General features: G+C 44.3%; 103 protein-coding genes and 1 tRNA gene (2 of these 104 only partly in view). 40 read left to right on the top strand and 64 right to left on the bottom strand.

Annotation, left to right across the window (positions count from 1 at the left end; genetic code table 11):
• Positions 1-47 carry the 3' portion of a porin family protein gene (locus tag FDP09_RS00315; RefSeq protein ID WP_137400764.1) on the top strand. 694 nt of this gene lie to the left of the window's left edge, so 47 of the gene's 741 nt are visible here — the last part of the coding sequence; the start codon falls outside the window, past its left edge; the stop codon is at positions 45-47.
• A gap of 50 nt (positions 48-97) precedes the next feature.
• On the opposite strand, the gene FDP09_RS00320 is transcribed toward FDP09_RS00315, so the two are convergent.
• From FDP09_RS00320 to rpoN, 3 genes are read right to left on the bottom strand one after another with little or no spacing between them, the layout of a single operon-like run.
• A complete protein-coding gene (locus FDP09_RS00320; protein ID WP_137400765.1) occupies positions 98-877 on the bottom strand; it encodes an enoyl-CoA hydratase/isomerase family protein in 780 nt (259 codons plus the stop codon).
• A gap of 6 nt (positions 878-883) precedes the next feature.
• Positions 884-1,471 (bottom strand): PA-phosphatase, encoded by a 588-nt coding sequence (locus FDP09_RS00325; protein WP_229683289.1) that lies wholly within the window; start codon positions 1,469-1,471, stop codon positions 884-886.
• A gap of 32 nt (positions 1,472-1,503) precedes the next feature.
• Positions 1,504-2,955, bottom strand: a complete 1,452-nt coding sequence (gene rpoN / locus FDP09_RS00330; protein WP_137400767.1) for an RNA polymerase factor sigma-54 — start codon at positions 2,953-2,955, stop codon at positions 1,504-1,506.
• Between the two features lie 209 nt (positions 2,956-3,164).
• On the opposite strand from rpoN, the gene asnS reads away from it, so the two are divergent.
• On the top strand, positions 3,165-4,616 hold the full coding sequence (gene asnS / locus FDP09_RS00335; RefSeq protein ID WP_137400768.1) for an asparagine--tRNA ligase: 1,452 nt from the start codon (positions 3,165-3,167) through the stop codon (positions 4,614-4,616).
• A 63-nt stretch (positions 4,617-4,679) separates the two neighbouring features.
• Here the strand turns inward: asnS and FDP09_RS00340 are convergent, their stop codons facing one another.
• From FDP09_RS00340 to FDP09_RS00405, 14 genes are all read right to left on the bottom strand, one after another.
• Positions 4,680-6,191, bottom strand: coding sequence for an NAD(P)H-hydrate dehydratase (locus FDP09_RS00340; RefSeq protein ID WP_137400769.1), 1,512 nt, complete (start codon positions 6,189-6,191; stop codon positions 4,680-4,682).
• Between the two features lie 10 nt (positions 6,192-6,201).
• Complete coding sequence (locus FDP09_RS00345; RefSeq protein WP_137400770.1) at positions 6,202-7,506, bottom strand: MFS transporter; 1,305 nt, start codon at positions 7,504-7,506, stop codon at positions 6,202-6,204.
• 75 nt (positions 7,507-7,581) lie between these two features.
• Positions 7,582-8,049, bottom strand: coding sequence for an ExbD/TolR family protein (locus FDP09_RS00350; RefSeq protein ID WP_137400771.1), 468 nt, complete (start codon positions 8,047-8,049; stop codon positions 7,582-7,584).
• A gap of 2 nt (positions 8,050-8,051) precedes the next feature.
• A complete protein-coding gene (locus FDP09_RS00355) occupies positions 8,052-8,684 on the bottom strand; it encodes an ExbD/TolR family protein (protein ID WP_137400772.1) in 633 nt (210 codons plus the stop codon).
• Positions 8,685-8,690: 6 nt separating this feature from the next.
• Positions 8,691-9,020 (bottom strand): hypothetical protein, encoded by a 330-nt coding sequence (locus tag FDP09_RS00360; RefSeq protein WP_137400773.1) that lies wholly within the window; start codon positions 9,018-9,020, stop codon positions 8,691-8,693.
• Between the two features lie 61 nt (positions 9,021-9,081).
• Complete coding sequence (locus FDP09_RS00365) at positions 9,082-9,900, bottom strand: MotA/TolQ/ExbB proton channel family protein (protein ID WP_137400774.1); 819 nt, start codon at positions 9,898-9,900, stop codon at positions 9,082-9,084.
• Between the two features lie 771 nt (positions 9,901-10,671).
• Positions 10,672-10,759, bottom strand: a tRNA-Ser gene (locus tag FDP09_RS00370).
• Positions 10,760-10,965: 206 nt separating this feature from the next.
• Positions 10,966-12,042, bottom strand: coding sequence for an asparaginase (locus FDP09_RS00375; RefSeq protein WP_137400775.1), 1,077 nt, complete (start codon positions 12,040-12,042; stop codon positions 10,966-10,968).
• Positions 12,032-12,814, bottom strand: a complete 783-nt coding sequence (locus FDP09_RS00380; RefSeq protein WP_137404903.1) for a TatD family hydrolase — start codon at positions 12,812-12,814, stop codon at positions 12,032-12,034. The genes FDP09_RS00375 and FDP09_RS00380 overlap by 11 nt, the downstream gene beginning before the upstream one ends.
• Entirely contained in the window at positions 12,814-13,917 is a 1,104-nt protein-coding gene (locus FDP09_RS00385; RefSeq protein WP_229683290.1) for a glycosyltransferase, read from the bottom strand. Before FDP09_RS00385 ends, FDP09_RS00380 begins: the two co-directional genes overlap by 1 nt.
• Positions 13,914-14,540: a polysaccharide deacetylase family protein gene (locus tag FDP09_RS00390; protein ID WP_137400776.1), complete on the bottom strand. Its 627-nt coding sequence runs from the start codon at positions 14,538-14,540 to the stop codon at positions 13,914-13,916. Before FDP09_RS00390 ends, FDP09_RS00385 begins: the two co-directional genes overlap by 4 nt.
• Positions 14,541-14,547: 7 nt before the next feature.
• Positions 14,548-15,759, bottom strand: coding sequence for a PP2C family protein-serine/threonine phosphatase (locus tag FDP09_RS00395; protein ID WP_137400777.1), 1,212 nt, complete (start codon positions 15,757-15,759; stop codon positions 14,548-14,550).
• Between the two features lie 11 nt (positions 15,760-15,770).
• The gene (locus FDP09_RS00400; protein WP_137400778.1) at positions 15,771-16,022 is read right to left on the bottom strand and encodes a hypothetical protein; all 252 of its coding nucleotides are present in this window, start codon (positions 16,020-16,022) and stop codon (positions 15,771-15,773) included.
• A gap of 34 nt (positions 16,023-16,056) precedes the next feature.
• The gene (locus tag FDP09_RS00405; protein WP_137400779.1) at positions 16,057-17,178 is read right to left on the bottom strand and encodes a glycosyltransferase; all 1,122 of its coding nucleotides are present in this window, start codon (positions 17,176-17,178) and stop codon (positions 16,057-16,059) included.
• Between the two features lie 32 nt (positions 17,179-17,210).
• Between FDP09_RS00405 and ruvC the strand changes: the two genes are divergently transcribed.
• Complete coding sequence (gene ruvC / locus FDP09_RS00410) at positions 17,211-17,780, top strand: crossover junction endodeoxyribonuclease RuvC (protein WP_137400780.1); 570 nt, start codon at positions 17,211-17,213, stop codon at positions 17,778-17,780.
• Positions 17,781-17,838: 58 nt separating this feature from the next.
• On the opposite strand, the gene thiL is transcribed toward ruvC, so the two are convergent.
• Both thiL and mce read right to left on the bottom strand, forming a co-directional pair.
• Complete coding sequence (gene thiL / locus FDP09_RS00415) at positions 17,839-18,882, bottom strand: thiamine-phosphate kinase (RefSeq protein WP_137400781.1); 1,044 nt, start codon at positions 18,880-18,882, stop codon at positions 17,839-17,841.
• Positions 18,883-19,197: 315 nt separating this feature from the next.
• Positions 19,198-19,602, bottom strand: a complete 405-nt coding sequence (mce, locus tag FDP09_RS00420; protein WP_137400782.1) for a methylmalonyl-CoA epimerase — start codon at positions 19,600-19,602, stop codon at positions 19,198-19,200.
• 189 nt (positions 19,603-19,791) lie between these two features.
• On the opposite strand from mce, the gene FDP09_RS00425 reads away from it, so the two are divergent.
• The 6 genes from FDP09_RS00425 (at position 19,792) to FDP09_RS00450 (ending at position 25,365) form a co-directional block, all read left to right on the top strand.
• A complete protein-coding gene (locus FDP09_RS00425; RefSeq protein WP_137400783.1) occupies positions 19,792-20,118 on the top strand; it encodes a HesB/IscA family protein in 327 nt (108 codons plus the stop codon).
• Between the two features lie 225 nt (positions 20,119-20,343).
• On the top strand, positions 20,344-21,438 hold the full coding sequence (gene gcvT, locus FDP09_RS00430; RefSeq protein WP_137400784.1) for a glycine cleavage system aminomethyltransferase GcvT: 1,095 nt from the start codon (positions 20,344-20,346) through the stop codon (positions 21,436-21,438).
• Between the two features lie 161 nt (positions 21,439-21,599).
• Complete coding sequence (locus FDP09_RS00435) at positions 21,600-22,313, top strand: 2-phosphosulfolactate phosphatase (protein ID WP_137400785.1); 714 nt, start codon at positions 21,600-21,602, stop codon at positions 22,311-22,313.
• A 180-nt stretch (positions 22,314-22,493) separates the two neighbouring features.
• Positions 22,494-23,615: an aminotransferase class I/II-fold pyridoxal phosphate-dependent enzyme gene (locus FDP09_RS00440; protein WP_137400786.1), complete on the top strand. Its 1,122-nt coding sequence runs from the start codon at positions 22,494-22,496 to the stop codon at positions 23,613-23,615.
• 1 nt (position 23,616) lies between these two features.
• A complete protein-coding gene (gene bioD / locus FDP09_RS00445) occupies positions 23,617-24,210 on the top strand; it encodes a dethiobiotin synthase (protein ID WP_229683291.1) in 594 nt (197 codons plus the stop codon).
• A gap of 21 nt (positions 24,211-24,231) precedes the next feature.
• Positions 24,232-25,365 (top strand): beta-ketoacyl synthase N-terminal-like domain-containing protein, encoded by a 1,134-nt coding sequence (locus tag FDP09_RS00450; protein ID WP_137400788.1) that lies wholly within the window; start codon positions 24,232-24,234, stop codon positions 25,363-25,365.
• Positions 25,366-25,530: 165 nt separating this feature from the next.
• Here the strand turns inward: FDP09_RS00450 and FDP09_RS00455 are convergent, their stop codons facing one another.
• The 3 genes from FDP09_RS00455 to dtd all read right to left on the bottom strand — a co-directional run bounded on the left by FDP09_RS00455 (position 25,531) and on the right by dtd (position 27,948).
• Entirely contained in the window at positions 25,531-25,860 is a 330-nt protein-coding gene (locus FDP09_RS00455; protein WP_137400789.1) for a nucleotide pyrophosphohydrolase, read from the bottom strand.
• Between the two features lie 83 nt (positions 25,861-25,943).
• Positions 25,944-27,452 carry an ATP-binding cassette domain-containing protein gene (locus FDP09_RS00460; RefSeq protein ID WP_137400790.1) on the bottom strand — a complete coding sequence of 503 codons (1,509 nt, stop codon included), beginning with the start codon at positions 27,450-27,452 and terminating at the stop codon, positions 25,944-25,946.
• A 43-nt stretch (positions 27,453-27,495) separates the two neighbouring features.
• Complete coding sequence (dtd, locus tag FDP09_RS00465; RefSeq protein ID WP_137400791.1) at positions 27,496-27,948, bottom strand: D-aminoacyl-tRNA deacylase; 453 nt, start codon at positions 27,946-27,948, stop codon at positions 27,496-27,498.
• A gap of 33 nt (positions 27,949-27,981) precedes the next feature.
• Between dtd and FDP09_RS00470 the strand changes: the two genes are divergently transcribed.
• A complete protein-coding gene (locus FDP09_RS00470; protein WP_137400792.1) occupies positions 27,982-29,181 on the top strand; it encodes a hypothetical protein in 1,200 nt (399 codons plus the stop codon).
• Between the two features lie 31 nt (positions 29,182-29,212).
• Here the strand turns inward: FDP09_RS00470 and FDP09_RS00475 are convergent, their stop codons facing one another.
• The 4 genes from FDP09_RS00475 to FDP09_RS00490 are packed head-to-tail and all read right to left on the bottom strand — an operon-like array spanning position 29,213 to position 31,541.
• On the bottom strand, positions 29,213-29,932 hold the full coding sequence (locus FDP09_RS00475) for an NAD-dependent epimerase/dehydratase family protein (RefSeq protein WP_137400793.1): 720 nt from the start codon (positions 29,930-29,932) through the stop codon (positions 29,213-29,215).
• A gap of 10 nt (positions 29,933-29,942) precedes the next feature.
• Positions 29,943-30,554, bottom strand: a complete 612-nt coding sequence (locus FDP09_RS00480) for a thioredoxin family protein (protein ID WP_137400794.1) — start codon at positions 30,552-30,554, stop codon at positions 29,943-29,945.
• Positions 30,555-30,590: 36 nt separating this feature from the next.
• Complete coding sequence (locus FDP09_RS00485; protein WP_137400795.1) at positions 30,591-31,007, bottom strand: YkvA family protein; 417 nt, start codon at positions 31,005-31,007, stop codon at positions 30,591-30,593.
• A 12-nt stretch (positions 31,008-31,019) separates the two neighbouring features.
• A complete protein-coding gene (locus tag FDP09_RS00490; protein ID WP_137400796.1) occupies positions 31,020-31,541 on the bottom strand; it encodes a DUF7935 family protein in 522 nt (173 codons plus the stop codon).
• A 104-nt stretch (positions 31,542-31,645) separates the two neighbouring features.
• Here FDP09_RS00490 and FDP09_RS00495 point away from each other — a divergent pair, with 104 nt between their 5' ends.
• On the top strand, positions 31,646-31,966 hold the full coding sequence (locus tag FDP09_RS00495; protein ID WP_137400797.1) for a HesB/IscA family protein: 321 nt from the start codon (positions 31,646-31,648) through the stop codon (positions 31,964-31,966).
• A gap of 17 nt (positions 31,967-31,983) precedes the next feature.
• Positions 31,984-32,484 (top strand): DUF6265 family protein, encoded by a 501-nt coding sequence (locus FDP09_RS00500; protein ID WP_137400798.1) that lies wholly within the window; start codon positions 31,984-31,986, stop codon positions 32,482-32,484.
• A gap of 60 nt (positions 32,485-32,544) precedes the next feature.
• On the opposite strand, the gene FDP09_RS00505 is transcribed toward FDP09_RS00500, so the two are convergent.
• The 4 genes from FDP09_RS00505 to FDP09_RS00520 are packed head-to-tail and all read right to left on the bottom strand — an operon-like array spanning position 32,545 to position 35,250.
• Positions 32,545-33,006 (bottom strand): DUF4268 domain-containing protein, encoded by a 462-nt coding sequence (locus FDP09_RS00505; protein WP_137400799.1) that lies wholly within the window; start codon positions 33,004-33,006, stop codon positions 32,545-32,547.
• Between the two features lie 8 nt (positions 33,007-33,014).
• Complete coding sequence (gene folB, locus FDP09_RS00510) at positions 33,015-33,380, bottom strand: dihydroneopterin aldolase (protein WP_137400800.1); 366 nt, start codon at positions 33,378-33,380, stop codon at positions 33,015-33,017.
• Between the two features lie 2 nt (positions 33,381-33,382).
• Positions 33,383-34,333, bottom strand: coding sequence for a DivIVA domain-containing protein (locus tag FDP09_RS00515; RefSeq protein ID WP_137400801.1), 951 nt, complete (start codon positions 34,331-34,333; stop codon positions 33,383-33,385).
• Positions 34,330-35,250 carry a WD40 repeat domain-containing protein gene (locus FDP09_RS00520; RefSeq protein ID WP_137400802.1) on the bottom strand — a complete coding sequence of 307 codons (921 nt, stop codon included), beginning with the start codon at positions 35,248-35,250 and terminating at the stop codon, positions 34,330-34,332. The genes FDP09_RS00515 and FDP09_RS00520 overlap by 4 nt, the downstream gene beginning before the upstream one ends.
• A 39-nt stretch (positions 35,251-35,289) precedes the next feature.
• Between FDP09_RS00520 and FDP09_RS00525 the strand changes: the two genes are divergently transcribed.
• Positions 35,290-35,919: a 4'-phosphopantetheinyl transferase family protein gene (locus tag FDP09_RS00525; protein WP_137400803.1), complete on the top strand. Its 630-nt coding sequence runs from the start codon at positions 35,290-35,292 to the stop codon at positions 35,917-35,919.
• A gap of 97 nt (positions 35,920-36,016) precedes the next feature.
• A complete protein-coding gene (locus tag FDP09_RS00530) occupies positions 36,017-36,565 on the top strand; it encodes a redoxin domain-containing protein (RefSeq protein ID WP_187328764.1) in 549 nt (182 codons plus the stop codon).
• Here FDP09_RS00530 and FDP09_RS00535 read toward each other — a convergent pair.
• From FDP09_RS00535 to FDP09_RS00545, 3 genes are all read right to left on the bottom strand, one after another.
• Positions 36,558-37,409 (bottom strand): transglutaminase-like domain-containing protein, encoded by an 852-nt coding sequence (locus FDP09_RS00535; RefSeq protein ID WP_137400805.1) that lies wholly within the window; start codon positions 37,407-37,409, stop codon positions 36,558-36,560. The genes FDP09_RS00530 and FDP09_RS00535 overlap by 8 nt on opposite strands.
• A 78-nt stretch (positions 37,410-37,487) precedes the next feature.
• On the bottom strand, positions 37,488-39,113 hold the full coding sequence (locus tag FDP09_RS00540) for an acyl-CoA carboxylase subunit beta (protein WP_137400806.1): 1,626 nt from the start codon (positions 39,111-39,113) through the stop codon (positions 37,488-37,490).
• Positions 39,114-39,261: 148 nt separating this feature from the next.
• Complete coding sequence (locus FDP09_RS00545; protein ID WP_137400807.1) at positions 39,262-40,062, bottom strand: N-acetylmuramoyl-L-alanine amidase family protein; 801 nt, start codon at positions 40,060-40,062, stop codon at positions 39,262-39,264.
• Positions 40,063-40,126: 64 nt separating this feature from the next.
• Between FDP09_RS00545 and FDP09_RS00550 the strand changes: the two genes are divergently transcribed.
• Positions 40,127-42,889, top strand: coding sequence for a putative LPS assembly protein LptD (locus FDP09_RS00550; protein WP_137400808.1), 2,763 nt, complete (start codon positions 40,127-40,129; stop codon positions 42,887-42,889).
• A gap of 94 nt (positions 42,890-42,983) precedes the next feature.
• Here FDP09_RS00550 and FDP09_RS00555 read toward each other — a convergent pair whose 3' ends face one another.
• From FDP09_RS00555 to FDP09_RS00570, 4 genes are all read right to left on the bottom strand, one after another.
• Positions 42,984-44,201, bottom strand: coding sequence for an arginine deiminase (locus FDP09_RS00555; protein ID WP_137400809.1), 1,218 nt, complete (start codon positions 44,199-44,201; stop codon positions 42,984-42,986).
• Positions 44,202-44,396: 195 nt separating this feature from the next.
• Complete coding sequence (locus FDP09_RS00560) at positions 44,397-46,457, bottom strand: M13 family metallopeptidase (RefSeq protein ID WP_137400810.1); 2,061 nt, start codon at positions 46,455-46,457, stop codon at positions 44,397-44,399.
• 98 nt (positions 46,458-46,555) lie between these two features.
• The gene (gene lysS, locus FDP09_RS00565) at positions 46,556-48,274 is read right to left on the bottom strand and encodes a lysine--tRNA ligase (protein WP_137400811.1); all 1,719 of its coding nucleotides are present in this window, start codon (positions 48,272-48,274) and stop codon (positions 46,556-46,558) included.
• A gap of 17 nt (positions 48,275-48,291) precedes the next feature.
• A complete protein-coding gene (locus tag FDP09_RS00570) occupies positions 48,292-49,488 on the bottom strand; it encodes a proline dehydrogenase family protein (protein ID WP_137400812.1) in 1,197 nt (398 codons plus the stop codon).
• A gap of 547 nt (positions 49,489-50,035) precedes the next feature.
• Here FDP09_RS00570 and FDP09_RS00575 point away from each other — a divergent pair.
• The 6 genes from FDP09_RS00575 (at position 50,036) to FDP09_RS00600 (ending at position 56,428) form a co-directional block, all read left to right on the top strand.
• A complete protein-coding gene (locus FDP09_RS00575; RefSeq protein WP_137400813.1) occupies positions 50,036-51,139 on the top strand; it encodes a chorismate mutase in 1,104 nt (367 codons plus the stop codon).
• A gap of 25 nt (positions 51,140-51,164) precedes the next feature.
• Positions 51,165-52,202: a 3-dehydroquinate synthase gene (aroB, locus tag FDP09_RS00580; RefSeq protein WP_137400814.1), complete on the top strand. Its 1,038-nt coding sequence runs from the start codon at positions 51,165-51,167 to the stop codon at positions 52,200-52,202.
• Positions 52,199-53,413 carry a 3-phosphoshikimate 1-carboxyvinyltransferase gene (locus FDP09_RS00585; protein WP_137400815.1) on the top strand — a complete coding sequence of 405 codons (1,215 nt, stop codon included), beginning with the start codon at positions 52,199-52,201 and terminating at the stop codon, positions 53,411-53,413. Before aroB ends, FDP09_RS00585 begins: the two co-directional genes overlap by 4 nt.
• A 139-nt stretch (positions 53,414-53,552) precedes the next feature.
• Positions 53,553-54,392, top strand: coding sequence for a prephenate dehydratase (locus FDP09_RS00590; RefSeq protein ID WP_137400816.1), 840 nt, complete (start codon positions 53,553-53,555; stop codon positions 54,390-54,392).
• A gap of 5 nt (positions 54,393-54,397) precedes the next feature.
• Positions 54,398-55,558, top strand: a complete 1,161-nt coding sequence (locus FDP09_RS00595) for a pyridoxal phosphate-dependent aminotransferase (protein WP_137400817.1) — start codon at positions 54,398-54,400, stop codon at positions 55,556-55,558.
• A gap of 21 nt (positions 55,559-55,579) precedes the next feature.
• Positions 55,580-56,428 (top strand): prephenate dehydrogenase, encoded by an 849-nt coding sequence (locus tag FDP09_RS00600; RefSeq protein ID WP_137400818.1) that lies wholly within the window; start codon positions 55,580-55,582, stop codon positions 56,426-56,428.
• 78 nt (positions 56,429-56,506) lie between these two features.
• Here FDP09_RS00600 and FDP09_RS00605 read toward each other — a convergent pair whose 3' ends face one another.
• Positions 56,507-57,274, bottom strand: coding sequence for an ABC transporter substrate-binding protein (locus FDP09_RS00605; protein WP_137400819.1), 768 nt, complete (start codon positions 57,272-57,274; stop codon positions 56,507-56,509).
• 533 nt (positions 57,275-57,807) lie between these two features.
• Positions 57,808-58,275, bottom strand: a complete 468-nt coding sequence (locus FDP09_RS00610) for a type I restriction enzyme HsdR N-terminal domain-containing protein (RefSeq protein WP_137400820.1) — start codon at positions 58,273-58,275, stop codon at positions 57,808-57,810.
• A 50-nt stretch (positions 58,276-58,325) separates the two neighbouring features.
• Between FDP09_RS00610 and FDP09_RS00615 the strand changes: the two genes are divergently transcribed.
• Complete coding sequence (locus tag FDP09_RS00615) at positions 58,326-59,957, top strand: amidohydrolase (protein WP_137400821.1); 1,632 nt, start codon at positions 58,326-58,328, stop codon at positions 59,955-59,957.
• Positions 59,958-60,039: 82 nt separating this feature from the next.
• On the opposite strand, the gene FDP09_RS00620 is transcribed toward FDP09_RS00615, so the two are convergent.
• Positions 60,040-60,738, bottom strand: coding sequence for a ComEA family DNA-binding protein (locus tag FDP09_RS00620; RefSeq protein WP_137400822.1), 699 nt, complete (start codon positions 60,736-60,738; stop codon positions 60,040-60,042).
• A gap of 462 nt (positions 60,739-61,200) precedes the next feature.
• On the opposite strand from FDP09_RS00620, the gene hemA reads away from it, so the two are divergent.
• Entirely contained in the window at positions 61,201-62,472 is a 1,272-nt protein-coding gene (hemA, locus tag FDP09_RS00625) for a glutamyl-tRNA reductase (RefSeq protein ID WP_137400823.1), read from the top strand.
• A gap of 153 nt (positions 62,473-62,625) precedes the next feature.
• Positions 62,626-64,194 carry a WG repeat-containing protein gene (locus FDP09_RS00630; protein ID WP_137400824.1) on the top strand — a complete coding sequence of 523 codons (1,569 nt, stop codon included), beginning with the start codon at positions 62,626-62,628 and terminating at the stop codon, positions 64,192-64,194.
• 328 nt (positions 64,195-64,522) lie between these two features.
• Here the strand turns inward: FDP09_RS00630 and floA are convergent, their stop codons facing one another.
• From floA to proS, 3 genes are all read right to left on the bottom strand, one after another.
• Positions 64,523-65,530 carry a flotillin-like protein FloA gene (gene floA / locus FDP09_RS00635; protein WP_137400825.1) on the bottom strand — a complete coding sequence of 336 codons (1,008 nt, stop codon included), beginning with the start codon at positions 65,528-65,530 and terminating at the stop codon, positions 64,523-64,525.
• A 6-nt stretch (positions 65,531-65,536) separates the two neighbouring features.
• Positions 65,537-65,995 carry an NfeD family protein gene (locus FDP09_RS00640; protein ID WP_137400826.1) on the bottom strand — a complete coding sequence of 153 codons (459 nt, stop codon included), beginning with the start codon at positions 65,993-65,995 and terminating at the stop codon, positions 65,537-65,539.
• A 197-nt stretch (positions 65,996-66,192) separates the two neighbouring features.
• The gene (gene proS, locus FDP09_RS00645) at positions 66,193-67,674 is read right to left on the bottom strand and encodes a proline--tRNA ligase (protein ID WP_137400827.1); all 1,482 of its coding nucleotides are present in this window, start codon (positions 67,672-67,674) and stop codon (positions 66,193-66,195) included.
• A 132-nt stretch (positions 67,675-67,806) separates the two neighbouring features.
• Here proS and FDP09_RS00650 point away from each other — a divergent pair, with 132 nt between their 5' ends.
• A complete protein-coding gene (locus FDP09_RS00650) occupies positions 67,807-69,123 on the top strand; it encodes a hypothetical protein (RefSeq protein ID WP_137400828.1) in 1,317 nt (438 codons plus the stop codon).
• A gap of 114 nt (positions 69,124-69,237) precedes the next feature.
• Positions 69,238-70,737: an OmpP1/FadL family transporter gene (locus tag FDP09_RS00655; protein ID WP_229683293.1), complete on the top strand. Its 1,500-nt coding sequence runs from the start codon at positions 69,238-69,240 to the stop codon at positions 70,735-70,737.
• On the opposite strand, the gene FDP09_RS00660 is transcribed toward FDP09_RS00655, so the two are convergent.
• The 3 genes from FDP09_RS00660 to FDP09_RS00670 are packed head-to-tail and all read right to left on the bottom strand — an operon-like array spanning position 70,727 to position 72,892.
• Positions 70,727-71,257, bottom strand: a complete 531-nt coding sequence (locus tag FDP09_RS00660) for a shikimate kinase (protein ID WP_137400829.1) — start codon at positions 71,255-71,257, stop codon at positions 70,727-70,729. The two genes, FDP09_RS00655 and FDP09_RS00660, sit on opposite strands and share 11 nt — an antisense overlap.
• Before the next feature lie 2 nt (positions 71,258-71,259).
• The gene (locus FDP09_RS00665; protein WP_137400830.1) at positions 71,260-72,348 is read right to left on the bottom strand and encodes a BT_3928 family protein; all 1,089 of its coding nucleotides are present in this window, start codon (positions 72,346-72,348) and stop codon (positions 71,260-71,262) included.
• Positions 72,341-72,892 carry a DUF1599 domain-containing protein gene (locus tag FDP09_RS00670; RefSeq protein WP_137400831.1) on the bottom strand — a complete coding sequence of 184 codons (552 nt, stop codon included), beginning with the start codon at positions 72,890-72,892 and terminating at the stop codon, positions 72,341-72,343. The genes FDP09_RS00665 and FDP09_RS00670 overlap by 8 nt, the downstream gene beginning before the upstream one ends.
• Before the next feature lie 17 nt (positions 72,893-72,909).
• Between FDP09_RS00670 and folP the strand changes: the two genes are divergently transcribed.
• Together folP and cdaA are read left to right on the top strand one after the other, a co-directional pair.
• Complete coding sequence (gene folP, locus FDP09_RS00675) at positions 72,910-73,794, top strand: dihydropteroate synthase (protein ID WP_137400832.1); 885 nt, start codon at positions 72,910-72,912, stop codon at positions 73,792-73,794.
• Entirely contained in the window at positions 73,791-74,657 is an 867-nt protein-coding gene (cdaA, locus tag FDP09_RS00680; RefSeq protein ID WP_137400833.1) for a diadenylate cyclase CdaA, read from the top strand. Before folP ends, cdaA begins: the two co-directional genes overlap by 4 nt.
• A 187-nt stretch (positions 74,658-74,844) precedes the next feature.
• Here cdaA and kbl read toward each other — a convergent pair whose 3' ends face one another.
• The gene (kbl, locus tag FDP09_RS00685; protein WP_137400834.1) at positions 74,845-76,038 is read right to left on the bottom strand and encodes a glycine C-acetyltransferase; all 1,194 of its coding nucleotides are present in this window, start codon (positions 76,036-76,038) and stop codon (positions 74,845-74,847) included.
• A 260-nt stretch (positions 76,039-76,298) separates the two neighbouring features.
• On the opposite strand from kbl, the gene FDP09_RS00690 reads away from it, so the two are divergent.
• Both FDP09_RS00690 and FDP09_RS00695 read left to right on the top strand, forming a co-directional pair.
• Positions 76,299-77,255 (top strand): NAD-dependent epimerase/dehydratase family protein, encoded by a 957-nt coding sequence (locus tag FDP09_RS00690; protein WP_137400835.1) that lies wholly within the window; start codon positions 76,299-76,301, stop codon positions 77,253-77,255.
• Positions 77,256-77,261: 6 nt separating this feature from the next.
• On the top strand, positions 77,262-77,747 hold the full coding sequence (locus tag FDP09_RS00695) for a copper resistance protein NlpE (RefSeq protein ID WP_137400836.1): 486 nt from the start codon (positions 77,262-77,264) through the stop codon (positions 77,745-77,747).
• Between the two features lie 96 nt (positions 77,748-77,843).
• On the opposite strand, the gene FDP09_RS00700 is transcribed toward FDP09_RS00695, so the two are convergent.
• Positions 77,844-78,200, bottom strand: a complete 357-nt coding sequence (locus FDP09_RS00700; protein WP_137400837.1) for a Spx/MgsR family RNA polymerase-binding regulatory protein — start codon at positions 78,198-78,200, stop codon at positions 77,844-77,846.
• Positions 78,201-78,339: 139 nt separating this feature from the next.
• Here FDP09_RS00700 and FDP09_RS00705 point away from each other — a divergent pair, with 139 nt between their 5' ends.
• Positions 78,340-79,377 carry a DUF3667 domain-containing protein gene (locus FDP09_RS00705; RefSeq protein WP_137400838.1) on the top strand — a complete coding sequence of 346 codons (1,038 nt, stop codon included), beginning with the start codon at positions 78,340-78,342 and terminating at the stop codon, positions 79,375-79,377.
• Between the two features lie 148 nt (positions 79,378-79,525).
• On the opposite strand, the gene hemL is transcribed toward FDP09_RS00705, so the two are convergent.
• The 11 genes from hemL to FDP09_RS00760 all read right to left on the bottom strand — a co-directional run bounded on the left by hemL (position 79,526) and on the right by FDP09_RS00760 (position 94,596).
• The gene (gene hemL, locus FDP09_RS00710) at positions 79,526-80,815 is read right to left on the bottom strand and encodes a glutamate-1-semialdehyde 2,1-aminomutase (RefSeq protein WP_137400839.1); all 1,290 of its coding nucleotides are present in this window, start codon (positions 80,813-80,815) and stop codon (positions 79,526-79,528) included.
• Positions 80,816-80,824: 9 nt separating this feature from the next.
• The gene (locus FDP09_RS00715) at positions 80,825-82,498 is read right to left on the bottom strand and encodes an ABC transporter substrate-binding protein (RefSeq protein ID WP_137400840.1); all 1,674 of its coding nucleotides are present in this window, start codon (positions 82,496-82,498) and stop codon (positions 80,825-80,827) included.
• Positions 82,499-82,718: 220 nt separating this feature from the next.
• On the bottom strand, positions 82,719-84,248 hold the full coding sequence (gene guaA, locus FDP09_RS00720; RefSeq protein WP_137400841.1) for a glutamine-hydrolyzing GMP synthase: 1,530 nt from the start codon (positions 84,246-84,248) through the stop codon (positions 82,719-82,721).
• A 156-nt stretch (positions 84,249-84,404) separates the two neighbouring features.
• Complete coding sequence (locus FDP09_RS00725; RefSeq protein ID WP_137400842.1) at positions 84,405-85,817, bottom strand: Gfo/Idh/MocA family protein; 1,413 nt, start codon at positions 85,815-85,817, stop codon at positions 84,405-84,407.
• 59 nt (positions 85,818-85,876) lie between these two features.
• Positions 85,877-86,860 carry an amidohydrolase family protein gene (locus FDP09_RS00730; RefSeq protein ID WP_137400843.1) on the bottom strand — a complete coding sequence of 328 codons (984 nt, stop codon included), beginning with the start codon at positions 86,858-86,860 and terminating at the stop codon, positions 85,877-85,879.
• On the bottom strand, positions 86,860-87,684 hold the full coding sequence (locus FDP09_RS00735; protein ID WP_137400844.1) for a class II fructose-bisphosphate aldolase: 825 nt from the start codon (positions 87,682-87,684) through the stop codon (positions 86,860-86,862). The genes FDP09_RS00730 and FDP09_RS00735 overlap by 1 nt, the downstream gene beginning before the upstream one ends.
• Before the next feature lie 8 nt (positions 87,685-87,692).
• Positions 87,693-88,637 (bottom strand): carbohydrate kinase family protein, encoded by a 945-nt coding sequence (locus FDP09_RS00740; RefSeq protein ID WP_137400845.1) that lies wholly within the window; start codon positions 88,635-88,637, stop codon positions 87,693-87,695.
• Positions 88,630-89,553 carry a 1-phosphofructokinase family hexose kinase gene (locus tag FDP09_RS00745; RefSeq protein WP_137400846.1) on the bottom strand — a complete coding sequence of 308 codons (924 nt, stop codon included), beginning with the start codon at positions 89,551-89,553 and terminating at the stop codon, positions 88,630-88,632. Before FDP09_RS00745 ends, FDP09_RS00740 begins: the two co-directional genes overlap by 8 nt.
• Positions 89,553-90,728 (bottom strand): SIS domain-containing protein, encoded by a 1,176-nt coding sequence (locus FDP09_RS00750; protein WP_137400847.1) that lies wholly within the window; start codon positions 90,726-90,728, stop codon positions 89,553-89,555. The genes FDP09_RS00745 and FDP09_RS00750 overlap by 1 nt, the downstream gene beginning before the upstream one ends.
• Positions 90,729-91,469: 741 nt before the next feature.
• The gene (locus FDP09_RS00755; protein WP_137400848.1) at positions 91,470-92,537 is read right to left on the bottom strand and encodes a zinc-binding metallopeptidase family protein; all 1,068 of its coding nucleotides are present in this window, start codon (positions 92,535-92,537) and stop codon (positions 91,470-91,472) included.
• Positions 92,538-93,012: 475 nt separating this feature from the next.
• Positions 93,013-94,596, bottom strand: coding sequence for an acyl-CoA carboxylase subunit beta (locus FDP09_RS00760; protein ID WP_137400849.1), 1,584 nt, complete (start codon positions 94,594-94,596; stop codon positions 93,013-93,015).
• Between the two features lie 197 nt (positions 94,597-94,793).
• Between FDP09_RS00760 and FDP09_RS00765 the strand changes: the two genes are divergently transcribed.
• From FDP09_RS00765 to FDP09_RS00775, 3 genes are all read left to right on the top strand, one after another.
• On the top strand, positions 94,794-95,759 hold the full coding sequence (locus tag FDP09_RS00765; RefSeq protein ID WP_137400850.1) for a Ppx/GppA phosphatase family protein: 966 nt from the start codon (positions 94,794-94,796) through the stop codon (positions 95,757-95,759).
• A 47-nt stretch (positions 95,760-95,806) separates the two neighbouring features.
• Positions 95,807-96,883 carry an Ldh family oxidoreductase gene (locus FDP09_RS00770; protein WP_137400851.1) on the top strand — a complete coding sequence of 359 codons (1,077 nt, stop codon included), beginning with the start codon at positions 95,807-95,809 and terminating at the stop codon, positions 96,881-96,883.
• Between the two features lie 119 nt (positions 96,884-97,002).
• A complete protein-coding gene (locus FDP09_RS00775) occupies positions 97,003-97,494 on the top strand; it encodes an OsmC family protein (RefSeq protein ID WP_137400852.1) in 492 nt (163 codons plus the stop codon).
• 85 nt (positions 97,495-97,579) lie between these two features.
• Here the strand turns inward: FDP09_RS00775 and FDP09_RS00780 are convergent, their stop codons facing one another.
• Together FDP09_RS00780 and FDP09_RS00785 are read right to left on the bottom strand one after the other, a co-directional pair.
• Positions 97,580-98,650, bottom strand: coding sequence for a mannose-1-phosphate guanylyltransferase (locus FDP09_RS00780; protein WP_137400853.1), 1,071 nt, complete (start codon positions 98,648-98,650; stop codon positions 97,580-97,582).
• An 8-nt stretch (positions 98,651-98,658) separates the two neighbouring features.
• Positions 98,659-99,627 (bottom strand): KpsF/GutQ family sugar-phosphate isomerase, encoded by a 969-nt coding sequence (locus FDP09_RS00785; protein WP_137400854.1) that lies wholly within the window; start codon positions 99,625-99,627, stop codon positions 98,659-98,661.
• Between the two features lie 100 nt (positions 99,628-99,727).
• On the opposite strand from FDP09_RS00785, the gene recQ reads away from it, so the two are divergent.
• From recQ to FDP09_RS00805, 4 genes are read left to right on the top strand one after another with little or no spacing between them, the layout of a single operon-like run.
• Entirely contained in the window at positions 99,728-101,905 is a 2,178-nt protein-coding gene (gene recQ, locus FDP09_RS00790) for a DNA helicase RecQ (protein WP_137400855.1), read from the top strand.
• Positions 101,906-101,922: 17 nt separating this feature from the next.
• Positions 101,923-103,215, top strand: coding sequence for a phosphoribosylamine--glycine ligase (gene purD / locus FDP09_RS00795; protein WP_137400856.1), 1,293 nt, complete (start codon positions 101,923-101,925; stop codon positions 103,213-103,215).
• A 60-nt stretch (positions 103,216-103,275) separates the two neighbouring features.
• The gene (locus FDP09_RS00800; protein ID WP_137400857.1) at positions 103,276-104,676 is read left to right on the top strand and encodes a PSP1 domain-containing protein; all 1,401 of its coding nucleotides are present in this window, start codon (positions 103,276-103,278) and stop codon (positions 104,674-104,676) included.
• Complete coding sequence (locus tag FDP09_RS00805) at positions 104,666-105,148, top strand: gliding motility lipoprotein GldH (protein WP_137400858.1); 483 nt, start codon at positions 104,666-104,668, stop codon at positions 105,146-105,148. The genes FDP09_RS00800 and FDP09_RS00805 overlap by 11 nt, the downstream gene beginning before the upstream one ends.
• A gap of 1 nt (position 105,149) precedes the next feature.
• On the opposite strand, the gene FDP09_RS00810 is transcribed toward FDP09_RS00805, so the two are convergent.
• Together FDP09_RS00810 and FDP09_RS00815 are read right to left on the bottom strand one after the other, a co-directional pair.
• Positions 105,150-109,142: an AAA domain-containing protein gene (locus FDP09_RS00810; RefSeq protein ID WP_137400859.1), complete on the bottom strand. Its 3,993-nt coding sequence runs from the start codon at positions 109,140-109,142 to the stop codon at positions 105,150-105,152.
• 6 nt (positions 109,143-109,148) lie between these two features.
• Positions 109,149-109,961 (bottom strand): SDR family oxidoreductase, encoded by an 813-nt coding sequence (locus FDP09_RS00815; RefSeq protein WP_137400860.1) that lies wholly within the window; start codon positions 109,959-109,961, stop codon positions 109,149-109,151.
• Between the two features lie 190 nt (positions 109,962-110,151).
• Between FDP09_RS00815 and rlmD the strand changes: the two genes are divergently transcribed.
• Together rlmD and FDP09_RS00825 are read left to right on the top strand one after the other, a co-directional pair.
• Positions 110,152-111,558: a 23S rRNA (uracil(1939)-C(5))-methyltransferase RlmD gene (gene rlmD, locus FDP09_RS00820; protein WP_137400861.1), complete on the top strand. Its 1,407-nt coding sequence runs from the start codon at positions 110,152-110,154 to the stop codon at positions 111,556-111,558.
• 135 nt (positions 111,559-111,693) lie between these two features.
• Positions 111,694-112,068 (top strand): hypothetical protein, encoded by a 375-nt coding sequence (locus FDP09_RS00825; RefSeq protein ID WP_187328765.1) that lies wholly within the window; start codon positions 111,694-111,696, stop codon positions 112,066-112,068.
• A gap of 104 nt (positions 112,069-112,172) precedes the next feature.
• Here the strand turns inward: FDP09_RS00825 and FDP09_RS00830 are convergent, their stop codons facing one another.
• Positions 112,173-115,343, bottom strand: the 3' portion of a protein-coding gene (locus FDP09_RS00830) for a hypothetical protein (RefSeq protein ID WP_137400863.1). 1,608 nt of this gene lie beyond the right edge of the window; the window shows 3,171 of its 4,779 coding nt (coding positions 1,609-4,779); its start codon lies off the right edge, out of view — the gene reads right to left on this strand; it ends in the stop codon at positions 112,173-112,175.

The raw sequence follows: 115,343 nt of genomic DNA on the forward strand, positions 1-115,343 counted from the left end.
CAGAAGCCAAACAATTCAATTTCGGAATGTCTGTAGCGCTGTTTTGAGGAAACACATAACTTTAAAAAAAGCCTTCAGTTAAAATTGAAGGCTTTTTTTATTCAAACTGTGGCCTTCTTTTTTCCAAAAAGGAAGTCACACCTTCCTTGAAATCCCTGTGATTCCCTGCTTTTTCCTGATATGTTGCTTCCATTTCCAAAACATCATCCAAGGACATCCCGTCTGCCTTATTGAGCATTTCCTTTATCATACCCAAGGCGTTTGCAGAAGAATGCACGTAAACTTCCACGTATTGTGCTACCACCTCATCCAAGTTACCGAGTTCCACCGCTTTATTGACCAATCCTAATTTCTCAGCCTCCTCGGCATACACTTTCCTACCGGTGGTCGCCAATTCAAATGCCATGGGGTATCCTACTCTTTTTGGTAAAAAGTAATTCGAACCTGCATCCATCACCAAGCCAATGTGTGCAAAAATCTCCGCCAAATAGGCATCTTTGGAAGCAATAATCACATCAGCAGCTAACGCCAATGAACAACCCGCTCCTGCCGCTACACCATTAAGTTTACATATGATGGGCTTTCCTATCCTTCGCATTAACAAAATCAGCGGATTGTAATAATCTCTTATAATTTCCTTAAATGGAATATTATCCAAACTTTCTCCAACAGCTTTCAAATCCTGCCCACTGCAAAACGCCTTACCTCCACCTGTAAAAACAATGCACTTAACCTTAGTATTTTCCTCTGCATGCCCAAAAGCAGCTTTGAGCTCCTTTAGGACGCCTTTGTTGAGTGCATTATACACTTCCGGTCGATTGATTGCTATCTCTACCCAATGAGTGTGCAGTTTATAAGTAACAAAGCGATAAGTCATGCTGGATCACAATAGAAAGTAGTAAAAAGAAACAAAACAAGTAATAAAACCAAGCCCAAATCCTACTGCCAACTCTGCGGGTTTATGGGCATCCAAGTACAACCTACATGACGCCACCACACCGCATAACAGCACGGTTCCAATTACAGGATACAACAATGTACCCCCTGGGAATTTCCAGCTCATGACCATCAAAATAGCCAAGAAACCTGACAACCCAGTCAAATGCGCACTGACTTTCCAAAAAAAGGTGACGACGGTCAGTAAGATAATAGTGCCAGTCATAGCAATCATACTAAACACAATCAGGTCATCATAGTTTAGCCTTGCATAGAAGAAATAGGTGACGACGATATAAAATATGCTCACCATTCCAAATGGAAGGAAACGCTCCTTTTTGTTTGCCATATGAATACTTGGAATAGTATCCATATATCTTAGTCCAAACACACTAAGCATGGGAATCAACAAAGTGGTCACGAGCACCATCAGCAACAATGAGCCCTTGATTTCCCCGGGAACTTGAGTGGCATTGGGAACCAAATAGAGAATCACGGCAAACACCATTGAGGGCACCACCAATGGTTGAAACATAATAGAAAGGATAAGTGCTAGTTTCCTGTACACTATAATTCTTTTCTTAGTCTAGCCACTGGGATCTGTAGCTGTTCTCTATATTTCGCTACAGTTCTTCTGGCAATATTATATCCCTTTTCGTTTAATAATTTGACAAGCTTATCATCGGAGAGCGGCTTGCGTTTGTCTTCATTATCAACCAGTTTATGGAGAACACTTTTCACCTCTCTGTTACTTACATCCTCTCCACCTTCTGTGGAAATTCCTTCGGAGAAAAAGTACTTAAGCGGATAGACACCAAACTCCGTTTGGATGGCCTTGCTATTGGCTACCCTAGAAACGGTAGAAATATCCATATCGATCCGCTCCGCAATGTCCTTCAAAATCATCGGCTTGAGTTTGGTTTCATCCCCTTCCTCAAAAAACTCTTCTTGGTAATCCAGAATCGCATGCATGGTCTTCAATAAGGTCTGTTGACGCTGCTTAATGGCATCAATAAACCATTTGGCAGCATCCAGCTTTTGCTTCACAAAGCTCACCGTATCCTTTAGCTTTTTATCTTTCTTGTCACTTTTTTCATATGCCTCAAACATCTCGGAATACGAACGGCTTACCCGAAGCTCTGGTGCATTCCTGCTATTCAGGGTGATTTCTGGCTTTCCATTGACCATATTCAGCAGAAAGTCCGGAATAATATACTGCGTCCTCATCAGTCCATCAGAACCTCCCCCTGGCTTAGGGTTTAGGCGGGTGATCATCTGAATCACCTCTTTGAGATCTTCTTCTGACAGGTTGCACTTTTTTAGGATTTTATCGTAGTGCTTCTTGGTAAACTCATCAAAACAATCATTGACCACCCGGATGGCTTTTTGGACAACCTCGTCCTCTTGGTGTTCCTTTCGCTCCAGCTGTATAATCAGGCATTCCTGTAAGCTTCTGGCAGCTATTCCTGCGGGATCGAAGTTCTGGATCTTTCTCAGCACCTCTTCCACCTCGTCCAGGTCCGTCTCCACATTCTGACTAAAGGCAAGGTCGTTTATAATGGCCTCCAGATCTCTTCGGATGTACCCATCACTCTCAATACTTCCAATCAATTGCTTCCCAATGAGCTTTTGGCGTTCATCCAACCTCAAAAAGCTAAGCTGGGACAGCAACTGTTCATGCAGGGAAGTACCACTGGACAGCGGCATCTCACGCTCTTCCTCATCGGGGGAATAATTTCCGTCTCCCTGCATTTTATATCCACCATAATCGTCTGATAGGTAATCATCCAGGTTGATATCCTTATCATCTTTATTACCTTCTTCATAATTATCCGCCAACACCTCCTCTTGCGTATTGTCGTTCTCTTCTTTTCCTTCCTCAAGGGCCGGATTGATCTCCAGCTCCTCTTCCACCCTCGCTTCAAGTTCGGCGGTAGGTACCTGCAATAATTTAATAAACTGAATCTGTTGCGGACTCAGCTTTTGGGAAAGTACCTGATTTAAATTTAGCTTTTGCATATATCGCTTACTACTATCATCTATTTTTTAAAAACATCCCTTGCTTAGCAATATACTAGCAGGTTCGCATTCGTGTATTCAAATTTAGGAAATTACAGCAAAATTTTGACAAAAAGGTGATTATATCGTTTTTTTGCATTCCATTTTAAAACATTGATTAGCTTTAAAACTTGAAAACAAAGTATTAAAGTTTCAAACCTTCAATTCCTATGGCATTCAACAAACGATCAAAGATAAAATTATTGCTCAAAAGCAGCAAAATAGGTGAAAAAACCACCATCATGGGTTGGGTACGTACCAAAAGAGGGAATAAAAACGTCTCTTTCATTGCGATCAATGACGGGTCTATTATTAACAACTATCAGGTCGTTGCCGATCCGAATGTCATTAGTGAGGACATCCTCAAGCGGATCACTACTGGTGCCTGTATCAAAGTGACCGGAAAAGTCGTTGCCTCCCAAGGAGCTGGACAGGATTCTGAACTCATCGCAGAGCAAATTGAGGTGTTGGGCGAAGCAGATACTGAAAAATACCCGCTTCAGCCAAAAAAGCACAGCATGGAATTTCTACGCGAAAACGCCCACCTCAGGATGCGCACCAATACATTTGGGGCAGTATTCCGAGTGCGTCATGCCCTGGCATTTGCGGTACACAAATATTTTAATGACAAAGGATTTTTCTACATCCACACTCCTATCATCACTGCCTCGGATGCAGAGGGAGCTGGGGAAACATTCAGGGTATCCACATTGGATATGAAAAACCCTCCGTTAACAGATGATGGAGCGATAGACTATTCGAAGGACTTCTTTGAAAGGGAAACCAATCTTACGGTATCCGGACAGCTTGAAGGAGAACTTGCTGCCATGGCATTGGCAGAAATCTACACTTTCGGCCCCACATTCAGGGCTGAAAATTCCAATACGACCCGCCACTTGGCCGAGTTTTGGATGATTGAACCGGAAATGGCCTTTTATGATGCCGAGGACAATCAAGATCTTGCAGAGGATTTCCTAAAGTCTATCATCTCCTATGCAATGGAGCACTGCAGTGCCGACTTGGAATTCCTCGATAAAAGGGCTGCGGATGAAAATGCCAAAAAACCTGCCAATGAAAGAACTGATCTGGGCTTGTTAGAGCGGCTTAGGTTTGTGGCAGAACATGATTTTGAGCGTATCACGTACACGGAAGCCATCAATATCCTCCAAAATTCCAAACCCAATAAAAAGAAAAAATTCAATTACTTAATAGAAGAATGGGGGGCGGACTTACAATCTGAACATGAACGCTTCTTAGTAGAAAAACATTTCAAAAAACCTGTCATCCTTACCGACTATCCAAAAGATATCAAGGCCTTCTATATGAAGCAAAATGAAGATGGAAAAACGGTGGCAGCGATGGATATTTTATTCCCTGGAATTGGTGAGATCGTTGGTGGCTCACAGCGTGAAGAAAACATGGAAAAACTCACTATCCGAATGGACGAAATGGGAATAAGTCAAGAAGAACTGTATTGGTACTTGGACACAAGAAGATTTGGGACCACCCCTCACTCAGGATTTGGGCTGGGTTTTGAGCGTATGGTACAATTCGTGACCGGAATGGGAAATATCCGGGATGTTATCGCCTTTCCAAGAACCCCGGGAAATGCAGAGTTTTAACTTAGCTGCTTCATTTCATAAAAAGACAACACAAGCCAAGGTATGTAAATGCCTTGGCTTGTTTCAGTCTACATCCAATGCCAAATAACTCTTTGGAATAGCTTTGATAATATCACTGGCTATGGTACCCCTTCTTTTATCTTCTGAAGCAATTTCACCAGCCAATCCGTGCTGATACACTCCACATAGAACCGCATTCTTCACCCCGTATCCTTGCCCCAAAAAGGAAGTGATCATCCCCGTCAAAACATCACCTGCTCCACCAGTGGCCATGTGTTTGTTTCCAGAAGAATTAAAATACTGGGTACCATCAGGAAAGGAAATACAAGTATGTGCCCCTTTCAACACCAACACACAACCATATTGCCGGGAATATTCCCGAGCCTTTGCCAAGCGCTGCTTATGATTTTGGCAGCCTCCTACTAGTCGCTCAAACTCCTTGACATGGGGAGTAAGTACATCCTCTTCACCAAGATATTCCTGCATTTCTTTATCTTGAGCAAGGATATTAATGGCATCTGCATCTAATACTTTTGGTCCTTTAAAGGTCTTGATAAAATCCAGCAAAAACTCCTTGGCATCCGCTGTAGTGCCCATTCCTGGACCTATCCCCGCTGCATCATATCGATCCAGCCCCTCTTTCGGATAAGCCAAGCTCAAGGACCTATCAGAATTGGAAGAAATGACCTGAACTTCCGGTAAACCAACTTGGAGCACTTGTACGCCACAAGTAGGCACCAAACAAGCGGCAAGCCCGGAGCCTGTCCGGAGAGATGCTTCTGCGCACATCCTAATGGCACCAATCGACCCATAACTACCACCCACCAACAACACCCTTCCAAAATCGCCTTTATGTGCAAACCTGCTAAAATTCAAATGCCTACTCACTACATCCTTTAGCTGTAAATAGAACTTGTTTTGGGAAAACTGACGCATAAATTTATTCCCAATCCCTATGCTGACCACATGGAGTATCCCTACGTAGCCAGCATGTTCAGGAAACATCAGGGAAAACTTAGGGTACTGAAAACTTACGGTAATATCTGCTTTAAACGCATCTCCTTCTAGGCATTCATCTGAAGGAACTCCTGTGGGGATATCCACCGCCACCCTGCTGACATGCGTAAGGGCATTGAGCTTGGTTATCATGCCCAAAAAATCCCCGCCTAAAGGCCTGTTAACACCTACCCCAAGTATAGCGTCTATAACCACATCCAAATCAAATTCCATGTGGGCAATATCATCGGCACTCATGGAAATGGCTGGTAATTTATCTGGTAATAATTCCCTGTTTAGCCTACAATCAGCCGAGACCTTTCCTTCCTCCCCTAATAAAAAGACGATCACATCGTATCCCTTTCTCCATAACAAACGGCCAATCGCCAAACCGTCCCCGCCATTGTTCCCGGGGCCACAAAATATCCCAACTTTATCATTTCGATGATAGTTACTTTCAAACCAATCACAGAAAGCCTGAGCGGCATTTTCCATTAATCGGTGGGAAGTAATGCCCTTTTCAGCAATAAAATCCGTATCAAGTTTTTTAACGGCAGTACCGGAGATTATTTCTAGCATCTTCGTTACATTAAGCTTTTACCAATTTATATCCCGGGAAAGTCACCCGTAGTAAGAACAACATACCAATAATAAAAAAAATACCAAGAACTAGCGAACTATCCCGCATGCTTCCAGTAAATTTTTCTATAAATCCATACGAAAACGTACCAAATACAATGGCCAGCTTCTCTGTAACGTCGTAAAAACTAAAATACGATGCATTATCATTTGTATCCCCAGGTATGAGCTTGGAGTACGATGAACGTGATATGGCCTGTATACCTCCCATGACCAAACCTACTACAAAAGCCAGACCATAAAATTCATATTCACTTGTCACAAAATATGCAGACATGCAGATACCCACCCAAATCAGCACCATACTCATCAGGGATATTTTATTTCCCCTGTTCTTTGCAACCCAGCCAAATAAAAAACTGCCTAAAACAGCTACAATCTGAATAATCAAGATGGTAAGGATCAATTTATCCCCCTCTAGTCCAAGCTCCTTATCTCCAAATGACGCAGCCATGTACATCACCGTCTGAACTCCCATACTATAAAATAAGAAAGCCAACAAAAACTTTTTGAGGTCTCCTCGATCAGTAAGTTCTCCATAAACTTTTTTGATTTCTCTATAACCGGACCAAAGCAAAGATCGCTTGCTCGCCATATGTGATCTCTGGGTGTTTTTGGGCAAATATCTAAAAGGAATTGCAGCAAAACTTAACCACCAAATACCAGTAATAAGAAAAGACCAACGAGCCGCAGCCCCACCATCACTCAATAGAAACCAAGATGGTTTTTGGATCATGACAAGGTTAAGGATAAGTAATATTACGCTTCCAATATAGCCCAAAGCAAAGCCTCTTGCACTAAGGATATCGTATTCTTTAAAAGTACTTATTTCTGGTAAAAAGGCATTATAAAACACAATGCTCCCTGCATAACCTATGCTGGCCAACACACTGAAGACAATGCCTAGCTCCAAATTACTTCCATCAAAAAAAAACAATCCCATACACGAGAGGGATCCAAGAGAAGCAAATATTTTCATAAACAACAGCTTCTTGCCTCCATAATCTGCCATACCGGACAGGAGAGGTGACAACACTGCAATGAACAAAAAAGAAAACGAAATGGACCAAGAATACAAAACCGTATTGACCACCTCAAACCCGAAAAATGTCACCACATCGCCTTTTTCTTGAGAAGAGGTGACGTTATTAAAATACACCGGAAATATAGTCGAAGTGATCACCAGGCTGTAAACAGAATTGGCCCAATCGTACATGGCCCAAGCAAACTGCACTTTCTTTTTCTGCGTTCCCATTTCGTAAAAACTACTATAACTAAAAAAAGCTATCCGCTTAAGCGGATAGCTTTTATATAGCTAATCGATATTCTATTAATCATCTTGGTTAACTTTCCCAACGGAAGCGTAAAGGATTTTCCTTGCATCGGCCTCCCTCAGCTCTAACTGAATATCAGCAACAGGTCCCATTTTTACGTCTCTGTCTGCTTTAAGGGAAATATAAATCTGTTCTCTCTCTGCTTCAGATAGTTTATCTTTCTCCTCGTTTACCCATTGAATGATATCACCAGTAGAAATCAGCCTATCATTTGCTTGTATTCTTGGTTCTGTACCATAAACACTTGGGTTTTTAGGTTTTCCAAGAAACAGGTAAGAAATCAATGACTTCTTTTCTAATTTTTGAAGCTGCGTTGCCTGTGGCAATTTTTGCTCCACCAATAACTCTTGCTCTCTCAAAACAGTGGTTACCATAAAGAAGAACAACAGCATAAAGATGATATCTGGCAATGCAGAAGTAGGAATATTCTCCTCGGTTTTGTTCTTTTTCTTAAACTTTGCCATAATTATTCTCCTCCTTTATCTGGTTCTGCAATTGAAATCGCCATAGGAAGATTTTCCTTGCCTCTGTCCATAAGCTCCTTCTCAGCAGCTGTTCTACTGGACAGTGCGCGGTATTCATCGGCTGTCAGGCCTACCCTTTCGGCATAGATTTCGTAATACGCTTTCTTCACTTTATCAAGCACCTCTAAGTAGAGATCGTAACTTGTACCTCGGTTTGTCTTGATAGAAACTACAGCCTCATTAGGGTGGTCGGAAGATTCAGGATCCCTGTTGGCTTGTGCTTTGAGCACAGGAGGCAAACTGTTGAACAAGTCGATATTCTCCTGATCAGGCTCACCGAAGTTCATTACAAATTCCTTTACTTCTTGGTCCAAACCATCCGTATTGTCCCTAAAATCATCCTCTACCAACAACTGGTCATTTGAGTTGATCAATATCTTAAAGATATTACGCTCATTTTTATCAATCTCAGGCGGTGGCTGATTTGGATCAATTTTAGGGGGCAGTACGTTGGTAATACCCTTGTCAGAAGCAATTGTCGTTGTCACAAGAAAGAAGATAAGTAGCAAGAAGGCGATATCCGCCATGGATCCTGCATTTACCTCCTGACTCATTCGGCTTTTCTTTCTTGGCATACTAAATTACTTTATAAGTTTATTAAGTTCAGTTGCTACAATCCCTACAATTGACAGTAGGAATAGCGCATAGGTGGTAAATAGAATACCCCCTACTGCCTTAGAGCTTGAAGCGGTGATGTTAAAAGGTGCCACAGCATATTTTGGCGCTACTTCGTCACTTGCAAGAGAGTAAGCGATGAAGAAAAGCACAGCAACACCGATCACACCAACACCTATCTTAAGCAAACTTTTAGGATTATCAATTGACTTTACTAAAGGCATAAGGATCGCTGCTACAGCGCCTAGGCCTATCAAAAGATATCCTACATATAACATTATATCGTAAGAATCCATATTGTTAAGTTCTTTGGTTGATTGTAATTATTTAATCAGTTTTAAAGCAACTGGCGACCTATTATTTGGTCAGCTTATGCTTCACAAGAATGTCAACCAAAGTAATGGAAGCATCCTCCATATCGTTTACCAAAGAATCGATCTTCGCTACACAATAGTTATAGAATAGCTGAAGGATAATCGCAACGATCAAACCTGCAACTGTAGTCAAAAGGGCGATTTTAATACCACCTGCCACAAGGGAAGGAGAAATATCACCGGCAGCCTCAATAGAGTCGAATGCACCGATCATACCAATTACCGTACCCATGAAACCAAGCATCGGAGCCAAGGAGATGAATAGGGAAATCCATACCAATCCTTTTTCCAAACGCCCCATTTCTACAGAACCGTAGGCAATGATTGATTTCTCTACCATTTCGATGCCTTCAGAGTATCTCATCAAGCCCTGGGTAAAGATAGAAGCTACTGGACCTTTGGTGCTCTTCGTCACGTCTTTGGCAGCTTCGATACCGCCTTGGTCTAGTGCATCCTCCACTTTAGCAAGAAGCTTTTTGGTGTTGGTAGTAGCAAGATTAAGTGTGATGATTCTTTCCAATGCTACAGCAAGACCCAAAATCAAACAGATCAATACAGGAGTCATGAAAGTAGGATCACCTTCAATAAACTTGTCTTTGATAATTTGGTGGAATGGTTGCTCTTCAACTACAACTTCATCATCCGTAACTACAGGTGCCGGAGCTGGATCCGGAGCTGCAGCTTCTTCCATCATTTCAGTAGTGTCCTCTGCAGAAGCTTCTTCTGAGGTGTCTTGTGCTTTTGTGATAACCGGAGAAATAAGCAGTCCGGTAAGCATGAACAAAGCGATTAACTTTTTCATAATTTAGTTTTTAATAGACTTTAAATAAAGGTTAAACGGTTTCTAACTTTAATATTGAGCTTTTAAAGATATAATTTTTTCAATTCAAATGACAAGGGATGATGTTATAATTTTTTTTTTCACCTCGCCTTTTTAATAAATGTTCTTACAATGTAACCATCTTTTTATGAACTAAAAAAGCTTTACTTAATAAGAATGATGAATGGTTTCGTAATTATGAAGTGAAGTAGCTGAATGAAAGAACTTTTGAGTTTGCCTATTTGGGTGAAGCAGAAAATCAACACTATTGCTTGTCAGGTAGTTTAAACTACACTTATGCCTTACGGCTAAATTTTAAAATCTCCCGTTGGTCGATTTCAAACCCGAGGGTTCTCACCCCTTCCATTTCAACGGAACTGGGCATCAAACCACTTTTGATTTCCAATCGTCATTGGCAGAATCATATTGCAGAGAGGAAGGGATTACTCGTACCCACTCGCATGCCGCACTGCCTCTCGTGAATCTCCCGTTGGTCGATTTCAAACCCGAGGGTTCTCACCCCTTCCATTTCAACGGAACTGGGCATCAAACCACTTTTGATTTCCAATCGTCATTGGCAGAATCATGTTGCAGAGAGGAAGGGATTACTCGTACCCACTCGCATGCCGCACTGCCTCTCGTGAATCTCCCGTTGGTCGATTTCAAACCCGAGGGTTCTCACCCCTTCCATTTCAACGGAACTGGGCATCAAACCACTTTTGATTTCCAATCGTCATTGGCAGAATCATATTGCAGAGAGGAAGGGATTCGAACCCTCGATACCCTTTAGGGGTATACACGCTTTCCAGGCGTGCTCCTTCGACCGCTCGGACACCTCTCTGTGTTTTTTTGGTCTCAATTGAGGCGACAAATAAATGGATAAAATTTAGTTCCTGCAAGGAAACCAAGGCTTTATTTGTCCAAAATTACTCAATTTAAATGGCAATTCTTTACATTTTAAGACTACACTACTGAAAATCAAAAGATTGCCCTTTTTAAATATTTTTTGGATTTTAAGAGCATTTCCCTAAAAATAAAACCAAAGCGTTATTTACTGGTAAGGGACATCTCTCCAGCCAGTGGAGTTATCAGCTTTCTTCTGATTTCATCTTCATCCGTTTCATTGGCCAGCAAAAACATCATCTTACAAATGGCTGCCTCTGAAGTGATGTCTCCTCCACTGAGCACACCAAGCCGTTTCAGCTCCTTGCTGGTTTCATACCTCCCCTGGATTACGCGCCCCCCATTGCACTGGGACACATTCAAAATGATGATACCTCTCTCCACGGCCTTGCGGACGGTCTCGATAAACCAAGGCTCCGTCGGGCTGTTTCCCGAACCGTAGGTCTCCAAGACCACTCCTCGCAATCCTTTAATGCTAAAACAGCTATCAATCACCTCAGCAGTAATCCCCGGAAATAGCTTAAGGATCATCACCCGCTTGTCCAGTTTATTGAGGTATTTGAGCTGTACACCTTCTTTATAGGGCTTTATCGCTGCATAATTATAATCAATCACAATTCCTGACTCGGCCAGCGGTGGATAATTTTCCGACTCGAAGGCGTCAAAGTGCACACTCTGCATTTTCTTCGCCCTGTTTCCCCGGAGCAGCATATGGTTAAAGAAAATACAAACTTCAGGAACAATCGGTTTACCATTGGCTTGGCTGATGGCTATCTCCAGCGAAGTCATCAGGTTTTCACGTGCATCTGACCGCATCGCACTTATAGGCAGCTGCGCTCCCGTAAAAATCACGGGTTTGCTTAGGCCTTTGAGCATAAAACTCAGCATCGATGCCGAATAAGCCATGGTATCGGTACCGTGCAGTACGACGAAACCATCATAAGTGTCGTAATTTTCATATATGATATAGGCCATGTCCACCCAATGCTGCATATTGACATTGGAACTGTCAATGGGTTCTGGAAAAGAAATCACCGTAATGGCTATATTTAAATTGCCAAGGTTGGGGATTTTCTCCATTATTTGACCAAAGTTAAAGGGAACCAAGGCTCCGGATTCGTCATAGGCCATACCCAAAGTACCCCCTGTGTAAATGATCAGGACCGATGACTTTATCTCACTTTTTGCCGCTGTATTTAATTTTACGATTTTATAGTTCATCCTTCCCCCAGTTAAAAACCTTGTTCGCGTTTGTAATCGTAATTTCGGACACTTTCTCCACCGTAGAAGCTGTCAGATCCCCCACTCGTTCCGCTATGGTCGGGATATATTCAGGGGAGTTTCTTTTTCCCCTGTGGGGAACAGGAGCCAAATAAGGACCGTCAGTCTCCAATACTAAATGGTCAAGGCCAATTTCAGGCAGTACCATGTCCAAGCCTCCGTTCTTGAAGGTAGAAACCCCTCCTATGCCCAGCATAAAGCCCATTTCAATGATCTCCCTTGCCTGTTCTACTGACCCAGTAAAACAATGGAAAATCCCTGTAAGGTGCTCATCATTCATTTCGCCGATAATTGCAATGGTCTCATCAATGGATTCACGGCAATGTAACACAATGGGCAATTGTTTTTGTTTTGCCCATTCCACTTGGATCTTAAGGGCTTCTCTTTGGATATCAAAACTTCCCTTATCCCAATACAAATCCGTACCGATCTCCCCGATAGCCACAAAAGGCCGCTTGGACAGCCAGTCCTCCATCACGTAGAGCTGCTTTTCGAAATCCTTATCCACATCACAGGGGTGAAGCCCCATCATTGGAATACACATTTCAGGATAGCGCTGCTCCGCTTCCAGCATCGCATCAATCGAGTCCACATCTACATTTGGCATGTAAATTCTCTCTATGCCATTGGCCTTGGACCGCTCGATCACTTCATCACGATCGCTGTCATACTTTTTGGAATATATATGGGCATGGGTATCAATAAACTGCATTAGTATTTCCTCTCTTTCCAATTGATTTTCGAAGGCCAAAAATAATACACTATTGTTGACCATGAAATTACTAGATAATAAACTTCAAAAATAAACAATTCCCATAAAGGAATATAAACACCTACTTTTTTTGCCATCCCCCTTACAAAAACCACCTGAAACACCAACTTACACACCCATAGCCCAGCCCCCAACAATGGTGCGAAAAATATTATATTTATCACTGCTGGAAAAAAAAGGACTTGCAATGTCAACAGCGCTTGCCAATACCATCGCAAATTCCGGGCACCTTTCATCCAGCGCTTTCGCTGCTTCAGTAAGCTTGTCAGCCCCTTTTCGGATTTGGTCAGCAAAAAGCTATCCGTGCTAAATTGAAAAACAGGAAAAAAACCGACCGATTTGATCGATTCGCCCATCATGAAATCTTCTGTTACTGAAAATGGCTGTCCTTCAAACCCTCCTACCCTTCTGTAGGCTTCATGGCTGATGAGCATATTATTTCCTACTGCCGTCAAAAGATTGCCCAAATCCGAAGTGACCTTTATCATGCCCAAGGTAAGCCACCAGTCTTGCCCTTGCAGTTTCCCAAACAGCCCCTTCCGACGTACGCTCGTGAGCCCGACTACCATTCCTCTCCGGGGGCTGTATGCCCTTACCATGGCCCGGACCCATTGCGGATTCACTTCACAATCCGCATCAGTAAATAGGAGCAATGTACCCGTAGCCTTATCAGCCATCTGCGCCAAAGCATTTGCTTTTCCGTTGAGGCAGGAATATTTACTAGTGACATTCACCTTTAAGCGATCTGGCGATTGCTTTACCCATTCATCCAAAATCCTCTTTGTCTGATCATCACTATGGTCATCGGCCACAATCACTTGTAATTTTCCCATTGGATAATCCAATCGGGAAAGCCCCTCTAGGCAGGTCGGTAAATCTTTCGCTTCATTCCTGGCCGGAACCAAAATGCTCACGGTCGGCCACTCTTCGGTAGGCAATGTAGCCTTATCGAAGTGCTTAAAACGCGTATAAAAAAAATACACCAGCAAAAAATCCTGTACCAACAATGCCGCTACGATCATCAATGCTCCCCAAAGTATCATAACAATTCAGCCTGATATCCCTTTTGCTGGACAAATTTTAAATACGTAGGAAGTACTTTCCGGATAATCCCTGCGGTCTTTTGCTGATCATGAAACAATATAATTGCGCCATTCTTGGTATGCTTTTTGGTCTTTCGAAGACAAGTTTCGGGCAGCTGTCTTTGGTCATAATCACCAGAAAGCACGTCCCACATCACCAACTCAAACTCCTTGCTTAATAGCCCCGCCTGCTTTGCATTTATCCTACCATAGGGAGGTCGAAATAACCTCGGGTGGGTTTTCGTTACTTCATAGATCATATCGCTACATTTAGCGACATTAGCAATGTATGCCCCATTTTCTGTCTTGGAGCCATTCAGATGGCTATAAGTATGGTTACCTATCTGGTGGCCTTCCTCGATGATTCGCTTGGCAAGGCCAGGGTGCTTCCGCACATTATCCCCCACACAAAAAAACGTTGCCTTCATATGGTGCTTTGCCAGCTCATCCAACACAAAATCTGTAACACCGGGCACAGGACCATCATCAAAGGTCAGGTAAATATTACTTTTTTGACGGTCTCTATTCCAGGTAAATTTCGGGAAAAGCCATTTTATGATTATGGGCACATGATGTACGATCATACCGCCTTTATTTAAACCGCATACTCAATAGCGTGATATCATCTCTTCGTGGCTCGCCACCTGCAAACTCACTCCACTCCTTAAAAAAATCTTCGTGGAATTGCTCTGGCTCCACACACATATTCCTATGGACAAATTCCAGAAATCGCTCATCGCCGTACTCTACATTTTGAGGATCAAAAACCTCTGTAAGCCCATCAGTAAACAAATGGACGGTGAAATTCTCCAGACCATAACGCTTTCCCACTTCCAGGAATGGTAATTCTGGAAATGCCCCCAAGATCGTAGTACCGGCATCCAGCAGTTCACTCTTCCCCTCATTTTCCCGGCATAGTATTGGAGGATTGTGTCCTGCATTGACATACTTGAGGGTTTGTGTCTTATAATTATAATGCCCCAGAAAGAAGGTTATGAACCGTTCTCCATTAGTGTTTTCAAAAATCGTAAAATTCAGCTGGTCTGTTATCATTCTTAGGTCAGAAGAACTTCTCAGCAATGTCCTCAAGGCTGCTTGGAAATTGGACATCAATAGTGCTGCGGGCATCCCCTTTCCAGAAACGTCCGCGATACAAAAAAACACCTCGTTCTCCGATTTTTTGATCAGATCATAATAATCCCCGCCCACTGTACTATGGGGAAAATAAGTCACTTTGGCCCTTAGACGGTCAGTTTCAGGAAGGGCCGCAGGGAACAGCATCCGCTGCACGTTACTCGCAATCTCCACTTCCTTTTTAAGCCGCTCTTGTTCCAGTTGCCTTCTGGCAAAACGCTTGTTTTCCAATGCCACCACCAGGATATTGGTCAAGGCCTGCGTAAAATCCAGGTCAAGGTCCTTGTCGCTATCTTTGGTCTTCAACAGCAATATGGCCAGCATTTTATCTTTATGATAGACCGGCACATAAATATCCAGTTCCGTAAAGGAGTACTCTGGCGGCATCACCAAATTAAGCTTACCAATTTCACGGTTATCATCGACATCCCCGAATGGTATCATTGGAGGCAAATTCTGCTTTACGCCATGTTTGACACGCGCTTCAAACCCCACCTGATTGGCCACATAAAGCACCAAGGCTTTGATATTCAAATGCACCAAACAGGTAAACTTAAATATATTAAGCAACACTGACTCGTCCCTATTCTCGTTGATCGCTTGTGTGATCTCGAGCAGTGCCTTTAGCTCTAGTTCTTTTCGTTGGTATTTGAGGGTTTCTGTAGTCAAGGCAATGTGATTTACAAGGTATTATGCTCCATCAGTCCTTTTTTGGTGGCCAAGTAGTAGTAGGACCTGCCATTTTTCAATATTTCAGCATCTTGGAAAATCTCTTCATCCGGCTCAGAAAGGCACTTGACCAAGCCCTTACGGTATAGCCCGTGCAAGGTAGTCAAAAGCTCCTTATCATCCCAGTTGAGCACTTCTTTTAAATAGCTAAACGGCTGTACGAAATACAGCTCATCCATCATATCATATTCTTCTTCAGACATCGTGCGGATATTTTTATAGTCAAAAGATCTTCAATCACCGCTTCCTTCCTTTCCAGCTGGACTTTGCAAAAAAAGAAAGAAACGCCACCACTACAACATACATGGGATGGCAAATACTTGCCACCACAAAGTACCCGATAGACGGTCTTATCTCATAGGTCTTAAGCACCCTACCAAGTACAGAATATTCAAATATAAGTTTTAAAAACCAGTATAGAGCAAACATCCCCACTCCTGCAGTCCCACTCATCAGCAACAGCACACTGCCGATACTCGCTAGAGACAGCAAAGCACTCAGCACAGCTCCTCCTGCATTTTGCCAAAACTGATGCTTGTTCCACTTGCTGGCCCACCTTGCTCGCTGCGACAGAAACCCTTTAAGGCCACGCGCTGGGTTGGTTTTGACCAGAACGTCACTTTCGGGCAAATAGCGGATAGCTTGTGGACCAAATCGCCGGTACACCTTTTCCAATAAAAAAGAATCATCACCGGAGAGATTCTCATGGTTTCCCAAGTATCCTTTCACATGGTAAAATACTTCCTTGCGATACCCCATATTGGCTGCACTGCACATTATGGGCTTTTTAACACTGAAAAAGAAATTGGTCAACAGCAGGATACTCGACCAATCGATCTGTTGAAAAGACTCAAAGATCGTATGGCCACCTTTGGTCATGACGGGACCAGCCACCATCTGTACGGTTGGGTCATCGAATGCCCTCAGCATATTCTGCACCCAATCTGCCGAAAGGGCACAATCCGCATCGGTGGTCAAGATGATATTGGCATTGGCCATGACCACCCCCTCCTCGATGGCCGCTTTCTTCCCGCGCCCTTGACTGGAAATCAAATTAAAATTATGCTTCTTTTCACTGGAGATCCATTCTTCCACCTGCTCCGCTCCTCCATCTTCGCTATGATCGTCGATTAGGATTATTTGCAGGTTGGGATAACTCAGATCGGCCAAATTGCGTAATAGCCCCGCTATATTCCGTCCTTCATTCCGAAAAGGCACAAGCAAGGTCACCGGATAATCGACTCCTCCCTGGGCAGGATCTTTCGCTGCTTTTATCTTTTTCCATTTTGATGACAGCACCACCAACGCTAGCAGGTACACCGCTAAGGCCGCGAATAATAAAAATGGCAAAAGGTTCATGTCGATGGAAGGATTTCTAGTAAATTGCGCTAATGAGCAAAATAGCGAAAAAGGAGGTGAAAGAGCAAATCATTTTGGGAATAGATCCCGGGACAAATGTCATGGGCTATGGCTTGGTACTGGTGAGAGGCAATAAGTATGAGCCGCTGCAGTTTGGTGTCATCCATCTAAAAAAATATGGCTCCCACGAACTAAAGCTCAAAAAGATCTTCGAAAGGGTTACCGGCATCATCGATGAATTCCTGCCCGATAAGGTCGCTCTAGAAGCTCCTTTTTATGGTCAAAATGTCCAATCCATGCTTAAACTTGGCCGTGCTCAGGGAGTAGCCATGGCTGCAGCCTTGGCCAGGGACATCCCCATTGCCGAATATTCCCCAAAGAAAGTCAAACAATCTGTTACTGGTAATGGAAACGCATCCAAAGAACAGGTGGCTGAGATGCTCAAAACCCTGTTGCAAATCGATGTCCCCAAACTCTTGGATGCCACCGACGCCTTGGCCGTAGCGCTTTGCCACCATTTTCATGATGGACGTCTGCAGACCAGGGGTCGATCGGCGGGCTGGAAAGCCTTTCTGGATGAAAATCCCGGCAGAATAAAATAAATAGTGCCAAAGTCTCAGAAAGCACTAGTTTGGTTTTCCAAGACTTTAGCCATTTTCATCATTTCGAGTCTCCCGGGAAATGCACCCAGCCTTGGGCTTTCAATTCCACAGCCGTTTCACTCTTGGTTACCATAAACTTCCCGCTCTCTTCTTTGGTGATGTGACCGATGAAGTGGATGTCAGGATGTTTTTCCAGTTTGTCAAAATCCTTTTGGTCAATGGTGAAGACCAACTCGTAATCTTCCCCACCGTTCAGCACGCAAGTGATCGGATCCATGTTGAATTCCACGGCCGTATCGTACGTTTGCTTATCGATTGGCAGCTTATCCTCATATATGGTCACGCCCACTTTGGACTGTTTACAGATATGGAAAAGCTCTGAAGCCAGACCGTCTGACACATCCAGCATGGCTGTAGGCACCACTCCAAGCTCTCGCAACTCATGGATGATATCCATTCTTGCATCCGGTTTTAGCTGCCTACCCGTCACCAAGGTATATTTATCCAGCTGTGGCTGCATATTGGGATTGGCCATAAAGACTTCCTTTTCGCGCTCCAAGACCTGAAGTCCCATCAAGGCACCACCCAAGTCTCCCGTCACACAAACGATATCATTTTCTTTGGCTCCTGACCGGTAAACTTCCTTCCCTTTTTCCACCTCACCAATAGCCGTAATCGAAATCACCAGACCTGACCGACTGGAAGTGGTATCACCACCGACTACATCGATGTTGTAGTGCTCGGCAGCAGCGTTGATACCTGCGTAAAGGGCCTCTACTGCCTCTACTGCAAACCGGTTGCTGAGGGCTATGCTCACCGTGATCTGCTTTGGAATAGCATTCATCGCGGCTATGTCGGAGATATTCACCGCCACGGCTTTAAACCCCAAATGATGCAAGGGAGCATACGAAAGATCAAAATGCACCCCTTCAAGCAATAAGTCGGTGGTCACCACCCGCACCATATCGCCTGCATCCAACACCGCTGCATCGTCACCAATCCCTTTTAACGTATCTTTATGCCTAACTTTTATTTTTTCATTTAGCCGGTCTATTAGTCCAAATTCGCCTATTGCTCCTATTTCTGTTCTCTTGTCGCTCATAATTTAAGTCTTGTTATTCTTTCAAGCTACATGGATTTCCCGAAAACAACTGTTCTCTAATTAGGACTCCAAATTCCCGTCATTTTTGTTTGGCACTGCAAATGCCCAACGGCATATCCCCACCCCCTAGAGCATGGTAATGCTGTACCTCCCTGATTAGTGTTGACCGGATTAATATTAGTTTTCATTACTATATATGGTAATACCTGATAGGGTTACAAATCTGTAACAGTTTAATTGAGTCAGAGACTCAAAACTTGCCAGTGCTGGGGCAAAGACCCGGCACAACCGTAGTTACTTAAATCTTGATACTTACTACTCGTTAATATCTTGACAAAGCTCCACCAGCACCCCATTGGTACTTCGGGGATGCAAAAATACAACTAATTTATGATCTGCACCTCTTTTTGGCACATCATTGAGCAATTCGAAGCCTTCATTCTTTAGCCTGTTCATTTCAGCTTTGATATCATCTACGGCAAAGGCAACATGATGGATACCTTCTGATCGTTTAACGATAAACTTGGCGATTGCACTGTCTTCCGACTCCGCTTCCAACAACTCTATCTTGACATCTCCCACTTGGAAAAATGAAGTCACCACTGCTTCTCCTGCTACTTTTTCTTCCTTATATGCTTCCCGACCAAACAACCTGGAAAACAACTCATTGGATTTTTTCAGGTCTTTTACTGCTATTCCCAAATGTTCTATTTTTCTCATGGCTGAATTTTGTGTAATTTTGTATGAGGAATTAATTTTAAGGTAAGTATGTTTACCCTTAAACAGTTACCAATTTGATTAAAAATTTCGGCACTAAGGGACAAAGGATACTAAAATTCTATTTTTGGCTATATTCTTTTTGTCACTTAGTCAGTAATATCTACGTATAAAACAAAAACATTAAGCAATATGATCATCGTTTCAGACCAAGCAAAAGAGCGGATTCAAGAATTGAGACAGGAAGAAGGCCGAAAGGACAATGAGAACATCCGTGTCTCTGTCAAAGGTGGTGGCTGTTCAGGATTGATGTACGACCTGGGCTTTGATGAAAGCATTACAGACAGCGATCAGGTATTTGAGCACCAAGGCGTCAAAATCGTTGTGGACAAAAAAAGCCTACTCTATCTGGCAGGCACTACATTGGAGTTTTCTGACGGCCTCAATGGCAAAGGCTTCCAGTTTGTCAACCCCAATGCGTCCAGAACCTGTGGCTGTGGAGAAAGCTTTTCGATTTAATAATCAAACGCGGCGCAAAAGCCATATTGACACCCCATCATCAAATTAAGAGACCGGCAAAAACCGGTCTTTTTTGTTGATAGGAAGCAAGAATAACGATCTTTCTTGAATACAGGGTCCCGCCAAATGCCCCATGGATCGTATCGGGAACCTTTTTCTTCACCCTGCTCGCGATGTTTACGGGCTTTTATTACCTTTGCCAAAACTGAAATTAAACCCAGATATATGGATAATACGATTAAAAAAATCGCGCTAAACGACAAGCACATTGAATTGGGCGGAAAGATGGTGCCTTTTGCAGGTTATAATATGCCGGTACGCTACTCTTCCGACAAAGAAGAACACAACACCGTGCGTAATGGCGTAGGTGTCTTTGATGTTTCCCACATGGGCGAGTTTATGGTCACTGGACCACAGGCCTTGGCCCTGATCCAAAAAGTCACCTCCAATGATGCTGCCAAACTGGTCATTGGCCAAGCGCAATACTCCTGTCTTCCAAACGAAAAAGGAGGAATCGTTGATGACCTGCTCGTGTACAAAATGGATGAAGAAAAGTACCTGCTCGTGGTCAATGCTTCCAATATCGAAAAAGACTGGGACTGGATCAATAAACACAATGAAATGGGAGCTGAGCTGGAAAACATCTCAGACGAAATGTCCCTATTTGCCGTCCAAGGCCCAAAGGCGGTGGAAACACTCCAAAAAGTAACCCCTGTAAACCTCGATGAGGTAAAATTTTATCACTTTACCGTGGGTGAATTTGCGGGCAAGAAAGATGTCATCATCTCGGGCACAGGCTATACCGGTGCCGGCGGATTTGAAATATATGTCAAAAACGAAGATGCACTGGACGTATGGAATGCCATCTTCGAAGCGGGAGCCGACGCTGGCATTAAGCCGATTGGTTTAGGTGCCCGCGACACCTTGAGGATGGAGATGGGGTATTGCCTGTACGGTAACGACATAAATGATACCACCTCTCCTCTCGAAGCCGGACTAGGCTGGATCACTAAATTCACGAAGGATTTCATCAATAGTGAAAACCTGCAAAAGCAAAAGGAAGAAGGTATCAGCAAAAAGCTGGTGGGCTTCAAGTTTAAAGATAAAGGTATCCCAAGAGCCCACTATCCAATTGTCAACAAAGCAGGAAGGCAAATTGGAGAAGTTACCTCCGGCACCATGTCTCCCAGCATGAATATTGGCATTGGACTGGGCTATGTAGAAAAGGAATATGCCAAACCGGGTACCGAAATTGCCATTACTGTTAGAAACAAAAACTTGGCAGCCGTGGTGGAAAAGCTCCCGCTGCTAAAAAAATAAAGTATAAATCAAACTAAGGCTGTCTCAAAGCCTACGTCTATGTGACCGCAGGGATAGTGAAGGGACAAAAGATGTCAAGATCCCTTCGTTCCCCTTACAATCGCCTATACCGAAAGCTTGTGGGTACGAATTTCATTTTGAGACAGCCTCATCTTCCTAAAATGAACAAAATCGAAATCTGCCTGAGCCCAGAGTTGATCCACCTCCATGATCTAAAAGGAAAAATCGTGGTAGTAGTGGATATTTTTCGCGCCACCTCCACCATGGTCACTGGATTGGCGAACAAGGTAAAATCCATCACACCCGTTGCTGGGCTGGAAGCCTGCCGGGCCATGAAAGACAAAGGCTACATCATCGCTGGCGAGCGAAATGGCAAAACGGCAGAAGGTTTCGAATTGGGAAACTCCCCCCTCAGTTACCTTAACAATGCCTTCCAAGGTGAAAAAATCGCCGTCACCACCACCAACGGTACGCTCACCATCGAAAAATCCAAAAAAGATGCTGCGGAAGTGTTGATTGGTGCTTTTTTAAACCTTAAGGCTACCGCTGAATACCTGACCCAGCAAGGGAAGGATGTCGTCATCCACTGTGCCGGCTGGAAAGGTATGTTTAACCTCGAAGATTCCTTGTATGCTGGTGCGTTGGTAAGCGTGCTGACTGACCATTTTCGCTATGATTGTGATGGAGCCATTGCCATGAAATCCCTTTATGAGCAGCATCAAGATGGCCTCAAAGACTTTCTCAGCCAAGCTTCCCACGCCAAAAGACTCCAAAACCATAACATTGAAGCTGACATTGACTTTTGCCTTTCCTTGGACAAATTTAACTTTATCGTCAAGCTCCAGGGAGAGGAACTGGTAAAGGAAGACTTGTAGGTCGTTTAGAGTCACAGGAAGAAAAGCTCCAAAATTAAGGATTTCAAATCAGGAAAACGAAGAATACCTGAGCTAGGGATAATTGTAACGCTCATTTTGTCTCAAGACTCAAGACTCTTGTCTCAATACTAGCTCCTTGCTCCTTGCTCCTTGCCTCTTTTCAATTTACCTTTGTGCCCCATGGAAAAGCACCACCAATTTATCCGGGCCAAATTGGACCAAGCCGCCGCTCAAAATCGGCTAAGGACATTAAAAACTGTGCCTAGGGAAAATACCGATTTCTTTTCCAATGACTACCTGGGCTACGCTACAAAAGGATTTTTGGCGCAGCTCACTTCCCAACTCGCTTCGCACTGGACGGGAGCCACAGGCTCTAGGCTGATCAGCGGAAATCATCCAGAAATGGAAAAACTAGAAAGAGACTTTGCCAGTTTCATGGACAGTCCTGCTGCTTTGCTGTACAATTCAGGCTATATGGCAAATACTGGACTGCTCTCTTCGTTGGGAGAAAAGGATAGCCTATTTATTTTCGACGAACACGTTCACGCCAGTATCAAGGAAGGCATGCGGCTTGGCTTTGGCCAGAAGACGGCCTTTAAGCACAATGACCTCAAGGATCTGGAAAAGAAATTGACATTTCTTGCCCAAAAAAAAGACAAAAGGCTAATGGTGCTGACGGAAGGGCTTTTCTCCATGCATGGCGATATTCCCGACATTGGTCAAATGCTAGGGATTTGTCAAAAATACGGGGCAGCGCTGATCATCGATGAAGCACATTCCCTTGGTACAGTAGGTAAAGAGAACAAAGGGACTTCCCATCGTTTTGCCCATCATCCTAATTTACTGGCCAGGGTGATCACCTTCGGAAAAGCTGCCGGTGGACATGGTGCAATGGTATTGGGAAGTGATCATCTTAGGTCCTATCTTGTTAATTACAGCAGATCATTCATCTATACCACCGCCCCGTCTTTGGGCCAGTTGCACAGTATCGGTGCAGCATTGGAGCTCTTTGCTTCCAAAATCAATTTTGATGCACTGGAGAAGGCTATCGACAGGTATCTGGATATTGCTCCTGTCAGTTCACCTAGCTTTTCCAATAACCAAAGTCCCATACAATATTGGCAATGCGACAACATACCTCTCCTCAAAGCAAAGGTAAATCTCCTGCAAAAATCAGGCATCAATTGCTACCCCATTCTTTCTCCAACCGTAAAAACAGGAGAAGAAAGGATACGGATCGTTTTGCATGCCTTCAATACAAAAGAAGAAATTTCCAACTTGATCAATATACTCAATGCGTAAAATGAAGGACAAGGTTTTTGTTACTGGTATTGGCACGGGCATCGGCAAGACCGTCTGCGCAGCAGCACTCTGCAAGACCTTTGGACATGCATACTGGAAACCTGTTCAGTGTGGGGACTTGGAACAGTCGGATGCTTTGTTCGTAAAACAACACAGCCCAGAAACCGACATACTCCCAGAAGCCTACCGGCTAAAAACACCACAATCGCCACACTTAGCAGCCAAAATAGAAAGTACCACCATCCAGTTGACCAAACAGCTGATCCCAGACCATCCTAGATGTTGCATCGAGGGAGCTGGCGGACTGATGGTTCCACTGAATGACGAAGAGACTTTTTTGGATTTCCTGATTGCTAGCCGTCTTCACCCAGTAGTCGTCATACGGCATTATTTAGGCAGCATAAACCATAGCCTTCTCACCTTGCAGACACTAAAAGAGGCAGGTATTGAAGATTTCACCATCATTTGGAACGGGGCAGAAAATGCCTCATCCGAAAGTGCTATTCTCCGTCGTTTTACTCCCGTTGCACAATTCCGCATGCCTGAATGGGACCACCAACAAAGCGGACTCCCCTTATTAAATCCTTTGGACTAACTCCTAAAACCGAACATTCACATGGGTTATAGTCATATCAGCATCACCAAGGCCATGGGCATCAATCCACTGGGATTCCATGCTTCTGAAGAAAATGACCGATACGCTTCTTCCCATCACGCACTCGATCAAAATGAACGGGGCGATTGGAAAGGCAGCATTCCAGATGAAATCTGGCGGGATATCAATAGCTACATAAGCAACCTCGGCCACAAGCCTGAGCGCTTTCCGGAGGAGGCCAAGCTGCTTTCATATTTAATCCATCATATGCGCCTCCAACCCAAAGATAAGCAACTGATCAATGCCGCTACTTCGAGGGGGAGCATTGATTTTCTTAGCCAGATGCAAACAGACCACCACAGCCTGCCGGTTTGGACTTCACCCCATTCCACCTTGGGTTTTCCCAGCAGTTGGCCTGCCTTGTTGCATGAAGCAGACGCTCCATTGTTCTTTCAGTCCTCCACCTGCAGCAGCTTCGGGCTCACCCTCCAAAATGCCTTTGCTTGGCTAAATAGCGGAATGGCTGACACCTTTATCGCAGCGGCGGTAGAGTGTCCTACGGCACCTTTGACCATTGACCAGATGAAAGCAATCCGTATTTACGCCCAAGATAAAGCCATGACCTACCCATGCCAGTCCATGGATTTCCAAAAAGCAAACAATTCCATGGTGCTTGGGGAAGGGGCATATGCTTTCCGATTGGAGAAAAACAATTCCCGAGGTGTGGCCTACCTCAAAGGAGTAGGATCTGCAATGGAAAAAATCAACCATAGCACAGAGCTTTCCCAAACGGGCGATTGTATCGTTTCGGCCGCCAATACCGTCTTTGGGGAATTTCCGATGGATAAAATCGACCTGATCATCGGACATTTCCCGGGGACAAAGCTGGGTGATTTGGCGGAAAAAACGGCTTATGAACGGATATTCGGCCAAGTTCCCTTTACCCTGTCAAATAAGTGGAAGATTGGCCATTCCCTGGGAGCTAGCCTAGCAGCCAATATGGACCTGGCCATTGCCATCCTTCAAAGCCAAACCATACCAAAGCTTCCTTCCTATATTCAACAGGAGTCCACTCCTCCGTCTGTCATGAACAATATCTTGATTACAGCACTGGGTTTTGGTGGGCAAGCCATCTGTGCAGTGGTGGGAAGATGAGGTAGATGTGTTGGGCAGGAGCAATTTGCAACCGACAGTTGGTAGTGGGCAGTTGACTTTCGCTTCAGCTATTCCTGACGCACATTTCTCTGGATTCTTAAACATAAAATGAATCAAATTTCCAACGTCTTATTCCCTACGCTTAAAAATTCGGGCTTAACACTATTATCCCTTCAGCTTTTCATTGTTCTTGTGCCGATCTTTGTCACGGATGTTTTTCTTTTCGAAATTCTTTTCCAATGCCTTGGTAAGGTCCACGCCCGTTTGGTTGGCAAGGCACATTAGCACCCAGAGCACATCGGCCATTTCATCGCCCAAATCGTTATCTTTATCACTTTCTTTATACGACTGCTCTCCATATTTTCTGGCGATAATCCTCGCTACCTCTCCCACTTCCTCTGTTAAAATGGCCATATTTGTGAGCTCGTTAAAATAACGGACACCAACTGTCTTAATCCAATGATCTACTTGTTTTTGTGCCTCTTCTATTGTCATGGCGAGTTATTGATTATAGTGTTTTTTTAACTTAGGTGGGCGTTACTACCTTAGCGCATTCCAACCTTCAAACATTTCAACGTTTAAACATTCTTAACTACTTTTCCCTCATCCAATACCAGTTCATGATCTACTACTTTGGGAATATCCTGATCATAATGACTGACGTAGATCATCGACACATCTGGATGGCTGCCAATATGGGCGACCGTTTCCCTAAAAAGCAGTCGCTGCTCATCATCCATACCCTGAGCTGCTTCATCCAATACCAACAACGCCGGTGACTTGATCATGGCCCTGGCAAGCAAGCAGAAGCGTTGGTTTTCGAGTGGTATCTGGGTCAACCTCATCTGGGCAACATGTTCGATCCTAAATAACCGCAGCCAATCCATTGCCTGCTTTTCCTGCTCTGCGGTCACTTTCTTAAACAGGCCTATTGTATCAAAAAGTCCTGATAGCACTACTTTTAGACAGGTTTGATTGGCCGGAAAGTACCTGGCCAATTCGGGAGACACAAAACCGATGGGGCGCTTGATGTCCCAAATGGTCTCTCCGGTTCCCCTCTTGCGATCAAAAAGCACCAAGTCATTTGCATAGGCCTGCGGGTTTTCACCATTGATCAGGCTAAGCAAAGTAGATTTTCCCGCGCCATTATGGCCTCGAAGTACCCAGCAATCGCCCTGCTTTACCTGCCAACTGACATCGTCAAGGATCACTTTTCCATTGTACTGGATGTGGACATGGTTCATCTGGATGAGGGTTTCAAACTTCACCACCGGCTTTTGTTGAATCAGCTCATCCAGTTTCATATGGTCAAACTGGCTCAAAGCAGCATGATTGACCAAGTCCACTTGTTGAAAATCCTCTCGTTTGGCTACGTCAGTGACCTTCCCTCCGTCCAAAATGGCCACATGGGTAATGGCTTCTGGAATTTCATCTGGAGAGGTGGTCATGATCACCTGAATACCAGATGCGGTAATTGCTTTCAGCACCTTCCCAAAGTGAGCCCGCATAGCCACATCCAATCCTGTCATCGGCTGGTCCATCAGAAACAACAGAGGGTTGCGAAGGAGGGCACAGGCAATCGCCAACCTTCTGGATTCACCATTGGATAGTTTTATCAATGACTTTTCCTTGAGCTCCTCAAGCTCAAGCAGCTCCATCACATTATCTACATTCCAGGGACCACTTTGCTTTGCTTCCACCCCTAAAAGCTCTTCCCTCACCGTGGCCGCTTCTTCCGATTCAGAAGAATTGAACCGCTGCTGATAGTAGAAATTCTGGAGGTTGGATTTGTTGGTAAAGGTGTATTTTTGGGAAACTACAGCGATCAGATCCCGAAAGCTGTTGATTTTTCCAGCAGCAGTCATCTCTAGCTGATAATCCACCGCAAAATCCCTCGTTACTCTTCCTGCCGACAAGATGGTTTTTCCCAGAATCGTATCAAGAAAAGCTGTCTTTTCCGATCCAGAGGCACTTAAAATGGCCCAGTGTTCTCCTGTGCTCATGGAGAAGTCCAACTGCTGAAATATGGTTCGATCCAAGTATTTCACCTTGGCATCATCTATGGAAAGAAATATATCCTGTGTCATTTATTGGTTTGGTTGCTTCTGTTTTTTGGCCTTCTCAACATCGCTACACTTTGTTTTTTGTATCAATCGTAATGGTCACAGGACCATCGTTGATCAAGGCCACTTTCATGTCCGCCCCAAACTCACCTGTCTGAATGGATTTTCCAAGATCCTTCTCGACGGTAGCAATAAACTGCTCATACAGTGGGATGGCCACATCCGGCTTCGCAGCTTTGATATAAGAAGGGCGGTTGCCTTTTTTGGTACTGGCATGCAGGGTAAATTGGCTAATCAGCAGAATATCTCCTCCTACCTCTAACAGGCTCTTGTTCATAACTCCCGCCTCATCACTAAAAATCCGGAGATGGACCATCTTCCTGCTCAGCCAAGCAATATCCTCCTCACCATCGGCATCCTCGATTCCTAAGAGCACCATCATTCCCTTACCGATCTGCCCTTTTATCTTCCCGTCAATTTTAACCGAAGATTCAGAAACTCGCTGAATAACTGCTATCATTGTATTGCTGTGTTAAATAAAATTTGAAGATAATTGAAATCAGGCAAGATATACAGTTTTAGCGATGTCATTTTGGCAATGGCCCTTACAATGGGTGGATTTGTGCTCTTCAACGGACTGCAGCCTCCCCTCCAGCATCACTTCAACCTTCTTTTTGATGCCAATCAATACGAAAAAGCATATGGATATTTTTCGGGAAAAACAGAATACTACCGAGTAAACTACCCCTTCAGCGTCCGTATTTTAGTGCCTTGGCTCGCTGCCCATTTGCCATTCGGAGACATTACCGAAAATTTCAAGGCAGTCAACCTGTTGTTTTCTTTGGCTTGGGTTCCGCTTTGGTTTTTGGTCTCCAAAAAAGTAGGATTAAACCGTATCAAGACATGGGTTGGATGGTTTTGGATCACTTTTCACTGGGTAGGAGTGTTAAAGGGAAATCTCTCCGATCCCATCACCGTGGATGTTCCTATTTATTTTTTCCAGCTATTCTTGGCCTATTGCTTGATCGCAAGAAAATGGGGATTCCTATTGCTGGCCACACCATTGATGACCATTCAAAAAGAATCCCTGCTGCCGCTGCTGCTGGTGCTCGCGATTTATCCGGGAATTTCGCTATGGCGACGTCATGACAAAAAAGCCCCCATTGCAATTTTAGCTGCTTTTTTGATCAGCTTACTCACGCTGAAAATAACGGGGCATTATTTTCCTCCGGCCAATGTTGGGAAGAACGGAGCGGTAAACCTTTTCTATAACACACTAGGATTACTTGGACACCCTGATCTCTTTTTTCGCTGGGTATGTGCCATCACGTTGGCTTATGGAGGATTTTTATGGGCTTCGATCCGCAATTATTCATTCAGGCCAAGTCCTATCCTGTCGCATCAGCAGTGGATGGTCCCTCTTGCCCTTACATATGCATTTTTCAGTCTTTTTGCAGGAGGTGATTTTACCAGAATAGCGTTTTTGGGCAGTCCCTTTGTGATGCTTCTATTACTACGGAATTTGGAATTGACCGCCTTACAGATGGGGATTTTGCTGGCCATCAGTGTCCCTGCCATGAGGTTACTTGGCTCCATTCCCGATGGGGGCACTGATTTCGAAACTTGGACGACATGGTATCCCGAATATGCTCCTTGGAATTGGCTAGTGATCTACTGCTGCTATACTGTAACAGTCGTTTTGGCTTCTTGGAGATGGCTAAAAAACACTGCATCAGATCAAAAAATAAATTAATCAGAAGCAGCCACTTTAGAATGAAAACTCCTCATTCAAAAATCTGCATTTCCTTGGATTCAATGATTTTCACCATTTCCAGTTCATCATTGAGCGCTTGGTGCAGCATCGCCTTGGCCACTTGATGGTCATAGATAGGCTTATACTTCTTAAACAGCCCAACTGAGGTAATGGCCTTGGCAGCCAATTTACCCAGACTTTCGCCGACACGGGTTTCTTTTCGGTCACCAAGCAATATAGATGGCCTGAATATCCCCAAATAACTGAAAGGAATCAATTTAAGATCTTCCTCCACTTCACCTTTTACTTTGGAGTAAAATACCGAAGATCGCTGATCTGCCCCAAGTGAACTTACATATAGAAATTTGCTAGCTCCCCACTGGCGTGTCCATTTTGCAAAACTGATCACAAAATCATGGTCAATCTTATAAAAGTTCTCCTTGGACTTGGCTTTTTTGATAGTCGTTCCCAACGCACAAAAAGCGTGGATAGTCACTTTTTTATCTTTAAAAGCTTGGATAAGCCCGTGGTTATCACCTCCGATATCTTCTCTACGAAAGGCATCCAGCAAGCTTAACTGGTCTAAATGATCGTAATCCACCACCACTTGAATAAGCTTGTGATGTTTAATGGCCAACTCCCGTCGAGAAACAGTAACCACATGATCGTATTGCGGTGCTTGAAACAGCTGGTGTAAAAGCTGCACCCCTATCAGACCAGATGCTCCCGAAACGATGGCAATGGTTTTCATATCAAATCATTTATTGGGTCAATAGCGCTTTAAACTCCGATTCCAAAGTGCTGTTTTTATCTTTGGCATACCAAAGATGAATGTTTTTTTTAAACTCTTCTGACGAAACACCCTTGGGGTCTTCCTTGTAAGCCACTAACATTTCTTGCAATGGACGAGGTCGTGGTCCCCAGGTGAACAACACATCCAACGTTTCTTCGTCCAATGCAATCAATTTGGGAATAGAACGCCCTCCATTGGTCAGAAACTCATCCATCACGGCCAAGTTTTCATCCCTCAAAATATAACGCACCTTCACGTTATCGTTAAAAGCCGCTAATTTTTCAATATACGAAATATTCTGCGCAGCATCTCCACACCACGCTTCAGTAAGCACTAACCATACTTGCTTGCGTTCCAACTTTTTCACTATTGCTGACGCCTCTTCGCTTACAATGGAGGTTTTATCCCAACGCTTCATCCGTTGGACATTCATCCGGGTATAGTCCATCATCGCTTCGGAATGGTTGGTTCCCGTGGTCTTGTTTTCTTTCAGCAACTGGTCAATAAGTGCACGGTACTGGGCATAATCCAAGGATTGTTCGATCAGGTCTTTGGTGATCTTAGAAGTAACGACTGTCATAAAATTCCGCTGTTTTTGTGCTATCAACAAGCACCATTAGGCCTTAGTTCGCTCCCATTCCAAAAAATCCTCTACATCACTTTGCATGCTCTTGAAAACGGCCAGCAGCACCGAAAGGTCATCTACAAAACCCAATCCGGCGATAAAATCCGGAATAAAATCCAATGGCATAACAAAATAAAGTAAGCCCAATACCACAAGGACTAAGGTCTTGGTGGAGAATGCGCGATATTCATTCTTATAATAAGCCTTCACCATCCGGATCAACGTTTCCAAGTAATAGCGAGATTCCTGAACAGTAGGGTTGTCAGCGACTTGGTGGAGTTTTTCGGTAACCCGTTCAAGCAGCTGGTGTAGCTTTTCCTTGCTTTGGGCGATTCCCTCCGCCTTCTTTTCATACATTCTTTTTGCCTTACCAAGCAAATTTCCTTGTTCATTGTTGCTGTATGCCATGTTCATCGTCGCTTAAAAGTATATTCTAATTTCAGATTTCACTTTCTTTAATGCAAAAGATATGCCGTCATTCTTTTGATCCAGAGCGCGTTGGAAAATCCGTTTGGCCAAATCCATCCCTTTATCATCAGGATTCACATCCTGCATGGAAGAATTCACCAAGGTAATCACACCTTCCACAGCACTTTTCACACTCTCCCAGGTATCGTCTGAGAAATAGACCTGCTGAGAAAGGTTATGATTATACTCTTCCCTTATCTCTTTCAACAACAGTCCATGAAGTTCCCTTGCCGAATAAGACTGGTCATTCACTCTTCTTACCAAATTATTGGGCGTAAGTCGCTCCAGCAAAAGACAAAGCCGCTCTCCAGCCTGCAACCTGATCGGCATGATGACTTGGGTGTTTTTGGTTTTCAGCTCGACTAACTTGGACTCCCGGTCTTTGGAAAGAAAGGAGACCACGACCAGGTACATCCCATAAATTACAAGCCCTGAAGGCAAAATAATCTTTAACAGTTCAACTATGTACTCCATTTACTATTTTTGATTAATTCCCGAATATCTAAAATATTTCAAAGACAAGTTGATTATTTGTCATTAATTTTGAACTATCCAATTGTCCGGAACATTAATAAGTCATGCTAATTCCAATTACCATTACAGAAAAAGCTCAGGAAGAGATAAAAAATATCATGGAGCACAAAAACATTCCTGCCGACTATTCCCTACGGGTAGGCGTAAAAGGCGGCGGATGTGGTGGAATGTCATATGCACTGGGCTTTGACAAGCTTAAAGAAGGTGATCAGCAGTTTGAATCGGGAGGAATTCCTGTATTGATCGAAAAGCGCCATGTCATGTTCTTGATGGGCATGCAGGTGGATTTTTATGAAGGGAATGATGCCAGGGGCTTTACGTTTGAGAACCCTGACATCCCTAAAAGACATGATATAACAGAATAAAATATTGTCCGATCCGTATGAAAAAGAGCCTGCTGATCTTATGGTTTGTCATTGGGACAGGTTTTCCGACAATGGCACAAGAAGTACTGCACCTTGAGCAGGGCAAACCTGCTGCGAATGGAAAGGTGCAGGATCTCGCTTGGATGGCTGGTTACTGGAAAGGGCCAGGGTTTGGGGGCGATTGTGAAGAATTATGGCTACCACCAGAAGGTGACAGCATGGTTGGGATTTTTCGTTTCACCCAGAATGGCAAACTGATTTTCTCTGAATTTATGGCAATTTATGAAAAAAACGGGCAGCTTCACCTTAAGGTCAAACACTTTAGCGACGATTTCTCTCCTTGGGAAGAAAAAGACAAATGGATCAACTTCCGCTTTATCAAAACTGAAGAGCAAACAGCATATTTCAGTGGCCTGACTGTTCAGCGAAATGGAAATACCATGACCTTGAAACTAGCCATGGAACACAACGGGGAGTCTTCCATAGAGACATTTGAATACCAACATTCGGATTTTTAAACTACCTCCTTCCATCAGAACAAAAACCTACGCTCAAACGTGAATCCCATGAAGAATCCACTATAAAAAATCCTCAAACGCTGGCTTTACATTGCTCCAAAATTCATCTAGCGCGATGATCCTAGGTTTTAGGAAAGAAATTATCGCAGGCCAGTCATCTTGGTTCATGACATTTACGCCATCCAGTTTTTTTTCAATCTTGGAGGTGGTCTTTCCGTAATTATCATAAGTATGGAGCTGCCAGTCCCATTCTTCTTCCAAAATGCCGTGTAGCATTTTTTTAAATGTCTCAAACTGCTCAAAAACAAGCTCCTGTAAATCGAGGTCCTTAAAATTGATCTCAATGCCGATGGCCGCAAATCCGCGTTCGGCCTTCATGCGAAAAAACACTTGTGGCACATGGGTCTTGTAATTTTGCCAGTTCACCCGACCTCCTTCTGCGGAAGGTACTGGCTTCATGTACTGCCCAAATGCCGTCCAAAAATCCTGCTTTGTTTTGGTGATTTCTGCTCTTTTATACACGTGCCTTATTATTCATAATCTTCAGGATATGAAACTTTCACAACGGAATAATTCACCACTCCCCCAAGGGCTGGGTTATGTTTTTTGATGATGATGTCAATGGATTTCAGCTTTGGATAAACTTTCAGGATATCCTGCAGCATCAAATGGCCCAGGTGCTCCAAAAGCTTCACTGGTTCCTCCATATGGGATTTGGCGATTTGGTAAATACGTGAATAATCCACCGTTTCATTCAGGTCATCATCCAACATAGCTTTCCTAAAATCGGTCTCCACATGAATATCCACCGTAAACCGGTTACCCAGCTTCTTTTCTTCAGAAAAAACACCATGAAAGGCATGAAATTCAATTCCCTCGAGTGATACTTTACCCATAATCAATCAAACTGGTCGAAAAATGAACCTGATGCCTTTTTCTTTTCGGACGGGGAAACCTCTCCCTCTGAGCCATTTTTAGTCTCTGAAAAGTCCTTCTCCTCAGGTGTTGGCTCACGCTCTCCAGGTTGGTTTGCCTTGGGGTCTTGTTTACTGCTAGGTGCATGAGGATCTTCCTTTTGGGAACCTTGCCCGGATTGCTTTTCCAGCGCAGGAGCCTCCAGGTCTGGAGCATGGGGATCCTCTTTGATTTCATCGGACGGTGCAGCGGGAGCTTCCTGTGCTGCTTGATTTTGCGGTCCCTCCTTTTTTGGCTCGATCACAAATGTATGGGACTTTTCTTTGGGCTGCTTGATGGCATCATCCGACTTAAAGTGAGGTGATTTCCGGCTCAGTTCCTTCACGGCCTTGGTATGTACATCTAAGTCAATCCGCTTGATATCCTCTTGTGACTGCTTTACATTTTCAAGACTGTCACTGGCCATATTTTTAAGGTTGCGGATGACAATCTCCCGCTGGGCCAGCAACTCTTCATAACTTTCTACCAAAGCCCCGACGTCCGCTTTCAAGTCCTCCATGATCCGCTTTGACCGGTTCTCCGCCTCTTCAATTATGCTTCTCGATTTATTCTTGGATTCCGAGATCATTGCATCAGCGTTCATTTGGGCTTCTTTCAGGATCAATTCAGCAGTTTTGTTTGCCTGCTCGATCATATTGGCACCTGTATCTTCGGCTGCTTTAAGGGTCCTGAAGAGCGAATCCTCCACTTCGCGGAGCTTAGCTGATTCTTTTTCGACTTGTCCCAGCTTCACTTGGAGTTCACGCTTTTCATCCATTTCTCGTTCCCATTCTTGCGAAAGGGATACCAAAAAGGAGCTCACTTCATCCTTATCGAAGCCTCTGAAGTTCTTTTCAAATGTCTTCTGACGTATTTCTAATGGTGTAATCTTCATAAATGTTCGTCTAATGCAATGTCCCAAATGGAGACTGTCCGATCATCGCTGACAGCCACTACTTGTTGGCTATATCGGCTCCAAATCACCTTATTTACGGATGTCCCATGCCCAGCGTGTCGGGATTTATCAATCACTTTCCGCAAATGAAACGTCTCCGTCTCCCAGAGCTTTATGGACTTGTCCATACTACAAGTTACAAAATATTTGCCATCTTCTCGAAAGGCCAAGTAATTGATCGCATACATGTGTGCGACGATATCCTCCACAGGCTGATACTCCTTAGCATCCCAGATTTTGAGGTGGGCGTCCCGTCCTCCACTGATCAGCAAATTCCCGTCAGGAGAATACCTTAGGGCAAAAACAGAATTGGTATGTCCCTCCATCTTGCTCACCGGTGCATAGGTTTTCAGATCCAGTATTTTCACCGTATGGTCACTCGCCCCTACGGCCAAATGGCCTTTAGCGGCATGCACATCCAAAACCCGGATATTTTCATCTCCCAGCTTGATATGCTTTAGCAAAGACCGCTCTTCAATATCCAGCACGGTGATCACACCATCTCCGGTACCCACATAGAGTCGTCCTTCATGTGATTTGATGTCAAAGATGGCGGCATCTGTAATTTTTAACGACCAAATTTCTTTATTGGTATTCAGATCGATCACATGAATCCCCTCAAAATTATGTCCGATAAAAAGCAGGTTGCGACTGGCATCGACCTCAAGGGCATAAACCGAGTTGGGCAATTTTGCGATTAGTTTCCCGTCCTTTGGATGTGCCAAATCCCACTTCACTACCATGCCGTCTCCGGCACCTGTAAAAAAAAACTGCGGATCATTCCCTTCTACCAAGGCAAATATGCTATCATTGTGTCCTGTCAGTGTATAAAGTTTATTTACTTGAATTTTTGACATATATTGCATTTAAATTCTTTCAATTCCGCGCTAAGCTATATGCAAGCAAAAATAGAAAAAATAAGTCCTTTATCTGCTTTGGCCATCAAGAATATTGAAGAACAGGAAAACAAACCTGTTGATTTTCTGAGCTTCCGCGAAAAACTGTCCTTTGCCAATATCAGCCATCCAGAAAAACGAAAAGAATGGAAAGGGGCACGACTCGCCATTAAATCCGCCCTTGACGTCATCAACATGGCCTATCCTGGTTTTTATAAAGATGAGCACGGGAAATCCTATCCCATGGATGGCTATGGCAACGTCTCCCTGACACATACCAAGGGGCTCGCCGCCGCCATATTCCACAAAGAAATGCCCGTGGGCATCGACATTGATTATGTAAAGGAAAAAGTCGTGAGACTCGGACCAAAATTCCTCGATCCCTCAGAAATCGAATTTTTAAACAATGACCCCATTCTCTACACCATTGCTTGGTCCGCCAAGGAGTCCATTTTCAAATGTCAGGGCAGAAAGGGCATAAGCCTGAGGCAGCACATTCTTCTTTCCCCCTTCTCTTCATCAGACAAGGTCATTAAGGGCAAAATCCACAACACCGATTTTGCTGACCATTATTACACCGTGAAGGTAGAAAGAGTGGGTGATATGATCATGACCTACACTATTTGGTAAATATCACCACAGTTTAGCCTGATTTTTGTTGTACACTATACCCATTATTCTTACCATGATCATGTGGAGATTTATTTTACCGCCTATCTTGGCTGTTATGACCTTTACAAACACCACTGCGCAGGAAATTGATGATTTTCAATTGCAGGACATGGTATCCAAAGGCACCTTTACCCTAAGCGACCATCAGGACGCCCCTGCTATAGTCTTGGTTTTTGTGTCCAATGGCTGTCCTTTTGTCCGACTTTATGAAGACAGGGTGATTGCACTTCAACATAAATTCGGTCCACAGGGGGTCATTTTCGCCTTGATCAATCCCCTTACGGGGTCTAATGAAGAGGAAAGTCAAAAAGCGATTCAAGAGAAAATAACTTCCAAGAAGTTGGATTTCCCCTACCTTGACGACAGCAAACGTACCGTCACCAATGCCTTGGGTGCCCAGAAGTTTCCAGAAGCCTTCGTGCTTACCCCTAGCCCGACTGGCTTTGGGGTGGTTTATCATGGAGCAATTGATAACAATGCCCAACTTCCGCAGGCAGTTACCAAAACGTACTTAAATGATGCCCTATCACATATCAGCAAAGGAAAACACCCTACCCTGAGTTACTTCAGGCCTGTAGGCTGCAATATTCAGTCCATTAAATAACCGGTGGTTCCAAAATCAGGAGCAACTGACGGATTTCGTCCACTTTTTCCGGCTCTCCCAGCTTGTCAAAAGCCACAATCAAATTCCGTAAGGTACGCTTTGCTATATCCAAATGGGTACATGGTTCAAAAAATTCATCCTTCGGAGAAATTTTCAGGTGTTCCAAATAATTATTGACATCCTGCCTACTAAAGATCAAGCCTTTGTTAAACGCATTGATGTATATCGCCGCATCTGGAGCCTTATAAGTCAGGACGAATAGATTGGGCAAATTCACCCCATAAACCGGCAACCCCAGCTTTTGGGCCACCAAATAATAAACCGAACACAAGCTGATCGGATTGCCCCTTCGGGTGTCCAGCACGTTGCTGATCATACTGTTTCCAGGGGAATGAAAGTTTTTTGTATTGGCAGAAAACCGCAATTGACTGAAAAGAATACTATTGATCAGACGGATTTGATCATAGGGAGACACGTCAGAATTAAACCCTGTCCATACCTCAAAGTAGATTTGGTTCATCTCTGCATTAAGCGTTTCAAACTCCAAGTCGGGATATTGGTATGTATTGATAATCCATAATCCTTTCAGCAGATCCTTTCCGCCGCCGGCCTTCCACTGTTCGAGCCTTTCCTTCAGCAAGTCAAACTGAAGCTGATGCACCAGCTCCTCAATCTCCTTCTGAACATCAGGGTTAAAACTGCTCTCCCATTTCTTTTCCAAAAAAGGAATGACATTATTGCCCAAAGAAATGATCTTGTCTCTTACATGATCTTTGACTTCTCGGTCGGTATCATCCAATAATGACACCAAAGCATTCAACTCGTTTTCGGTTAACTTTTCCATACGCATTCACCCAATAGCTGGCCAATAACAACTTTTCTGAAGTACTTCCTTAACTTACCTTAACACTCAAATTTACGATCAAGTTTGTATAACTCCTACATTAAAGCGCTCCTTGATCGGAGAATGGTCAGCTGCCGCAATGCCTACAGACACTACCCTTCTGGTTTCCAGGGGACTGATGACTTCATCCACCCACAGCCTGGCAGCTGCATAGTACGGGCTCAATTCCTCGGTATATTTATCCGAGATTTCCTTGAGCAATTGCGCCTCATCCTCGGGGGTGATCGCTTTACCTTCTTTTTTGAGGGAGGCTACCTTGATCTGCAAAAGCGTCTTGGCAGCGGAAGCTCCTGACATGACCGCCATTTGGGCGGTAGGCCAGCTGACAATCAGCCTGGGATCATACGCTTTTCCGCACATGGCATAGTTTCCGGCACCATAAGAATTTCCGATCACCACGGTAAATTTAGGCACCACAGAATTGGCCATGGCGTTGACCATCTTTGCGCCATCCTTGATTATACCTCCATGCTCTGCCCTGCTGCCTACCATGAATCCGCTGACATCCTGGACAAACAAGAGTGGAACTTTTCGCTGGTTACAGTTCATGATAAAGCGCGCTGCCTTATCAGCCGAATCAGAATATATCACACCGCCCATTTGGAGTTCTCCTGTTTTGGTCTTGACCATTTTTCGCTGATTGGCCACGATCCCTACCGCCCAACCGTCTATTCTTGCGGTCCCGCAGACCAATGTCTGGCCAAAGCCGGGTTTATACTCTTCAAAACTCCCTTCATCTACCAAGGTCTCCAGAATCCCATGCATGTCATAGGGTTTTGCCCGATCCACGGGAAACCGCTCAAAGACTTTCTCCGGCGCCACTGCAGGTGCTTTGGCCGCTTTTCTGTCAAAACCGGCTGTCTCAGGTGCCCCCAGCGTTTCGAAAATCCCCTTTATGGCTGCCAAACATTCCTCGTCATTATCGTATTTATTATCAGTAACACCTGAAATCTCACAATGGGTCGTGGCTCCTCCAAGAGTTTCATTGTCCACACTTTCTCCTATGGCAGCCTTCACCAAATACGATCCTGCCAAAAATATCGAGCCTGTTTTGTCCACAATCAATGCTTCATCGGACATGATGGGCAAGTACGCCCCGCCCGCGACACAGCTGCCCATAATCGCTGCCACTTGCACAATACCCATGGAGGACATTTTCGCATTATTTCTAAACTGACGTCCGAAATGCTCTTTATCCGGGAAGATCTCGTTTTGCATCGGAAGGAAAACCCCTGCACTATCCACCAAATAGATGATGGGAAGCCTGTTTTCCATGGCAACTTCTTGGGCGCGGAGGTTCTTTTTTGCCGTCATGGGGAACCATGCTCCGGCTTTGACAGTGGCGTCATTGGCCACGACGACACACATATGGCCGCTTACCTTGCCAAGCCCCGTAATGACGCCTGCTGAGGGACAACCGCCCTCCTCCCCGTACATACCATCTGCCGCAAAGGTACCGATCTCCAAAAAGTCATTAGGATCGTCCATCAGGTAATCAATGCGTTCGCGAGCAGACAGTTTTCCTTTGGCATGCTCTTTTGCTATACGCTGTTTTCCCCCTCCACGCTTGGTAAGGGTGGTTTTTGCTATCAGCTGCTGGATAAGCTCCAGGTGCTTTTCTTTGGGGTTTTCTAAAGTACTCATGGGTTTATATCTGAATTGATTGGTGAGGAGATTCCTACATCCTCTTCATGTTAAATATAAAAAAATAAGGCGATTTTCAGTACAAAGCCCCAAAAGTACCGCACAAAAAGATCAAATATCAAAGATAAACCGCTTGCTCATTTCCCCATTAATATGCCTCCACTTCTTCCTTGTAAGCTTTGATGGATCGGTAAATGGCCGAGGCAATATAGGCCTGTCCATTTTCACTGTTCAGGTACCTTTCTTCATTGGAATTGGAGAGAAAGCCTGTTTCGATCAGCACACTTGGCATACTGGTGGTCCAAAGCACGTAAAGGGGCAATTGCTTCACCCCTCTACTATGGCGATTTAGCCGGGTTTTAAAATCAGTCTCCACCTTCTGCGCCAGTGACAGGCTATTGGCAAAATAGGCTTTCTGCATCAAATTGATCATCATATACGATTCGGGAGAATTTGGATCAAAACCCTCATAGTTCTCCTTGTAGCCATCCTCTTGGAGAATCACGGAATTCTCCCGCTTCACCACATCAAAATTCCGCTCAAAATGGTTTGACCCCATAACGTAGGTTTCGGTGCCATAGGCATTTGACCCCCTCACAGCATTACAATGGATGCTGACAAACAAATCCGCTTTGTTTCTATTGGCAATATTTGCCCTTTCCTTCAACTCGATAAAAACATCTGTCTTACGAGTGTAGATCACTTCCACATCAGGCACATACTGTTTGATGTATCCTCCTACCTTCAGGGCAATGGCCAATGCCACATCCTTTTCCTTCGAACGACTCCCCATCGTTCCAGGATCCTTGCCACCATGTCCTGCATCAATGACGACCCTGCGCATCTTGAATTTGCGGGCGCCCTCCCCTGCAGGAACAAAGGCGGAAAGCAATGCTGCCAAGGTCAGAAAAAGAATTATTATAACATTTTTGACACTGGTTCGTTTCATAAACATTATTAAGCTTAACTTTACGCAAAATTTAAAAATTTTTGAAGCAAATAGAAGTAAATCGGTGCAGAATATTAAGGTAGCTTATCTTTCCTTTATCCTACTGTTCATTTCTTTCCAGGGTTCCTATGGACAAACCAATCTCCAAAGGCGGCCTGCAGAAAACGAAATCGTAGCTCCAGACCTGTCACCTTTGCAAGACACCCTTGCTCCCACGCTTCCCGACAGTTTAGCACTCAGTGATTCCATTCCCGAAAGTGATACAACAAAGGTTGTGCCCAAAGGAGATATCGAAACCACTATCACTTATACAGCGCAAGATAGTATATTGTCGGATTTCAAGGAAAAAAAGGTCTATCTTTATAACAAGGCAAGCTTCGAATACGGCAATATCCAGCTGGATGCGGATTATATCGAAATCGACTGGCAAAAAAATGAGCTCTACGCCTCTGGAGTGACCGACAGCACCGGCACGGTACAGGGCAGCCCTATTTTCAAGGAAGGCGGCAGCACCTACGAAATACGAAAGGAGATGCGCTATAATTTCAAAACGCGCAAAGCCATTATCTCGGATGTGGTCACCGAGCAACAGGATGGACTATTACGGGGGGAAATCGTCAAGAAAGACGATAATGGGGATGTTTACCTCTATCATGGATATTATACCACCTGTAACTTGGCTGAGCCCCACTGGCACATTTCTTCCAAACGGCTCAAGTCCGTGGAAGGTAAACAAACGATCTCTGGCCCCTTTAACCTTTACTTCAATGGCATCCCCACTCCTGTAGGATTGCCCTTTGGGTTTATCCCTGACCAAAAAGAAGAGCAAGTTTCCGGCATCATCATCCCTTCTTACGGGGAAGAAAGGCGTCGTGGGTTTTACCTGAGGGATTTTGGGTATTATTTTGCATTTAACGACTATATCCACTCCAAAATAACAGGGGAAATCTATTCCAAAGGGGGATATGGTGCCAAGCTGGCCACCGCCTATAAAAAAAGGTATCGCTTCAGTGGTGGTTTCAATGTGGACTATCAGCAATTCAGAAGCCCTGAAACGGATGAAAACCCCTTGGACTATACGACCATGTGGATCAACTGGAGCCACAGCCCGGAATCGCGGGGAAATTCCCGGTTTTCGGCTTCCGTCAATGCCGGTACTACCAATTATAATAACCTGGTGGTAAACCCCAACAATTACATTCGAAATACCAATTCGGAATTCACCTCCAATATTTCCTATAGTAAAACCTTTACCGGAACACCTTTTAGCATGTCTGCCAATCTAAGGCATTCCCAAAATGTGCAGACCAATGAGGTAAGGCTGATCCTTCCAGATATCTCTGTCAACATGAACAGACAGACCCCTTTCAGGAATTCGAGTTTCGAGCCACTGAAAACCCTGAATTTTGCCTGGAACTTCAACGCCCAAAACTCAATAGACAATGCAGAGGTACCTGTACTGGGCGTGCAGGATGATTTCCTTCAGAATGATGCATTTGAAGATGATGTGGAAGCACCAGATGTAATCCCCTTTACTTGGGCCAATCTACCAAAACTGCTCAAACAAGCAGAAAACGGCTTCCGTCACACCCTCCCGGTATCTTCAAACTTCACACTGTTCAAGTATTTCACAGGAACAGCCAGTTTCCAATACACAGAGCTTTGGTATTTTGATAGGATCAACTACTACTATAATGCCCCTGAAGAGCGGGTAGATAAAATTTTGGAAAATGGCTTCAGCCGGGTCGGCTACTACAACACTTCGTTCAATATGGCGACGAACGTATATGGGTTCTACCGTTTCAAGCCAGACTCCAAACTGGAAGCGATCCGCCACCATATCCAGCCCACCATTGGCATGTCCTTTACACCTGATTTTTCTGATCCCAAATACGGATATTATCAGCAAGTACAGACGGATGCAGAAGGCAACACCCAGCTTTACAGCCGATTCCAGGGCTACCTTTACGGCGGCGCTCCAAGGGGAGAGTCGCGTTCATTGAATGTGTCCATTAGGAATACCCTGGAAGGAAAGAAAAGGGTGGAGAATGACAGCACGGAAGCCACTACGGAGAAGTTTCCGCTACTGCAATCGTTCAATATTTCCACCAGCTATAATTTCGTCGCCGATTCATTCAATTTGGCTCCCATCAACATGAGTACACGGACGACCTTCTTCGATAATAAAATCTCTGTTGCCCTATCGGCTACACTCAATCCCTATGCTACTGCCAGCTATACTGATGGAACAGCAACCTACTACCGAAGGATCAATGAATATGCGTGGAAAAACGGTCAGGGCATTGGCTCCATCAGCCGGGCAAACCTGAACCTGAACGGTAGCTTCAACCCTAATGGATCACCTGAAAAAACTCCTGCAGACACCCGTGAAGAGCTCACCAATGAGTACCTTCAAGACGGCGGACAGATGAACGAGTTTGTAGAAAATGAAATCGAACGCATTGCCAACGATCCCAGCCAATACATTGATTGGAGCATCCCCTGGAACATCAATTACGGCTACAACCTGAGCTACAGCAAAAATGACCGTACCGGCGACACCAATATCACACAGGCCTTAAACGTCTCGGGTGATCTCAGTCTTTCCGACAAATGGAAAGTGAATTTCAATACCGGCTACGACTTTTCTACCGCTAAAATCACCCAGACCATGATCGGCATCGCCCGTGACCTCCACTGCTGGCAGATGAATGTCAGTTGGATACCATTCGGGGCATTTACCAGCTATAACATCGACATCCGCGTCAAGGCCAGCATCCTTCAGGACTTGAAAGTTTCGAGGAGAAGGTCCTTCTTTGATTATTAGAATAGAGCTGTAGAGCTGAACAGTTGGGGAAAAGTTGGCAGGTTAACACATAACAACCTCTCAATGTTCAATGCTCCACACCCACAACCCTTCACTAAATCTTCGACCTGCTCAGCGGCATGGTCATGCACCTCGGCCCGCCCAGTCCCCTGGAAAGCTCGGAAGAAGGAATGTCCAACACCTCCACGCCCATATCACGCAGTGCCCGATTGGTGTGCTTGTTTCTTCGGTATGAAATCACTTTTCTCGGCCCGATGGCAAAGACATTGGCACCGTCAAACCATTGCTCTCTCAGGGCATAATCCTTATTGCCGTTACCGCCCAAGTGAATGATTTCGAGATAGGGGATTTCCTTTTCCAAGACGGTCAATAAAGACTCTTTCAGCACCGTCCGCTTGATGTGCACTTGGTCACCGTCCTTGCTTTTGAGGGTATAGAGCGATGTTTGCAGTACCGCTTCCATGGCATCGGGATAGGTCAGCACAAGGTTCTCATCCAAAACGGTAAACACCGTATCCAAGTGCATGAAGTTTCGCTTTTGGGGAAGATGCACTTCATAGACTCGCTCCACAGTTCCCTCAGCAAGCAAGCTCTTGGCCACATGATAAATGGCCTTTTCGTCTGTTCTTTCAGAATTGCCAATGGCCACTGCTTTATCGGAAATTACAATGACGTCCCCACCCTCGATACATGCAGGGGCCTTGTGCCCATCGATGGGATAGATTTTGTTTACCTTATCCTTGAATAGTGAGTGGTTTTCAAAAATCGACCTAATGACATTGGCTTCACGCTGGCGCCCCTCCATTTTCATACTGGAAAACACCACTCCTCCAGGAGTCAGCGCAATAGGATCCCGCTGAAAATAAAGGTTTGGACATGGGGGAATCACAAAAGCAAAATCCATCAAATCCACCAAGGGCAATTTACTGATTTTCTTTTTCAGTTCATGTACTTTTATGCCCGCGATCAGCGCAGTAGCACACTCAGATGTGGAGAGCCTCCCAAGAATACTTTCGGTAAAATGCGACAACCTGCTATACGAAAGTGCTTCCTCCATCATTTTAAAAAGAATATCATCATCAGACATGGTCTCCATTAGCAGCTCATGGAGGCTATATACCGTGGCTCCGGTGGTTTGTTTGATGATATTGGTAAAATAATCATGCTCTTGCTGCATCGCTTCCAAATAAGGAACATCCTCAAAAAGCAGCAGTTCCTTATTGTAAGGGGTCAACCGGTCTATTTCTTTTCCCGGCCGGTGCATCAATACGGATTTTAGTGTTCCAAATTCAGAATTTATTCTCAGATCCATAAAGTAATATATTCGCTAAAATTTCAATAATATTAACAAATTAAGTATTTTTTTATTAAAACATAAAAATAAGCCTTAATAAATTACACCCAAAACAAAAAGAACGACATTAAATTTTGCCGTCCTTTTAAATACTGCATCTTTATTTCAGCCACAAGAACTACCCGTTCTTTTGGCCTGTTGTATTCAATTCCATTACCAAATCCGCACCCTTTCCTCTGGGGATTTGTACATCTCATCACCTTCCTTCACATCAAAAGCCTCATAAAACGCATCGATATTGACCAGTGGCCCATTTCCTCTATACTGTGCAGGAGAATGGGGGTCAGTTTGAATCTGGGTTCTGAGGGCCTCCTCTCTGCTTTTCATTCTCCAAATAGTCGCCCAAGATATAAAGAAACGTTGCTCAGGTGTAAACCCATCTATTTTTTCAATATTGCCGTGCTCCTCAAGATGCCGCTGTAAACCGTCGTATGCCACAAGCAAACCGCCCAGGTCACCAATATTCTCGCCCAAGGTAAGCGCTCCTTTTACATGCACTCCATCCAGCGGCTCATAGGCATCAAACTGCGCTACCAACTGTCCAGTGCGTTCATCAAAATTCTCCCTGTCTGCATCCTGCCACCAGTTTTTAAGATTACCGGCTGCATCATACTGACTGCCCTGGTCATCAAAACCATGGGAAATCTCATGGCCAATCACCGCTCCTATTCCGCCATAATTTACCGCTGCATCTGCCTTATAATTGTAAAATGGCGGCTGGAGGATACCAGCCGGGAACACGATCTCATTCCAAGTGGGATTATAGTAGGCATTGACAGTTTGTGGAGTCATGAACCACTCATCCTTGTCAATGGGCTTGCCCAGCTTTTCTATGTTCCGCTCAAAATTGAAACGGGAAGAAGCCAGCACATTTTCATAATAGGAGGCCGTTTCGGGATCACCGTTCACCTCCAATGCACTGTAATCTTTCCATTTGTCCGGAAAACCTATCTTGACATTAAAAGTCCCCAGTTTTTCCAATGCTTTGGTTTTGGTCTCCTCCGACATCCAAGGCAAGTTTTTGATGCGTTCGCCCATGGCTACCAAAATATTGTCCACCATTTCATTGGCCTTATCTTTGGCTTCCTGAGGGAAGTACTTTTCCGTATAAAGCTTCCCAATGGCCTCTCCTGCCGCCCGCTCGGTGGTGCCCAGCACACGCTTCCATCTTGGCCGCATTTGATCTGTTCCCTGAAGCTCTTTGCCAAAAAAATCAAAGTTGTTCTGTACTAAGGAATGGCTCAAATAAGGAGAAGCCGCATCGATCACATGCCATTTAAAGTAATCCTGCCAAGTCTCAGCAGGCACTTCATTCAGGACTGCTTCTATTTCTTCCATAAATCTGGGCGTGGAAACGATGACTTCGTCCACATTGGCGCCCAAAGCTGACAAATAACCTTCCCAATCCAGCGAAGGAGTCAATGACTTCATTTCGGTGACCGCAAACTTGTTGTAGCGCCCCTCAGGATCCCGTAGCTCAATTCGGGTTTTACTGGCTTTTGCCAATCGGGTTTCCAAGGCCATTACCTCCTTGGCAGCGGCTTTTGCCGCATCTTGAGTATATCCGATAAGACCAAAAGTTCTTTCCAAATGGGCCAAATATTTTTCCCTGATTTCGGTAAATTTCTCATTGTCCTCGGTATAGTAATCCCGGTCAGGAAGCCCCAGACCACCTTGGGAAATATACAGGGCCATGGCGTTGGAATTTTTCAGATCTGTATTGACGCCAAGTCCAAAAAAGGCTCCACCTCCGTGCTGCTGCTGATAGGCCAAATACTCCTGCAAAGAAGCCTTGTCCGAGATCTTATCGATTCGCTCAAAGATAGGCTTGACTGGTGCCAATCCCCGCTTTTCTGCCAGTAAGGAGTCCATACCGATTTGGTAAAATGACACGGCTTTTCCTTGGTCTGAAGTGGCGGAAAACCCCTCGTCATTCATGGCCTCTTCCAATACCGTAAGGACGGCTTCATTGTTAAACTCCCTTAGTTCATTAAAACTGCCCCAGCGGCCTTGATCTCCTGGAATTTCTGTTTTTTCAATCCATTTACCATTGACAAAACCAAAAAAATCATCCTGCGGGCGGATGGTACTGTCCATATTGCCCAAATTAATGGCCTCGACTTTATCCTCTTCATGCGACTCCTTGGGAGAGCAGCCCGCCATCATGGCACCTGCCAATCCCAAGCCCACGGCAAATTGTAGTTTTTTTCTCATCTGTTATAATTTGATAGGTTTATATTTTACTGGGGTGAAGTTAATAAAAAAACCGAATCGGAAGGATTCGGTTTTTTTATTTTAATGTTCCGGTCTTTTTAAACCAGCCAACTGGCCACGTCCTCTTTGCTAGGATTCTTGACTTCCAGCTTCAGTTTTTTACGCTTTCCGCATACATCGTTGAAGAGCTTATTGACGTCCTGCTCTTTCAGTTGCTCAATGGTGTGTATGTTCAGCTCACGGATGGCAGGGATCAGCCCAGCATCGATACCAAGGGCAATAAAATCCTCATCCGTGGCAATCTTCACTTTCTTCTCTGGACGCATTTGCGGGAAGAACAGCACTTCTTGGATGGTGCTGTTATCGGTCAGCATCATGGTCAGCCGGTCAATACCGATGCCCAATCCGGAAGTTGGCGGCATGCCATATTCCAGTGCTCGCAAGAAATCCTCATCCATAGCCATAGCTTCATCATCGCCCCTTTCGGCCAATTTCAATTGATCCTCAAAACGCTCCCGCTGATCGATCGGATCGTTCAATTCCGTATAGGCATTGGCGATTTCCTTTCCATTGACAAATAGCTCAAATCGTTCCACCAAGCCTTCTTCCGTGCGGTGCTTTTTGGCCAAAGGGGTCATTTCGATCGGATAATCCGTGATGTAAGTGGGCTGGATCAAGTGCTCTTCTACCTTCTCTCCAAAGATTTCATCGATCAATTTTCCTTTGCCCATGGAATCATCCACCTCGATTCCAAAATCCGAACAAACTTTTCTCAACTCCTGCTCGTCCATCTTGCTCACATCCACTCCCGCATATTCTTTGATGGAATCAAACATGGTCAGCCTCTTGTAAGGACCGGCAAAGTCAATTTCATTCTCTCCCACTTTCACTATGGAGGTATCATGGACAGAAACGGTCACTTTTTCCAACAGGTCTTCTACCATCTCCATCATCCACACATAGTCCTTATAGGCCACATATATTTCCATTGAAGTAAACTCCGGATTATGTGTACGGTCCATCCCCTCGTTCCGGAACATCTTACCAAACTCATATACCCCATCAAAGCCCCCTACGATCAATCGCTTCAGGTAAAGTTCATTGGCGATCCGTAGGTATAGCGGCATGTCCAGTGAATTATGGTGAGTCCCAAAAGGCCTGGCAGCAGCACCACCATGCACAGCTTGAAGAATAGGAGTCTCTACTTCCAGCCAACCGTGGTCATCAAAATACTTTCGCATATTGGTAATGATCCTGGAGCGGGTCAGAAACACATTTTTCTTTTCCGGATTTACCGTCAGGTCCACATACCGCTGGCGATAACGCAATTCTGGATCGGTAAAGCCATCATATACATTCCCCTCTTCATCCCGCTTCACTACAGGAAGGGGTTTTACGGACTTGGAAAGCACCGTCAACGACGTCACATGAAGGGAAATCTCTCCGGTCTGTGTTGTGAAGATGTAGCCTTTCACACCGATAAAGTCACCAATGCCCAAGAGCTTTTTAAACACTTTGTTATAGAGCGTTTTGTCCTCATCTGGGCAGATATCATCACGACGTACATAAATCTGCAATCTTCCTGAGGAATCTTGGATTTCGGCAAAAGACGCGGATCCCATGATCCTTCTGCTCATCAACCTTCCCGCTATGGCAATATCCTTGTAGTCGTTCTTGTTGTTTTCATAATTCTTATGAATATCCTCAGCAGATGCATTGATGGGAAATTGAATGGCCGGATATGGATTGATGCCCAGCTTCATCAACTCTTCACGGTCTTTCCGTCTTTCTATCTCTTGTTCACTCAGTAATTGCATAGCAATGTAATGTATTGTTAAATTATTGTTTTCTTGAGTGACGCCCGTCGCGCCATCTCATTTTTGATCAATTCAAACTCTCTACTACTTTGACCAGCCACACTGGTATTTTCCGATGCTCTTCTATAAAGATAGGGCATCACCGATTCCACGGGTCCATATGGCACATATTTGGCCACGTTATAACCTGCAAAGGCCAGGTTATAAGAAATATTATCACTCATCCCGTACAATTGGGAGAAGAACACCCGCTTGTCATTGGCCTCCACCCCGTGTAGGTTCATCAGCTCGGTGAGAATAATATTGCTCAGTTCGTTGTGGGAGCCGCTGACCAGATAAATCCGGTCTTTATTTTCCATGCTGAACTTCAGTGCATCGTTGTAGGCGTTGTCGGTGTCTTCTTTGGTATCATGGATGGGGCTGGGATAGCCTCTATCCTCCGCACGGTCCCTTTCCTTTTCCATATATGCTCCACGAACCAATTTGGCTCCTACATGATAGCCTTTCAGTTCTGCTTCTTCATGTGCCTTTATCAGAAGTCCCAGCATATCTTTTCGGTACATCTGAAAGGTATTGTACACGATGGCCTTCTCTTTATTATACTTCTCCATCGCCTCATAGGCCATGTCGTCAATCACATCCTGAAACCAACTCTCCTCCCCATCTATCATAATGCGGACATCATTTTCATACGCGGCCTTACACAGGGTATCCACCCTGTCCTTTAGCCGCTCAAAAGCCTCCTGTTCCTTGGCACTTAACTTTTCTCCCGCTTGGACCTTTGTCATGATTTTGTAGCTTCCCAGCCCAGTAACCTTAAATACCGAAAAAGGAATCTCACTGGCTCCTGCAGACCGCTTTATGGTCCTTAATATTTCGTCCCTTGTAAAATCATAACTCTTCTCAGTCCCTGTCCCCTCTACCGAATAATCGAGAATGGTACCAATGCCAAATTCCTGTAACTCTTTTATGGACTTGGCACAATCCTCCACACTTTCACCTCCACAAAAGTGGCCAAATATTGTTTTTTTCATAATCCCCTTCACCGGTAACCGCAACTTAAAGGCAATCGCTGACAAGTTTGTACCTATCGATACCGCCCAGTTCTTGTCCATTACCGCAAAGAAAAGATACATTTTTCTGAGCTCAACATCCGTCCTGGATGCAAAGGCAATTTCAGTATTTTCAAAAGAAATATTGGGTTTTGTATTCATCGTTTTGAATCAAGGTGCAAATATATAAAAAAACACATCCTGACTACCTTAGCCAGTGCAAATAATCTTGCAAGAAACTTGCCACAATCCCTTCACCATACTTCCTCAATAAGGCTTTATCTAGTCTATTTGACATCTTTTTCCAATCTAATACGCTAAAACGGATTTATTCATATAAATCACTAAAAAAACACCGCCAAATAATCCTTTACACCAATCCCTCTAACCACACTAGAACTGAAATATAATACGGTAAATACCCCTAATCACTTCACCTTTATACCGTCAACACGCTTCTCAATTCAAAACTTAAGTATTCAACAAAAAATTAATCTATTTTTTATTGGTTTTTAAAAATTCACCAACTAATTTTGGAACCATGATAAAACAAGCAGCTAAATATTTTACCTTTTTCTTTTTTTACTTTCGTCCAAAAGGTCGAATCGGAGCTGTTTATTGCCTGAATGAAAAATAAAAATTCAAACATAAACTAAAAAGCCCGATTCGAAAGAGTCGGGCTTTTTTTATTTACAAACCAAATTCAACAATGAAAGATCACTTGAAAACATCGGAATGGGGACTGGGCCTCAAAGGACATGTCATTATCGCCGGGCCTTGTAGCGCCGAAACTCCCGAGCAGGTAGAGAAAGTCTGCCTTGAAATGAAAGAGCAAAACATCATCCCTTCCATGTTCCGTGCGGGCATTTGGAAGCCAAGGACTCGACCGGGAAGCTTCGAAGGAATCGGTGAAGACGGCCTGAAGTGGATGGAGATCGTGCGCAACCACCTCAATATCCCCATCACCACAGAGGTAGGCAATACCGCTCACGTAGAACTTGCCCTTAAGCACAAGGTGGACGTGCTATGGATTGGCGCCAGAACCACCGTCAACCCATTCGCCGTTCAGGAAATCGCCGAAGCACTAAGAGGTACCGACATCCCCGTAATGGTAAAAAACCCGATGAACCCTGATCTTCAACTGTGGATCGGCGCGTTGGAGCGACTGCATGCAGTGGGCATCAACAAGCTGGCAGCTATCCACAGAGGATTCAGTGACGCCTACGATAAACGTTTCAGAAACAAACCAAACTGGTCCATGCCCATTCACCTGAAAAGAGAATGGAAGGGAATGGAAGTGATCAATGACCCCAGCCACATTGTCGGCAAAAGAGACGGTATCCTTGAAATCTCCCAAAGGGCCATTAATTTCGGACTGGACGGCCTGATGATCGAAACCCACCATGATCCTGACAACGCCTGGAGTGATGCCAAACAGCAAGTAACCCCTGCCCAGCTAAAAGATATCCTGTCCAAAATCGACTTCAAAAACACCCTTGACGCTGAAAAACCAAGCGAAAAACTACATGATCTCAGAACAGCAGTAGACCATATGGACGACCAGCTGATCGACCTGCTTGCTGAAAGATTCTCAGTAATCGATCAGATTGGAGCTCACAAAAGAGAACATAAACTCACCGTTTTTCAGTCTGATAGATGGAAAGAAGTAATGGACTCCAGAACTGACAAAGGAGTTAAAAAGGGACTTAGCGAGAAATTCATGAAAGAATTGCTATTTTCGATCCACGAAGAGTCTGTAAAAAGACAAGAAAAGCAACTGAGAGCCGGTGACCCGGTCAACAAAAACGCCTAACTGAGATTTAAACATAATCGATCCATTGGAATCAATCATTTTCTCCACGCAAATCGCACCAGACTTGGAGAGGTTCTTGAAATCAAAGAACTTCTCCAAACTTGGTGTCATCACTGATAGCAACACATACAAGGCCTGCTATCCCCTCATTAAGGATGCCCTTCCAGCACATGAGCAGTTTGCTTTTGAAGCAGGCGAGGTCAACAAAACCCTGGACACCTGCCAAAAAATCTGGCAATGGATGACCGATTGCGGATTTGACAGAAAATCACTGATCATCAATCTTGGAGGAGGCGTAACGGGCGACATGGGTGGATTTTGTGCCAGCACTTATAAACGCGGCGTAAGGTTCATCAACATCCCCACTACGCTGCTCTCCCAAGTGGACGCCAGCGTCGGTGGCAAACTCGGAGTGGATTTCAACGGCTTCAAAAACCACATCGGAGTCTTTAATGAACCTGAAGCGGTCATGATTTCTGCAGCATTTCTGACAACGCTTCCCCTTCCAGAACTCCGGTCAGGATATGCAGAAGTCATCAAACATGGGCTGATCAGGAATGAGAACTATTTCAACAGCCTAAAGCTTCAGAACTGGGAAAACCAAAGCTGGACGGAGATCATTGAAAAGTCCGTGTACATCAAAAAAGAAGTGGTCACCAAAGACCCCAAAGAGGAAGGACTTCGTAAGATCCTGAACTTTGGCCATACGGTCGGACATGCAGTGGAGTCATTTTACCTCGACACCAAACGACACCTGCTGCACGGGGAAGCCATTGCCATCGGAATGGTCGCAGAGGCTTACTTATCAGAAGCACACATCAGGTTTCCCAAAGAAAGCCTAAAAACCATAACCGAAAGCATCCTTACAGTCTTCGGGAAAGTGGAAATCCCAGCAGAAGACCTCGAAACTATCGCACAACTTTGCTTTCAGGACAAGAAAAATGACGGCAAAACCATTAACTGTTCCCTACTGAAGAAAATCGGGGAGTGCGATTACAATATTGCCGTAAGCCTGGAAGACATCATCAATTCGCTGCATTTTTACAACACCCAACATCCATGAACGACATCACATTGCCCGTCAAACAACGTTTTGACGAAGTAACCATACCATTACCTTCTTCCAAAAGCGAAAGCAACAGGGTCTTGATCATCGATGCCTTGACAGAAGGCCCTAACCAACTGTCCAACTTGGCAGAAGCCCGCGACACGCAGACCATGATCCGTCTGCTAAAGGAAGACCCGGAAACCTTGGACGTTCTTGACGCAGGTACCACCATGCGTTTTTTGACAGCTTATGCTGCCCTGACCAATCGGCACAAGACACTCACCGGAACACCACGGATGTGTGAACGGCCTATCGGGATCTTGGTGGATGCCCTAAGAACAATTGGTGCAAAAATAGCCTACATAAACAAGGAAGGCTACCCACCGATAGAAACCCAAGGCTTTGAAAAGCAACTGGCCAACAAAGTGCAAATAAGAGGGGATGTGAGCAGCCAGTATATCTCCGCCCTTTTGATGAACGCCCCTTTATTGCCCGAGGGCCTCACCCTTGAACTCACCGGAAAAATCGGTTCCAGGACCTATATTGAAATGACCCTAGCGTTGATGAAGCAATTTGGCATAGCCTATTCCTTCGAAGGAAACATCATTAAAGTAGGTCCTCAACAGTACAAAAACACCACCTTTGCGGTAGAAAGCGACTGGTCCGGTGCGAGCTATTGGTTCAGCTTACTGGCCTGTGCCGAAGAAGGTACCTTTTTCCTGAAAGGCCTAAAAGAAAACAGCCTCCAAGGTGACTCAAAGATCGTGGAGATCATGGATAAGCTTGGGGTGCAAAGTGAATTTACAGAAGATGGCATTTTGCTGACAAAAAAAGCCGTGACAGGACTGGACAGCTTTGATTTTACCCACTGCCCCGACCTTGCCCAAACGGTCGCGGTCACCTGTGCCCTACTCGGGCAAAAAAGCCAATTTACAGGACTGGAAAGCCTCCGCATTAAGGAAACCGATCGAATTTACGCCCTACAACAGGAATTGGCAAAATTCAACGCCAAACTGGAAGAAGGCGAAAACGGGGTATTTACCATCATCCCGTCCACCAGTATCCCCGAAAAGGTGAGTATCGAAACCTATGATGACCACAGAATGGGGATGGCTTTTATGCCGTTGGCAACGCGTACAGAAGTAACGATTATAGACAAGGAAGTTGTCAACAAATCTTACCCTAGTTTCTGGAAACACTGTATATTAGCAGGGATAAAGGCCTAGTCAGACCAATCATTTACAACGTACATCTGCAATTGCCGATTTAGCATTTCGCATCGGTATGCGGATGTAGAGGATCAGTAGCCGCAATACCGCTGCCTATATTATTGCTATTTATTTTCATAATTAATTGGACAAATAAGTGACCTCGACTCCACAACAGCAAAAAGTAGCCATACAGGGCATAAAAGGCTCTTACCACTATCAAGTGGCACTCAATCAATTTGGCCAGGACATCCATGTGCTCGAGTGCCTGACATTTTCGGAACTGGTCAAAAAAATCACTTCCAATCAGGCCGACATTGGGGTTTTGGCACTGGAAAACTCCATAGCAGGAGCGATCCTTCCCAATTATGACCTGATGGACAGAAACAACCTACAGGTGATGGGGGAATTTTACCTTCCCATTTCACATCAGCTGATGGTATCAAAGGGGCAGTCGATTGAAGACATCACGGAAGTCCGTTCCCACCCGATGGCGCTACTGCAGTGTAAGGCATTCTTTGAACAATATCCCCAAATCAAACTAATAGAGGATATGGACACGGCATCCGTGGCCAAGGAAATCAGCGAACAAGGCCTCAAAGGAGTGGGTGCCATTGCCGGAAAATCTGCGGCTGAGTTTTATAAGCTGGACATTCTGGCCAGCGACATCCAAACCATCAAAAACAACATCACCCGCTTCTGCATTGTTAAAAATGCAGCCGATGCCAAGCCGGCCGAAGGGTTTGACAAGGCCTCTATCAAGGTAATCATCAAAAATGAACAAGGCAGCTTGGCAAAGGTCCTCACCACTATGAGTACCTACCAACTCGACCTGACCAAAATCCAGTCGCTTCCGGTAATCGACCAACCTTGGCATTATGCTTTTTTCATTGACTTGATTTTTAAGGATCTGGAAGATTACCGTCAGGCCTTAAAAGAACTGAAGGAAAATGGTCATCAAATTAAAATATTGGGGGAATACAAAAACACTAAATAACCACCATGATAGCTCCAGCAGATCGCCTCGGCAATGTAAAGGAATATTATTTTTCCAAAAAATTGCGTGAGGTCGCCCGTCTCAAATCCGAAGGACACCCCATTATCAACATGGGTATAGGCAGTCCTGACCTCCCTCCACACCAGGATGTCATCGACGCCCTGAACACAGTCAGTCAGTTACCAACGGCGCACGGTTATCAAAGCTATCAGGGCATTCCTGAACTCAGGGAGGCCATTGCTGATTTTTACAAAAAAAATTACGGTGTCTCGCTCTCTCCTACCAATGAAATCCTGCCGATGATGGGATCCAAAGAAGCCATCATGCACATTTCTTTGGCCTATCTCAACCCTGGGGACAAGGTGCTGATACCAAATCCCGGCTACCCCACCTACTCGTCGGTCACAGAACTCGTCGGCGCCAAAGCGGTATTTTATGACCTAAAAGGCGAAAACCAATGGCTTCCAGACTTTGACCAATTGGAAACATTGGCGAGCACCGGCATCAAGCTTATGTGGCTCAACTATCCCCACATGCCCACTGGAGCCAATGCCTCAATACAGACACTGGAAAAACTTGTGGCTTTTGCCAATAGGCATCAGATTTTGTTGGTCAACGACAATCCTTACAGCTTTATCCTCACCAAAAAACCCGTAAGCATCCTAGCCGTGGACGGCGCAAAGGACATCGCATTAGAGCTCAATTCGCTCAGCAAGACCTTTAACATGCCAGGATGGCGGGTCGGAATGCTGTGCGGCCAGCCCTCCTACGTACAGGAAGTACTAAAGGTCAAAAGCAATATGGACTCAGGAATGTTCCTAGGCATCCAAAAAGGCGCCGTTGCAGCCTTAAAACTGGACAAGAGCTGGTTTGAAGCGATGGACACCATATATCAAAAACGTCGGGAGGCGGTTTGGAAATTGGCCGATAGAGTTGGGGCCATTTGCGAACGTGAAAGCTCAGGGATGTTTGTATGGGCAAAATTAGCAGACCAAACCGACCCCATGTCCTTGGTCAACAAACTATTGTACGAAAACCATATCTTTATCACTCCAGGTGATGTTTTTGGAAGCAATGGCCTTGGATACATCAGGTTTTCACTTTGCGTACCGGAAAACCTCATCCAAGAGGCCTTTGACCGAGTAAACAGCTCGTGGACCAAATAAACTGAAAAAATAACGATCCATATGAAGCACATTCATATTATAGGACTTGGACTTTTGGGAGGCTCGTTTTCATTGGGCCTAAAAAAGGTTTTTGCGGGAATTAACGTCACTGGTTTTGACAAAAACAAAGCCCACTTGCAGGAAGCGCTTTCCCTCGACATCATCGATCAAATCAGCGAACAAGTCCCAAAGGATGCTGATTTGGTCATTGTGGCCACCCCAGTGGATACGATCAGCAGCATTGTTGCCAGTTTGCTTGATGATGTATCCCCGGAGACACTCATCTTGGATTTTGGCTCCACCAAGGAAAAAATCTGCACCACCCTCGCAGCACACCCCAACAGAAAAAACTTCCTGGCGGCCCATCCCATCGCCGGTACAGAATATGCCGGGCCATCCGCCGCCTTTCCGGATCTGCTAAGGGGTAAGATCATGATTCTATGTGAACTCGAAAAGACGGCCATTCATCTTAAACCAAAGGCTTTTGAGGCATTTGAGTCACTCGAAATGAACATCAGGTTTATGGAACCACAGGAGCACGACAACCAACTCGCCTTTGTCTCCCACTTATCCCATATCAGCTCCTTTATGCTCGGCAAAACGGTACTGGACAAGATGGAAGACGACAAACATATACTGAACATGGCGGGAAGCGGATTTGCATCCACCGTAAGACTGGCAAAAAGCTCTCCGGCAATGTGGACTCCTATCATGAAGGAAAACAAGAGAAATATCCTTGAAGCCCTGAACGGCTACATCGAGAACTTGGCCGCTTTTAGGGACCACCTCACCAGTGACCAGTTTGAGCAATTGGATGAAAAAATGAAAAACGCCAACCAAATCGGCGACATTCTGAACCTAAAACCCTGAATTCGATCCATTTTTAACCACATTTCACTAACCAAATGGAGGACAAAAGGCTGATCAGCTAGCGAAAAACGGTAGGATTCACAGCGACCTAAGGTACTCCCCCGCAAGTCGTAACCTACTTCCATACCAAGAAAAAAGTTCACCATCCACCAGCAACACCCGTGTATTGGGGAGTTCGCTCTGAAAGGCCCTGACATGTTTTTCCTTAAATGGAAATGGTTCCGAACTTAGCAAAAGACAATCAGGCTTCAGTTGCTTTATTTCCGCCATCGTTACCGCAGGATACCGATCCTGAGCAATCAGGTTTCTGAAGCCCGCATGGGTCAACATCTCATCAATGAACGTTGAACCTCCGGCGGCCATAATTGGGGCCTGCCAAATCAGATAGATGGCTGTCCCCCTCTGGGCAGTACCTCCCCAAAACCCTTGACAAACGTCTTTAATAAGTTGAGCTGCTTCCTCCTGCCTGTTGGTGAGGTGACCAATTTGCCGCATCATTTGCAGAGCATCTTCCAAATTAAAAATATCACTCATCCAAACGGGATATTTCTCTGCCAGCTGCTCGATCCCCTCTTTGTAATTCTCCTCTTTGTTCCCAATGATCAAATCGGGCTGCAACTTATCGATCACCTCAAACCGGAATTTCTTGGTACCCCCGACGATAGTTTTTTCCTGACGCAGCCTTTTTGGATGAACACAAAACTTCGTAATACCGACCAACTGCTCTTCCAAGCCCAAATCAACCAGTAACTCCGTCTGAGAAGGCACCAGGGAGACAATGCGTTGGGGAATGACCGGGATGGTCACTTCCCTATCCATTTGGTCCATGTAGGATTTCTCTTTCATATGATATCATTCTAAGATCGAAACTAAAAAAAATTCCCCGAATGCTCCGAGGAATTTTTTGACATTAAACCGTATGAAGAAATTTTTGATCAATCGTATCGTAACGCATGGCGTGAGAAACAACCTGCTCTACCCCACTCTTCTCTTTATTTATATTTGGGTCTATACCCTGAAAGGGCATATACAACTCAAAAGTAAAAAAGTTTTTGAAATATAAAAACTTTCATTTACCTATTTTTAAAAACCTATAAACCCATATAAAACTTACAAACCAAAAATAAAACAAATATTAAATCAATGGTCTATACACCCAAAACACCACCTTTTAATTTAAAAAAAACAATCAATAGCGATTTAATAAAATATAAAAATCTAAAAAGTGATTTTTACAAAACAATATATCACACAAAAAACCATTAAATCTTAAATCAACCCTTCAATCCCCAGAATGAAAAATAATTTCGTTTTCTTAACAATGGAATTGTCCATCCAACGACCTCGTCACAAATGACAGAAGAACGGGTTTACAAAAGCTAAAAAGCAGGGAATTCCCGAATCTGTTTATAGGTCCCCGAACCAGCATCATACTGCAAACAAATATGTTGCATTCCGTTACTAATGGCCATAAAATGTGCTTGAATGGTTTTGTTATACATGCAGACCTGCTCCACCACTTTCTGGCTGAGTTTTACTTCTGGGGCCTTACACTCCACCAAGAGAAAGGGACTTCCTGTACGGTCAAGCACCAAAATATCAAACCGTTTTTTTAGCCGGTTATATTCCAGTCCTTTCTCGAGTGCAAAAAGGCTTTTTGGATAATTCTTGTACGCTATCAAATAGTAAATGATGTGCTGCCTGACCCACTCTTCCGGGGTCAAAATCAAAAATTTCTTTCGTAAAGCATCAAAAATGGTTAATTTCCCACTTTCTGAAGTAAGATGGAAATCAGTAGTGGGCAAATTTAACGGAATGTTCAGAAAGGGATAATCTACAGCTGTCATACCACAAATATCCAAGCTTATTTGATCAATTAAAACCAAGTCTGACAAAAATGAAAAGAATTTATATCATTCTGTGTGGCATGATCCTTTTACTAGCCGCCTGCAAAAAAAAGGAAAACGTTGACCTCATTGTTCATAACGGACTAGTCTATACGGTCAACGACACCTTCGACCAGGCAGAGGCTTTTGCGGTCAGAGACGGAAAATTCATTGAGGTCAATTCCAGCGATGAGATTCTAAGCAAATACACTGCTCCTAGCATCATTGACGTAGGGGGAAAGTTCATTTACCCCGGCCTGATCGATGCGCACACACATTTTTATCGGTATGGCACTGGACTAAAAATAGCAGACTTGACAGGACTTACTTCCTTCGAGGCATTGGTGGCAGCAGTTAAAGAGCACCGCAAAAACCACCCTAACCAAGCTTGGCTCTTGGGTCGCGGATGGGACCAAAACCTCTGGCCAGGGAAAACCTTTCCAGAAAAAGACTTACTGGACCAGGCGTTTCCTGACACCCCGGTACTGCTATCCCGAATCGACGGCCATGCCGCCATCGCAAATCAGAAAGCATTGGACATGGGAGGCATCACTGCTAGCACCGATATTCTGGGAGGAAAAGTAATCCTCAAAAACCACCAGCCCACAGGTGTTTTGATCGACAATGCCATCGACGAGGTTTCCTCAAAAATCCCTGAGATTTCCACAAAGGAGTCTCGACAGGCATTGCTGGACGCGCAGGAAAACTGTTTTGCCGTAGGGCTCACCTCCGTGGTGGATGCTGGCCTCGACAGATCTACCATAGACCTCATTGAAAGCATGCAGAAAGAAGGCAGCCTCAAAATGCGCGTCTATGCCATGATCAATCCTACTGAGGAAAACAAAGCATATTATTTCGAAAAAGGGCCATTTCAAAGCGAATCCCTGACGGTCAGAAGTTTTAAAATCTACGGCGATGGGGCGCTGGGATCGAGAGGTGCTTCCCTGCTGGCCCCATACCATGACGCCCCTGATGAACTCGGTTTTTTGCTGAACACCCCTGAAAACTTCCTGTCCCTAACAGAAGAAATCCACGATCATGGCTTTCAGATGAACACGCACTGCATCGGGGATTCCGCTAACCGCACCTTACTGAACATCTATGCCAAAGTGCTCATGAAAGAAAATGATCAGCGGTGGAGAATAGAACATGCTCAGGTGGTCAACCCTAAGGATGTCGAAAAATTCGCTGCCTATAACATCATCCCATCTGTCCAACCCACTCACGCTACTTCTGATATGTATTGGGCGGAAGACCGACTCGGCCATGAAAGGATCAAGCATGCCTACATCTACAAAGACCTCATGGAGCAAAACGGACTTATCGCACTGGGAAGCGACTTTCCAGTAGAGAACATCAATCCCCTTTATGGCTTTCATGCCGCAGTGGCACGCCAAGACGCGAACAACTGGCCTGCTGAAGGGTTCCAACCAGAAAACAGTCTTACCCGGAAACAGGCTTTGAAGGGCATGACGATATGGGCGGCCTATGCCAATTTTGAAGAAAACCTTAAAGGAAGTATTGAAAGCGGGAAGCTGGCGGACTTTATCATCACCAGACGGGATCTGATGACTGCCCCCGAGGAAAGCTTGCGCAACATCAACGTAGAAGCTACCTTCATCGGTGGCGAAAAAGTACATTGACGCCGTAAACCAGCCGAATGAAAATCCTCGGTCTCCATTTGCAGAGCACCTAGGAGAGCCATCCCAAAGGACGCCCCGTACATTAGTCCAGCAGGAGATACGGCCTTACCCGATCCAGCCAATCTTTTGACAGGATCTTAATTTGGAGCAAATCATCTACTTGCTTGTATTTGCCATGTTGGTCACGATAAGCCACAATCACCTTGGCTTCACCATAACGGATATAGGGATGGGCGGCCAAATCCTGCGGTTCAGCAGCATTTAGGGAAAGTTGACGGTCTATGGAAGGCGTAAAGGTGAAATATTCAAACACCCTTTTGGCCACATCTACTTTTAGTCCATAGACATCCAGTAATTGTTCTTGTCGGTGAAGTCCCCCCAAACGCTCCCGAAACTTCACAATCCTCGCAGCAAGGGTAGGGCCAATTCCCGGCACCACCTGCAAGACCACTGAATCAGCCTCCGCAAAATCCATTTTGTTGAGCACCGGTTTTTTCCGCTGGTATTCTTCCCATCTTCCCGTATCCAGCTTCAACTGTCTATCGGCCACCTGGAAAAACATCCCTGAAGATGAATCACGTTCCATTACCGACAACAAACTGTCCGCCTGCGTAAGGTAGCGTTGATACTGTTCCGTTGCGGCTTTATGTTGATACCATTGCACTGCTTTGGGCACAAATGCCAAAACCAGCAACACAGGAATCACCAGTAAAAATCCATTGGATTCTCGCTGTGTAAAACCGAAATATTCCTTAAAAAAATAGCGTAGTTTCTTTTTCATAATCCCTGATACATCACCAGTGTCCACTTAAACCCTCATTATGCACTGGCCTATCTATTGCGAACTGACACTACTTCAAAATCAGTCGCTTCGCTGCTGATTTCGATATCACCATAGCCATGCTATGACTCAATCTCCAAACAGCCAAATTTCCTTGTAGCTTCAGTTCTTCCCGATAGCTATTGGGACAGGCCATAACGATTCCTAAAGCATAAAGCAGGTTAAAAAATCAACACTGACACAAACAATTTATTGGCCGATGTCTATTTATAGACATCATCTGTTATCATAAAATAAACATATTGGAATTATTTCCAAAGTTTTGCCATTATTGTATTGTAAAACGCCCAAAAAATCACCCAACCCACTATTTAGACAGATTTTAAATTAATAAGAGCTTGCAGAAATAATTCATTTCGTGGAGTTTCTGTAATAAATTTGCAATGTATAAAAGTACCAATAATGCAGCATAAGTTTAGTGCCATAAGTCTTTCCTATAAAAATGCCCCCGTAGAAATCAGGGAAATTATAGCATTGGACGACAAGGCCATCCAATCCCTCTTGATAAAATTGAAGGAGTTTTTCAATGTGAAAGACACCCTTATTTTGTCTACCTGTAACAGGACAGAGGTGTATTATGCACATGAACTGGACCTTAGCACTGAGATCATCAAACTGATCGGTACTGAAAAAGGACTGCACAATGTCGTCTCCTACCTGGAATATTTCACCATTATCCAAGATGACAAAAAAGCCATTGAGCACCTTTTTAAGGTCTCCATGGGACTAGAAGCTCAAGTGGTCGGCGACATGCAAATCTCCAACCAAGTAAAAAGAGCATATCAAGCATCTGCGGATTTGGAAATGGCCGGTCCTTTCCTTCATCGTTTGATGCACACCATTTTCTTTACCAACAAGCGTGTGGTTCAGGAGACTGCCTTCAGGGATGGTGCCGCTTCTGTCTCGTATGCAGCAGTAGAACTGATAGAGGAGATCACCTCAAACACCATCAATCCGAGAATATTGCTTGTAGGACTTGGCGAAATCGGTGAAGACGTGGCCAAAAACATGGTTTACATCCCACAAGCAGAGGTCACCATTACCAACAGGACGCACGAAAAAGCCGTCCAAATGGGTGCAGAACTTGGATATAAAGTCATTCCTTTCGAGGAGGTACACAGTGCCATGCAGGAGGCAGATGTAGTGGTTTCATCCATTTCATCCTCACAGCCATTTATTACGAAAAACCTGGTAAAGGCATTTGATATAAAAAGCTATAAACTTTTTGTGGACATGTCTGTACCGCGCAGCATTGAGACCACTGTCGAAGATGTTCCAGGGGTTCTGCTCTATAACGTGGACAACATCCAAAGCAAGACCACTGAAGCTTTGGAAAAAAGACTTGCAGCGGTGCCAAAAGTAGAGAACATCATTAGCGAGAGCATCGAGGAGTTTTTTAGCTGGAAGAAAGAAATGATGGTATCACCGACCATCAACAAACTCAAAAATGCCCTGGAGCAAATCCGAATGGAGGAACTGGAGCGTTACATGAAAAATGCCAGCAAAGAAGAATATGCTGTCATCGATAAAATCACCAAAAGCATGATGCAAAAAATCATCAAAGTCCCGGTGGTTCAATTAAAAGCTGCCTGCAAAAAAGATGAAGCAGAAGAAATGATCGGAATTATTTCTGATCTTTTTGATTTGGAAAAAGAAAACTCCAAGCATTCATAATTATACACAAAAGTAAAGAGACGACTATTTTAAAACATCTGGAGCGGATTTTACATCAAATTTGTCCCAGGTGTTTTTCTTTGTTTATGCGGCATTTTTTGAAAAACACCTGCTTTCAGCTTACTTTAGTGACAAAATAAAAACGCTACTTCAATGTCAACAGTAATCGGGAAATGGACCATAGTCCTTTGTTTGTTTTTAGCATCTATTGGGGTTGCACCTGCCCAGATGTACGAAGTGTACAACCCACAATTGGAACTCATCCAAAAAATAAACAATGATCATATTTTTCTACTGAGCGAGTCCATCCGAGTAAGTGACAAAGACCAGCAGCTCAAACTGCTCAATCATAGTTACGAACCATTCCTTGAGCTGGAAGGGTCATCAATCTACCAGTACCTTAGCCCTTGGATCCTGGTAGAGCAAGACGGCAAACTGGGCGCCTATCATGAATATGGTGAGCAGATCATGAAGCCGGAATACGACCATATTGACACACGTTATAATGAGCTTCTCGGCCGTAGGGGCAATACCTTCTACCATTACGACATTGGCACCAAAATCCTGAAATCACTCGGTTCCTTCCAAGACGCCAAAATCGCCAAAAACGGACAAATTATAGCCAAAGTCCCTGCCGGCTATCAATTACCACTATCTGATGACCCACAACGCATTTACCAGCATTTAGAATCAGCCTCCAACGGGGCTATCCTATCTCATGAAAGCAATGGATACGGCCTGATCAATAGACACGGTGATTACATCCTGAAGCCTATTTTGGACACGTTAATACACCTCGAGGAAGAATTCTTTTTCGGCTATAATGAAAATCAATACATGCTCATCAAAGCCACAGAAGATGATGCAGAAATCAAATACAGCAGCTATCATAAAATTGCATTGGAAAACGATGTCATTCTAGAATACATCCATGGCCGCCTCAGAAGGATCATGAAAAATGATGGCATACTACTGGATATCATGGGCATGGCAGACGTGAACCGGCTCGATGCTGACCATTATAATGTCTATTTCAAAAATGGAAAGGTAGGCCTTCTGGACAGCAAAGGGGTATGGCAGGTCGTCCCTGCAGATAGCATCACCTCTATTCAGCCAGGCAACGCGGAGCGCTACGGAGCATTACATGGCAGGTTCTATGGATATGTAAACCGGGCAGGAAAATGGGTGATCCCCAACACATATGAAGGAACTGGACGATTTTCAGAAGGGCTGGCCGCCGTAAAATCAGAAGGATCATGGGGATACATTGACACCCACGGCAGCATGGTCATAACACCCCAATACGACGACGCAGGCGAATTCCATAATGGATTGGCAATCGTCAAAAGAGATGGAAAATCCAACCTGATCGACCAAAGTGGAAAGGAAATTTTGTCGTCATACTACCAGCACATTGACCGTTCTGACGACCACTACTACATCACCGAAAACAATGGAATGTATGGAATGGTCGATCCCACCGGTAAAGAAATCGTCCCCCCCATTTTCCAATCCGTGAGACGGGAAGGCTACGACCGAATCATCGTACAGAAAAACGGACGGTTTGGCATTATCAATGAAGCAGGGGAAGCACTTTTGCCCGTCTATTACCAAGACATCATCATTGACAATAGCGCTCAAAAGATCCTTGCTGAAGACCTCTACAAACCTGTAATCACAGAAGAGGGCGAAAAAGGCAAAAAGAAAAAGAAAAGAAGCTAAGCCCAGATCAAGCGTAAAAGTATCGGACAGGCTGTTTTCTTAATGGCAAAACCACGGATAAATAAAAATGCCACAAAGTCCCAAGGGCTCCAAGTGCTTGTCTAACCTGCCCTCAAAGGAATTCAAAATTGCTTAACGCCTTAGCTCCTTGGTGGTGCATCATTGTTCCTGTAAAGAAATTTCCGAGCACAGAAATACGGCTTGCCCCCTTGGCCCGAAAAAAGATCGGTCATCAATATTCAGCTACAACTGAATACTGATGACCGTCCTCATTTTACCGCATCCCGAGTCTCAAGTAGAACTTGGGACACCTACATATTGTTCCCGTCTATTTTTTATCTCCTTTGGACTTATCGCTGCCTTTTCCTTCGTCGGGCTTGGCGATAGCGTCCCTCATATCCGTATCGGATTTAATGTTTTCCATTTTGTAATAATCCATGACACCGAGGTTTCCGGACCTAAAAGCCTCCGCCAAAGCCTTGGGTACCTCCGCTTCAGCTTCGACCACCTTGGCCCTCATTTCCACATTACGGGCTTTCATTTCCTGCTCTAGCGCCACCGCCATCGCCCTTCTTTCCTCTGCCTTAGCTTCTGCCACTTTAAGGTCAGCCGAAGCTTGGTCAATTTGCAGTTTGGCACCAATATTCGTCCCAACATCTATATCGGCGATGTCAATGGACAATATTTCAAACGCCGTTCCTGCATCCAATCCACGTTGCAGCACTAGCTTGGAGATTTTATCCGGATTTTCCAATACGCTCTTGTGCGTAGCTGCCGAGCCAATGGAAGTCACAATCCCTTCACCTACCCTGGCCAAAATCGTATCTTCCCCAGAACCACCGACCAACTGGGCAATATTCGCACGAACGGTCACCCTGGCTTTGGCGATCAACTGGATACCGTCTGCCGCTACCGCCGCCACATTGGGGGTATTGATCACTTTGGGATTTACAGAAATCTGTACCGCCTCAAACACATCCCTACCCGCCAAATCAATCGCTGTGGCTTGCTTAAAACTCAAGGTAATATTGGCCTTATCGGCGGATATCAAAGCCCTAATGACATTTGGAACATTCCCCCCTGCCAAGTAATGTGTCTCCAACTCATTGGTGGTCAGGGCAAGTCCTGCCTTGGTCGCTGTAATCAATGAATTGACAATAACACTGGGCGGAACTTTTCGGATCCTCATCCCGATCAGTTCCCCAATTCCTACTTTCACATTGGCAAAAATCGCTGTAATCCACAGGTTTACCGGCACAAAATAAAGGAAGATGAACAATAAAATCAGTCCTCCAAAAGCTGCAATTAAAATAATTGCCGAGTTAGCTATTTCCATAGTTGCTTATTTAATGATAATTCTGTTGTATTCAAGTTGCTGGATTTCGACATCTTGGCCTGCAGGGATAAACCCAGAATTGGATTTTACTTCATATATGGTATCTCCAAATTCAGCTTTGCCATAAGGCTTGATATCGGAAACCGTTTTTCCCCTAAGTCCTACTTGTAGTCCATCCAAACGATTGTCATAGGTACGGCTTGAGATGGTCTCTTTCAGCGAAAACCGCTTCCACACACCCGATTTGAATCCGTAAAAAATCACCCCAACATTGGCAATTGCCGTAAGGCCGAGCACCCAAAGGGCTGTCGATGAGTCGTAATTTACAAAAGTAAAATAAACGCCAAGTGCACTAAAGGCCAATCCCAAAATACCCACTACGGTGGTTCCCGGAACAAAAATCACTTCCATAAGGATCAGGATCAAGCCCAACACCAATAATCCAAGAATAAGTGCCCAAGTCATGGTTTGTTGTTAATTGTTCTGCTCAAATTAGATAGATTTTTTGGATTTAAGAAATCCGCCCATCTAAAAATCATTTACCTGTACTCATCCTTTTTATCCGGGGTTTATTCCTCACTTAACTTGGCAGCAATACCTCCCCGCAGCGGGGAGGTATTAAAATCAACTCCGATTACTTCCATCTTGAAACTGGTATCAAGTTAATAAGCTTTGGCAAACAGCACCCTTCCGCTGGAAGGATTACCTGTCAGTACACATTTACCATCCTCTTTCACTTGGTCCAGGGGAACACAGCGAATGGTGGCCTTGGTCAGTTCTTTGATTTTTTCCTCGGTCTCGGGGGTACCATCCCAGTGTGCAGACACAAAGCCGCCTTTTCCTTCAAGGACTTGCTGGAATTCCTCCCAAGTATCCACTGTCGTGGTATTCTCTTCACGGAATTGCGATGCCTTTTCGTAAATGTTCGTCTGGATCTCGTTCAGCTTTGAGGAAATGTATTCGCCTATCTCTACTTCACCCAAATTGACCATTTCCTTGGACAATGTATCCCTACGGGCAATTTCTATGGTATTATTGGCAAGGTCCCTTGGCCCCATGGCGATCCTTAGCGGCACCCCTTTCAGCTCATATTCTGCAAATTTCCATCCTGGTTTATGGGTATCACGATGATCAAAATGCACAGAAATGCCCAATGGCTTTAACTTATCCATGATTTCATGGGCCTTTTCTTCCACTGCCTGCAATTCCTCTTCACTTCTGAAAATCGGTACGATCACCACTTGGATCGGTGCCAATTTGGGAGGCAGGACCAGACCGTTATCATCAGAATGCGCCATGATCAAGGCTCCCATCAAGCGCGTACTCACGCCCCATGATGTCCCCCATACATGCTCTAGGCCTCCTTGTTTGGTGGCAAACTTTACGTCAAAAGCATTGGCAAAGTTCTGTCCCAGAAAATGCGATGTACCTGCCTGCAATGCTTTGCCATCCTGCATCATTGCTTCGATACAATACGTCTCCTCTGCTCCAGCAAAACGCTCACTGGCAGTTTTAATGCCTTTCACCACTGGTACCCCCATGTATTCCTCCGCAAACTGCGCGTAGATATTCATCATTAACTCCGTCTCCTCAACGGCCTCTTCACGGGTAGCATGGGCGGTATGGCCTTCTTGCCATAAAAATTCAGCTGTCCGCAAAAACAGCCTGGTCCGCATTTCCCATCTAACAACGTTGGCCCACTGGTTTACTTTTAGTGGCAAGTCCCGGTAAGACTGGATCCAATTTCGATAAGTACTCCAGATCACGGTCTCTGAAGTAGGCCGTACGATCAATTCCTCCTCCAGTTTGGCTTCCGGATCCACGACCACTCCTTTGCCCTCTTCATCATTCTTTAAGCGATAGTGTGTCACCACAGCACATTCCTTTGCAAACCCCTCCACATGACTGGCTTCTTTGGACAAATAGGATTTTGGGATGAACAAAGGGAAATAGGCATTGCTATGTCCAGTGTCCTTAAACATCTTATCCAGTTGCTGCTGCATTTTTTCCCAAATGGAATAGCCATATGGCTTGATCACCATGCATCCTCTAACAGCGGAATTCTCCGCCAGATCAGCCCTTTTTACCAATTCATTGTACCACTGTGAGTAGTCCTCACTTCTTTTAGGCAGTCCTTTGCTCATGAGTAAAATTTGTTGTTTTCGAAAAACTCTTTAACTTTCGTCCCTATTTTGGGGAGCAAATATAATTTAAAAAAATATAACCCTCCTCCCATGAACACGTATATAGTGTTACGAGTTGTAAACTAAATGATTATGAAGAAAAATACCTCATACCGTTATCTTTCTCTCCTGGCAGCTATAGGGTTGGTTTCCTGTAGCAGCAGTTATAGTGCTATGCAAGGAGAAACAGATGACCTCTACTTTATGGCATCTGATGATGCAGTGGTTACCTCCAATGCTGTAACTAACAATACGCCTGAAAGTTTTGATAGTTATCAACAGGTAAGTGCTGCTAATCAATACCAGCAAGAGAGTTTTTCTGCCAAAAATGTCAATCCAGAATATGTTGCGAAATATCAGGTACAGAATGATACAGTGCCTGACGACGAAATCGTATATTTCGATGATAATACTTCTACCCAAAGTTCTACCACAGATGCTGAGGGGAATGTAAACGTTTATAATAACTTTTACGGTTACAATGATCCCAATGGATCCAGTAGCCGAAATGCATGGAACTCATGGTCTCCTTACATGTCCATGAACATGATGTATGGCCCCATGGGTTTTTACCCAGGCATGGGCATGGGAATGGGCTTCTATGATCCTTTCTGGGGACCGGGGTTTGGCTTTAGACCAGGCTTCAGCATGTCCATCGGATTTGGGATAGGATTCGGCATGGGCGGATGGGGATACAATCCCTACAGTCCTTTTTATGATCCTTTCTGGGGTCCTCGATATGCATATGGTGGTGGATTTTATGGCGGTTACTATGGTGGCGGATATTATGGTCGCCCGATCATCGTAAACAACATTTACAATGGAGAAAGTCGTCAGATTGTCAGAGCTGCAAGATCGAGCAGAGGCAGCACCTCTCCTAACAGGGTGGTCAGAAGAAGTGCCGCTGAACCTAGCACCTCTCGTGCTTTGGCCCGCAGAAGTGCGGTAAGCAGGGTGGATGGCAACAGATCAAGAAGTGATTTCAGCAGGTCTGAAAACGACTACATGAATGGAAGAAGCCGTGTAGCATCTGCATCATCAAGCAGAAGGGCTACCAATTCAGCGGTCATGACCCGCCCTAGTAGTTCAGAAAGATCCAGAAGCGCTTATACCCCACGCTCTTCCAACAGCAGAAGGGAAGTCTCAACTCGTCCATCAAGTACCAGTAGATCACGATCAAGCTATTCTACTCCTTCAAGAACCAGAAGCACCTCTCCTTCTTATAATTCCAGAAGTAGAAGTTCTTCAAACAGTAGGACATATTCTACACCAAGTAGAACCAGATCAAACAGCAGTTACACTCCATCCAGAAGTAGCAGTAGCAGTCGAAGCTACAGCAGCGGCTCGTCATCCAGGAGCTCAGGAGGCGCAAGCCGTAGTTCTGGAGGATCAAGAAGAGGGGGAAATTAATCCCCCTTTTTTTACCACTTTTTCTTCTATCAACGTTATTTAATCAGAACCTTATTAGCAAAACTTTGAACAGCTATCTGCATGGCTGAATGGAATCATATTATTTAAGAGAATATGAAAATTATTAAAACAACTATTTTGGGGATTGGTTTTCTTCTTGGAGCCTCCTCGATTTCACCCGTAATAGCCCAAACCCTTGAAGATGCCTTAAGGTATAGCCAGTATAATGCTACTGGTTCTGCTAGGGTAATGGGAATCGGAGGAAGCCAGTTTGCCATTGGCGGAGATGTATCAAACATTTCTGGAAACCCTGCTGGGCTTGGTTTTTTCAGAAAATCCGAGTTTAGCTTTACGCCTTCTTATGGAAACTGGAAATCTACCTCATCCTTTATGGATCAACCTCAAGTGGACAACAAAGGAAACTTTGCACTGCCCAATATCAGTATTGTCATGGCTAAGGTAAAGGATCCGCTGAACCAGGATGCGTGGAGAGGACACTCTTTCGGCATCAGCTTTAACAGGATCAGCAATTTCAACAACACATTTGGCTATTATTCCACAATAGGAAGCCCCTCTTCATTACTTGATTATTACGCTGATGATTATAACATGTATGGAGAACCCGCTATCGGTGATCCTGCTGGTCTTCCATTGGATGTTGAATTGGTAATCAATGAAGGAGGAACGTTCTATCCTTCTGATTACACCTATAACCCCAATGATGATGGCTCACCAAACTACGATAATCCAATAGCCCCGTTTCAAGATGAGTTGATCGAAAATGAAGGAAACCTTAGCCAGATTACTTTTGCCTATGGTGGGAATTACAAAAACAAACTATTTATTGGAGGGTCAGTCGGCATTACTTCCATTAATTACACCTCCCGTAAAGTATTCAATGAACAATTCATAGACCAGGATGAAAACAACTCATTGTACTATTCTTTAGCAGAAAACCTTTATCATAGTGGAGCGGGAGTCAATTTAAACCTTGGGTTGATTTACAAACCAATAGACCAAATCAATATCGGCGCATCCTTTAGCTCACCTACTTGGGCCAGGTATGATGAAGAATTCGACTCTGACATCATTGCTGAATTTTATGACCTTAATGGTAACCCAGAAGCAGAAGACCAAGCATACAGCGATATATTTGTATCTTCCATCAACCTTACTACCCCAATGAGACTGAGTGGTGGAGTAGCATTCTTCATCAACAAAAACGGTTTTATCACTGCTGATGTGGATTACCTGAATTATTCGTCCATGAATCTTTCTTCCTCTGATTACAGGTTAGATGCAGCCAATGAAAACATCGACAACACGATGGGCAACGTCTTAAATTATCGCATTGGTGGTGAATGGCGGATCAATATGTTCAGGTTGAGAGCTGGCACAGCTTTATATGGGGATCCTTACAAAGACTCGGAATTAGACCGTTCCAAAACCCAATTCACCGGAGGGGTAGGCGTAAAACTGGCAAAAATGTACGTGGATCTGGGCATTGTGCACAGTCAATTTGACTCATACTATACCTCTTATCCAGGAGCTGAACTGACTACTATCGACAATTCAAACACGCAAGGTCTTCTCACCCTTGGATTCAATTTCTAAAAAAACTCATCAATTCCGATATCAAATGCTCAGTGGAGATATCATCTCCGCTGAGCATTATTTTTGCCTGTTCATAATACATTTCCCTATCGGCCAAAAGATCCTGAAGCTTTAGCCTTATCTCAGTGGTATCCATTCCTCTAAACATCGGCCGTTTATCTGCTTCATTCTTCGTCAGCCGCAAAAGCAGCTGCTCAACGCTCACATTTAGGAACACAGAAATACCGTATCGGTTGATCAGCTCCATGTTTTCATTAAAACAAGGGGCACCACCTCCTGTCGAAAGTAGAAACGAAGCATCCTTTTTCAGAAGTTTTTCGATCACCTTGGTTTCCAGACGCCGAAAATAACCCTCACCTTCATTCATAAAAATCTCGGGAATACTCTTGGTTTCCTCCCTAACGATCTCCTCATCCAAGTCATAAAAATCAAACCCCAACTGTCTTGCGACAGCTTTTCCCAGCGTGGATTTTCCACTACCGGGCATCCCTACCAAAACGATTTTTGCGGAATTATCCATTTTTATTGGTAATTATTTTTCACTTCCTCCAGGCTAGGAGCATTATTAATATGATATTTCTTCAGGACGGTGCCGTCTTGTAGCAGCACTACCCCCGGGTTAGAGCGTATGATGGTCTTGAGGACTGTGGCATCACCAAAATAATAGGGCACATTCCAATCCTGTGCCTCCATTACTTGCTCTATTTCATCTGCCGCCGTTGCCGTGACTAACACCGTTTCTACTCCTTCGACATCCATGATGACATCCAAGTTGCCAAGCTTATCCGCATCCATCTTATCATAACTGCTGATCAAAATCAACAATTTGTTCCCGCTCAATATCTCCTCAGTAAAGTCCCCTTCGTCATTCCATACGCCAAAATCAGCTATCTTCGGCAGTGCATCAGGGTTCTTCAGCTGCATGTCCACAAATTCATAACTCTCATCGGAGGGATACTCATCCAAGACCACCTCCTCACCGTTCTTTTTCATAACATAGCGGTACTCCAATGCTCCGGATGGCTGCATGGCTTCTGGGATATTAACACCTTCCTTATACGCTCTAAAATCAATGAAAGGCAAATTACGAATGGCCAATACGGACAGAACAAAACATGCCAACGCACTCCCTGCGACCACAACAGAAGTAGCTTTTGAGGTACCGTTCGGTAGATCTTTCCTGAAAATAAACAGCACCCCAATCATCACTATCAACACAACATCCTTGTAAAAGCTCTGCCAGGGTGTAAGCTTGATCGCATCACCAAAACAACCACAGTCGGTCACCTTGTTAAAATAGGCCGAATAAAAGGTCAGAAACGTAAAAAAGAGGATCATTACCAATAAAAGGCTCACGGTAAGGTTTCGCTTGAAGTTTAATAGCAACATAATCCCCAAAACCACTTCCAGTACAATCAAAAAAACGGACAGCTCAAGCGAAAATGGCTTAAACACCTCGAAAAATGAGGCAATGTCATTTGAAAATACTTCGAAATATTCCTCAAGTTTAATGGAGGTTCCCACTGGATCGTTTACTTTGATCAGACCTGAAAAAACAAAAAGTCCTCCAACCAAAAACCTGAACAGGGTCAGTATGATTTTTTTAAGCATGCTCTTGTTCGTTTAGCTTGATGAGACAAAAGATGGCATAATTAATCATGTCCTGATAATTGGCATCCACCCCTTCAGAAGCAAGGGTTTTGCCGCTATTGTCTTCTATTTGTTTTACACGGTATAGTTTCATCAAAATGATATCCGTCATGGAAGACACCCGCATATCTCGCCAGGCTTCTCCATAATCGTGGTTTTTGTTTTCCAGTAGCCCCCTCGTGGCATCTACCCACTTTTCATACAACGGCTCAAGCTCCTCATACCCAAGATCCAGCCGTTCATCATTTTTTAAATCCAGCTGGATCAAGGCAATCAAACAGTAATTGATAATGCCAATAAATTCGTCTTGAACAGGATCTTGAACGCGTTGGGTCCCTTTATCTTGGATGGAACGAATACGCTGGGCCTTGATAAAAATCTGGTCTGTAATGGACGGTAAGCGCAACACTCTCCAAGCCGTCCCATAATCGACGGTTTTCTTCTTAAAAAGTTCTTTACAAAGGGTAATAACTTGATTATATTCGCTAACAGTTTGCGTTTTCAAAGCAATGAATGATTTTAATGAAAGATACTCCGAACTTATCTTCAGAGACCGAAGATAAATTATTTCCCTCAAAAATAACACTCCAAATCAAAGGAAAGCTCATTCTATTGGATGATCCTTGTGTAATGGGCATTCTCAATGTCACACCGGATTCTTTTTTTTCTGAAAGCCGTATCAGCAGTGACGAAAATCAGTTGCTTCAAAAGGCAGAAAAGCTACTTGGTGAAGGTGCTTCAATACTTGACTTGGGAGGATATAGCAGCAGGCCTGGCGCTGCCGAAGTCACCACAGAAGATGAGGTAAAACGGATTGTGCCCGCTGTTAAAGCCATAAAAAAACAATTTCCCACTTCCATCCTATCAGTGGACACGTTTAGACACGAGGTGGCGGAGGCCGCTTTTGCTGAAGGGGCCGACATCATAAACGATATTTCCGGAGGGGAATTGGATGCAGAAATGATTCCTACAGTCGCAAAACTAAACATTCCCTATATCTGTATGCATATGCGCGGAAATCCTGCAACCATGCAGGACAAAACGGAGTATAATAACCTAGAAAAAGATATTTTATTGTTTTTTAACGAAAAATTGAACCAATGTCATAAAGCTGGCATTAAAGATGTAATAATTGATCCAGGGTTTGGTTTTGCTAAAAATTTAGCACAAAATTATAGGATTCTTAAAAATTTATCTTATTTTAAGACTATAAAAAGCCCTATATTAGCTGGTGTCTCCAGAAAATCTATGATTTATAAAATTTTGGGTGTATCACCTGAGAAGGCACTGAATGGCACCACAGCCCTCAATATGACTGCGCTCCTAAACGGAGCTAAAATATTAAGAGTACACGACGTAAAAGAAGCTACTGAAACCGTAAAATTATATAAACAACTTTACCCTTGAATCTACTTTTCAAAATAGGATTTTTAGACATTTCCATCGTCAATATTATAGACATTACCTTGGTAAGTATCCTGATTTACCAAGTCTATAAATTGATGCGAGGCAGTGTGGCCATAAAAATCTTTCTAGGGTTCTTGTCTATATACCTGGTCTATTTGGTGGTCAATGCAGCAAGAATGGAGTTGCTTTCCAGTATTTTGGGGCAGTTTATGGGGGTAGGTGTCATCGCCGCTATCATTCTTTTCGCACCTGAAATACGAAAATTCCTGTTGATCATCGGCAGAAGCTCTATCCTTTCGAATGAAAATGTACTCCAAGAGCTCCTTTTCTGGAGAAAAAAGGAAACCAACGCATTTAACATCACCCCAATCATCGAGGCCTGCAAATCGCTCTCAGGTACCAGTACCGGTGCGTTGATGGTGGTTTCTCGAAATACAGAGCTTAAATTCTACGCAGAAAGCGGAGACTTGATTGATGCCATCGTTTCTAAACGATTACTGATCAGTATTTTTAATAAATACAGCCCGCTGCATGATGGTGCAGTGATCCTTTACAATGGCAAGGTAAAAGCGGCCAGGTGCATCTTACCGGTAACAGAAAAAGAGGTCCCGGCCAAGTTTGGCCTTCGTCACCGTGCGGCAATCGGTATGTCCGAAGCTACGGATACCCTGGTACTGATCGTGTCGGAAGAGACGGGCCAGGTTTCTATGGCAAAAAACGGCAATATCCTCCACAACCTTTCTTTCCAAGAAGTGCGCGAGATGCTCAACAACTACCTTACCGGCGTAGATATCGACGATAAATTTGAAATGATCAGTCCCTTTACGAACAGAAAGCTTAAATCCCGTCCTGCTGAGGCGTAGGTGACAGAATCAACCCTGCCAAAAGGCATACATTTTACTGATTCCACCTTCCATTCTGACCGATTTTCTTGCATTTTCAGCTTTTCCCGATCTCCATAGGGACAGGCTAAAACGATCCCTAATGCATAAACCGCGTTAAAAATTGAAATGAAATTTCATTTCAATTTTTAACGCGTATTCAACAAGCCTAGATCACACCCAGTTCCTTTCCAACTTCCGTAAAGGCCTCAATGGCCGCATCCAAATGGTCTCGATCATGGGCAGCAGATATCTGCACACGTATTCTGGCTTGGCCTTTTGGCACCACTGGGTAATAAAATCCTATTACATACACGCCCCGCTCAAGTAACTTATCGGCCATTTGCTGGGAAAGCACCGCATCGTATAGCATGATCGGGACGATCGGGTGTACACCAGGCTTGATGTCAAACCCTACTTCAGTCATTTTCTCCCTAAAATAAGTGGTATTCTCCTCCAGTTTATCCCGGAGTTCGGTGGTTTCCGACAATAAGTCAAAGACAGCAATGGACGCCCCCGTAATGGCAGGAGCAAGGGTATTGGAGAAAAGATACGGCCGAGAACGCTGACGAAGAATATCTATGATCTCCTTTCTTCCTGAAGTAAATCCTCCTGAGGCACCTCCAAGTGCTTTGCCCAAGGTGCCGGTAATGATATCCATTTTGCCCATTACACCTTTCAGCTCATGTACCCCCCTGCCTGTCTTACCAATGAATCCGGTCGAATGACACTCATCGGACATCACTAGGGCATTGTGTTTTTCTGCCAAGGCAACGATCTTATCCATCTGGGCAATGGTACCGTCCATGGAGAAGGCGCCATCCGTCACAATGATCTTTTGCTTTGCTCCCTTTTCATTGGCCTCCATCAACTGGGCTTCCAAGTCCTCCATATCGTTATGCTTGTAGCGAAACCTCATTGCTTTGCAAAGCCGCACGCCGTCAATGATAGAAGCATGGTTTAGGGCATCAGAGATGATCGCATCTTCAGGCCCCAGGATGGGCTCAAATACCCCCCCATTGGCATCAAAAGCTGCCGCGTACAGAATGGTATCCTCTGTACCCAAAAATTCACTGATTTTCTGCTCAAGCTCTTTATGGATATCCTGTGTACCACAAATAAATCTCACAGAAGACATTCCGTACCCATGGGTATCAATAGCCTTTTTGGCAGCTTCTATCACCTTTGGATGACTGGAAAGGCCCAAGTAATTATTAGCGCAAAAGTTCAGCACCTCTTTCCCGTCTGCGGTGGTAATTTCTGCTCCCTGAGGAGAAGTAATCACCCGCTCCGACTTGTAGAGCCCTGCCTCACTAATTTCTTTCAATTCCTTTTCTAATTTTATCTTTAAACTTTCGTACATAATATATTTGGATTTAATTTCGTATCATTGTAACTGAAAAACTTTCATATAAAAGTAGTTTAAAATATTTACAATCGGTAAAATTGAATTTATTAATTTTGCGTAAGCTCGGATTGCTCATTACGATATCGTATAAGCACCTAAATGACGCAAAAACAAGTTAAAGGCCTCAAAAGGAAAGCCTACACTTATTCCGAATAAATATAAACCCTAAACATAAAAAAGCCCTTGTCGGCACTCAGACAAGGCTTATAGAGATTATGGAAACAATTCTTATCACTGGAGCTGCAGGGCAACTGGGCTCCGAACTGACCTTGGCACTGGCCAACATGCACGGAGGTGATCGCATCATTGCCACGGACATAAACGAGGCCTCAGCGTGCAAGTTTGACTATTGTCGTTTTATGCCATTGGACGTAATGGACAGGCAAAAAATGGCTGAAATTGTAAAAACCGAAACGGTCACCCAGATCTACCACCTTGCCGCAATCCTCTCTGCCACCAGTGAAAAGAATCCGATTTTTGCTTGGAACTTAAATATGGAAAGCCTCCTTTCTATCCTAGAGATCGCCAAGGAACAAAAGCTTAATAAAATCTATTGGCCTTCCTCCATTGCTGTTTTTGGCCCCAACACGCCAATGCAGAACACGCCCCAAGACTGTGTAATGGATCCTAATACGGTTTATGGCATCTCCAAACAAGCAGGTGAAAGATGGTGCGCTTATTATTTCGAAAAATACGGAGTGGATGTGAGGAGTTTGCGCTACCCTGGCCTGATCGGCTATAAGTCAATGCCGGGTGGTGGCACCACAGACTATGCTGTAGATATCTTTCACAAAGCCATCGAGGGCGAGGATTTTGAATGCTTCCTTAGCGAAGACACCTATCTGCCCATGATGTACATGGATGACGCGATCAAGGCTACCCTGGACCTGATGCATGCCCCCGCAGAGCAAATAAAAGTACGCTCCAGCTATAACCTTGGCGGCATCAGTTTCTCTCCCAAAGAAATACACGAATGCATCAAACAACATTACCCGAATTTCAACATCTCCTACAAACCAGATTTTAGGCAGGAAATCGCTGACACCTGGCCTGACAGCATCGATGACAGCGCTGCCCAAAATGACTGGGGATGGCAACATTCTTTTGGATTGGAAGAAATGACTAAGGATATTTTGGCTAACTTACCGGCTTATTTGGTAAACCTAAAATAGAAGTTGATGAAAAAACTAGTGCCATACGTCTTTTTGATAGGACTGGCTTTTGGATGCGACAGACCGGCAAAAGAAACGGCCAATGAAGAGCTGACCACAGAAAGTGCCCCTGAGCCTGCCGACAAGGTTCTTCAGAAAGAGGGCTCTACCTGGTTCACTTACGAAGGCACCTTGCCTTGCGCTGATTGCAGCGGTATCAAGATGACCTTGAGATTAGAAAACCGAGCTGAGAAGAATGCACGGGAATACAAACTTTCACAAGCCTATCTGGGCACTACGGATGGAGACAGGACCTTCGAATCCTCAGGGGTTTACGAAGTCACTTATGGCATGGAAGGGAATCCTGGAGCCATGATCATCACCCTGTTGGACGATCAGGAAAATCCCGTCAAACATTTTCTTCAGGAAAAGGATAGCGATGAGCTTATCATGCTTGACATCAACAAAAAGAAAATAATATCTGACCTTAATTATTCATTGACCATAAAATAAAGTGGCTCAGCGCAGCCAAGGAAAAATCTCACAAAGCCTATTGGGAAATAGTGTGATGTAAGATTTTTCCTTAATTCAATGCTAAAGGGACGGAACCTATTTTTTCTCCAATATGGTTTCTTTCTGAAAACCAAGTAAAATTTCACCGTCAGGATAAACCATCACGGGTCGCTTGATCATGCTGCTATTACTAATCAATAGAGGAATTGCCGTGATTGCCTCATCCAGCCCTGCCTTTTCATCATCTGTAAGCTTCCGATAAGTGGTTCCCCGCTTATTCACCAACTTATCCAGCGTCACCTTTTCAAGAAATCCTTCCAAAAGTGCCGTCGTCGGAGGCGTCTTTTTGTAATCCACAAATTCATAAGGAATCTCATGTTCATCCAATAACTTAAATGTCTTTTTCATGGTATCGCAATTCTTGATGCCATATACTGTAAGCTTATTTTCCATCAGCTGTTTGTAAGTTTTTTCCTGCACAAAACTAATTTTTTCGCTGATAGCCCACCAATTTTCCTTAGGAAATATGCCCCCTTTTCTTCTTTACTTTTGGACATTCATTTATATTAACGGATTCATCTAAATTGCACTCATGAAGGGAAACCGCAAAACTAATTCCTGCCTTAACTGTGGCCAAGAGCTCAGTAAAGACAATAATTTCTGTCCGAATTGTGGCCAGGAAAACAAAGACCAAAGCGTACCATTCTGGGTCTTTTTAAGTGACTTCTTTGCCAATTACTTGAATTTTGAATCGGTATTTTTCAGGACAATTCCTACATTCTTGCTCAAACCCGGCAAACTCACCCAAGAGTTCAATGCTGGAAAAAGACGAAAATACCTCCACCCTATCCGCCTTTACTTAATTCTTTCCTTGTTTTATTTCTTTGCGGTAGGAATGATCATCCCCGCAGATATCTTTGACAAGGTAATGGTCAATAAGTTCAGCGGTGACGCCACTTCTGAATTGATTCAAAAAAACCTTTCCCCATCACTCTCTTCAGCGGAACGACAAGAACTGGACAGCTTGATTAAAACGCATCAAATTGACAGTTTAAGGGCTCAGTTCAGGCTTTTCTCAGGTCATGAAAATGATTCTTCCACGACATGGATGCAGCTAAAAACAGCTGCCCAAAACCCCAATTTGGCCGACAGTACATTTGGCACCTTCCTTCGAAAAACGGATTACATGATATTCAGTGAATTGGACACTGACCTCCAACGAAACTTTATTGCCAACTCAAATCTTTATATCATTAATTCTGCCCAAAACCTCCCCATTATGATGTTTGTCCTTTTGCCATTTTTTGCACTGGTATTATTGGGATTATATATCAAAAAGGAGACTTACTACGTCGAGCATCTGATTTGTGGACTTCATGTCCATAGTTTTGCCTACCTGATCTACGGGAGCGGATTGCTCCTGTTCAATTTTGACATTGTCAATACCGGATGGATCATCATAAGTTGTTTCGTACTGGTCACCAGTTATGCTTATTTCAGCCTTTTACGACTACATCAACAAGGCTGGCTACTTACACTTGTAAAATTCTGGGCACTTGGCTTTGTTTATTTTTCTGCATTGTTTTTAGCCATAGGCATCGAGCTTTACATCTCACTATTGTTACTGTAAAAAGTATGCTGAGGAATTCTTGAAAAATGATCAAGCATTATTTCCAGAAGGCGAGCAAAGGGCATTGTGCTAAGTCACCTATCATAAAACCTCAATTTGGCCATATGAAAAGAAAACGGGCTGCCATTTTCTAGCAGCCCGTTTTCTTTTATAGAATTTCTTTTAGCGAAGCTTCATTGGCATCGAGGATATGCGCTACGTGCTCATCGGTCAACGCCGTACTCAAAAACAGGCTTTCAAATTGCGATGGTGGCAAGTACACGCCTCGCTTCAGCATGGCTTGGAAATACTTACCAAACAATGCCGTATCAGAGGTTTTGGCAGCTTCAAAGTCCACTACTTTTTTGGATGTAAAAAACAAACTGTACATGCTTCCCAAATGGGTCATGGTATAATCCAATCCCAATTTTTCAAGGCTAGCCTTGACGCCTGCTACCAGCTTGCTTCCTATTTGGTCGAGCTTCGTATATATCTCTGGATGCTGATAGAGATGGTCCAGCATGGCCATTCCTGCAGCCATGGCAATGGGATTACCCGACAATGTCCCAGCTTGATAAACAGGCCCGACAGGGGAAACGTAGTCCATGATTTCTTTCTTCCCCCCATAAGCCCCCACAGGCATCCCTCCACCGATGATCTTACCCATGGTGGTCAAATCCGGTGTAACGCCAAATACTTCCTGGGCACCTCCTTGGGCAAGACGAAAGCCGGTCATCACCTCATCAAAGATCAAAACGATCCCTTCTTCGTCACAGAGCTTTCTTAGTCCCTGCAAAAAGCCTTCTTCTGGCAATACCAACCCCATATTCCCTGGAACAGGCTCTAGGATAATCGCTGCCACTTCGTCCTTATTCGCCTCCACTACTTCCCTCACAGCGGTCAGATCATTGTAAGGAGCCAACAAAGTATCCTTTGCCGTGCCCTTGGTCACCCCTGGGGAATTGGGCGCGCCCATTGTCATCGCCCCTGATCCAGCTGCGATCAAAAAGGAATCGCCATGGCCATGATAATTCCCTTCAAATTTAATAAACTTATCACGGCCGGTATAGCCCCTGGCAAGTCTTACTGCGGACATGGTAGCTTCTGTACCAGAATTGACCATCCTTACTTTTTCCACAGAAGGGACCATCTTACAGATCAATTCTGCGATATCAATTTCTTTTGCCGTGGGCGCGCCAAATGACGTCCCATTTTCCACCGCCTTGACAATGGCCTCATTTATCGCTGGATGGTTGTGCCCCAAAATCATCGGCCCCCAGCTATTGATCAGCTCGATGTAGCGGTTATCATCCTCATCGTAGAGATAGGCTCCTTCAGCTTTTTTGATGAACAAAGGATCACCCCCTACGGCCTTAAAAGCCCTCACGGGGGAATTTACGCCTCCGGGGATAAAATCTTGAGCATTTGAAAAAAGCGACTTGCTATTTTGGATGTTCATTTAAACGTATTATTTGATTTCTTCAATTTTACCATTATCAAGCTTCAGAAAAGGCACATACTGATTGGACTGGCTATTCTTAAAATCAAGCCCAAAGCCCAAACTGGATTGTATAGCCCCTTGTTGGTTGAGATTTTTCCTAAAGTCAAAGCCCTCGCTGGAATTGATCGTCTCAGCTACCCAGTTCATCAAGTCAAAGCCGATGTATGCATTGGAGCCAGGGTAAGTGCTGTATTGTTCAAAAAAACGAAACCTGAAATCCTCTGTTCCCTCCTTAGCAAAATCCACTGTGTTATTCCCAATATAGTTCAGGTCATTCCCCTCCAGCATTTCAAAATTGGCAAAATTAAAATACAACCAACTGTCCATCACATAAATCGGCACACTGGTACTAAGGGATTCCAACAGGGACAAAGTAGGCGAGGCAATGTAAGGGTCATCCGAAAAGATCACAATTTGGTCCGCCCTAGCGTCCATCCCTGGCTTTAAGCCTGTATCGGAAAGGAAGTCTCTGATATTATTAGAACTTACCTTTTTATTGGATACGATTTGATAACCTCTCTTGGAGGCTTCTTCTGCCAACTGACGCGCCATCAATTCATCCCGGGAGGAGCCCGAGTAGGCCAGCGCTATCCGATTACCCGTACTATGTTTCCTGCCATACGCCAATAGCTTGTCCACAATTACCTCCGTGGAAGGCCTGAAAAGATAGGCATAATCAGTATCGCCAAACGTCTCCTTTATATTGGAAAGTGGGTTTATAAAAGGGATCTTATGACGGTCTGCAAAACCGGAAACCAAGGCTGTCTCCTCCGGATAGATAGGACCTACAATGACATCTACCTGGTTAAAAAACGGATCAGCCAGGATTTTTTTGACTACCGCATTTTTTCGCTCGGTGTCAAAGGTCCTTACATTGATATCCATGCCTTTTTTCTTGGCATCTTTGATAGCCATGTCCAAGCCTTGATAAAGCTCAAAAACAAAGTTCCCTGCATCCAGATTCCTCACACCGGTACCTCCTTGGTAATTAAAAGGAAGCACAATGGCGACATCCAAGGTATTATTTTTCACCCTATCCATTGATGGGCCTTCCCCTTCTTCTCCGGCAAGGTTCATATCGTTCAGCTCTGCTAACAGTTTTTTCTCATTGGAAGAAAGCACCGATTGCTTTAGTAATTTTTCTTTCAGGGCAAGGCTATATCCTTTATTTTCCTTGAAGGCAGAATAATGTGCCACCAATAAACTTACGGTCACGCTATTGCTGCAATAATCATAACTGGCCCGATAACCTTCCTCTCTGATCGTCTCGTTATCGATTTTGCCCATGGCACTTAGCCCGTCATAAGCTTGGTTTAGGGAAAAATTGGTCGTGCCCAATAGGTAAAATGCTTCATCTTCCTTCTCCCAATTGTAATCGGTCACTAGCTGCTCCAAAGTAGCTTTGGCTAACTGGTATTGTTGGTTTTTGTTAGCAGCCCTCGCAAAATGATAGCGGGCATAAAGGGACAGTTTTCCATAATTGTTGTAATCCAAATAAGGACGCAACTGTTCCATTGCCACATCTGGACTTCCGCTGTCAATCAATCGCACGGCAGAGCTATAGCCTGTCCCTGTCTGCTGTGCCAGCACGGGGCTGCCCAACAACATGACGACCAATAAAAATATGTTTATCTTTCTCATGGGTAAATTTAACTTACAATCATTGTGAAGACATTGACTGCCCTAACCAAAATTACAGGTAGTTCATTTTGGGTAAACTGAAACTGAGCAGCCTCTAGGCAACCTATGCCCGTCCAAGGGTAAACTCAAACACTATACCTTTCTAAGACGGATTACGAATTTAATTGATTTTGAAACAAAACCACATAAAAAAAGCCTGATTTACACCAGGCTTTTCGGTTTATTCCCACTCAATGGTCGCAGGCGGCTTAGAGCTGATGTCATACACCACTCTATTGACCCCTTTCACCTTATTGATAATTTCATTGGATATTTTCCCCAAAAACTCATAGGGTAAGTGCACCCAGTCTGCAGTCATACCATCTACGGAAGTTACCGCTCTTAGCGCCACCACCTGCTCGTAAGTCCGCTCATCTCCCATCACACCTACTGACTGAACCGGCAGCAATATGGCTCCTGCTTGCCACACTTCATCATAGAGCTTATCGTCTTTAAGGCCTTGGATAAAGATGTGATCCACCTCTTGTAGAATGGCCACTTTTTCTGGGGTAATGTCTCCCAAAATCCTTATGGCCAAACCTGGCCCTGGGAACGGATGCCGACCGATAATATTCTCAGGAATCTGCAAAGCCCTCCCTACTTCTCTCACCCCGTCTTTAAACAAGGTATTGAGCGGCTCTACTACTTTCAACTTCATGAAATCCGGCAATCCCCCCACATTATGGTGAGACTTGATCGTAGCAGAAGGCCCGTTTACAGAAACGGATTCGATGACATCAGGGTAGATCGTACCCTGACCGAGCCACTTTACTCCTTGGATTTTATGTGCCTCGTCATCAAACACTTCAATAAACGTATTTCCGATCGCTTTTCTCTTCTCTTCAGGATCACTTTTACCGGCCAATGCATCATAAAAGCGTTGTTTGGCATCCACACCGATCACATTTAGGCCAAGGTGTTTATAGGAATCGAGCACTTCCTCGTATTCATTTTTTCTCAACAGGCCATTGTCCACAAATACACAGGTCAGGTTATCGCCAATTGCCCTATGGATCAGTGTTGCTGCCACAGACGAATCTACCCCGCCGGACAGTCCCATAACCACTTTATCCTCCCCAATCTTCTCCTTCAGCTCATCGATCGTCGCATCGATGAACACATCAGAAGTCCAATCCTGACTGCACCCACAAATTTGCACGACAAAATTTCTGAGCACGTTTTTACCTTCTTCGGAATGGGTTACTTCCGGGTGAAACTGGATACCAAACGTATCTTCGCCAGGCACCTTGAACGCAGCCACTTTTACCGAAGCCGTGCTGGAAATCACTTCCCAGCCACTTGGAAGTTCCTTGATGGTATCACCATGGGACATCCACACTTGCGAACCATGGGTTACCTCGTGGAACAAATCATTGTGCTTGTCGATAAAATTCAGGTTTGCCCGACCGTATTCCCTGATTTCGGAAGGTGTCACATTGCCACCATATTTTTGGGCGAGCAATTGGGACCCGTAGCAAACGCCCAAAAGGGGTAATTTACCTCTGAATTGTTCAAGATCTACATCTGGAGAGCCTTCATCCCTCACCGAGCAGGGGCTGCCCGACAGGATCACCCCTTTGATATCGGGCGTGATTTCCGGGATGTTATTATAGGGGTGGATTTCACAGTACACATCGAGTTCTCTTACTCTTCTGGCAATAAGCTGCGTGTACTGGGATCCAAAGTCTAGGATAAGTATCTGTTCTGCCATGCGCAAAGGTAATCACACTTCCATTAACGGAAAAGCCGAAGATGAAAATTTCGAAATTTTATTTGGAAAAAAAATGTTACCCTTTGATTTCTCACAGGGTGACATTTCGATTCGTTTATTGGTAATCTAAAAGATCTACAGTGCAACTACTTATCCCTAAATCCTCACACCGGTGTCTCCTCCGCCCTCTAGGGTGATGCTTACAGGCGTATTGGTTTTCCAAGAGCCTCCGGTAAAGTCCGGCACATCGATGGAAGTAGCCTTGTTGGCAACAGACCACTCGGACAGTGGAGAAAAGGCACTCCAAAGTGCCGCATCATACACGTCCTGATCCAGTGGAAGGCCGTTTCTCAGACAATCCACCAGTCTCCAGGTCATCATAAAATCCATACCGCCGTGTCCACCAATTTTCTTGGCCATCTCTCCCACTTTCTTGGTGATCTCTGGGGTGTATTTTTCTTCCAGCTCAGTCATTTGCTCTTCCGAGAACCAACGATGTCCTGTTGCCACACCTTGTTTTGGCCATTTTCTGGCGATACCTTTGGTACCGCTCACCAAATGGATCCTGGAATATGGCCTTGGAGAGGTCACATCGTGCTGGATCATGATGGATCTGCCCTTTTTGGTCTTCACCATGGTGGTATTCATATTTCCGCGGAACTGCATATTGGCGTAGGAAGCGAAGAAATCATCCTCCGCTGCCAATTCCTGGGCATGCTGCTGCATCATAAAATCATTGCTGGACAAGGAGGTCAGGTAATCCATTTGATCGCCTCTGTTGATGTCCATGATTTGGCAGATTGGGCCTAAGCCGTGTGTCGCATAGAGGTTACCGTTTCTATGGGCATTTTCCTTTAACCTCCACATATCTTCATAGCCACCCTCTTTCTTGAAATTAAGACCGAGAAGGTCGTGAAGGTAAGCGCCTTCACCATGGATCACATCACCAAAGAAGCCATCCCTGGCCATATTGAGCGTCATCATTTCGAAAAAGTCATAGCAGCAATTCTCCATCATCATGCAGTGCTTCTTGGTACGCTCGGAAGTTTCCACCAGCTCCCAGCACTCCTCTAGCGTCTTCGCTGCGGGCACCTCGATCGCCACGTGCTTGTCAGATTCCATTGCATAAACGGCCATCGGCACGTGCCATTCCCAAGGGGTGAGGACAAACACGATGTCCAGGTCATCACGGTTCACCATCTTTTTCCAGGCATATGCTGAACCAGAATACGTATCGGGATCATGTGGAGAGTCCTTTAGCATTTCCTTTACCTTGTTTACCTTTTCTGGAACCAAGTCACAGATGGCCTTGATCTCCACGCCTTCTATCTTACTCATCCGCTCCACATGGCCCGGACCGCGCATTCCCAAACCAATAAAGCCTGCCCGTACCGTATCCAACTTGGGAGCCCCATAGCCCGACATGTTAAACCGCTGGTTGTTTTTTCTTTTACTCTGTCTTAATACTTCGTCCAACTGTGGCTGGGTAAATCCGCTCATGCCAGCTCCTACCAACCCCATACCTGCAAGCCCGGATAGCTTAAGAAAATCTCTTCTATTATTGCTCATAATAATGACTTTTTTGGTTAGTGTTAATGTAAATTTCCAAAACAGCTTCGTTCAGGTCGTCATTCAAAACCATAAACCCTGGCCGCATTGGTATAGAATAGTTTCTGCAATACTTCTTCAGGTAAATCAAGCCCTTGGAACGTACCGGAAAACTCAGGCGCTTCCAGCTCCTTGGATGTTGCGAAGAAGTCCCAGTGAAAGTTCCATAACTGCTCGAACCGATCCGCCACACCTTGATCGCCAAACGAACCATCGTCGATCACATCGGTACCGTACATGATCCGATCTTGGTATTTGATCATAAACGTCCGAACATCTTCCCAGCGATCTTTGGCCTGTAGCTGTAAATGGCAAACCCGCTCGGCCACATCCGTCTGAAGGTTGGGATACCTATCCAACCTTGCCGCCACTTCATCAATGCTCCACTCCATGCTCAGCAAATGCAAGCCTACAAATTGAAGGTTTGGATGACGCTCCAAAATCCGATCTCTGGCATTCATCTGCTCCTCATATGAAGGATATTCCGGATGGAGATGCATGTGGTATTCGGGATGATTGGAAAAATATTCCCGATCCGAATCCACCGTCATTTCATCCAATGGTAACCAACAATTTTTAGGTTCTCCCTGATGACCGATCAATAGGATATCGCTCTGCTCAAGAAAATCAAGGATTGGCTTGATTCGCTCATCATCGATCATGATAAAACGACCTTGACGATCCTTCAGGTCCATGCCGATATTTTTCCAAATTTTCACGCCACTTGCACCTTTCTCCAGGCCACGCTGTATTTGTTCAATAGCCTTGGCTGCCCATCCTTCCTCATTTATCCCTTCTGTCGAAAAAGAAGCAATAAACTTGATGCGGTTTGGGTACTGGTGTTCCAGTTGCTTGAGTACTTCTTGCTGTCCCTCGATGGTGTCAAAAAAAGGTATCTCCGTATTGATCGAAAGAAATGATGCACCATATGCCAGTGCCTTCTCCATTTTTTCGATGGAAGTGGTGTTTAAATGTACGTGTGCATCTATAAAAGGACGAATCATTATTTTTCGTTTTTCATGATATCCAACTTGTAGCTGACCAGGTCAGTCACTTCCTTGGTGGCCTTTGGGAAGACTTTCCGAAGGTCGATTTCCTCATTTTTCAGCAGCAGCTGCTGTAGCGTCTTCATGAATATGTTTTTGATTTCCGTGGCCAAGTTTACTTTGCAGATGCCTCTGGAAATAGCCTTCCGTAGCTGCTCTTCAGGCACCCCAGAACTGCCATGAAGGACTAAAGCGGCATCTGTCTCCGAAGCGATTTCACTCAATAGGTCAAACTGCAATTTAGGCTCTTCTTTGTAAAAGCCATGTGCTGTACCAATGGAAATGGCCAATGCATCGACCCCAGTTTGCTCCACAAAGGTTTTGGCCTCCTCAGCGGTGGTAAACCCTTGATGCTCGTGAGACTGTCCCAGCTTGGCCACGTATCCGAGCTCTGCCTCCACGTTGGCACCGTATTTATGTGCCCTCTTTACTACTTCTTGGGTGATTTTTACATTTTCTTCAAAAGGCAATTCACTGCCATCGATCATCACCGAATCAAACCCGGCATCCAAGCAGGCCTGTGCCAGCTCCACACTTCCTCCATGGTCCAAATGGATCCATCCTTCAACGCCATATTCATCCAGTGCTGCCCTGCCCATGGCCACAGCTGTACGGAGCCCCATGTAGTCAATAGAGCTTTGGGTCAACTGGAGTATCACTGGCTCATCCATACTGGATGCGGCCTTCAAGACTCCCTGTAGCGTTTCCAGATTATAGAAATTGGTGGCCAATAGCCCGCGTTTCTGGGCTGTAAATTCCTGTAATTTATGCTTTAACTTCATCACTATGATTAAATTTCTTGATCAAATTGGGACTTTGCCCGTTCTTTTACTGCTTTTAGGGAGTTGAATGCTCCCGTTCCTCCTGCGGCTGTGGTATTTATAGCGCCCATGAGATTCCCATGGCGCAGGCAAGCCTCCCAGTCTGCTCCTTCAAGGAACTTACTGATAAATCCTGCATTAAAACTGTCTCCAGCACCTATAGCGTCCACAAACTGGTCGTTCACAAAAGCCTTCACCTCAGTAACCTGACCATTTTCACACACCAAACCACCCTTCATGCCCATTTTCAGGGCCACTGTATTGGTATATGGCTTGACCGCTTCAAGGGCTTCATTTACCGATCCCTTTCCGGTCAGGGCCAATAGCTCTGCTTCATTAGGGAGGAAAATGTCCACAAAAGGCAGGCATTCTTCATAGTCAAAATTCCACTGATCATCAGGGTCCACTTGCAGGTCTAGCGAAGTGGTCATACCCGCTGCTTTTGCCTTTTTGAAAATGGCCGTTATGTCCTTTTGGATTCCCTTCTGTAGAAAATAATTGGAAAGATGGAAATGCCTGAACGTACCTCCCCGGTCCCAAGGAATATCCTCCATGGTCAATGCCTCCATTGCTCCGCAATAAGTCACATTCGCACGGTCCTGATCATAGTTCATGACCACCGTAAGCCCCGTCTGAAGTTGATCAGCTGTTGAAATAAAATTGGTATCCACGTTTTTGGCTTTCAAGGTTTCCTTCACCATATGACCAAAATCATCCCCGCCAACCTTCCCGCAAAAAGCCGTATCCACGCCCAACGTTGCTATATTTGAGGCAAAAATTGCCGATGAACTCCCCAACACCACATCCATCTTTTGGGCCACTTTTTCGCTGCCCATTTCCGGAAATCCCTGGATCTGGTTTAGGATCAGGTCAATGTTCAGTTCACCGACTACCAGTAAATCCATTTTACCCATAAGTCAAATCATTTATATTTACCCGAGGAAGCAATTGCTCCACATCTGCTTTATATATCATTCCCAAATCTGCCCGGAGACAATTGGCCGCACCAAAGGCAGCGCCATATCTGGCAATTTCCTCAACGCCAAGCCCTTTGCTTACCCCATGAGCCACGCCAGCGGTAAGGCAGTCTCCACAACCTACAGTGCTGATCACTTTTTCCAAGCTAACATTGGCATGGACGAGTTTTCCTTGATAACTGAGGTAGAGTCCCTCTTTGCCTTTGGTCAGGGCGATTAAGTCAACTTTCTCGTGCAATTTGTCAATGGCGTCTTGGACATCAGGCGTACCGCAATATTGCTTGGCCTCATGTTCATTGAGGTGTATGCCAAATACATTTACTTCCAAGGCATGCTCCAACTGGACACCGCTACAATCCAAAATGACCTTTTTCTCTTTTTCGTTTGCTATCGCAATCAATTCTTGATACGCCGTTTCCGGAGCTCCTTTTGGCCAAGACCCTGACATCACCATTATGTCAGCATTTTCACATTCCTTTTTGAACACCCGGACAAATTGCTCAAAATCGTCACGGGTCATCTCTGGCCCTGGCTCCATCAATTCAGTATTCTGAATGGAAGAGGTCTCAGATAGGAAGGTATAGCACTTCCGGTTCATTCCACTTAACTCCACTCCTGTGGTGGTTATTCCAAGACTTTCGCACATGGATTTGATCCATGTGCCTGAGTGTCCTGCCCAAGCCGCCAATAGCTTCGTGGATACACCAGTCTCCTTAAGTGCCATCGCCACATGAACGCCCTTGCCACCAGGAAATTCCTGCTGGGTGGAAATGCGATTAGCTTGGCCCAGACGAAAATCCTCCAGCCAAGCATAGGTATCGATAGAAGGGTTAGGACAGACCGAAAGGACCATTACTTCTCTTTTCTGTAAATGGTCACTCCCTGAACCACCCTGCTGATGGCTCCACTTACGGAGGGATTATCAGGACGTAACCCCAGCTGCAAGCACTTATAAAACCCGAGTAGCTGCCCCACCATTGTAGCAGGAAGGACATTGAAGATTGCTTTTTCACTATCCCCTACTGCAGGAAGGTCCAAAATGGAATGATACCCGTCCTTCTTACCAGCCGCAAAGCTGATGGTCTTTATTTTTCTTTTGTCTTTCCCAATACTTTGGGCCAAATCTTTTTCATAACGCGACACATGCGCATCCTTCGAAAACAAGTAAACCACAATGGAATCCTCGTTTGCAACCGCTCTCGGACCGTGCCTGAAACCAAGAAAGGAGTCATGCTTACAAACCACTTGGCCATCGGTGAGCTCCTGAAGCTTTAGGTGACACTCCCTTGCCACTCCTAGCATCGTTCCGGATCCCAAGAAGATCACCCGCTCAAAATCCAATTCCGCTACCGCTTCAAATTTTTCCAACTGATGGTGCAACATACCCGTTGCCGTCTCCATCGCATCCTCAAACTGTCCTTTCAACTCATCCAGCTGATCAACGCCCGCTACAAGTAGAATTGCCAGTAACATAGAAGTAAAGCTTCCGGTCATGGCCAAGCTATTGTCATTGGAGCCCTCAGGCAGCACCAAGGCAAAACAGTTCCCCTCACAATCATCAGCATATGCAGCGAGTTCACCGTCTGGATTACAGGTAATGATCAGGTGGTAAATTTCCTTGCAGTGCTCGTCAGCGAGCTTTACGGCTTCCACACTTTCTGGGCTATTGCCAGACCGCGCAAAGGACACCAATAACGTGGGGGCATCCTGAAGGAAAAACAATTCGGGATGCGTCACAATATCCGTGGTCGCTATTGCTTGGGTGTGAACATCCGTCATTTGCTGCACTGCCCCTTGGGCCGACTCTCCTATAAAAGCTGAAGACCCGGCACCAGTAAGGATAATTCGAGCATTGCTCTTTTCAAAAATCGGCTTTAGAAAAGTATGAATGGCGCCTTTATCCTTGACAACTTGGCTAAACACCCGCTGCCACAACTCAGGCTGCCCTGCTATTTCCTTTGCCGTGTGAAATGCCCCCAGCTCCTCTGCTTTCTCAGCATCCAGGGTCAAATATGTCGTTTGTATCATATCTTAAAGTAAAATCTAGCTTATGCTATATATCCAAAACAGCCCCTACTCCTAGATGAGGAAGAGTACTGTACTTTCGTTTTACATACACACCAAATTAAACGAAATAAAATGAAACATAAAAATTTCAATTTATTTTTATTAACCAAAATCAAGGAAAATTACCTCCCAACCAATGCACTGCGAAAAATCGAAATATGTTTACAAAATTTAAAATTACTTCGTAATAACCTGAGCTCGACTTATTTTTAGCATTAAAAGCGTCATAGCGAACCCTTTTAAGGAGGATGTGGGTTGGAAAAGGGTGTGGCAACTCGCCGCGGCGAGCTGCCACGGCTTCCACCCGCTCTGGCCTCCCTCTAAGCCTCGCAGTGACGGTTTTATAATCGAACTGAGGTTAATAACCTCTCCTTAGCACCTATCTGCTATTATCTTCCATTAAATCAATTTACAATTACCTATAATAAAATCCTTAGCGATTTACGATATCATGCAGTAAAAATTTTCACTTACTTTCGCTCTTACCATCATCTATCCATTTAAAAAGCACGCTTTCCTCTCACATAAAAAGGCCGGTGGAAATCCATCCCACCGGCCATTATTCAATTGCGATCTCTCCAAATTCACTTGGTCAGTATCAATAAACATTTCAGCCCACCTTATGCATTTTCTATCGTTAAGAGCATTGAAGTGGCCAGTAAATCAGACTGTGGCCTAGAAAAGCCAATGCATAATTTAGGTTCAGTCAATATACTTAAAGTTATAATCTGGATCCAAGTCCTCCAAAAAGCCTGTGATCAAGTCAATGACACTGTCAATATCTTTTTTGCTGGCCGTCTCCACGGTAGTGTGCATATACTTCAGTGGCAAGGAGATCAATGCTGACGGCACACCGTCATTGGAATAGGCAAAGGCATCTGTGTCGGTACCTGTGCCCCGGGAAGCAGCTGCCCGCTGGAAGGGGATTTTACGCTTATTGGCCGCTCCAATGATCAAGTCCAACAATTTCTTGTGCACAGAGGCACCATATGTCAGTACAGGCCCAGCACCGGCTACTTGCTCACCACTGGTAATCTTATTGTACATCGGTGCGGTGGTATCATGGCAGACATCTGTGATTACTGCCACATTTGGTTTTATCTTAGCGGCGATCATCTGCGCACCACGAAGGCCAATCTCCTCCTGCACGGCATTCACCACATAGAGCGCAAAAGGGAGCTTTTTCCCAGCATCATGGATTTTTTTGAGCACCTGGGCGATCATATAACCGCCTACTCGGTTATCCAGTGCCCTTCCTGCAAAGAATTTACCGTTCAGGTCAATAAGCTCATCCTTAAAAGTGGCGACACATCCGACATGGATTCCCATTTTCTCCACTTCCTCTTTACTCCTCGCACCGACATCGATAAAGATATTTTCCAGGCTTGGCTTGTCTTCCTTGTCGCCCTTACGAACATGTATCGCCGGCCAGCCAAATACTCCAGGAATGATCTTTTCATCCGTATGGATATTCACACGCATGGAAGGCGCTATCATATGGTCTGAGCCACCATTTCTGCGCACATAAATATACCCTTCTGGAGTAATGTAATTCACAAACCAACTGATCTCATCAGCATGTGCCTCAATGACTACCTTAAAAGGAGCATCTGGATTGACGACTCCTACGGCAGTACCATAACTATCGGTGAAATGCTGATCCACAAATGGCTTGATATAATCCAACCATAATTGCTGGCCTGAAGCTTCAAACCCCGTCGGCGACGCGTTATTGAGATACTTATAAAGGAATTTTTCGTTTTCTTGCATGAACTTCGTTGTTTGATTATTTAGTTAATAGGTTATTGGATAATACTCCTAAGCCTACCTATTTGTTTCATCCTGATATCCTGTTGTGGTTTTTTGGACGTCTCGATACACCCCTTCTCGACAACTGTAAATCAATGATTATACCACTTCCTAAAGCCTCTCATTTATCCTTTGGAAATCGATTCGTCTTCCCAAAAACCTTCGGATTCATACTTTAAATCGGAAGGTGAAGACTTTTCATCACCCTTGAAAAACCGCCCCCCCTTAAGAGGACATAACGCCACTATTTCTACTATCATAACCCTTACTTCCCTCGACACCCTCCCCGCCTCCAATTCTTCAAATTTATCCATCATCAAGTGAGACCAAAAAACATGAGAACTTAATAATTTTAATCGGCTACTGAATGGGATTATCCTTTCCGACCTGAGATATGTCCATACCCAGAGACATCATTTTCTTTTCTCGGCCTTATCTACAGCGGTATGTTCCCGTGTTTTTTCCTAGGTAGGTTATCCACTTTGTTTTGGAGCATTTTGAAGCCCGAGATAAGTTTATTTCGAGTTTGGGACGGCAGGATCACTTCATCAATATATCCTCTGTGGGCCGCCTTATACGGATTGGCAAATTTCTTGGTGTACTGGTCTATTTTCTCTTGTAGCTTTTCCTGGGGATCGTCCGCCTGTGCAATTTCCTTTTTGAAAATAATTTCCGCGGCACCCTTTGCGCCCATTACTGCAATTTCTGCTGTCGGCCAAGCGAAATTCAGGTCGGCGCCAATGTGCTTGGAGTTCATCACATCATAGGCTCCTCCATATGCTTTTCTAGTAATCACCGTTATCCTTGGCACGGTGGCCTCGGAAAAGGCATAAAGCAGCTTGGCACCATTGGAAATGATTCCATTCCATTCCTGATCCGTCCCTGGCAAAAAACCAGGCACATCCACTAACACCAACAAAGGAATATTAAAACAATCACAAAACCGTACAAAACGGGCTGCTTTTATAGAGGCGTCATTATCAAGCACTCCTGCAAGTGACTGGGGCTGGTTTCCCACCACGCCAACGCTCCTTCCTGCTATCCGGGCAAATCCTACCACCATATTGTCCGCAAAGTTCTTGTGTACCTCTAAAAACGATGCATCGTCCACTATTCCACCCACCACAGCACGCATATCATACGGGTGATTGGGGTTTTCCGGCACCAACTTATCCAACTCCTCCCGGGACTCATCCTCTCGCATTTCATATGGATAGGACGGAGCATCGTCCTCACAATTTTGGGGAATATAGCTGAGGATCTCCTTCATGGTCTTGATACAATCCACTTCATTTTGGCAGGCAAAATGGGTCACTCCGCTTTTGGTGCTATGTGTACTCGCACCACCCAGTTCCTCAGAGCTGACATGCTCCTGTGTAACCGTCTTGACGACGTTTGGGCCAGTCACAAACATATAGCTGGTCTCCTCCACCATGAGGATGAAGTCGGTTATGGCGGGCGAATAAACTGCACCACCGGCACAAGGCCCCATAATCGCCGACAGCTGTGGAATCACGCCTGAAGCCCGGGTGTTACGGTAAAAAATATCCGCATACCCTCCCAGGGAATTCACCCCTTCTTGGATACGGGCTCCCCCTGAGTCATTCAAACCGATGACTGGTGCGCCGTTTTGCATGGCCATGTCCATTATTTTGCAGATTTTTTCGGCATGGGTTTCTGAGAGCGAGCCGCCAAACACCGTAAAATCCTGTGAATACACATACACAAGTCGGCCATTGACCTCTCCATATCCAGTCACTACACCATCTCCTAAATAATATTCCTTGTCCAGCCCAAAGTCTTTGCATCGATGCATTTTAAACTTATCGATCTCCTGAAAAGTCCCTTCATCAATTAGCAAGTGAATCCGCTCGCGGGCCGTCAGTTTCCCTTTTTCGTGCTGGGTAGCTATCCGCTGTTTGCCTCCGCCCAATAGGGCTTCTTCATTTTTCTTTTTTAGCAGTTCCAGTTTTTCCTTGTTTCCTGGAAGGGTATAAACTCCTTTTGTAGAACTTTTCATAAAATCAGCATCGTGGGTTCATCCTACAATATAACGAACTGTTTTTTATCGAAGAAACTTTTTCCCTAGCCCCACTCAAAACTACTCAGGAATACACTTACCTACTCAATCAGAACCTTTCCTTTATTAATCTGACATTATCATAAAGCATTTTAAATAAACTTTTTATATTCGCACAACTAAAAAACCGGGGCTACATGAGACATGAGAAGGCAGCCATAATTGACATGGGAACCAATACCTTTCATTTGATATTGGTAAATCTAAAAGAAGAGGGGTTTGACATTCTTTTCAAAGAAAAAGTCCCTGTTAAACTAGGACAGAAAGGCATTAGTAAAAACGAAATCCATCCCGACGCCAAGAAACGTGCAATGCATACCCTTAAGCATTTCCGAAATTTGATCGACGGGGAAGCCATTGAGCATGTCTATGCTTTCGCTACCAGTGCCGTGCGAAATGCCCATAACGGAATGGAACTGGTACAGGACATCAAAAATGCTTTTGAACTAGATGTCCATGTAATCGACGGCGAGCAAGAAGCTCAGCTTATCTATGAAGGCATTCGTTTTAGCAAGTCTCTTGGAAAAGAAAATAGCCTCATGATGGACATCGGTGGTGGATCAGTGGAGTTTATCATAGGCAATGAATCCAAAGCAAGCTGGAAACAAAGCTTTGAAATTGGCGGTCAGCGATTGCTGGATCTTTTCCATTACCACGACCCTATTCTTCCAGAAGAGATCGACAAACTACAGGCATACCTCTCTGAACGGCTACAGCCGCTAATAGACGCCCTCAAAGTACACCAACCCAAAAGGCTGGTGGGCGCTTCGGGCACTTTCGACACGTTAACAGACATGTACTATGCCGCTGCCCAGCTCACCAAATCAAAGGGACAGACGGTTTTCCACCTGCCCAGAGCTGAATTCAAGCACTTGTCCAAAAAACTGGTCACTCTCAACAAAGAACAACGACTGGAAATCCCAGGCATGATCCCTATGCGTGTGGACATGATCGTGGTGGCTTCCTGCCTCATAGAGTTTATCCTCCAATATGTTGAGGCTGACGAACTGATCTGTTCCAATTATGCGCTAAAAGAAGGAGTCATCTCGAAAATCCTGAAAAACGAATCCATCATCCCCTGCATGGGAATGGAAAAACCATAATCAAACTGCTCACCCTGTCAAGGTGAGCTTTAATTTTATACATTACCATGAATTTTGATTTCAAAAGTTTATTTGCATTTACAAAAGATATATTCCTGAAAATCGGTTGCCCTGAAGCTGATGCTCAAGCGGCTACCGAAGTACTACTTTCTGCAGACCTTCGTGGCGTGGATTCCCATGGAGTGGCGAGGCTATCAGGATATGTAAGACTTTGGGAAGCGGGAAGGATAAACCCTACCCCCAATGTCCGCGTGGTGCATGAAACCCCCAGCACTGCAGTAGTCGATGGAGACGGCGGTCTTGGTCTGGTAGTCGCCCCTATTGCCATGCAGATCGCCATTGAGAAAGCAAAAAATGCAGGAACTGGCTGGGTGTCCGTAAAGAACTCCAATCATTATGGTATTGCAGGTCACCACGCCCTGCAGGCCGCAAAAGAAGACATGATCGGCATGTCCATGACCAATGCCAGCCCATTGGTAAGCCCTACTTTTTCCAAAGAACGTTTGCTGGGCACCAATCCTATTGCGGTAGCCATTCCTGCAGGCGAGGAACCGACCTTTGTGGCCGACATGGCCACGACCACAGCAGCCAATGGCAAATTGGAGATCCTTCAGCGAAAACAAGAAGAAGCCCCTAACGGATGGGTACAGGACAAAGATGGCAATCCGACCACCAATGCTTTTGGTGTAAAAGAAGGAGGAGCCTTGTTGCCACTAGGAGGCGACCGTGAGCACGGCTCCCATAAAGGGTACGCTCTTGGTTCAATAGTTGACATTTTTTCAGCAGTGCTGTCAGGTGCCAATTACGGACCTTGGGTACCGCCGTTTGTAGCTTTCTTGGAGCCTGACCCCAATCCAGTAGGGAAAGGCATCGGTCACTTTTTTGGAGCCATGCGTGTAGATGCTTTTCGTCCCGCGGATGAATTTAAAGGCCATATGGACAATTGGATCAAAAGATTCCGTGCTGCCGAGACCACACCCGGCCATGAGAAAGTACTTATCCCCGGAGATCCGGAAAGAGAACTCGAAAAAGAACGAATGGAAAATGGCATTCCATTACTTGCCCCAGTACATGAAGACCTAAAGGCATTGGGAGAAAAACTGGGCGTCACATTTAGGCAATAATCATAAAACCAATCTAAGTGACCCAAATTATCGTATTCGCTGATATGGAAATTCAGCAGATACGATAATTTTACAATATTTTAATTTTTCAATATTCCATTTTTCCCTATCTTAATGACATGTCAAAATTCCATCATTACCAGACACTAATCACCTGGACCGGCAATACCGGCATGGGCACAAGAGGGTACTTGGCCTACCAACGAAACTTTGATGTCGTTACAGAGGGCCGGCCGGTCATTTACGGAAGTGCCGATCCCCATTTTCGTGGAGATAAATCACGCCACAACCCTGAAGAGTTGTTCCTTGCCAGCATCGCCTCCTGTCATATGCTTTGGTACTTGCACCTGTGTGCCGAAGCGGGAGTGAGTATCGTTTCTTATGAAGACCATGCGGAAGGAATCATGCAAGAAAACAAAAATGGCTCTGGCCAATTCAGTGAAGTGGTGCTCTATCCAGTAGTCACCGTGGAATCCGAATCCATGAAAACCAAAGCCATGCAACTTCATGAGGAAGCAAACAAGTATTGTTTTATCGCCAACAGCTGCAACTTTAAAATCCGCCATAAACCTGTCGTCAGGATTGCTTCCAAAAAGCAAAGCTATAGCTGATCCGATACATTTCGGATCAGCCGCTATGAGGGGGGAAAACTTGCGTTTAGTCTTTTAAAACAGTCTTGGCTCCTGATCAAGGAAATCAAATATAGTCCTCTCCCTTGTTCTTGGCGTCAGCGACAAATTCCTTGAATTTCTTTTCAGCATCCAGCTTACAGATCAAGAGCACATTTTCGGATTCATTGATGAGGTAATTATCCAATCCATGGACTACGACCAGCTTCTGGGGAGACACTTTGATGTAGCTATTGGACGTATCATAGAGCATGGCATTGGCATCCACCACATTATTGTTTTTATCTTTGGGCTTCAGTTTATGGATGCTCAGCCAAGAACCAAGATCAGACCATCCAAAATCACCCAGGATCAGGTAAACATCCTCTGACTTTTCCATAATCCCAATGTCAATAGTGACATTTTTCACCAAAGAATAAGCACGTTTCACGAACGCCTCTTCCTCCGAAGTATCATAAAAATCAGCTCCTTCTTCAAAAACCTCTGCTAATTCAGGCATCTGTTCTTCATATGCCCGGATAATGGACTTGTTTTTCCAAACGAACACACCACTGTTCCAAACAAAATCCCCACTTTCCAGAAAGGTTTTTGCCAGTTCTACATCCGGTTTTTCTGTAAAAGTCTTTACCTTCTTGACTTCCTTCTGGCTATCGATGTACTGGATGTATCCATATCCCGTATCTGGCCTATTGGGTTTGATGCCGATAGTAATCAAGTGACTGTCCTTTTCGGCCTCACTTAAGGCCAAAGCCATGGTCTCCTGAAAAGTCACTTCATGTAAGATCAAATGATCCGAAGGAGTCACAATCACCCGAGCGTCCGGATCTTTCTTTTGGATCACATAGCTGGCATAGGCAATGCAGGTGGCGGTATTTCTTCGAAGGGGCTCTCTTAAGATTTGGGCATCATCCAAGTCCGGCAGCTGCTCTTTGACGACGTGGGCATAAATATGGTTTGTCACCACAATAAACCTGTCAGGGCTGGACAGCTTCACAAACCGATCATAGGTATTTTGAAGCAAACTCCTTCCTGTACCCAGTAGATCTAAAAACTGTTTTGGAAGGTTATTCCTGCTATGTGGCCAAAATTTAGTACCAACTCCCCCGGCAAGAACAACAATATATGGTATATTTTGCATGATTTTTCTTAAACAATCCCCTCTTTCATTAAGTCGTGGATATGGATGAATCCAAAAACCTTCCCCTCTTCCTCCACTACCAGCTGCGTAATGTTACACTCTCTCATTCTATTCAACGCGTTCACGGCATATTCTTGGCGAGTAATGGTCTTCGGTCTTTTGGTCATAATATCTTTTGCGGTCACCTTGGACAAATCCTGGTGCTTTTCGAGCATTCTCCTAAGGTCACCATCGGTAACGATCCCCACCAACTTCTCATCGGCATCTAGCACTGCGGTGGCTCCAAGCCGTTTCCCGCTGATCTCGAGGATTACTGCGGTAAGCACCGCTTCTGCACCCACCACTGGCACAGCATCCTTTACCATCAAGTCCTCTACGGTCAGGTAAAGCTGTTTGCCCAAAGCCCCACCAGGATGGTAGCGGGCAAAATCATCGCTGCTAAATCCCCGAGCTTCCAGTAGGCAGACAGCAAGGGCATCCCCCATCGCCATATGTGCCGTGGTACTCGTAGTAGGAGCCAGGTTCAATGGACAAGCCTCAGCAGCAATCGTAGCATTCAGCACATAATCAGCATGCTCTGCCAAATAGCTTTCCGTATTGCTAACCAAAGCCACTAGCTTAGACCCCATCCGCTTGAGCATGGGCACCAGTACTTTCACTTCTGGCGTATTCCCACTCTTGGAGATACAAAGTACAAAATCTTCCTTTTGGATCATACCTAAATCACCATGAATAGCATCTGCGGCATGCATAAAAAGCGCCGGAGTACCCGTGGAATTCAGTGTGGCCACGATTTTGGTGGCTACAATGGCGCTCTTGCCCACCCCGGTAATTACCACACGCCCTTTGGAATGAAGAATCCCCTCCACACATGCTTCAAAGTCACCGTCAATATTCGGAATCAAATTTTGGACGGCTTCTGCCTCTGTTTGGAGAACTTTGATGGCACTGTTTCTAATATTTTTTATTATATTCAATTTTACCGAGGTTATTAATTAAATTTGTACAAAGGTAAAATTATTTGCTTTAAAAATTTAATGAAAAGCTATCGGCCCATCATTAAAAATAAATAATGGAGTGGATATAAAAATTAAAGAGAACCTCAAAAAGATTTTTGGTTTCAATCAGTTTAGAGGAAATCAGGAAGCAATTGTTGACAACATACTGCAGGGCAACAATACCTTCGTGATCATGCCTACTGGAGCCGGAAAGTCCCTATGCTATCAACTTCCCGCCGTTACCAAAGAAGGTACGGCGATCGTCATATCTCCTTTGATCGCCTTGATGAAAAACCAGGTCGATCAATTGAATGCTTTTGGCATTAATGCCCACTTCCTGAATTCAACACTCAGCAAAACAGAAACCAATAGGGTCAAAAAAGAAGTCCTTTCTGGTGCAACAAAACTACTTTACGTAGCCCCTGAGTCCCTTACCAAAGAAGAGAATGTGGCATTTCTAAAATCTGCACAAATCAGCTTTGTCGCCATCGATGAAGCCCACTGTATTTCAGAGTGGGGCCATGATTTCAGGCCTGAATACCGAAAGATCAAGAGTATCATCGGACAGATCGGTGAAGATCTCCCTATCATCGCGCTTACGGCAACAGCCACCCCAAAAGTACAGCAAGACATTCAGCGAAACCTCAACATGGAGGCAGCGGACCTGTTCAAGTCCTCGTTTAATAGAACCAACCTATTCTACGAGGTGAGACCAAAAGCAAAGTCAGACACCAAGAAGCACCTCATCAAGTACGTCAAATCCCAGAAAGGAAAATCGGGAATCATTTACTGCCTGAGCAGAAAAAAGGTAGAAGAAATCGCCGAACTCCTCAAGGTCAATGGCGTCAATGCTGTCCCCTATCATGCTGGCCTAGAATCCGCCATGCGCATAAAAAACCAAGATGATTTTCTCAACGAGGAAGTGGATGTGGTAGTGGCCACGATTGCATTTGGAATGGGGATCGACAAGCCTGACGTCCGCTATGTCATCCACTATGATGTGCCCAAGTCACTGGAAGGCTATTACCAAGAAACCGGCAGAGCGGGAAGGGACGGACTGGAAGGACACTGCCTGATGTTTTACAAATATGAAGACATCGTCAAACTAGAAAAGTTCAACAAAGATAAACCTGTCAATGAGCGTGAGAATGCCAAAGTACTGCTTCAGGAAATGGCCGCTTATGCAGAAAGCTCGGTATGCCGCAGGAGAGTACTCCTGCACTATTTTGGCGAAAGCCTAAATGAAGATTGTGGTTTTTGTGACAATTGCAAGAAAAAGAGAGATGCTTTCGATGCAAAAGATGAAGTGCTCACGGCCATAGAAGCCGTTAAGGAAACCCATCAACGGTTCACCCTAGACCACATCGTGAATGTCATCCGCGGTGAGCAGAATGAATACATGGAAAGCTACAACCATGATGGACTTTCAGTATTTGGTAAAGGGAAGAATGCCTCTGAAAGACACTGGAGATCCGTCATCCGACAAACCATGATCCATGGATTGTTGGAAAAAGACATCGAAAACTACGGTGTCATCAAGCTATCCGACAGCAGCGACGGTTTTATTAAAAACCCTCATGAGATCACGTTTACGAAAGATCATGATTTTGAAGAGATGATCGAAAATGACGAAGCTGAGGAAATTGCCAACACCAATAAAGCCTATGATGAAAAGCTCTTTGAATTACTAAAATTAGAGCGTAAAAAGGTAGCCAAAAGTAAAGGCTTGCCACCATATGTGGTCTTTCAAGATCCCTCCTTGGAGGAAATGGCGACTGTTTACCCTACTTCTAAAGAAGAACTTGCCCAAATAAATGGGGTAGGTATGGGAAAAGTCACTAAATTTGGAGCATCATTTCTCAAATTAATTACCAATTACGTTGAGGAAAATGACATTATAACGGCTTCGGACGTTGTCGTCAAGACCGCCGGAACACGCTCCAAAGTAAAGATATCAATCATCCAGCAGGTGGACCGCAAAATTGATCTGGATGAAATTGCCAGTAACCTGAATATCGAAATGTCAGAATTGCTGCAGGAAATTGAGCAGATCACTTATAGCGGCACCAAGTTAAATATCAATTACTACATCCATAACATTATGGATGAAGAGCGGGAAGACATCTTACATGATTACTTCATGACCGCCGAAACGGACAACATCAGAGAAGCACTTGACGAACTTGAGGATGAAGACTTTGGAGAAGAAGAAATCAGAGTTTACAGAATTAAGTTTATTTCTGATCATGCCAATTAAAATTTAGATTTAAATACATGAATATACTGTTATTAGGAAGCGGAGGAAGAGAACATGCCTTCGCCTATAAAATTGCCAATAGCCCAAAATGTGACCGTCTCTTTGTAGCGCCGGGAAATGCAGGTACCGCCGACATTGCCACTAATGTATCCATTGGCATTACGGATTTTGCGGCCATGAAGGAGTTTGTCCTTGCCAATTCGATAGATTTGGTAGTGGTAGGCCCCGAAGAACCATTGGTTAAGGGCGTGGCAGACTATTTCGCTTCACAAGAAGAGACAAAAACATTACCTGTTGTAGGCCCAAAACAAAAAGGCGCTACACTTGAGGGAAGTAAGGATTTTTCCAAACAGTTTATGCAGCGCCACCAAGTGCCCACCGCTGCTTCAGCGACCTTTAGCAAAGAAACCATAGACGAAGGACTGTCATTTATCAAAAAACAACAACTCCCAGTAGTACTAAAGGCTGACGGCCTGGCAGCGGGGAAGGGTGTGCTGATCTGCGAAACCTTGGAAGATGCCGAAAGTTCATTCAGAGAGATGTTGCTGGAAAGCAAATTTGGTTCGGCCTCCGAGAAAGTAGTCATTGAGGAGTTTTTGTCAGGTATTGAACTCTCCGTATTCGTAGCGACAGATGGCAAAAGCTACAAGATTCTTCCGGAAGCGAAAGATTACAAACGTATCGGCGAAAAGGACACAGGCCTCAATACAGGCGGCATGGGAGCAGTCAGTCCAGTCCCTTTTGCCAAAGGAGAGTTCCTGAAAAAAGTCGAAGAAAAAGTGGTCAAACCGACCATTGAGGGGCTTGAAAAAGACAATATAGATTATAAAGGCTTTATCTTCATTGGCTTGATGAATAACGATGGAGAACCCTATGTGATCGAGTACAATGTACGCATGGGAGACCCTGAAACCCAAGCCGTGCTTCCTCGTATCAAGAGTGATTTTGTATCGCTGCTTTATGCCATGGGTACGGGCACTTTGGAGGATTATGAATTAACACTGGAAGACTTTACAACGACTACTATCGTTATGGTAGCAGGAGGATACCCAGGAGGCTATCCAAAAGGCGATGTGATCAGCGGACTCGAAAATGAAACCGGCACCAGTATCACCTTCCACGCGGGCACCAGCATAAGCCCTGAAGGAAATGTGGTCACCAATGGCGGCCGAGTACTGGGTATCACCGGCAAAGGAAACAGCATAGAAGAAGCACTTTCCAATGCCTATTCCAGGGTAAATGAAATATCCTGGAAAGATGTCTATTTCCGAAAAGATATCGGTCAAGACATCCTAAATTATGGTAAATAAAACCATAATTTATTCACGAGGAGCATGTTTCAAGCATGTTCCCTAAATAATATATGAATTATGGCAGGATGTAGTAGCTGCTCCACCACCGCTGGAGGCGGAGGTTGCCAAAATAATGGCAGCTGTGGTACGAGCGATTGTAATAAAATGAATTCCTTTGATTGGTTGTCCCATATGGGCATTCCAACCGTGGATAATTTTGATATTGTAGAAGTCAAGTTTAAAGGCGGAAGAAAAGATTATTTCAGAAATGTAAACCACCTCCAGCTCACCACAGGTGACCCGGTGGTGGTGGATGTGCCCAGTGGCCATCATATCGGTTATGTTTCTCTCCAAGGGGAACTGGTAAGGCTTCAAATGCAAAAGCGAAAGATCAAAAATGATGATAATATAACCAAGATTTATCGTGTCGCTTCACCAAAAGACCTCGAAAAGTGGGAGGAAGCAAAAAACAGGGAAGTACCGACCCTATACAGAACCAAGCAAATCATCGATGAGATAAAACTGGAAATGAAATTGTCCGATATAGAATATCAAGCGGACAATTCCAAAGCTACCTTTTACTACTCTGCCGATGAGCGAGTGGATTTCAGGGAACTGATCAAAATACTGGCGTCTGAATTCAAAATCCGTGTAGAGATGCGGCAAATCAGCCTTAGGCAAGAAGCAGGCAGATTGGGCGGTGTAGGTGTGTGCGGTCGAGAATTATGCTGCTCTACTTGGATCCATGATTTCAAAAGCGTCAGCACATCGGCTGCCCGGTACCAAAACTTATCCTTAAATCCCACCAAGCTTTCCGGGCAATGTGGAAGGCTTAAGTGCTGTCTCAATTATGAGCTGGACACCTACATGACTGCTTTGGAAGACATTCCAAATATCGAAAAGCCTTTGTTGACGGAAGCCGGTTCTGCAAAACTCCAAAAAACCGATATCTTCAGAAAGCTGATGTGGTTCAGTTATAACAATGAGAACAACTGGCATTCGATCGACTGTGAAAGGGTGAAAGAGATCATTGAAATGAATAAGGAAGGCAAAAAACCTTTCAGCCTTGAGTTCAATGATGTCGCGGACCTTGAAGAAGATAAGGTCAATTCCAATATCGACTTGGAGATGTTGGACAAAAAATTCAGCAAGAACAACAAGAAAAAGAAAAGGCGCAAACCAAGGCCCAAACAATCGACAGCCAAGGCAGCCGAAGGCCAAAGAGAAAAGCCCATTGGTCGGGGACAAGATCCTAAAGAAAACAAAGGGAAGCCATCTCGTCGTAAACCATCCAATAGAAGAAGAGGAGGGGAAAATAGGCAAGGACAATCTCCACAACAAGCCAAGCCAAATACTGATCAGAAAACGCCACAATCCTCTTCACAAGGTGGCAAGCCCAAAGGCGGCAAAGGCCGGAACAACCGCAGAAAAGGGGGAAGAGGCCCCCATAAAAAAGGCAATCAGCAAAATGAACAATAAATCAATGGCAAACAGGCTATACGGTTCTTTGCTCATGGTATTGTTTTTGTTTTCCTGTAACAACAACCGAATATACGAAGAATACCAAGGACTGGAGCAGCTCTCTTGGCCCATCGCTGACACGGTCAGTTTTGACATTGAAGTCCCTACCGGACAAAATGTCCTTTCCACCCTACGTATAAAATACAACCAAGATTATGATTATTATAATCTTTATGTAAGGTATTTGGTAAAAGACAGTCTTGGGCAAGTAGTGAACAATGAGCTTTTGGACATGAATCTTTTTGACCCCAAGACTGGAAAACCGCTGGGCAATGGCTATGGCTACAGCTTTACACAGACGGACACCCTGCCTTTAAGGAATTTTAAAGAACACGAAAAACTTACGGTGCAGTTTATCCAGTACATGCGAAGCAATGACTTGGATGGAATTGAATCAGTAGGGATAAAACTTGAAAAAGGAGTGAACTAAATCACTCCTTTTTCATTTCATCATGGATTTTCGTCTGGAGTAAATCTTCTTTGTCCAGCCAATATTGCCTACTGAAGACATGGGTAATATTCCAGCCTTTCTCCTTCAAAGCTTTAGGATGGTACACATATGCCTCTTTGGCCGTTTTGGCAGAAAACAGCCGGTTATCATCCGTCAAGACAGCACCTACATACCTATCGCCTTCCAATAGCTCCAAATCCATTTGACGTGAAATGGTAGAGCTTTTTACTGCGTGATTGCCATATGTACCTTCCAGTTTATGTTTGAGGTACCATGAGACCTCGAATCCTCCTGCTGTTTGCTCTTTTATGCCTACTTTTTTACCATTGGACACTTCCTCGGCATATTCCAAATAATCCCTTAGCAGCCGAATCCCTGGATTATAAATCTGCTTGTTTTTAAAATCACGCGCAGAAATACTTGTGATCACAAAAACCTTTCTCCGCGCCCGGGTTACAGCCACATTGAGCCTATTGGTCCCTCCATCCTTGGACAGGGAGCCAAAGTTGGCGATAAACTTCCCCGCCTTGTTCTTCGCATAACCAATAGAAAACAGGACTATATCAAACTCATCCCCCTGAACATTTTCAATGTTCTTGACTTTAATCCTCTTGCCCGTTTGTCCACTTAGCTTTCTGTCTTTCTCCAACAGATCATTGATTAGCTCTCTTTGGAAATAGTTAAAAGTGATCACCCCAAAGGAGTAGTTGGGGTATTCTTTCTCTAGCGATTTGAGCTCAAGAACCACTCTCTCTGCTTCTACTATATTAGTCTGCTTATCCCAGGTTCCATCCACCTTAATCCATTGATATGATCGTTCCGGTGTATTGAGGCTTTCCATTTCGGGAAGCATTGTCAGGTTGTTTTGATAAAAATGCTCATTTGAAAAAGCGATCAATGATAATGAGCTGCTGCGATAATGTCCTTCTAAACTATATTTTTTAAAATAACTTGAAGCCAGCCCTAAGAGCGATTCTATTTCCAGTGCCATATCTTCATGATCGTGGCTATCCATCCGCATCCGATATAGGTCAAACGGCTGTAATTGTTGGCTATCGCCGGCAATGAGGACCTGCTTTCCCCTGAGCATTGCGGGCAGGCCTCTTTCTGCAAAACACTGGGACGACTCATCAAACACCACGAGGTCAAATCTACTCTCAATTGGGAATAATGCCGACACGGTTTCTGGAGATGCCAGCCAGCATGGCACCAAACGAAACAGTTCTGATTCAAATTTCTCTACCAGCTTTTTTATACTCCATATCCGTTTTTTCTTGGTCACTTGATGCAGCAATTCACGGTAAGTAACCAAGTTATTCAGTCGGTTATATTCAAGCTTCCTGAAGGTGTTTTCCCGCAGTCGCTGCTCTGCCATGAATCGGCTTATTTTTAATTTTTCGTCCACGGATTCAGAAAACTCCTCCAGCACATCCCTGACCTTATACAAACTCATCTCTTGAAGTACCGGATACTTGGCTTCGATGTGCTCGATCCAGCTGATTTTCAGCCCTGCCAAAAAAACTTGCTTTAGTTCCTCAAAGCTCTTGCCCGGATATTCATCCATCAGCTTACTAATCACTTCCAAGTCAATGCTCCTTAATTTACGCTTTAGCCTATCCAAAGCCACCATTTCTGTAAAATTCTCCGTAATGGTATCTTGAATCTTATCGAGCTTTTCCTCGTCTGAGGTAGTCAGCAAGTGCTTGATCTGAATAGTGGTAAAATAATTCTTCCAGCCAGCGGCCTTATGTTCTATCAGTTCATTGATCCCAATAAGTTCTTGCAGTATTCTTCTAAAATGATCAAAATCCGCTTTTTCAAAAATCAAATACGGGGTAAGCACCCCTAGTTCTTCTAGGATAAATCGTGCTTTTACCGCTTGTGTAAGGATGTGGAAATCATGATTGAACGCAGTAAAATCAAATGGTTTTGCGAGAAGATTGATCCACGGCTTTCTGTCCAAGAGGGTGTACTGATGGTTCATGTTCAGTCTGTTTTCCAACATTTTGGTCAGAACTTGCAAGCCCTCCTTATCGTTATTGAGCGCATTGTGCTCTAGCAAAGCCCACACCTCCTTAAATTCCTTTTTATAGAATTTAAGGGAAAGGGATTTCCACCAAGAATCTTTCATCGCTATCACATGAAGTACTTTTTGGTAGGTATCCTCTACTTTGCCGTCCTGAATGGACCATTCCACTCCTTCTTCTGCCAAAAGGTTCTTGATGATGTCCACCTTATTTTCCAACCACAATAGGTCCATATCGGACTTTGGATATTTCATCAATACTTTCAATGCCAAGAAAATTTCCTTGCTGTTAATCAGTCCCTGCAATTCCTCCAATCTTCCCTTATGCTCAAACGACTGGTAAACCAACGGAAACTCAAATGGCTGGTATAACAGGTCTCCAAGAATCAACTCCGCTGTACTTTTCAGTTCCTTGATTTCCAGTAGGTTTTCCTTGAAACGGTGAATGGCATTGGCTGTAAACTCTGCAAAATCCACCCTATGAAGCCAAAAGGAATCCGCTTGCTCATATTTGGGACAATAATACAAGTACTCCTTAAGGTCACGCAGAACTTCATCCAGCACATTCCAATGATAATGCTTGTAATACTGTGTGAGGTTAAGGTGCTCATCTCCCAATGAAGAACTCATGTACAATTCCTTGATTGGCACACCACATTCTTCAGTATTGAAAAGTGCATGCCTATAATCTTCCAAAAAATCGCCATGGTTCTCTATCGTACGGACGATCTTACTGAAATTCCTTTCCAATTGGATCGCATCTAGGCTTCTGTTTAGCTCTTTATAGACACCTAGGGAGTTAATTTGATCGGTAATTTTCTTAAACAAGGACGCTCTGTCCGATCTAAAATCATGCACCAATGCCAAAAAAGCCCCATACCCTTGATCTACTAATCGGCTATGGACCACATCCAATGCTGCTCTTTTTTGAGAGACCACCAGTACCTTCTTGTCCCTAGCAATGAAATCTGTCACCAAATTGCAAATCAGCTGGGATTTGCCCGTGCCAGGAGGGCCTTCTACCACGCAGGATCCCCCTTCCCGCACCGTCTTCAGTACTTCTTCCTGGCTCGCATCCAACGAAAAGGTATTGAACAAATTTCCCGCTGCCTGAGAAACAGGCTCTTCTTCCCCATGCGCAAACCACTCCGTAAAAAGGCCCTCCAAATCCCCCGCCGAATACTTATCCATCAACTCCTCATAATCCCTGATCAAAAAGGAACTTTTCTGTGAAAACTGTCCCAACACCGCAGAAGGAGTCAATCTCAACACCCCGGTTTTGTATCCCTTGTCGCATGCTGCAGCACTCTTTAAGGTGAAGTCTTCAAGCTTGTCCTGAAAAAGCTCCTGACTGAAGTTAAGTGACAGTTCTTTTTTCAGGTACTGATAGAGCTCAGTCCGGAAAGGAGTAGGCTCCTTCGGAAACAACTCCAACGGGTTCTCCCACCATTCCTTCTTAAAAGGTTGCTGATTGGCATTGGCATAAGCCAACAAAAAAGCCCTGTTAAAAAAAGGCTGATCACCGGATTTTTTCTTGAGGCACCAGTGCTTCCCTTCCCGCATTAGCCGGACCGGAAAAAAAAGCAAAGGACACCTAACAACCTGCTCATTAGGGAGCTTACCTTCTATAAAAGGCCAAGCGACATAAAGGCTTTTTTCACCGCTTTCCTCTTCGGCCAATTTCACTCGCTGTTGTATCCGCTTTAAACGAAGCGAAAGCTGATTGATGTGACTGTCCCTAGCATCCTCAACGGGAAGAAGTGGTACTTTCTTTTTTCTCCCCAATAGCTCCACAATATAGGTAAAGGAATTTTCATGCTGTAGAAACTGGATTTCCTTCAAGTCTATCATTTGGGTGCTCACCAGTTTTGGCAAGAAAATGGACCTGTTCCTCGCTGACAAATCCATCAACCTGTTCATATAGACCTGAAAGATATCCTTTATCATAAAATCCTATTTAAATGGAGATTCCTTTTCCTTTGCCATATGGTTATATACAATACCGTCCATGATTCCCGGCATCCATTTATTCAAAAACACAGCCAATTTTCCCTCGCTCGTCAATACCAGGTCACGCTTACGCTTCAATGTGGCTTTTAGAATATGTTGAGCCACCTCATCAGCGGTCATCATATCATCTTCGTTCCTAGGAGATTCCCCCTGCGCCCCGCCGTCAGCAGTCAAGGCATTGTTTCGGATGTTGGACGCTGTAAACCCCGGACAGGCTACTAGGATATGAACGCCCCTTTTCATAACTTCTGTACGCAGTGACTCCAAAAAACCGTTCATGGCATACTTACTGGCGGTATAAGCGGTTCTGGCAGGAGTTCCTCGATACCCGTTGATGGACGAGACACCAATGATTGAGCCTTTCTGATCCAAAATTTCAGGGAGGCAATACTTAGTAGCATATACAGTTCCCCAAAAATTGGTGTCCATCACCTTATGGAAAACGGCGGTGTCCAATTCCTCAAAAAGAGCCCGCATGGATATGCCGGCATTATTGATCAGTATGTCGATCTTCCCAAAGTGGGCTTTCACCTTATCGGCCATGTTTTTATTGTCATCTTCAACCCCAGCATCCGCCAATATCCCCATGCATTCCACTCCTGATTGCTGCAATTTTACCAAGGTATTATCTACTTTCACTTGACTTCTACCTGTAATCGCCACCTTGGCTCCCTCTTTTCCAAAAGCAAGGGCACATGCTTCCCCAATACCAGAAGTAGCTCCGGTTACGATCACTACCTTATCTTTTAAATTCATTCTCTGTTTCATACTTTAAGCCTAAATATAAGCATTTCGACCAAATTGGTTGCCCGTACCCAGTCGAATTGGTAAATGATGGTCGATCAAAAGGAAATCAAGCCTAAAATCTTATGCCTGAAAAACGCATCATAGCGACTACTCAGAATCCATTGCCACAATTCAGATAATATCATTAATTTTGCAGCCTATGTCGAGAAAGATGAAAAATAAGGTTTTAAAGAACCTTACGATAGAGCGGATTGCCTCTGAGGGCAAGAGTGTTGCACACTACGAAGGAAAAGTAGTATTTGTCCAAAATGTGGCACCAGGAGATGTGGTAGACGTCAGGATCAGGCGTGGAAAGAGCAGTTTTATGGAAGGTGAAGCCATCCATATTCATGAATATTCCAAAGATCGGGTAGAGCCCTTCTGCACTCATTTTGGTGTATGCGGAGGGTGTAAATGGCAGCATATCAATTACGATCTGCAGATGGAATATAAGCGCCAGCAGGTCCTGGACCAGTTTCAGCGGATAGCAAAAGTCCCCATTCCGGAAGTCCTGCCCATTATAGGCTCTGCCGAGACCCAGTATTACCGAAACAAATTAGATTTTACATTTTCCAATAATCGATGGCTCACAAAGGAAGAAATCGATTCTGGAAAGGATTTTGAAAGAAATGCCCTTGGTTTTCATATCCCTAAGAGATTTGACAAGATCGTAGATGTGGAGCACTGCTATTTACAGGGAGGGCCATCCAATGATGTGCGGAATGCACTTAGGGATTTTGCCCTTGAGAAAGGACTGACTTTCTTTGATATGATCAAACAAGAAGGACTTCTGCGAAACCTCATCATCAGGACCAGTATCACAGGTGAGACCATGGTGATCGTACAGTTTGGAGAAAACGCCCCAGAGCAGATCGACCAAGTCATGACATTTCTTTCCGAGCGATTCCCAGACCTCACCTCTTTGCTCTATATCATTAACTTAAAGAAAAACGAGACTTTCCACGACCAGGATATCCACACCTTTATGGGGAGAGATTATATTATAGAGGAAATGGAAGGGCTCCAATTCAGAGTAGGTCCCAAATCTTTCTACCAAACCAATTCAAAGCAAGCTTATGAGTTGTATAAAGTGGCTCGGGAATTTGCAAATCTAAGTGGCGACGAAGTAGTGTATGACCTATATACGGGCACAGGAACGATCGCCAATTTCGTAGCCAAAAAAGCCAAACAGGTCATCGGTATCGAATACGTCGAAGCAGCGATTGAAGACGCCAAGCTGAATGCCAAGGAGAATTGTCTTGACAATACCTTGTTTTATGCGGGGGATATGAAGGATATGCTAAATGATGAGTTTGTCGCTTCACACAACGCTCCCGACGTAATCATCACCGACCCTCCACGTGCCGGGATGCATGAAGATGTGGTCAACATGCTCCTCAAACTGGCCGCTCCGAAAATCGTTTATGTGAGTTGCAACCCTGCTACTCAGGCCCGGGATGTTGCCCTTCTGGGCGAAAAGTATAACGTGGATATCGTTCAGCCAGTGGATATGTTTCCACAGACCTATCATGTCGAAAATGTAGTTTTGCTTACCTTACAGAAGTAATGAATGGAGAATTTGAAATTATAAATTGATAAAAGAGGTTGCAGATCCTTCATGGTCGAGACAGGTTATCCACCGAGGACTGTGTCCCGAAACCAATAACCTCATAACGAACCACTCGCAAAAATAATTAACATCATGAGAGACGATAATGATCCAGAATTGAACGGGAAATACCTTGGAACGATTACCAAAGACTTTGTCAAAGTATCGGAAACACTGAAAGAAGCATCATACCAAGTACGATCCAGGAAATTTTCCGAATTTCCCATTTTCCCGGTTTGCAAAACCGAGCAACCGATCGGACAGCTATTGATCGGTAATACAGATGTAAAAGTCGATTGGAATTATTACATTACTTATTTGGATGAATTTGTCCAGCGAAAATTGGTGGATCAAGAAGCTATCGAGGATTTCAAAGGCGCCTATAAAAATCCTGATGAATACTGTTGTCTCTTTGTAGTGGATCAGGACTTTACCAATTTCGTTTACATTCCCTACCCAAATGAATAAATTTAGAGGGGGTCCCTTGCGGTTGTTAGCAATGGCCCCCCTCTACCACAAATCTACCATTTTTATAAAGCCATATACACTTTAAGTAAATTCGCCATATCTAATTATTGGATCCTCCTTGGTGTATGCATCGCAGGATTGGTATAAATCCTGCGTATCTTACATGCACTTTCCTCACTATCCCAATATAAATCCATCTGATATGGAGTGTTTTCGTACACTCCGGAACTGGTTTTTTCCAAATAATCATGAAAACCATTAAAAGGCCCTACGTTATCCCCTCCGTTTGAAGGATCCAGTCTTGACATCCCAACGGTGATGGTCGTATTTTGAGAATCATCTGTTTCGTTGACATTTACAAGCTCCCCTGACACCATTAAAGCCCTTTGGCCATTTTCCAATAGGTAATCACTAACCTCTGCTTCCTTAATATCAGGACAACCATCGCCATCGCTGTCCAAGTCCAAATGGTTGGGTACGCCATCTCCATCGGTATCTATTTCATAGCAAACCCCTTCTAGTGCAACATCAAAAGTGTAAGCAAAAAGGTTTGCCACAAATTTCCTGATATTGGTATCTGTATTTGAAGAAGATTGGTTATCCCGCAATGAAGTAGCATCAGGAATGATTACAATTCTACGGTCTCTATCTTTAATCGCAACGGCTTTACCATTATCATCTACCATTGCAACTTCAAAGTCTCTGAGTGATGAATTAACAGTCATTTGAACGGTTCCCGATTGGCTAATATCTGAAATTGGCCAATAACCATTGGTAAAAACTTGCTCGCCTATAAGGCCATAAGGTACATCAGGGTTGTCATTATCGTTTGTTATAAAATATCCATAGTCAATTGCATTGTTCTGCAATACTAAAACTGCTTTGTCATGATCTATTGCCCATTGGAGTAAAGTCGTATTCACCGATTCTGGCACTTTGCCTGATGAACCTGGGTCATTTTCAGCGTCAGCAATACTAGAGCCTACAAAAAACACATCTATCCCTTGAGCAATAAGACTAGCTTCTGTAATGTCTCCAGCAGAAGCAAATGGAACAACCTCTACAGATTCCACATTACTATACACCCCATTTTCCCCATAATTATCGGGGTTTATTAATAGGTTAGTCATCATTCCAGATCTCCCTGTGCTTGTATCTAAATACCCTACTTTAAAAGACCTATTTAATACTGCGTTACAACTATGCCCCTCTATTTTATCAAGTATTCCGTCATTATCATCATCAAGGTCTATCAAGTCAGGAATACCATCTCCATCTAAGTCTTGACAGCTATTTATGGCTGCGTTAGTCGCCTGTTCATTATAGGTGCTTTCATAATCTACTATTCCTGATAAATCACTGTCTACAATATCGGCTAAGCCATCTCCATTTTGATCAGAAGATGTGTTTACCTCCGTGTCAAATGAAAAGTCAGCGGGAGCTAACAAATCATCAATTGCTCCTGCTTCATAAGCATCAGAACAACCATCATTATCGCTATCGGTATCTAAATGATTAGGGACCGTATCACCATCGGTATCTTGCTCATCGCAAAATTGCTCTAAGTACCTATCAAATACATACCCCCATAAACTAGCTATGGCTTTTTCACTGTCTGAAGAAGGAGTGACTGTATTGTCGTTATCGAGGTACATCGTGGCATCTGGAAATATAACAAGGTTTATATCTCTGTCTGCTACTAAAACATCATGATTGTAATCATCCCGCATCAAAACGTCATAAGACCGTGTAGAGGAATATATAGTTAACTGAACTGTACCTGTTTGATCTAAACTAGTAGTTGGCCAATAACCATTAGTAAATACAGTATTTCCTAATGCTCCATATGGCATTCCTGGGTTTTGGTTATCATTACTTAGCCTATATCCATAATCTACCGCATTATTTTGAAGCGCGAAAATACCTTTATTATGCGCTGCTGCCCAGCTACTTAGGGTTTGATTAACGGCTGTTGGTGCCTTTCCTGAATATGTTGGATCATTTAACGATTGGCCATCTATATTAGACCCTACATAAAATATATCTATATTATTTGCTAGTAAATTAGCTTCTGTTACTTCTGTCGGTGAAGAAAAAGGAATTAACGTTACCCCACGCACCTTATTATACACGCCATACAAACCAAAGTTATTAAGGTTATACAACAAGTCTACCATTAAACCATCTGCTGCTGCACCATCGTCAAGGTAACCTACCCGTATGGTTCGGTCTAATTCTTCACAAAAATATCCTTCATCTTTATCCGTTACCCCGTCGTTATCGTCATCAATATCCAATGCATCACACAGCCCATCGCTATCTGTGTCTAATGGGTAGGCCTCACACATTGTTTTGAGTGTGAAGTTTACTTCGTCACACAAATCATCTTGAATAGCTATGGCTATTTTTTCAGGTGCTACTACAGGATATTCTATTGTTTCTCCTGCTTTTACTATAATATCAGGAAAACTATCATGAATCTTAAAATCATCTATGTACACGTATTCTCCATTATCTGAAGTTGATAAAAATTCAACTTGTACATTTTCATTTCCAGGTCCTGTAAAATCCTCTATCCCAATATACACTTCTTGAGGTGAAAGGTTATTGTATTCAGTAGTGTTACTATATTCGTAAAGATTGGTGTAGGTAGCCCCTCCATCGGTAGAAACTCTAAATATAAAGCCTTCCCCATTTTCAAAACTATTACCACGATCATAAACAAACGTTATAAACGCATCATCGCTAAGTCCAGATAAATCTACACTTCTATACACCCTAGTTCCATTGTTAATATACATTTGCTTACCTAATATCTCTGATTGACTCGATCCATTTACTGTACCTGAATTACTTGAATTGCTTTGGAGCCATTCTGTAGTAAGCCAAGCATAAATTTCTCCAGAGCTATTATCTCCATTGGAAAAAACAGAACCTTCAAAATTATCGGCTATCGTAATAGTGGAAGGAACCGGATAGGTATAATTTCCTGCTGCGCCGGTAAGAAGGGTAGCTATTTCTTTATCACGCCCATTTACGGCACCATCTCCATTAAAATCACTAAAAATTCTTACGCTATTATTTTCCAAAGGAGAACCGTCATTTGTAACAACAGTACCTTCAACTATATAACATTTCAAACAAGTAGCTGCTTTTATTCCATCCAAACTTGACCCTACTCCTTGTTGGACTGTAACTCCTCTTACAATTGGAGAACCATCTGCATCGACACAGGCACCATCAGCACATAGATTTTTAGTGGCAGCCGGATTTCC

Origin of the sequence: Echinicola rosea (assembly GCF_005281475.1) — a bacterium.
GTDB lineage: Bacteria > Bacteroidota > Bacteroidia > Cytophagales > Cyclobacteriaceae > Echinicola > Echinicola rosea.

Excerpts from the sequence above, each read along its gene's own strand:
- FDP09_RS00320 (WP_137400765.1), bottom strand. The coding sequence starts at position 877 with ATGACTTATCGCTTTGTTACTTATAAACTGCACACTCATTGGGTAGAG.
- FDP09_RS00325 (WP_229683289.1), bottom strand. The coding sequence starts at position 1,471 with ATGTTTCAACCATTGGTGGTGCCCTCAATGGTGTTTGCCGTGATTCTC.
- rpoN (WP_137400767.1), bottom strand. The coding sequence starts at position 2,955 with ATGCAAAAGCTAAATTTAAATCAGGTACTTTCCCAAAAGCTGAGTCCG.
- asnS (WP_137400768.1), top strand. The coding sequence starts at position 3,165 with ATGGCATTCAACAAACGATCAAAGATAAAATTATTGCTCAAAAGCAGC.
- FDP09_RS00340 (WP_137400769.1), bottom strand. The coding sequence starts at position 6,191 with ATGCTAGAAATAATCTCCGGTACTGCCGTTAAAAAACTTGATACGGAT.
- FDP09_RS00345 (WP_137400770.1), bottom strand. The coding sequence starts at position 7,506 with ATGGGAACGCAGAAAAAGAAAGTGCAGTTTGCTTGGGCCATGTACGAT.
- FDP09_RS00350 (WP_137400771.1), bottom strand. The coding sequence starts at position 8,049 with ATGGCAAAGTTTAAGAAAAAGAACAAAACCGAGGAGAATATTCCTACT.
- FDP09_RS00355 (WP_137400772.1), bottom strand. The coding sequence starts at position 8,684 with ATGCCAAGAAAGAAAAGCCGAATGAGTCAGGAGGTAAATGCAGGATCC.
- FDP09_RS00360 (WP_137400773.1), bottom strand. The coding sequence starts at position 9,020 with ATGGATTCTTACGATATAATGTTATATGTAGGATATCTTTTGATAGGC.
- FDP09_RS00365 (WP_137400774.1), bottom strand. The coding sequence starts at position 9,900 with ATGAAAAAGTTAATCGCTTTGTTCATGCTTACCGGACTGCTTATTTCT.
- FDP09_RS00375 (WP_137400775.1), bottom strand. The coding sequence starts at position 12,042 with ATGAACTATAAAATCGTAAAATTAAATACAGCGGCAAAAAGTGAGATA.
- FDP09_RS00380 (WP_137404903.1), bottom strand. The coding sequence starts at position 12,814 with ATGCAGTTTATTGATACCCATGCCCATATATATTCCAAAAAGTATGAC.
- FDP09_RS00385 (WP_229683290.1), bottom strand. The coding sequence starts at position 13,917 with ATGATACTTTGGGGAGCATTGATGATCGTAGCGGCATTGTTGGTACAG.
- FDP09_RS00390 (WP_137400776.1), bottom strand. The coding sequence starts at position 14,540 with ATGATCGTACATCATGTGCCCATAATCATAAAATGGCTTTTCCCGAAA.
- FDP09_RS00400 (WP_137400778.1), bottom strand. The coding sequence starts at position 16,022 with ATGTCTGAAGAAGAATATGATATGATGGATGAGCTGTATTTCGTACAG.
- FDP09_RS00405 (WP_137400779.1), bottom strand. The coding sequence starts at position 17,178 with ATGAACCTTTTGCCATTTTTATTATTCGCGGCCTTAGCGGTGTACCTG.
- ruvC (WP_137400780.1), top strand. The coding sequence starts at position 17,211 with ATGAGCAAAATAGCGAAAAAGGAGGTGAAAGAGCAAATCATTTTGGGA.
- thiL (WP_137400781.1), bottom strand. The coding sequence starts at position 18,882 with ATGAGCGACAAGAGAACAGAAATAGGAGCAATAGGCGAATTTGGACTA.
- mce (WP_137400782.1), bottom strand. The coding sequence starts at position 19,602 with ATGAGAAAAATAGAACATTTGGGAATAGCAGTAAAAGACCTGAAAAAA.
- FDP09_RS00425 (WP_137400783.1), top strand. The coding sequence starts at position 19,792 with ATGATCATCGTTTCAGACCAAGCAAAAGAGCGGATTCAAGAATTGAGA.
- gcvT (WP_137400784.1), top strand. The coding sequence starts at position 20,344 with ATGGATAATACGATTAAAAAAATCGCGCTAAACGACAAGCACATTGAA.
- FDP09_RS00435 (WP_137400785.1), top strand. The coding sequence starts at position 21,600 with ATGAACAAAATCGAAATCTGCCTGAGCCCAGAGTTGATCCACCTCCAT.
- FDP09_RS00440 (WP_137400786.1), top strand. The coding sequence starts at position 22,494 with ATGGAAAAGCACCACCAATTTATCCGGGCCAAATTGGACCAAGCCGCC.
- bioD (WP_229683291.1), top strand. The coding sequence starts at position 23,617 with ATGAAGGACAAGGTTTTTGTTACTGGTATTGGCACGGGCATCGGCAAG.
- FDP09_RS00450 (WP_137400788.1), top strand. The coding sequence starts at position 24,232 with ATGGGTTATAGTCATATCAGCATCACCAAGGCCATGGGCATCAATCCA.
- FDP09_RS00455 (WP_137400789.1), bottom strand. The coding sequence starts at position 25,860 with ATGACAATAGAAGAGGCACAAAAACAAGTAGATCATTGGATTAAGACA.
- FDP09_RS00460 (WP_137400790.1), bottom strand. The coding sequence starts at position 27,452 with ATGACACAGGATATATTTCTTTCCATAGATGATGCCAAGGTGAAATAC.
- dtd (WP_137400791.1), bottom strand. The coding sequence starts at position 27,948 with ATGATAGCAGTTATTCAGCGAGTTTCTGAATCTTCGGTTAAAATTGAC.
- FDP09_RS00475 (WP_137400793.1), bottom strand. The coding sequence starts at position 29,932 with ATGAAAACCATTGCCATCGTTTCGGGAGCATCTGGTCTGATAGGGGTG.
- FDP09_RS00480 (WP_137400794.1), bottom strand. The coding sequence starts at position 30,554 with ATGACAGTCGTTACTTCTAAGATCACCAAAGACCTGATCGAACAATCC.
- FDP09_RS00485 (WP_137400795.1), bottom strand. The coding sequence starts at position 31,007 with ATGGCATACAGCAACAATGAACAAGGAAATTTGCTTGGTAAGGCAAAA.
- FDP09_RS00490 (WP_137400796.1), bottom strand. The coding sequence starts at position 31,541 with ATGGAGTACATAGTTGAACTGTTAAAGATTATTTTGCCTTCAGGGCTT.
- FDP09_RS00495 (WP_137400797.1), top strand. The coding sequence starts at position 31,646 with ATGCTAATTCCAATTACCATTACAGAAAAAGCTCAGGAAGAGATAAAA.
- FDP09_RS00500 (WP_137400798.1), top strand. The coding sequence starts at position 31,984 with ATGAAAAAGAGCCTGCTGATCTTATGGTTTGTCATTGGGACAGGTTTT.
- folB (WP_137400800.1), bottom strand. The coding sequence starts at position 33,380 with ATGGGTAAAGTATCACTCGAGGGAATTGAATTTCATGCCTTTCATGGT.
- FDP09_RS00515 (WP_137400801.1), bottom strand. The coding sequence starts at position 34,333 with ATGAAGATTACACCATTAGAAATACGTCAGAAGACATTTGAAAAGAAC.
- FDP09_RS00520 (WP_137400802.1), bottom strand. The coding sequence starts at position 35,250 with ATGTCAAAAATTCAAGTAAATAAACTTTATACACTGACAGGACACAAT.
- FDP09_RS00525 (WP_137400803.1), top strand. The coding sequence starts at position 35,290 with ATGCAAGCAAAAATAGAAAAAATAAGTCCTTTATCTGCTTTGGCCATC.
- FDP09_RS00530 (WP_187328764.1), top strand. The coding sequence starts at position 36,017 with ATGACCTTTACAAACACCACTGCGCAGGAAATTGATGATTTTCAATTG.
- FDP09_RS00535 (WP_137400805.1), bottom strand. The coding sequence starts at position 37,409 with ATGGAAAAGTTAACCGAAAACGAGTTGAATGCTTTGGTGTCATTATTG.
- FDP09_RS00540 (WP_137400806.1), bottom strand. The coding sequence starts at position 39,113 with ATGAGTACTTTAGAAAACCCCAAAGAAAAGCACCTGGAGCTTATCCAG.
- FDP09_RS00545 (WP_137400807.1), bottom strand. The coding sequence starts at position 40,062 with ATGAAACGAACCAGTGTCAAAAATGTTATAATAATTCTTTTTCTGACC.
- FDP09_RS00555 (WP_137400809.1), bottom strand. The coding sequence starts at position 44,201 with ATGGATCTGAGAATAAATTCTGAATTTGGAACACTAAAATCCGTATTG.
- FDP09_RS00560 (WP_137400810.1), bottom strand. The coding sequence starts at position 46,457 with ATGAGAAAAAAACTACAATTTGCCGTGGGCTTGGGATTGGCAGGTGCC.
- lysS (WP_137400811.1), bottom strand. The coding sequence starts at position 48,274 with ATGCAATTACTGAGTGAACAAGAGATAGAAAGACGGAAAGACCGTGAA.
- FDP09_RS00570 (WP_137400812.1), bottom strand. The coding sequence starts at position 49,488 with ATGAATACAAAACCCAATATTTCTTTTGAAAATACTGAAATTGCCTTT.
- FDP09_RS00575 (WP_137400813.1), top strand. The coding sequence starts at position 50,036 with ATGAAAGATCACTTGAAAACATCGGAATGGGGACTGGGCCTCAAAGGA.
- FDP09_RS00585 (WP_137400815.1), top strand. The coding sequence starts at position 52,199 with ATGAACGACATCACATTGCCCGTCAAACAACGTTTTGACGAAGTAACC.
- FDP09_RS00595 (WP_137400817.1), top strand. The coding sequence starts at position 54,398 with ATGATAGCTCCAGCAGATCGCCTCGGCAATGTAAAGGAATATTATTTT.
- FDP09_RS00600 (WP_137400818.1), top strand. The coding sequence starts at position 55,580 with ATGAAGCACATTCATATTATAGGACTTGGACTTTTGGGAGGCTCGTTT.
- FDP09_RS00605 (WP_137400819.1), bottom strand. The coding sequence starts at position 57,274 with ATGAAAGAGAAATCCTACATGGACCAAATGGATAGGGAAGTGACCATC.
- FDP09_RS00610 (WP_137400820.1), bottom strand. The coding sequence starts at position 58,275 with ATGACAGCTGTAGATTATCCCTTTCTGAACATTCCGTTAAATTTGCCC.
- FDP09_RS00615 (WP_137400821.1), top strand. The coding sequence starts at position 58,326 with ATGAAAAGAATTTATATCATTCTGTGTGGCATGATCCTTTTACTAGCC.
- FDP09_RS00620 (WP_137400822.1), bottom strand. The coding sequence starts at position 60,738 with ATGAAAAAGAAACTACGCTATTTTTTTAAGGAATATTTCGGTTTTACA.
- hemA (WP_137400823.1), top strand. The coding sequence starts at position 61,201 with ATGCAGCATAAGTTTAGTGCCATAAGTCTTTCCTATAAAAATGCCCCC.
- FDP09_RS00630 (WP_137400824.1), top strand. The coding sequence starts at position 62,626 with ATGTCAACAGTAATCGGGAAATGGACCATAGTCCTTTGTTTGTTTTTA.
- floA (WP_137400825.1), bottom strand. The coding sequence starts at position 65,530 with ATGGAAATAGCTAACTCGGCAATTATTTTAATTGCAGCTTTTGGAGGA.
- FDP09_RS00640 (WP_137400826.1), bottom strand. The coding sequence starts at position 65,995 with ATGACTTGGGCACTTATTCTTGGATTATTGGTGTTGGGCTTGATCCTG.
- proS (WP_137400827.1), bottom strand. The coding sequence starts at position 67,674 with ATGAGCAAAGGACTGCCTAAAAGAAGTGAGGACTACTCACAGTGGTAC.
- FDP09_RS00650 (WP_137400828.1), top strand. The coding sequence starts at position 67,807 with ATGAAGAAAAATACCTCATACCGTTATCTTTCTCTCCTGGCAGCTATA.
- FDP09_RS00655 (WP_229683293.1), top strand. The coding sequence starts at position 69,238 with ATGAAAATTATTAAAACAACTATTTTGGGGATTGGTTTTCTTCTTGGA.
- FDP09_RS00660 (WP_137400829.1), bottom strand. The coding sequence starts at position 71,257 with ATGGATAATTCCGCAAAAATCGTTTTGGTAGGGATGCCCGGTAGTGGA.
- FDP09_RS00665 (WP_137400830.1), bottom strand. The coding sequence starts at position 72,348 with ATGCTTAAAAAAATCATACTGACCCTGTTCAGGTTTTTGGTTGGAGGA.
- folP (WP_137400832.1), top strand. The coding sequence starts at position 72,910 with ATGAAAGATACTCCGAACTTATCTTCAGAGACCGAAGATAAATTATTT.
- kbl (WP_137400834.1), bottom strand. The coding sequence starts at position 76,038 with ATGTACGAAAGTTTAAAGATAAAATTAGAAAAGGAATTGAAAGAAATT.
- FDP09_RS00690 (WP_137400835.1), top strand. The coding sequence starts at position 76,299 with ATGGAAACAATTCTTATCACTGGAGCTGCAGGGCAACTGGGCTCCGAA.
- FDP09_RS00695 (WP_137400836.1), top strand. The coding sequence starts at position 77,262 with ATGAAAAAACTAGTGCCATACGTCTTTTTGATAGGACTGGCTTTTGGA.
- FDP09_RS00700 (WP_137400837.1), bottom strand. The coding sequence starts at position 78,200 with ATGGAAAATAAGCTTACAGTATATGGCATCAAGAATTGCGATACCATG.
- FDP09_RS00705 (WP_137400838.1), top strand. The coding sequence starts at position 78,340 with ATGAAGGGAAACCGCAAAACTAATTCCTGCCTTAACTGTGGCCAAGAG.
- hemL (WP_137400839.1), bottom strand. The coding sequence starts at position 80,815 with ATGAACATCCAAAATAGCAAGTCGCTTTTTTCAAATGCTCAAGATTTT.
- FDP09_RS00715 (WP_137400840.1), bottom strand. The coding sequence starts at position 82,498 with ATGAGAAAGATAAACATATTTTTATTGGTCGTCATGTTGTTGGGCAGC.
- guaA (WP_137400841.1), bottom strand. The coding sequence starts at position 84,248 with ATGGCAGAACAGATACTTATCCTAGACTTTGGATCCCAGTACACGCAG.
- FDP09_RS00725 (WP_137400842.1), bottom strand. The coding sequence starts at position 85,817 with ATGAGCAATAATAGAAGAGATTTTCTTAAGCTATCCGGGCTTGCAGGT.
- FDP09_RS00730 (WP_137400843.1), bottom strand. The coding sequence starts at position 86,860 with ATGATTCGTCCTTTTATAGATGCACACGTACATTTAAACACCACTTCC.
- FDP09_RS00735 (WP_137400844.1), bottom strand. The coding sequence starts at position 87,684 with ATGAAGTTAAAGCATAAATTACAGGAATTTACAGCCCAGAAACGCGGG.
- FDP09_RS00740 (WP_137400845.1), bottom strand. The coding sequence starts at position 88,637 with ATGGGTAAAATGGATTTACTGGTAGTCGGTGAACTGAACATTGACCTG.
- FDP09_RS00745 (WP_137400846.1), bottom strand. The coding sequence starts at position 89,553 with ATGGTCCTTTCGGTCTGTCCTAACCCTTCTATCGATACCTATGCTTGG.
- FDP09_RS00750 (WP_137400847.1), bottom strand. The coding sequence starts at position 90,728 with ATGATACAAACGACATATTTGACCCTGGATGCTGAGAAAGCAGAGGAG.
- FDP09_RS00755 (WP_137400848.1), bottom strand. The coding sequence starts at position 92,537 with ATGCAAGAAAACGAAAAATTCCTTTATAAGTATCTCAATAACGCGTCG.
- FDP09_RS00760 (WP_137400849.1), bottom strand. The coding sequence starts at position 94,596 with ATGAAAAGTTCTACAAAAGGAGTTTATACCCTTCCAGGAAACAAGGAA.
- FDP09_RS00765 (WP_137400850.1), top strand. The coding sequence starts at position 94,794 with ATGAGACATGAGAAGGCAGCCATAATTGACATGGGAACCAATACCTTT.
- FDP09_RS00770 (WP_137400851.1), top strand. The coding sequence starts at position 95,807 with ATGAATTTTGATTTCAAAAGTTTATTTGCATTTACAAAAGATATATTC.
- FDP09_RS00775 (WP_137400852.1), top strand. The coding sequence starts at position 97,003 with ATGTCAAAATTCCATCATTACCAGACACTAATCACCTGGACCGGCAAT.
- FDP09_RS00780 (WP_137400853.1), bottom strand. The coding sequence starts at position 98,650 with ATGCAAAATATACCATATATTGTTGTTCTTGCCGGGGGAGTTGGTACT.
- purD (WP_137400856.1), top strand. The coding sequence starts at position 101,923 with ATGAATATACTGTTATTAGGAAGCGGAGGAAGAGAACATGCCTTCGCC.
- FDP09_RS00800 (WP_137400857.1), top strand. The coding sequence starts at position 103,276 with ATGGCAGGATGTAGTAGCTGCTCCACCACCGCTGGAGGCGGAGGTTGC.
- FDP09_RS00805 (WP_137400858.1), top strand. The coding sequence starts at position 104,666 with ATGAACAATAAATCAATGGCAAACAGGCTATACGGTTCTTTGCTCATG.
- FDP09_RS00810 (WP_137400859.1), bottom strand. The coding sequence starts at position 109,142 with ATGATAAAGGATATCTTTCAGGTCTATATGAACAGGTTGATGGATTTG.
- FDP09_RS00815 (WP_137400860.1), bottom strand. The coding sequence starts at position 109,961 with ATGAATTTAAAAGATAAGGTAGTGATCGTAACCGGAGCTACTTCTGGT.
- rlmD (WP_137400861.1), top strand. The coding sequence starts at position 110,152 with ATGTCGAGAAAGATGAAAAATAAGGTTTTAAAGAACCTTACGATAGAG.
- FDP09_RS00825 (WP_187328765.1), top strand. The coding sequence starts at position 111,694 with ATGAGAGACGATAATGATCCAGAATTGAACGGGAAATACCTTGGAACG.